The sequence below is a fragment of the Kitasatospora sp. NPDC015121 genome (assembly GCF_055562955.1).
Genome location: NZ_JBVHEH010000011.1, coordinates 133,845 through 217,918, shown reverse-complemented (window position 1 = coordinate 217,918; position 84,074 = coordinate 133,845). Strand labels below are relative to the sequence as shown.

General features: G+C 75.1%; 76 protein-coding genes and 1 riboswitch (1 of these 77 only partly in view). Of the genes, 34 read left to right on the top strand and 42 right to left on the bottom strand.

What is annotated here, in order from left to right; genetic code table 11:
* Nucleotides 1-391 precede the first annotated feature (391 nt).
* On the top strand, nt 392-1,069 hold the full coding sequence (locus ACZ3J7_RS18355; protein WP_465621961.1) for a phosphatidylserine decarboxylase: 678 nt from the start codon (nt 392-394) through the stop codon (nt 1,067-1,069).
* Nucleotides 1,056-1,931: a CDP-alcohol phosphatidyltransferase family protein gene (locus tag ACZ3J7_RS18350; RefSeq protein WP_465621959.1), complete on the top strand. Its 876-nt coding sequence runs from the start codon at nt 1,056-1,058 to the stop codon at nt 1,929-1,931. Before ACZ3J7_RS18355 ends, ACZ3J7_RS18350 begins: the two co-directional genes overlap by 14 nt.
* A gap of 92 nt (nt 1,932-2,023) precedes the next feature.
* On the opposite strand, the gene ACZ3J7_RS18345 is transcribed toward ACZ3J7_RS18350, so the two are convergent.
* The 3 genes from ACZ3J7_RS18345 to ACZ3J7_RS18335 form a co-directional block, all read right to left on the bottom strand.
* Complete coding sequence (locus ACZ3J7_RS18345) at nt 2,024-3,304, bottom strand: hypothetical protein (protein ID WP_465622149.1); 1,281 nt, start codon at nt 3,302-3,304, stop codon at nt 2,024-2,026.
* Between the two features lie 449 nt (nt 3,305-3,753).
* On the bottom strand, nt 3,754-4,875 hold the full coding sequence (locus tag ACZ3J7_RS18340; protein WP_465621957.1) for an alpha/beta hydrolase family protein: 1,122 nt from the start codon (nt 4,873-4,875) through the stop codon (nt 3,754-3,756).
* A 128-nt stretch (nt 4,876-5,003) separates the two neighbouring features.
* Nucleotides 5,004-5,711: an XRE family transcriptional regulator gene (locus ACZ3J7_RS18335; RefSeq protein WP_465621955.1), complete on the bottom strand. Its 708-nt coding sequence runs from the start codon at nt 5,709-5,711 to the stop codon at nt 5,004-5,006.
* Between the two features lie 459 nt (nt 5,712-6,170).
* A riboswitch (cobalamin riboswitch) is annotated at nt 6,171-6,300 on the top strand.
* Nucleotides 6,301-6,331: 31 nt separating this feature from the next.
* Between ACZ3J7_RS18335 and ACZ3J7_RS18330 the strand changes: the two genes are divergently transcribed.
* The 5 genes from ACZ3J7_RS18330 to ACZ3J7_RS18310 all read left to right on the top strand — a co-directional run bounded on the left by ACZ3J7_RS18330 (nt 6,332) and on the right by ACZ3J7_RS18310 (nt 13,009).
* Entirely contained in the window at nt 6,332-7,285 is a 954-nt protein-coding gene (locus ACZ3J7_RS18330; RefSeq protein WP_465621953.1) for a cobalamin biosynthesis protein, read from the top strand.
* A 121-nt stretch (nt 7,286-7,406) separates the two neighbouring features.
* A complete protein-coding gene (locus ACZ3J7_RS18325) occupies nt 7,407-8,957 on the top strand; it encodes a cobyric acid synthase (RefSeq protein WP_465621951.1) in 1,551 nt (516 codons plus the stop codon).
* On the top strand, nt 8,954-11,023 hold the full coding sequence (locus ACZ3J7_RS18320; RefSeq protein WP_465621950.1) for a putative cobaltochelatase: 2,070 nt from the start codon (nt 8,954-8,956) through the stop codon (nt 11,021-11,023). The genes ACZ3J7_RS18325 and ACZ3J7_RS18320 overlap by 4 nt, the downstream gene beginning before the upstream one ends.
* A gap of 5 nt (nt 11,024-11,028) precedes the next feature.
* A complete protein-coding gene (gene cobO, locus ACZ3J7_RS18315; RefSeq protein ID WP_465621949.1) occupies nt 11,029-11,625 on the top strand; it encodes a cob(I)yrinic acid a,c-diamide adenosyltransferase in 597 nt (198 codons plus the stop codon).
* 13 nt (nt 11,626-11,638) lie between these two features.
* Nucleotides 11,639-13,009, top strand: coding sequence for a cobyrinate a,c-diamide synthase (locus tag ACZ3J7_RS18310; protein WP_465622147.1), 1,371 nt, complete (start codon nt 11,639-11,641; stop codon nt 13,007-13,009).
* Between the two features lie 18 nt (nt 13,010-13,027).
* Here the strand turns inward: ACZ3J7_RS18310 and ACZ3J7_RS18305 are convergent, their stop codons facing one another.
* On the bottom strand, nt 13,028-14,401 hold the full coding sequence (locus ACZ3J7_RS18305) for a DUF4190 domain-containing protein (protein WP_465621947.1): 1,374 nt from the start codon (nt 14,399-14,401) through the stop codon (nt 13,028-13,030).
* A gap of 118 nt (nt 14,402-14,519) precedes the next feature.
* On the opposite strand from ACZ3J7_RS18305, the gene ACZ3J7_RS18300 reads away from it, so the two are divergent.
* From ACZ3J7_RS18300 to ACZ3J7_RS18290, 3 genes are all read left to right on the top strand, one after another.
* Nucleotides 14,520-15,194 carry a GntR family transcriptional regulator gene (locus ACZ3J7_RS18300; protein WP_465621945.1) on the top strand — a complete coding sequence of 225 codons (675 nt, stop codon included), beginning with the start codon at nt 14,520-14,522 and terminating at the stop codon, nt 15,192-15,194.
* A 5-nt stretch (nt 15,195-15,199) separates the two neighbouring features.
* Nucleotides 15,200-15,682: an OsmC family protein gene (locus ACZ3J7_RS18295; RefSeq protein ID WP_465621943.1), complete on the top strand. Its 483-nt coding sequence runs from the start codon at nt 15,200-15,202 to the stop codon at nt 15,680-15,682.
* A gap of 118 nt (nt 15,683-15,800) precedes the next feature.
* Nucleotides 15,801-17,291, top strand: coding sequence for an alpha/beta hydrolase (locus ACZ3J7_RS18290; protein ID WP_465621941.1), 1,491 nt, complete (start codon nt 15,801-15,803; stop codon nt 17,289-17,291).
* A 50-nt stretch (nt 17,292-17,341) separates the two neighbouring features.
* On the opposite strand, the gene ACZ3J7_RS18285 is transcribed toward ACZ3J7_RS18290, so the two are convergent.
* The gene (locus tag ACZ3J7_RS18285; protein WP_465621939.1) at nt 17,342-18,997 is read right to left on the bottom strand and encodes an ABC transporter permease; all 1,656 of its coding nucleotides are present in this window, start codon (nt 18,995-18,997) and stop codon (nt 17,342-17,344) included.
* Complete coding sequence (locus ACZ3J7_RS18280; protein WP_465621937.1) at nt 18,994-19,914, bottom strand: ABC transporter ATP-binding protein; 921 nt, start codon at nt 19,912-19,914, stop codon at nt 18,994-18,996. The genes ACZ3J7_RS18285 and ACZ3J7_RS18280 overlap by 4 nt, the downstream gene beginning before the upstream one ends.
* A gap of 104 nt (nt 19,915-20,018) precedes the next feature.
* On the opposite strand from ACZ3J7_RS18280, the gene ACZ3J7_RS18275 reads away from it, so the two are divergent.
* Nucleotides 20,019-20,492 carry a GbsR/MarR family transcriptional regulator gene (locus ACZ3J7_RS18275; RefSeq protein ID WP_465621935.1) on the top strand — a complete coding sequence of 158 codons (474 nt, stop codon included), beginning with the start codon at nt 20,019-20,021 and terminating at the stop codon, nt 20,490-20,492.
* Between the two features lie 111 nt (nt 20,493-20,603).
* Here the strand turns inward: ACZ3J7_RS18275 and ACZ3J7_RS18270 are convergent, their stop codons facing one another.
* The 3 genes from ACZ3J7_RS18270 to ACZ3J7_RS18260 are packed head-to-tail and all read right to left on the bottom strand — an operon-like array spanning nt 20,604 to nt 23,967.
* On the bottom strand, nt 20,604-21,707 hold the full coding sequence (locus ACZ3J7_RS18270; RefSeq protein WP_465621933.1) for a TolB family protein: 1,104 nt from the start codon (nt 21,705-21,707) through the stop codon (nt 20,604-20,606).
* Between the two features lie 25 nt (nt 21,708-21,732).
* Nucleotides 21,733-23,067: an MFS transporter gene (locus tag ACZ3J7_RS18265; RefSeq protein ID WP_465621931.1), complete on the bottom strand. Its 1,335-nt coding sequence runs from the start codon at nt 23,065-23,067 to the stop codon at nt 21,733-21,735.
* Between the two features lie 6 nt (nt 23,068-23,073).
* On the bottom strand, nt 23,074-23,967 hold the full coding sequence (locus ACZ3J7_RS18260; RefSeq protein ID WP_465621929.1) for an alkaline phosphatase family protein: 894 nt from the start codon (nt 23,965-23,967) through the stop codon (nt 23,074-23,076).
* 281 nt (nt 23,968-24,248) lie between these two features.
* Between ACZ3J7_RS18260 and ACZ3J7_RS18255 the strand changes: the two genes are divergently transcribed.
* Together ACZ3J7_RS18255 and cobC are read left to right on the top strand one after the other, a co-directional pair.
* Nucleotides 24,249-24,698 (top strand): cobalamin biosynthesis protein, encoded by a 450-nt coding sequence (locus ACZ3J7_RS18255; RefSeq protein ID WP_465621927.1) that lies wholly within the window; start codon nt 24,249-24,251, stop codon nt 24,696-24,698.
* The gene (gene cobC / locus ACZ3J7_RS18250) at nt 24,695-25,738 is read left to right on the top strand and encodes an Rv2231c family pyridoxal phosphate-dependent protein CobC (protein ID WP_465621925.1); all 1,044 of its coding nucleotides are present in this window, start codon (nt 24,695-24,697) and stop codon (nt 25,736-25,738) included. The genes ACZ3J7_RS18255 and cobC overlap by 4 nt, the downstream gene beginning before the upstream one ends.
* On the opposite strand, the gene ACZ3J7_RS18245 is transcribed toward cobC, so the two are convergent.
* The 4 genes from ACZ3J7_RS18245 to ACZ3J7_RS18230 all read right to left on the bottom strand — a co-directional run bounded on the left by ACZ3J7_RS18245 (nt 25,704) and on the right by ACZ3J7_RS18230 (nt 28,583).
* Entirely contained in the window at nt 25,704-25,937 is a 234-nt protein-coding gene (locus ACZ3J7_RS18245) for a hypothetical protein (protein ID WP_465621923.1), read from the bottom strand. The genes cobC and ACZ3J7_RS18245 overlap by 35 nt on opposite strands.
* A gap of 179 nt (nt 25,938-26,116) precedes the next feature.
* Entirely contained in the window at nt 26,117-26,893 is a 777-nt protein-coding gene (locus tag ACZ3J7_RS18240; RefSeq protein ID WP_465621921.1) for an MOSC N-terminal beta barrel domain-containing protein, read from the bottom strand.
* Nucleotides 26,890-27,426 carry a hypothetical protein gene (locus tag ACZ3J7_RS18235; RefSeq protein ID WP_465621919.1) on the bottom strand — a complete coding sequence of 179 codons (537 nt, stop codon included), beginning with the start codon at nt 27,424-27,426 and terminating at the stop codon, nt 26,890-26,892. Before ACZ3J7_RS18235 ends, ACZ3J7_RS18240 begins: the two co-directional genes overlap by 4 nt.
* Nucleotides 27,423-28,583 carry a M48 family metalloprotease gene (locus ACZ3J7_RS18230; RefSeq protein ID WP_465621917.1) on the bottom strand — a complete coding sequence of 387 codons (1,161 nt, stop codon included), beginning with the start codon at nt 28,581-28,583 and terminating at the stop codon, nt 27,423-27,425. The genes ACZ3J7_RS18235 and ACZ3J7_RS18230 overlap by 4 nt, the downstream gene beginning before the upstream one ends.
* A gap of 227 nt (nt 28,584-28,810) precedes the next feature.
* On the opposite strand from ACZ3J7_RS18230, the gene ACZ3J7_RS18225 reads away from it, so the two are divergent.
* Nucleotides 28,811-29,572, top strand: coding sequence for a GNAT family N-acetyltransferase (locus ACZ3J7_RS18225; RefSeq protein ID WP_465621915.1), 762 nt, complete (start codon nt 28,811-28,813; stop codon nt 29,570-29,572).
* Nucleotides 29,573-29,726: 154 nt separating this feature from the next.
* Here the strand turns inward: ACZ3J7_RS18225 and glnII are convergent, their stop codons facing one another.
* The 4 genes from glnII to ACZ3J7_RS18205 form a co-directional block, all read right to left on the bottom strand.
* Nucleotides 29,727-30,749, bottom strand: coding sequence for a glutamine synthetase GlnII (glnII, locus tag ACZ3J7_RS18220; protein WP_465621913.1), 1,023 nt, complete (start codon nt 30,747-30,749; stop codon nt 29,727-29,729).
* Nucleotides 30,750-30,991: 242 nt separating this feature from the next.
* Entirely contained in the window at nt 30,992-31,939 is a 948-nt protein-coding gene (locus ACZ3J7_RS18215; RefSeq protein ID WP_465621911.1) for an SCO1860 family LAETG-anchored protein, read from the bottom strand.
* A gap of 244 nt (nt 31,940-32,183) precedes the next feature.
* Nucleotides 32,184-32,858 (bottom strand): uracil-DNA glycosylase, encoded by a 675-nt coding sequence (locus tag ACZ3J7_RS18210; RefSeq protein WP_465621909.1) that lies wholly within the window; start codon nt 32,856-32,858, stop codon nt 32,184-32,186.
* A gap of 115 nt (nt 32,859-32,973) precedes the next feature.
* Entirely contained in the window at nt 32,974-34,059 is a 1,086-nt protein-coding gene (locus ACZ3J7_RS18205; RefSeq protein ID WP_465621907.1) for an amidohydrolase family protein, read from the bottom strand.
* Between the two features lie 117 nt (nt 34,060-34,176).
* Here ACZ3J7_RS18205 and ACZ3J7_RS18200 point away from each other — a divergent pair, with 117 nt between their 5' ends.
* Together ACZ3J7_RS18200 and ACZ3J7_RS18195 are read left to right on the top strand one after the other, a co-directional pair.
* Nucleotides 34,177-35,265 carry an aminotransferase class V-fold PLP-dependent enzyme gene (locus tag ACZ3J7_RS18200; protein WP_465621905.1) on the top strand — a complete coding sequence of 363 codons (1,089 nt, stop codon included), beginning with the start codon at nt 34,177-34,179 and terminating at the stop codon, nt 35,263-35,265.
* Nucleotides 35,266-35,446: 181 nt separating this feature from the next.
* Nucleotides 35,447-37,042, top strand: a complete 1,596-nt coding sequence (locus ACZ3J7_RS18195) for a TauD/TfdA family dioxygenase (RefSeq protein ID WP_465621903.1) — start codon at nt 35,447-35,449, stop codon at nt 37,040-37,042.
* On the opposite strand, the gene ACZ3J7_RS18190 is transcribed toward ACZ3J7_RS18195, so the two are convergent.
* Entirely contained in the window at nt 37,043-37,447 is a 405-nt protein-coding gene (locus ACZ3J7_RS18190; RefSeq protein ID WP_465621901.1) for a Rid family hydrolase, read from the bottom strand.
* A gap of 42 nt (nt 37,448-37,489) precedes the next feature.
* Nucleotides 37,490-38,257 carry a GntR family transcriptional regulator gene (locus ACZ3J7_RS18185; RefSeq protein WP_465621898.1) on the bottom strand — a complete coding sequence of 256 codons (768 nt, stop codon included), beginning with the start codon at nt 38,255-38,257 and terminating at the stop codon, nt 37,490-37,492.
* A 290-nt stretch (nt 38,258-38,547) separates the two neighbouring features.
* Between ACZ3J7_RS18185 and ACZ3J7_RS18180 the strand changes: the two genes are divergently transcribed.
* The 7 genes from ACZ3J7_RS18180 to ACZ3J7_RS18150 all read left to right on the top strand — a co-directional run bounded on the left by ACZ3J7_RS18180 (nt 38,548) and on the right by ACZ3J7_RS18150 (nt 44,311).
* Entirely contained in the window at nt 38,548-39,723 is a 1,176-nt protein-coding gene (locus ACZ3J7_RS18180; RefSeq protein WP_465621895.1) for an ABC transporter substrate-binding protein, read from the top strand.
* Nucleotides 39,724-39,731: 8 nt separating this feature from the next.
* The gene (locus ACZ3J7_RS18175; RefSeq protein ID WP_465621893.1) at nt 39,732-40,712 is read left to right on the top strand and encodes an ABC transporter permease; all 981 of its coding nucleotides are present in this window, start codon (nt 39,732-39,734) and stop codon (nt 40,710-40,712) included.
* Nucleotides 40,700-41,521, top strand: a complete 822-nt coding sequence (locus ACZ3J7_RS18170; protein WP_465621891.1) for an ABC transporter permease — start codon at nt 40,700-40,702, stop codon at nt 41,519-41,521. The genes ACZ3J7_RS18175 and ACZ3J7_RS18170 overlap by 13 nt, the downstream gene beginning before the upstream one ends.
* Before the next feature lie 23 nt (nt 41,522-41,544).
* On the top strand, nt 41,545-42,642 hold the full coding sequence (locus tag ACZ3J7_RS18165) for an ABC transporter ATP-binding protein (RefSeq protein ID WP_465621889.1): 1,098 nt from the start codon (nt 41,545-41,547) through the stop codon (nt 42,640-42,642).
* Between the two features lie 79 nt (nt 42,643-42,721).
* Complete coding sequence (locus ACZ3J7_RS18160; RefSeq protein WP_465621887.1) at nt 42,722-43,381, top strand: HAD family hydrolase; 660 nt, start codon at nt 42,722-42,724, stop codon at nt 43,379-43,381.
* Nucleotides 43,381-43,701 carry a DMT family transporter gene (locus ACZ3J7_RS18155; RefSeq protein ID WP_465621885.1) on the top strand — a complete coding sequence of 107 codons (321 nt, stop codon included), beginning with the start codon at nt 43,381-43,383 and terminating at the stop codon, nt 43,699-43,701. The genes ACZ3J7_RS18160 and ACZ3J7_RS18155 overlap by 1 nt, the downstream gene beginning before the upstream one ends.
* Nucleotides 43,702-43,747: 46 nt before the next feature.
* Nucleotides 43,748-44,311, top strand: a complete 564-nt coding sequence (locus tag ACZ3J7_RS18150; RefSeq protein ID WP_465621882.1) for a DUF6584 family protein — start codon at nt 43,748-43,750, stop codon at nt 44,309-44,311.
* 15 nt (nt 44,312-44,326) lie between these two features.
* Here the strand turns inward: ACZ3J7_RS18150 and ACZ3J7_RS18145 are convergent, their stop codons facing one another.
* From ACZ3J7_RS18145 to ACZ3J7_RS18125, 5 genes are all read right to left on the bottom strand, one after another.
* Nucleotides 44,327-45,577, bottom strand: a complete 1,251-nt coding sequence (locus ACZ3J7_RS18145; RefSeq protein ID WP_465621879.1) for a glycoside hydrolase family 3 N-terminal domain-containing protein — start codon at nt 45,575-45,577, stop codon at nt 44,327-44,329.
* Between the two features lie 98 nt (nt 45,578-45,675).
* Nucleotides 45,676-46,359 carry a phosphonatase-like hydrolase gene (locus tag ACZ3J7_RS18140; RefSeq protein WP_465621877.1) on the bottom strand — a complete coding sequence of 228 codons (684 nt, stop codon included), beginning with the start codon at nt 46,357-46,359 and terminating at the stop codon, nt 45,676-45,678.
* A 52-nt stretch (nt 46,360-46,411) separates the two neighbouring features.
* On the bottom strand, nt 46,412-47,533 hold the full coding sequence (locus ACZ3J7_RS18135) for a TIGR03364 family FAD-dependent oxidoreductase (protein ID WP_465621874.1): 1,122 nt from the start codon (nt 47,531-47,533) through the stop codon (nt 46,412-46,414).
* A gap of 116 nt (nt 47,534-47,649) precedes the next feature.
* Nucleotides 47,650-48,162 (bottom strand): hypothetical protein, encoded by a 513-nt coding sequence (locus tag ACZ3J7_RS18130; protein WP_465621871.1) that lies wholly within the window; start codon nt 48,160-48,162, stop codon nt 47,650-47,652.
* Between the two features lie 119 nt (nt 48,163-48,281).
* Complete coding sequence (locus ACZ3J7_RS18125) at nt 48,282-48,920, bottom strand: phosphatase PAP2 family protein (RefSeq protein WP_465621867.1); 639 nt, start codon at nt 48,918-48,920, stop codon at nt 48,282-48,284.
* Between the two features lie 185 nt (nt 48,921-49,105).
* Between ACZ3J7_RS18125 and ACZ3J7_RS18120 the strand changes: the two genes are divergently transcribed.
* The 3 genes from ACZ3J7_RS18120 to ACZ3J7_RS18110 all read left to right on the top strand — a co-directional run bounded on the left by ACZ3J7_RS18120 (nt 49,106) and on the right by ACZ3J7_RS18110 (nt 51,916).
* Nucleotides 49,106-49,498, top strand: a complete 393-nt coding sequence (locus ACZ3J7_RS18120; RefSeq protein ID WP_465621865.1) for a BlaI/MecI/CopY family transcriptional regulator — start codon at nt 49,106-49,108, stop codon at nt 49,496-49,498.
* Complete coding sequence (locus ACZ3J7_RS18115; RefSeq protein ID WP_465621863.1) at nt 49,495-50,460, top strand: M56 family metallopeptidase; 966 nt, start codon at nt 49,495-49,497, stop codon at nt 50,458-50,460. The genes ACZ3J7_RS18120 and ACZ3J7_RS18115 overlap by 4 nt, the downstream gene beginning before the upstream one ends.
* 127 nt (nt 50,461-50,587) lie before the next feature.
* Nucleotides 50,588-51,916, top strand: coding sequence for a GAF domain-containing protein (locus ACZ3J7_RS18110; protein WP_465621861.1), 1,329 nt, complete (start codon nt 50,588-50,590; stop codon nt 51,914-51,916).
* On the opposite strand, the gene ACZ3J7_RS18105 is transcribed toward ACZ3J7_RS18110, so the two are convergent.
* Complete coding sequence (locus ACZ3J7_RS18105) at nt 51,835-52,335, bottom strand: SsgA family sporulation/cell division regulator (protein ID WP_465621859.1); 501 nt, start codon at nt 52,333-52,335, stop codon at nt 51,835-51,837. The two genes, ACZ3J7_RS18110 and ACZ3J7_RS18105, sit on opposite strands and share 82 nt — an antisense overlap.
* Before the next feature lie 308 nt (nt 52,336-52,643).
* On the opposite strand from ACZ3J7_RS18105, the gene ACZ3J7_RS18100 reads away from it, so the two are divergent.
* A complete protein-coding gene (locus ACZ3J7_RS18100; protein ID WP_465621857.1) occupies nt 52,644-53,618 on the top strand; it encodes a hypothetical protein in 975 nt (324 codons plus the stop codon).
* A 60-nt stretch (nt 53,619-53,678) separates the two neighbouring features.
* On the opposite strand, the gene pepN is transcribed toward ACZ3J7_RS18100, so the two are convergent.
* Nucleotides 53,679-56,174: an aminopeptidase N gene (pepN, locus tag ACZ3J7_RS18095; RefSeq protein ID WP_465621855.1), complete on the bottom strand. Its 2,496-nt coding sequence runs from the start codon at nt 56,172-56,174 to the stop codon at nt 53,679-53,681.
* Nucleotides 56,175-56,313: 139 nt separating this feature from the next.
* On the opposite strand from pepN, the gene ACZ3J7_RS18090 reads away from it, so the two are divergent.
* On the top strand, nt 56,314-57,522 hold the full coding sequence (locus tag ACZ3J7_RS18090; RefSeq protein ID WP_465622145.1) for a TerD family protein: 1,209 nt from the start codon (nt 56,314-56,316) through the stop codon (nt 57,520-57,522).
* A 150-nt stretch (nt 57,523-57,672) separates the two neighbouring features.
* On the opposite strand, the gene ACZ3J7_RS18085 is transcribed toward ACZ3J7_RS18090, so the two are convergent.
* The gene (locus tag ACZ3J7_RS18085; RefSeq protein ID WP_465621853.1) at nt 57,673-58,428 is read right to left on the bottom strand and encodes a hypothetical protein; all 756 of its coding nucleotides are present in this window, start codon (nt 58,426-58,428) and stop codon (nt 57,673-57,675) included.
* Between the two features lie 313 nt (nt 58,429-58,741).
* On the opposite strand from ACZ3J7_RS18085, the gene ACZ3J7_RS18080 reads away from it, so the two are divergent.
* Nucleotides 58,742-60,517, top strand: a complete 1,776-nt coding sequence (locus tag ACZ3J7_RS18080) for a DUF262 domain-containing protein (RefSeq protein ID WP_465621851.1) — start codon at nt 58,742-58,744, stop codon at nt 60,515-60,517.
* Between the two features lie 138 nt (nt 60,518-60,655).
* On the opposite strand, the gene ACZ3J7_RS18075 is transcribed toward ACZ3J7_RS18080, so the two are convergent.
* Together ACZ3J7_RS18075 and pruA are read right to left on the bottom strand one after the other, a co-directional pair.
* On the bottom strand, nt 60,656-61,585 hold the full coding sequence (locus ACZ3J7_RS18075) for a proline dehydrogenase family protein (RefSeq protein WP_465621849.1): 930 nt from the start codon (nt 61,583-61,585) through the stop codon (nt 60,656-60,658).
* Between the two features lie 98 nt (nt 61,586-61,683).
* Nucleotides 61,684-63,312, bottom strand: a complete 1,629-nt coding sequence (gene pruA, locus ACZ3J7_RS18070) for an L-glutamate gamma-semialdehyde dehydrogenase (RefSeq protein WP_465621847.1) — start codon at nt 63,310-63,312, stop codon at nt 61,684-61,686.
* A 297-nt stretch (nt 63,313-63,609) separates the two neighbouring features.
* Here pruA and ACZ3J7_RS18065 point away from each other — a divergent pair, with 297 nt between their 5' ends.
* Nucleotides 63,610-65,211: a PucR family transcriptional regulator gene (locus tag ACZ3J7_RS18065; protein WP_465621845.1), complete on the top strand. Its 1,602-nt coding sequence runs from the start codon at nt 63,610-63,612 to the stop codon at nt 65,209-65,211.
* A gap of 81 nt (nt 65,212-65,292) precedes the next feature.
* On the opposite strand, the gene ACZ3J7_RS18060 is transcribed toward ACZ3J7_RS18065, so the two are convergent.
* The 3 genes from ACZ3J7_RS18060 to ACZ3J7_RS18050 all read right to left on the bottom strand — a co-directional run bounded on the left by ACZ3J7_RS18060 (nt 65,293) and on the right by ACZ3J7_RS18050 (nt 69,865).
* Nucleotides 65,293-66,792 (bottom strand): alkaline phosphatase PhoX, encoded by a 1,500-nt coding sequence (locus ACZ3J7_RS18060; protein ID WP_465621843.1) that lies wholly within the window; start codon nt 66,790-66,792, stop codon nt 65,293-65,295.
* A 208-nt stretch (nt 66,793-67,000) separates the two neighbouring features.
* Entirely contained in the window at nt 67,001-68,113 is a 1,113-nt protein-coding gene (locus tag ACZ3J7_RS18055; RefSeq protein ID WP_465621841.1) for a hypothetical protein, read from the bottom strand.
* Between the two features lie 150 nt (nt 68,114-68,263).
* The gene (locus tag ACZ3J7_RS18050; RefSeq protein ID WP_465621838.1) at nt 68,264-69,865 is read right to left on the bottom strand and encodes a hypothetical protein; all 1,602 of its coding nucleotides are present in this window, start codon (nt 69,863-69,865) and stop codon (nt 68,264-68,266) included.
* Between the two features lie 374 nt (nt 69,866-70,239).
* Here ACZ3J7_RS18050 and ACZ3J7_RS18045 point away from each other — a divergent pair, with 374 nt between their 5' ends.
* Nucleotides 70,240-71,565: an MFS transporter gene (locus tag ACZ3J7_RS18045; protein ID WP_465621837.1), complete on the top strand. Its 1,326-nt coding sequence runs from the start codon at nt 70,240-70,242 to the stop codon at nt 71,563-71,565.
* A 778-nt stretch (nt 71,566-72,343) separates the two neighbouring features.
* Here the strand turns inward: ACZ3J7_RS18045 and ACZ3J7_RS18040 are convergent.
* From ACZ3J7_RS18040 to ACZ3J7_RS18000, 9 genes are all read right to left on the bottom strand, one after another.
* Nucleotides 72,344-72,931, bottom strand: a complete 588-nt coding sequence (locus ACZ3J7_RS18040; RefSeq protein ID WP_465621834.1) for a hypothetical protein — start codon at nt 72,929-72,931, stop codon at nt 72,344-72,346.
* Between the two features lie 95 nt (nt 72,932-73,026).
* Entirely contained in the window at nt 73,027-73,314 is a 288-nt protein-coding gene (locus ACZ3J7_RS18035; RefSeq protein WP_051055973.1) for a metal-sulfur cluster assembly factor, read from the bottom strand.
* 146 nt (nt 73,315-73,460) lie between these two features.
* Nucleotides 73,461-73,913, bottom strand: a complete 453-nt coding sequence (gene sufU / locus ACZ3J7_RS18030) for a Fe-S cluster assembly sulfur transfer protein SufU (protein ID WP_465621833.1) — start codon at nt 73,911-73,913, stop codon at nt 73,461-73,463.
* Between the two features lie 11 nt (nt 73,914-73,924).
* On the bottom strand, nt 73,925-75,187 hold the full coding sequence (locus tag ACZ3J7_RS18025; protein ID WP_465621831.1) for a cysteine desulfurase: 1,263 nt from the start codon (nt 75,185-75,187) through the stop codon (nt 73,925-73,927).
* Nucleotides 75,184-75,948, bottom strand: coding sequence for a Fe-S cluster assembly ATPase SufC (gene sufC / locus ACZ3J7_RS18020; RefSeq protein ID WP_465621829.1), 765 nt, complete (start codon nt 75,946-75,948; stop codon nt 75,184-75,186). Before sufC ends, ACZ3J7_RS18025 begins: the two co-directional genes overlap by 4 nt.
* Before the next feature lie 7 nt (nt 75,949-75,955).
* Nucleotides 75,956-76,273: a non-heme iron oxygenase ferredoxin subunit gene (locus ACZ3J7_RS18015; RefSeq protein ID WP_033212555.1), complete on the bottom strand. Its 318-nt coding sequence runs from the start codon at nt 76,271-76,273 to the stop codon at nt 75,956-75,958.
* Complete coding sequence (sufD, locus tag ACZ3J7_RS18010; RefSeq protein WP_465621826.1) at nt 76,270-77,502, bottom strand: Fe-S cluster assembly protein SufD; 1,233 nt, start codon at nt 77,500-77,502, stop codon at nt 76,270-76,272. The genes ACZ3J7_RS18015 and sufD overlap by 4 nt, the downstream gene beginning before the upstream one ends.
* Before the next feature lie 58 nt (nt 77,503-77,560).
* Nucleotides 77,561-78,973 carry a Fe-S cluster assembly protein SufB gene (gene sufB / locus ACZ3J7_RS18005; RefSeq protein WP_465621824.1) on the bottom strand — a complete coding sequence of 471 codons (1,413 nt, stop codon included), beginning with the start codon at nt 78,971-78,973 and terminating at the stop codon, nt 77,561-77,563.
* The gene (locus ACZ3J7_RS18000) at nt 78,970-79,827 is read right to left on the bottom strand and encodes a helix-turn-helix transcriptional regulator (RefSeq protein WP_465621822.1); all 858 of its coding nucleotides are present in this window, start codon (nt 79,825-79,827) and stop codon (nt 78,970-78,972) included. The genes sufB and ACZ3J7_RS18000 overlap by 4 nt, the downstream gene beginning before the upstream one ends.
* Nucleotides 79,828-79,951: 124 nt before the next feature.
* On the opposite strand from ACZ3J7_RS18000, the gene ACZ3J7_RS17995 reads away from it, so the two are divergent.
* Complete coding sequence (locus tag ACZ3J7_RS17995) at nt 79,952-80,869, top strand: ABC transporter ATP-binding protein (RefSeq protein ID WP_465621820.1); 918 nt, start codon at nt 79,952-79,954, stop codon at nt 80,867-80,869.
* A 47-nt stretch (nt 80,870-80,916) separates the two neighbouring features.
* On the top strand, nt 80,917-81,636 hold the full coding sequence (locus ACZ3J7_RS17990) for an ABC transporter permease (RefSeq protein ID WP_465622143.1): 720 nt from the start codon (nt 80,917-80,919) through the stop codon (nt 81,634-81,636).
* 64 nt (nt 81,637-81,700) lie between these two features.
* Here the strand turns inward: ACZ3J7_RS17990 and ACZ3J7_RS17985 are convergent, their stop codons facing one another.
* Nucleotides 81,701-83,017: a choice-of-anchor A family protein gene (locus ACZ3J7_RS17985; RefSeq protein ID WP_465621818.1), complete on the bottom strand. Its 1,317-nt coding sequence runs from the start codon at nt 83,015-83,017 to the stop codon at nt 81,701-81,703.
* A 131-nt stretch (nt 83,018-83,148) separates the two neighbouring features.
* Between ACZ3J7_RS17985 and ACZ3J7_RS17980 the strand changes: the two genes are divergently transcribed.
* On the top strand, nt 83,149-84,074 hold the 5' portion of the coding sequence (locus ACZ3J7_RS17980) for a COX15/CtaA family protein (RefSeq protein ID WP_465621816.1). Its footprint extends 160 nt past the window's final position; only the first 926 of its 1,086 coding nucleotides appear in the window; it begins with the start codon at nt 83,149-83,151; the stop codon falls past the right edge of the window.

Genomic DNA, 84,074 nt, shown 5'->3' with positions numbered 1-84,074 from the left:
GGGGCGGGCGGGGCGGGGCCCGCCGGGGCGGGGCCCCCGCCCCCGGGGGGGGCCCGGGCCCGGGGGGGGCCGGCCGGGGGGGGGCCCCGGGCGGGGGGGGGGGCCCACGCCTCCGCGCACCGCGTGTCACTCCGCCGTCACTGAGACGTGAATCACCCGTGACCCGAGACCTCTTGGGGAACCGCGCCCGCTCCGGTTACGGTCGTATGCATAGCAGGTGCTCGACTCCGCAGACAGGCGCAGTCCGGCTAGCAGGCGGCTTGCCCAGATACGGGCAGGTCCCGATAGCATCCACCCGGACAGCAGCCGTCCAAACAACTCGATCCCCGCGGTGGCCCCCGTCCAGGTGCCGTTCAGTGTCCCCGCGCGGGGCCGCGACTAAAGGTCCTCGATGCCCATCAGCCCGTCCCCTCACACCTCCGCCCAGGGTCCCGGACCCGAGGGTCGGCGTCCCCGCGTGACCATCGCGCGCGGTGCCACCCCCTGGTTCGTCCCCACGCTGGCCACCGCCGCCGTGACGACCGCCCTCACCCGGCGTTCCGGCAAGTGGGCCCTGGCGGCCGTGCCCGCCTGCGCCCTGAGCGCTGGCATGCTGTGGTTCTTCCGCGACCCGGAGCGCGAGGTCGGCGCCGGACGGGTCATCTCCCCGGCCGACGGCGTGGTCCAGTCCATCGACGAGTGGCCGGACGGGCGCACCCGCGTCGCGATCTTCATGAGCCCGCTCAACGTCCACGTCAACCGCGCGCCGCTGGCCGGCAGCGTGACGTCGGTCGAGCACATCGCCGGTGGGTTCGTCCCGGCGTTCAACAAGGACAGCGACCGCAACGAGCGCGTCGTGTGGCACTTCGACACCGAGCTCGGCGACATCGAGATGGTGCAGATCGCGGGCGCAGTGGCCCGCCGCATCGTCCCCTACGTGGACGCCGGCACCAAGGTCGAGCAGGGCGAGCGGGTCGGCCTGATCCGCTTCGGCTCCCGCGTCGACACCTACCTGCCGGCGGGCGTCGAGGTCGGCGTCACGGTCGGCCAGAAGACCACCGCCGGGGTGACGCGCCTTGACCGTGACTGATCCTGAGACCCTGATGGAGCTCGACGACGAGTCGACCGAGTTCCGCCGCCGCCGCTGGGCGCGGGACCGCGAACTGCGCGCCCCCCGCTCCCCGCAGCACCTGTCCACCGCCGACTTCCTCACCCTGGGCAACGCCGTCTGCGGCTTCCTGGCGATCTACTCGATCACCACCGGGATCCTCATGCCGCACCTGACCAACGAGTCGGCCGCCCCCGTCAAGCACAGCGCCGCCACCGCGGTGACGCTGCTGCTGATCGGCTCGATGTGCGACCTCTTCGACGGCCTGGTGGCGCGCAAGCTGCGCTCCTCCGCGCTCGGCGCCGAGCTCGACAACCTGGCCGACCTGATCAGCTTCGGCATCGCGCCGGCCTACTTCGTCGCGGTCTGGGGCCTGGTCTCCCCCGGCACCAACCAGCAGCTGTCCGCGTTCATCGCGCTGACCGTGCTGCTCGCCGTGGTGCTGCGGCTGGCCCGCTTCTCGGCGGTCAAGATGCGGCCGGGGATCTTCCAGGGCATGCCCTGCCCGATGGGCGCGATGACCGTGCTGGCCATCGTGCTGCTCGACCCGCCGTTCGTCCCCGGCCTGCTGATGATCTTCGGCGTGGCCTACCTGATGGTCAGCCGGATCGAGTACCCGAAGCCGCAGGGCCTGCTCGCCACCGCGACGCTCGCCTGGATCGTCGTCTCGATCGGCTGCCTCGCCTCCTGGGCGGCCGGCCTGCCCGGCGGCGACAGGCTGATGCACATCGGCGCGCTGGCCCAGATCGCGCTGGCCGCGATGGCGCCGCTGCTGGTCATCCGCCGCAAGGTCGGCGAGAAGGTGGGCGTGGTCCGCGCCCGCCGCGCGGAGAACCGGGGCTGACCCGGGCCGCACGACGCACGACGCACGACGAGGAAGCGCCCTCCCGGATCCGTCCGGGAGGGCGCTTCCTCGTCGTCGTGCCGTCCGGCGGGCTACGCGCCGCCGGTGTGGACCGAGAAGGCGCTGCGGCGGGCGGCCCGGGCCACCGCCGGGTCGGGGTGGACCGAGGCGACGGCGGTCAGCACGCTCGCGGCGCGCGGGTGGCCGGACTGGCGGGCCCGGTTGAACAGCCGGACCGGCTCGCCGGCCGAGGCGCCCTCGACGTGGCCGACCAGCAGCGCGGTCTCGCCGTGGTCGAGGACCGCGGCGGCGGTGTCGACCCACAGCCAGGCGGCGTCCTCCGCGCCGAGCACGTCGGCCGGGGAGACCCCGTCCTCGTCCAGCTGTTCGGCCAGCCAGAGGAGCGCGTAGGGGCGCAGGACGGGCTCCTCGACGGCGCCCCGCACGCCCTGCTCGGCGGTGGAGCCGGCCACCACCCGGAGCGCCTCGAAGGCCAGGCCGCGGACCAAGGCGTCCTCGCCGCGGGCGGCCTCCAGCAGTTCGGCGACGGCGCGGTCGGCGGGGCGGGCGGCGACCCAGGCCCGGAACTCGGCGCGGGCCGGGCCGGGGCTGTAGTCGGCGCAGGCGCTGAGCAGCTCGACGGCGCTCTGCTCGATGTGGCCGGCGGCGGTCTGCGCGACGGTGCAGATCTCCTCCAGCTTGGCCCGGACGGCCCAGTGGCCGAGCGGGGAGAGCTCGGCGGCCTCGTCGCGGCGGCCGAGCGCGCCGACGGCGGCCAGGCCGTCGAGCATCCAGTCGAGGACCGCGGCGACGTCGGCGGGCGAGTGCGGGGTGTCGATCTGCGGTTCGCGGCAGGTGCCGCGGACGGCGGAGACCGCGAACGCGGCGTGCGGGACGGGCGACAGCGGGAAGGTGCCGGAGCTGGGGCCGAGGCGGCGCTCGTCCAGACCCCGGCGGAGCAGTTCGAGCAGTTCGCTGTCGGCGACCGGGCCGTCCACCAGGTGCAGGAAGGACAGCAGCTGGGGGGCCTGGTCGACGGCCTGCCCGGCCAGCTGGGCGAAGACGCCGCGCAGCGCGGCGGGCGGGACGGGGGCGAGCAGCGTCCAGGCGTCGAACAGCGCGGACCAGCCGCGGACCACCGCCTCGTCGTCGTGCTCCCAGGCGTGCAGCCGCCAGCCCGGTCCGGCGCCGCCGTCGCGGAGCTCGACCAGGCCGACCAGCAGGGCCTGGCCCCAGGCGTTGGCGGCGGCCCCGACGGTCATCGCGAGGGCCCGGCCGGCGGCGCGGGCGTCCTCGGGGAGGAGTTCGCCGCGCTTGTCGACCTCGGACAGCTCGCCGGCCCAGCGGGCGACCCGGACGGCGTCGGCGAGCATCCGGCGGGCCAGCGGGGCGAGCTCGGAGGGTGCCGGGAAGCCGTCGGGGACGGGCACCCGGCCGCGCCCCGGCTTCGCGGGGACCCGGCGGCGGGGGGCGGCGGCGGGTGGGGTGCCCTCCGCACGACCGACGGCCGCCGTTCCGGGCAGACGGGTCACCGTCGCACCGGTGCGGTGGGGCGGGTGCGGGGCATCACGGTCGCGCGGGTTCCGAGACGTCACGCCGTGCAGTCTTCCCCTTGTACGGGCCTTCTGTCACATCGACTGTCCAGCTGTCTCGGCCCGTTGTCCGAACGCCTCGAACGGGCGGGGGACGAAACGCCGCGAAACGGTACGAATCCCTCCGCTTTTGGGCGTGGACATGGCAGATATTGTGACCGCTCCGAGACGGAGACGCGGTATCCGGCGCTCCGGTTCCCCGGCGTCGCGCGCGGTGCGGGCCCGGGGCCTCACAGCAGCGGGGTCAGGAAGCGCCGCAGCGCCTCGGTGTACCCGGCCGGGTCGGCGTTCCACAGCGCCGCGTGCCCGGCCCGTGGCACCGGGTGCAGACTGACCAGGTCCTCCCGGGCGTCGGCGAGGCGCCGGGCGGCACTCCACGGCGCGACCGGGTCGTCCGGGCTCTGCAGCAGCAGCGCGGGCGCGGGCAGGTCGGCGCCGGAGGCGATCCGGGCGAAGCCGGCCAGGTCGACGCCGGTGCGGCCCTCGGCGGCGAGCGCGCCCAGCTCGCCCAGCGCCGGGGAGGTCCAGGCCCGGGTGCCCTCCCGGCGGACCGTCTCGGCCCAGTCGAGCACCGGGGAGTCCAGCACCACCCCGGCGATCCGCTCCCGCCAGGTGGAGCGGGCGGCCGTGTGCAGGACGATGGTCGCGCCGATCGACCACCCGTACAGCACCACCTGCCCGGCGCCCTGGGACAGCGCGTACCGGATCGCCACGTCGACGTCCTGCCACTCGGTCTCGCCGAAGTGGCCCAGGCCGTCCGGCGAGGCCGGCGCGCCCCGGTCGCCGCGGTAGCTGACGGCCAGCGCGGGCAGCCGCAGCGCGTGCAGCAGCGGCAGCACCGGCAGGCACTGCTCGCGGTCGGTGCCGGGGCCGTGCACCAGCACCACCCAGGTGCCGCGGATGCCCGCGGTGCGCCAGGCCGGGAGGTTGCCGAGGTCGGCGGCGACCGCGACGTCGGTGTAGTCCAGGCCGAGCGCGGTGCGCGGGTCGCCGCGCAGCACCCGCGGGGTGACCTCGACCTCGGTGCCGACCGCGAGGGTGCCGCCGTCGGCGCGCTCCAGCCGCCGGGTGACCCGGTCGCCGTCCTGGTCGAGCACCGCGCCGACCACCGCGTGGCCGCCCCCGCCCCACTCCAGCGCGTACGTCCCGGACCGGCGGGTCTCGGGCGTCGAGGTCAGCACCACCCGTCCCGGTCCGAGCGCGACCACCCGCACCGGCGCGGGCGCCGACAGCACCCGCCCGACCCCGGGCCGCACCACCCGGTCCGACACCTTCCGGCCCAGCAGCAGGAACGCCGCCGTCCCGGTCCCTACTGCGGCGGCCGCGACGGCGGCTGCGGTTCCCCAACGCATGGCGGTCTCCCGGGTGCTGGCGGTCCTGTGCTCCCAGTGCACCTGCCCGCGCGGCGGACGGCCATTCGGGGCCGCGATGCGGGTGACGGGCGACGGCGCCCGGCGACGGACGGGGCGGGGCGGGGCGGTCAGGAGGACCCGGCCGTCCCCGCCCCCGTCCCCGTCCCCGTCTCGGCCTCGGCGAGCAGCTGCCAGAAGCGGGTGGTGGGCTCGGGGCGGGGCGGGGGTGGGGCGGTGCCCCAGGAGGCGGGGGTGTGGTGTTCGGACTGCAGGGTGGCGAGGGCGTGGGCGAGGTGGGCGGGGTCGGCGGGGACGAGCCGGGCGACGGGGGTGAGGTGGGCCTGCCAGCGGCCTTGGACGGCCCGGCGGAGGTGGGTGGCGAGGGCGGGGGCGCGGCCGGTGAGGTGGATCAGGGTGGGGAGGTCGAGGGCGAGGAGGTCGGCGAGCAGCCGGGTCTGCTCGGGGCCGCCGGTCCAGTGGCCGGTGGTTTCGGCGCGCAGGTAGGCGGCGGGGGTGAGGCCGAGCCGGCGGGCGGCCCGGTCGGGGGTGAGGTCGCGGGCGACGCGGTGGTCGCGGAGGGTGGCGGGGGCGGCGCCCATCAGGTGGGCGGGCGGGCACCAGAGGGTGCGGGCGAGGGCGGTCAGCTGCTCCTCGGTGGGCGGCGGGACGCGGCCCTCCTCCCAGCCGAGGACGTGTCCGGGCAGCAGGCGCACGCCGTGCGCGGCCAGGCCGTCCGCGACCTGGTCGACCGTCAGGCCGAGGGCGGTGCGGTGGGCGCGGGCGGCGGCCGGGGAGAACGGCACCGGGGCGGGGACCGGCGGCTGTCTGCGTCGCATGCCTTCCGACGGTAGGGGCGGGGGCGGGGCGGGCCACAGGCGCGGATGGCACGAACCGGGGCGGCGCGGGGGGCCGGGCGGCTGGACGATGCGACGAGGCGGGCGGGAGGGGCGCGAGCGGCTGCGGTGGCCGTCAATTCGCCTTGTGCGCACGTGGGTTGGAGCGGGCGGGGGCGAAAGTCCGGGGTGGTGGCCGTGGTGGGTCGACGCTGTCCGGCCGGTCCGGGTGGACGCGCCGGGAGCGCTCCCGTGCGCTGTCCCCGGGTGCTGCGCGACGGCGTGCCGGCCGCGCCGCGGCCCGTGGTGCGCACGCCCTGAGCGCGGTGCGTCCCGAGCGGGGTTCCGAAGTCCGTCCTGAGCTGCGCCCTTGGCCGTGCCGACCCGGTCGGCGGGGTCTCGGCCGGGTGTGACCAAACCCTCCACCGCCTCGGTTGACTGCCGCGAAGCGGGCGTGGTGGGATCTTCGGGCCAAACGGAGGCAAGCAGAGGAAGCCGGTGCGAGTCCGGCGCGGTCCCGCCACTGTGACCGGTCACCCCGCGCGGGGGTGACCGGAAGTCAGGAGACTCTGGCCCCCGTTCCGTCGATCCAGGGCGCGGACCCTGAGTGAGGACACGACGCCATGCGGGCTGCCCCGTACCTGGTGGGCGCGGTCGCGGGATACCTCGCGGACGCCCGGCTCGGCGACCCCCGGCGCGGGCATCCGGTCGCCCTGTTCGGCGCCGCCGCGGCCCGGTTGGAGGGCCGGCTGTGGCGCGACCACCGCGGGGCCGGGGCGCTGCACGCGGCGCTCGCGGTCGGCGCGGTCGCGGGCGGTGCGGCGCTGGCCGGCCGGGTGGTGCGGCGTTCGCCGGTGGCGGCGGGGGTGCTGGCGGCCTCGGCGACGTTCACGGTGCTCGGCGGGACGTCGCTGACCCGGGAGGCGACCGCGATCGGGCGTTCGCTGGCGGCCGGTGACCTGCCGGCGGCCCGGGAGCGGCTGCCGCACCTGTGCGGGCGCGACCCGTCCGGCCTGGACGAGGGCCAGGTGGCGCGGGCGGTGGTCGAGTCGGTCGCCGAGAACACCGCCGACGCGGTGGTGAACGCCCTGGTGTGGGGCGGCGTCGCGGGGGTGCCGGGGCTGCTGGCGTTCCGGGCGGTCAACACGCTGGACGCGATGGTGGGGCACAAGTCGGCGCGCTACCGCCGTTTCGGCTGGGCGTCGGCCCGGCTGGACGACGTCGCGGGCTGGCCGGGGGCCCGGCTGACCGCGCTGCTGGCCGTCGCCGCGTCCGGCGCCCCGTCCCGGGCCTGGCGGGTCTGGCGGCGGGACGGCTCCGCGCACCCGAGCCCCAACGCGGGCCAGGCGGAGGCCGCGTTCGCGGGCGCGCTGGGCGTGCGGCTGGGCGGGACGCTGCGCTACGGCGAGCGGGTCGAGCACCGGCCGGTGCTGGGCGCCGGGCTGCCGCCGGTCGGCGCGGCCGACATCGAGCGGGCCTGCCGCCTGTCGCGGCGGGTCGGCGCGCTCGCGCTGCTGACGACGCTGGGCGCACGGGCGCTGGGCGGGCGGGCGCTGGGCGCGCGGGCGCGCGGGTGAACCCGCCTCGGCGTGGGCACGTGCGGCAACTGACTGTGACAACGCGGGATTTCGACGTGCTGCCTTCCGCCGCGCGCGGTTCCTCGCGCCCCTGTCGGGGCGCCTCGAAAGGAGTTCTCCGGTGAACGGCGCGCTGTTGGTGGCCGGTACGACCTCGGATGCCGGGAAGAGCGTGGTGACGGCGGGCATCTGCCGCTGGCTGGCCCGGCAGGGGGTGCGGGTGGCGCCGTTCAAGGCGCAGAACATGTCGTTGAACTCGTTCGTGACGGCCGACGGGGCGGAGATCGGGCGGGCGCAGGCGATGCAGGCGCAGGCGGCGGGGGTGGCGCCGGAGGCGGCGATGAACCCGGTGCTGCTGAAGCCGGGCGCGGACGGGCGCAGCCAGGTGGTGCTGCTGGGCCGGGCGGTCGCGGAGGTCGGGGCGCTGGACTACCGGGACCGCAAGCCGGTGCTGCTGGAGCGGGCGCTGGAGTGCCTGGCGGACCTGCGGTCGCGGTTCGACGTGGTGGTGTGCGAGGGCGCGGGCTCCCCGGCGGAGATCAACCTGCGGGACCGGGACATCGCCAACATGGGTCTGGCGTCGGCGGCCCGGCTGCCGGTCGTGGTGGTGGGGGACATCGACCGGGGCGGGGTGTTCGCGTCGATGTTCGGGACGCTGGCGCTGCTGTCGCCGGACGACCAGTCGCTGGTCGCGGGGTGGTTCGTCAACAAGTTCCGCGGGGACGCGCGGCTGCTGGCGCCGGGGCTGGAGATGCTGCGCGGGCTGACCGGCCGGCCGGTGCTGGCGACGTTCCCGATGCTGTCGGGCCTGTGGCTGGACGCGGAGGACTCGCTCGACCTGGCCTCGGTGGCGGCGCGGCCGTCGGCGGGCGGGCCGGTGGGGGCGGAGGTGCTGCGGGTCGCGGTGGTGCGGCTGCCCCGGCTGTCGAACTTCACGGACGTGGACGCGCTGGCGCAGGAGCCGGGCGTGCTGGTGCGCTGGGCGACCCGCCCGGAGGAGCTGGCCGACGCCGACCTGGTGGTGCTGCCGGGCACCCGGGCGACCGTCGCGGACCTGGCCTGGCTGCGGGAGCGGGGGCTGGCGGAGCCGCTGGCGGCCCGGGTCGCGGCGGGGCTGCCGGTGCTGGGGGTGTGCGGCGGCTACCAGATGCTGGGCCGGGAGATCGTGGACGCGGTGGAGTCGAAGTCGTCCGGCGCGGTGGCCGGTCTCGGGCTGCTGCCGACCCGGGTGGTGTTCGGCGCCGAGAAGGTGCTGGCCCGGCCGTCGGGGGTGGCGCTGGGCGAGCGGGTCGAGGGTTACGAGATCCACCACGGGGTGGTCGCGGTGGAGGGCGGCGAGCCGTTCGTCACGGACGCCGCGGGCCGTCCGCTGGACGGCTGCCGGGTGGGCCCGGTGTGGGGCACCACCTGGCACGGCGTGCTGGAGAACGACGCGTTCCGGCGGGCGTTCCTGGCCGAGGCGGCCCGCGCGGCGGGGCGCGCGTTCGTCCCGGCGCCGGACACCTCGTTCGCCGCGGCCCGGGAGCAACGGCTGGACGCGCTGGGCGACCTGGTGGCGGAGCACGCCGACACGGACGCGCTGTGGAAGCTGATCGAGGACGGGGCACCGGCGGGTCTGCCGTTCGTGCCGCCCGGGGCCCCGGCCCCGCTGGAGATGGGGAGTGCCGAATGACCGAGGCCCGTTATCCGTTCACGGCGATCGTGGGCATGGACGACCTGCGGCTGGGGCTGCTGCTGAACGCGGTCTCGCCGGCCGTGGGCGGCGTGCTGGTGCGGGGCGAGAAGGGGACGGCGAAGTCGACGATGGTGCGGGCCCTGGCGGGGCTGCTGCCGTCGATCGCGACGGTGCCGGGGTGCCGGTTCGCCTGCGACCCGGCGGCGCCGGACCCGCAGTGCCCGGACGGGCCGCACGGCGGCGGGGCGGCGGCCGAACGCCCGGCGTTCCTGGTGGAGTTGCCGGTGGGCGTGGCCGAGGACCGGGTGGTCGGCGCGCTGGACCTGGAGCGGGCGCTCGCCGAGGGCGTGCAGGCGTACGAGCCGGGGCTGCTGGCGAAGGCGCACCGCGGCGTGCTGTACATCGACGAGGTGAACCTGCTGCAGGACCACCTGGTGGACCTGCTGCTGGACGCGGCGGCGATGGGCCGCTCGTACGTGGAGCGGGAGGGCGTGTCGGTGCGGCACGCGGCCCGGTTCCTGCTGGTCGGGACGATGAACCCGGAGGAGGGCGAGCTGCGGCCGCAGTTGCTGGACCGGTTCGGCCTGACGGTGGAGATCGCCGCGACCCGGGACCCGGAGGAGCGCGCCGAGGTGGTGCGCCGGCGGCTCGCGTACGACGCCGACCCGGCCGGTTTCGCGGCCCGCTGGGACGAACGCGAGCGGGAGCTGGCCGAACGGATCACCGCCGCACGGGAGTTGCTGGCCGACGTCGAACTCTCCGACCTGGCGCTGCGTCAGATCACGGCGGTGTGCGCGGCGTTCGAGGTGGACGGCCTGCGCGCGGACATCGTGATGGCCCGGACGGCGGTGGCGCTGGCCGCCTGGGCGGGGCGCACCTCGGTGCTGGAGGAGGACGTCCGGACGGCCGCCCGGCTGGCGCTGCCGCACCGGCGGCGGCGCAACCCGTTCGACGCGCCGGGGCTGGACGAGGAGCAGCTGGACCGGACGCTGGACGAGCACCGGCAGCCGGAGGAGCCCGACGGCCCCGAGGACGACGGCCCGGACGGCGGCGGGAACGGCCCCGGCGGCGGTGACGGCGGCGGCCCGGACGGCGGCGACGCGCCGGAGCCGGGCGACGGCGACGCGCCCGCCGGCGAGGCGGCCCCGCCGGCGGAGTCGCCCGCCCCGCCGCGCCAACGCCCGGGCGGCGGGCGGGAGTCGGCGCCGGTCGCGGCCGACCGGCCGTACCGCACGCGGCTGTTCCAGGTGGACGGGACGGGCCGGGGCGCGCAGGGCCGCCGCTCCCCCGCCGAGACGGACGCCGGGCACACCGTCCGGGCCCGCCGTCCGCGCGGGCGGCTGGCCCGGCTGCACCTGGGCGCGACGCTGCGCGCGGCCGCGCCGCACCAGGTGGCGCGCGGGCGGGCGGGCCGGGCGCTGGTGCTGCGCCGGGACGACCTGCGGGAGCAGGTGCGGCGGGGCCGGGAGTCGAACCTGGTGCTGTTCGTGGTGGACGCCTCCGGGTCGATGGCGGCGCGGCAGCGGATGACGGCGGTGAAGGGCGCGGTGCTGTCCCTGCTGATGGACGCCTACCAGCGGCGCGACAAGGTCGGCCTGGTGACGTTCCGGGGCGCGGGGGCGGAGGTGGCGCTGCCGCCGACCTCCTCGGTGGAGGTGGGCGCGGCCCGGCTGGAGCAGCTGCCGACCGGCGGCCGGACGCCGCTGGAGGCGGGCCTGCTGCGGGCGCACGAGGTGCTGCGGGTGGAGCGGCTGCGCGACCCGGACCGGCGTCCGCTGCTGGTGGTGGTGACCGACGGCCGGGCCACCGGCGGGAAGGACGCGCTGCCGCGGGCCCGCCGGGCGGCCGGCCTGCTGGCGGCGCAGGGCGTGGCCTCGGTGGTGCTGGACTGCGAGTCCGGCCACCTCCGGCTGGGCCTGGCACGGGAGTTGGCCGCGCACCTGAACGGTGACGTGGTGAGCCTGGACGAGCTGCGGGCCGAGGGCGTGGCCTCGCTGGTGCGGGAGGCCCGGACGGCGATGACGACGAAGACGGCGATGACGACGACGCGAAAGGCGGCGTGAGCGGTATGCCCAAGGGAGTGGCGGAGAACGTCCCGGACGACGGCCTGACGACGCGTCAGCGCCGGACCCAGCCGGTCACGGCGGTGCACACGGGGCCGGGCAAGGGCAAGTCGACGGCGGCGTTCGGGATGGCGCTGCGGGCCTGGAACCAGGGCTGGTCGATCGGGGTGTTCCAGTTCGTGAAGTCGGCGAAGTGGAAGGTCGGCGAGGAGAACGCGCTGCGGGTGCTCGGCGGGTCCGGGCAGGGCGGTTCGGTGGCCTGGCACAAGATGGGCTCGGGCTGGTCCTGGGTGCAGCGCGACATCGAGTCCTCGGAGGAGGCGGCCCGGGAGGGCTGGGAGCAGGTCAAGCGCGACCTGGCGGCCGAGACGTACCGCTTCTACGTGCTGGACGAGTTCACCTACCCGCTGCACTGGGGCTGGATCGACGTGGCCGAGGTGGTGGAGGTGCTGCGGGAGCGCCCGGGCAGCCAGCACGTGGTGGTGACCGGCCGCCACGCGCCCGAGCCGCTGCTCGAACTGGCCGACCTGGTCACCGAGATGACCAAGGTGAAGCATCCGATGGACGCGGGCCGCAAGGGCCAGCGCGGTATCGAGTGGTAGCGGGTTGAGCAACGTGATTCCGCGGCTGGTGGTGGCCGCGCCGTCCTCGGGGGCGGGCAAGACCACGGTGGCCACCGGCCTGATCGCGGCGCTGGCCGCGCGCGGGCTGAGGGTCTCCCCGCACAAGGTCGGCCCGGACTACATCGACCCCGGCTACCACGCGCTGGCCGCCGGGCGGCCGGGCCGCAACCTGGACGCCTGGATGAGCGGCCCGGAGCGGATCGCCCCGCTGTTCGCGCACGGCGCGGCCGGGGCGGACGTCGCCGTGGTCGAGGGCGTGATGGGCCTGTACGACGGGGCCGCCGGGCGGGGCGAGTTGGCGTCGACGGCGCAGGTCGCGAAGCTGCTGCGGGCGCCGGTGGTGCTGGTGGTGGACGCCTCCTCGCAGTCCCGGTCGGTGGCGGCGCTGGTGCACGGCTTCGCGTCCTGGGACCCGGAGGTCCGGCTGGCCGGGGTGGTCCTGAACAAGGTGGCCTCGGACCGGCACGAGACGCTGCTGCGCGAGGCCCTGGAGGAGGGCTCGGGCGTGCCGGTGCTGGGCGCGGTGCGCCGGGCCGGGGCGGTCGACACGCCGTCCCGGCACCTGGGCCTCGTCCCGGCCGTCGAGCGTTCCGCCGAGGCGCTGCGGGCGGTGCGCGAGATGGGCGAACTGGTGGCCGCCTCGGTCGACCTGGACGCGGTGCTGGCGCTGGCCCGGACCGCCCCGCCGCTGGCCGCCGGGCCGTGGGACCCGGCGGCCGAGGTGGAGCCGGTGTCCGGGCCCCGGCCGCGGGTGGCGCTGGCGGGCGGCGCGGCGTTCTCCTTCTCGTACGCGGAGAACGCCGAGCTGCTGGCCGCCGCCGGCGCCGAGGTGGTGCCGTTCGACCCGCTGCACGACGAGCGGCTGCCGGAGCGGACGGCCGCGCTGGTGATCGGCGGCGGCTTCCCCGAGGTGTACGTCTCCGAGCTGAGCGCCAACGCGGCGCTGCGCGGGGCGGTCGCCGAACTGGCCGCCGCCGGGGCGCCGGTGGTCGGCGAGTGCGCCGGACTGCTGTACCTGGGGCGGGAGTTGGACGGCCTGCCGATGTGCGGGGTGCTGGACACGGCGGCCCGGATGACGCCCCGGCTGACCCTCGGCTACCGGGAGGCGGTGGCGCTGGCGGACTCCCCGCTGGCGGCGGCCGGCTCCCGGGTCCGCGGCCACGAGTTCCACCGCACCGCCACCGACCCGGCGGCCGGCCCGTCCCCCGCCTGGGGCTGGCGCACCCCCGCCGGGCCGCACACCGAGGGCCACCTGCACGGCTCGGTGCACGCCTCGTACCTGCACCTGCACTGGACGGGCGCGCCCGCGCTGCCGGCCCGGCTGGTCCGGCACGCGGCGGCCTGGGCGGCCGGACGGGGCTGAGGGCGGCGGGGCCGGGGGTCAGACCACCTGCTGGGAGGGGTGGCCGGCCGCCTGCCCGTCCTGGGTGGCCAGGCCCAGCTGGCGGCGCAGCTCGACGACCAGGCGGTCGCCCAGGTGCCCCTCGGCGGTCCTCAGCTCGCGCTCGACGGTGGCGGCGTCCCGGCCGGCTGCGGCGGCCCGGTAGTGCTGGGCGGCCACCCGCGCCTCGGCCGCCAGCTGGGCGACCTTCGCCCGGTCGGCGACGGTCCAGTCGGCCTTCTCCAGCATGGCGGCCTCGGTCTCGGCCGCGTCGGCCAGCCGGCCGGCCCACTCCCGGAAGGCGCGCGGGTCGTCCGCGACGTCGAGGTCCTGGCCCGGGGCGTCGTACCAGAGCAGGTCGAACTGGTCGAGGGCCGCCAGCAGCTGCTTCTGGTCGGGCGTCGGGTCCTGGTGCAGCGAACCGGTCCGGGGCTGGGTGGTCTGCAGGAGGCAGACGATCCACCGGTTGCCGCTGTCGTCCCACTCGCCCCGGTCCGGGACGGCGTACGCGAGCTCGGTGTCCTGCGGGATCGCCCAGGTGTCCGGCAGGTACTGGTGGAGGTTCTGCGCGCAGACCCGGTCGGCCCGGTCCTGGAGCGTCCTCGTGCCCGGGTAGCCGTCGCCCTCCGGGCTGATCACCGAGGTCCAGTAGACCTCCACGTTGTGCGGCGCCGAGCAGTCGGGCTTCTTGACCGCGATGTGGCCCACCAGGGTCGCGCAGTCGCCGGCCCGCAGCAGGAACGGCGAGTTCTGCGTCAGGAAGCCGTCGGAGCCGGGGCGGCGGCCGGACGCGCCGCGGTCCGGGCCGTGGTGGGCGCCCGCGACCGTCAGGCCGAGCAGCAGCAGCCAGACCGCGCCGATCGAGATCGCCGCGACCGCCATGCCCCGGCCGCGCTCGCCGGTCCTCCTGATCTGCACCAGCGCGGCGATGCCCAGGCCGATCCCGATGATGCCGAAGAAGCAGAGGAAGCTCACGATCAGCGCCGCGACGGCCAGCCCGTTGCTGTACAGCGAGGGATCCCGCCTCGGCGGCGGGTACGCCGGGTAAGCGGTCGCCGGGCCCACCGGGACGCCCTGCCCCCACGGGCCGACGGTCTGACCGGGGGCGGGGGCCCACGGGTCGGCCCCGGGGGTGCCGGGAGCGCCGGGGGCACCCGTGGCACCCGGGGCGGGGGCCGCCCAGGGGTTGGCGACCGGGGTCGGCGGCTCGGGCGCGGAACCGGCTTCGGGCTCGGGACCGGGCTCGGGACCGGGCTCGGGCTCGGGCTCGGGCTCGGGCTCGGGCTCGGGCTTCCGCAGCGAGAGGGCGGGCGGGGTGTCGTCCCGGGCGTCGGCCGGATCGTCCTTCCCGGCGCGTCCCTGGTCGAACGACATCAGTGGTCCCCCCTGGGAGTGGTGCGTGTCGAGGCTGCGCGAATATAGCGGACCGGGCTGACCGGGAGCGCGTCCGCCTCCGTTGCATGCAATGCATGCAACGTTCTAGGCTGGCCGGGTGCAGACCGAGAGCACCCGCCTGCGACTGCGGGAACTGATCCTGGACGGCCACTACCCGCCGGGTTCGCGGCTGGGCGAGGTGGAGGTCGCCGCCGGGCTGGGGGTGAGCCGCACGCCGGTGCGGGAGGCGTTCCGGGCGCTGACCGCGGACGGGCTGCTGTCCCCGGCCGGCCGGGGCGTGCGGGTGGTGCGGCTGGACGGCGAGGAGCTGGCGCACGTCTACCGGGTGCGGGCCGCGCTGGAAGCGCTGACGGCGGAGCTGGCGGCCGAGCGGCAGCGGGCCGGGCGGCTCGCCCCGGCCGAGCTGGCGGACCTGGCCGCGCTCGCCGACCGCACCCACCGGGCCACCGGGGCCGGGGAGTTGGCGGCGGCGGTGCGGCTGAACCGGGCCTTCCACCGGCGGGTGGCCGAGCTGGCGGCCAACCCGGTGGCGCTGCGCGGCCTGGACCGGCTGTGGGACCAGATCCAGGTCTCCACGCTGCGCTCCCTGCGGCCGCCGGAGCGCACCGCCCTGGTCGACGCCCAGCACCGCGAGCTGCTGGCCGCGATCACCGCCGGCGACCCGGCCGCCGCCTCGGCGGCCGCCCGCCGGCACGTGCTGGACACCTGCGCCGCCGATTCCGACCGTCCCGACGCCACCGACGCCACCGACGCCACCGACGACCAGGAGTGACCCGCATGGCCTTCTCCCGTTCCCACCAGTACGCGCTCCGGGTCGAGTGGACCGGCAACCTCGGCACCGGCACCGACCACTACCGCTCCTACCGCCGGGACCACACGGTGTCGGCGGAGGGGCTGCCGGACATCCTGGGCAGCTCCGACCCGACCTTCCGCGGCGACCGCTCGCGGTGGAACCCGGAGCAGCTGCTGCTGGCGGCGCTGGCCCAGTGCCACATGCTGTCCTACCTGCACCACTGCGCGGTGAACGGCGTCGTCGTGCTCTCCTACGCGGACGACGCCGCGGGGACGATGGAGACCGAGGGCAACGGCGGACGGTTCACCGAGGCGGTGCTGCGGCCGCGGGTCGAGGTCGCCGAGGCGTCGATGCGGGAGCGGGCGGTGGCCCTGCACGGTCCGGCGTCCCGGGACTGCTTCATCGCCTCCTCGGTGAACTTCCCGGTGCGGCACGAGCCGGTGGTGGCGGTCCGCGCGGCGGACTGACGCGGCGTCAACTGGCTTAGTGGTGCTGGCCCCAGGGTCTTCCCTGGAGCGGGCTACCGGAAGAAGACGGAGGCTGGCGGGATCGTGCGGCGGGGGCGCCGGGGCGAAGAATCGCGGCATGCGAATCATCCACCGGGGCGCCGCCCTCGCCGCCGCCACCACCGTCCTGTTCGGCCTCACCGCGCCGCTCGCCCTCGCCGCGCCGTCCCCCCGTGACGACCTGGTCTGGGGGGCCTGCCCGTCCGGTCCGGCGGACGGGCGGCAGCGGTGCGCCGAGCTGTCCGTCCCGCTCGACCACGCGCGGCCCGACGGGCCGTCGATCTCCCTGGCGGTCTCCCGGATCGCCACCGCCCGGCCCGAACTGCGGCGCGGGGTGCTGGTGCTGATACCGGGCGGGCCCGGCGGCTCGGGGCTGAACGGGCCGAGCAGCGCCGCGAAACGGCTGCCCGAGTCGGTGCTGGACAGGTACGACCTGATCGGCTTCGACCCGCGCGGCGTGGGCGCCTCCACCCCGCTCGACTGCGGCTTCGACCACGCGGACCTGGCCCGCAGCCACGCCCTGCCCTGGCCCGCCCCCGACGGCGGGATCGACGCCAACCTGGCCACCGCCCGGCGGATGGCGGCGGACTGCGTGGCCGGGGGCGGCGAACTGGTGCGCGGCGTCACCACCCGCAACGAGGCGCGGGACGTCGACCGGATCCGGCAGGCCCTCGGCGAGCGCCGGATCTCGATCTGGGGCGTCTCCTACGGCACCTACGCGGGCGCGGTGTACACCGCGATGTTCCCCGGCCGGACCGACCGCGTCCTGCTGGACAGCAACGACGACCCGGACCCGACCCGGGTGGAGCGCGGCTGGCTGGCGGCCTACGCCACCGGCGCGGAGGACCGCTTCCCGGACTTCGCGGCCTGGGCGGCCTCCCCCGCCGCCGGCGAGTACCGGCTGGGCGACACGCCCGAGCAGGTCCGCGCCGGCTACCTGGCCGCCGCCGAGCGGCTGGACGGCGCGCCGCTGCCCTGGCCCGGCGCCAACCCGGAGCGGCTGGACGGCAACGCGCTGCGCGCCGCGATGCTGGACGGCCTGTACGCGGACGCCCGGTTCCCCCGGCTGGCCGCCCTGGTCCAGGCCGCCCGGGGCGAGCGCCCGCTGCCCGCTCCGGACGCCGCGCCGGAGGCGGCGGTCCGCAACGGCCTCTCGGTCTCGCTCGCCACCCTGTGCAACGACGTGGCCTGGCCGCGCGATCCGGACTCGTACGCGGCGGCGGTGGCCGCCGACCGGGTCGCGCACCCGCTCACCGCGGGCATGCCGGTGAACGTGACGCCCTGCGCGTTCTGGCCCTGGCAGCCCGCCGAGCCGCCGACCCGGATCACCCCGGCCGGGCCGTCGAACGTGCTGCTGGTGCAGAACCTGCGGGATCCGGCCACGCCGTACTCCGGCGCGCTGAAGCTCCGCGCCGCCTTCGGCGACCGGGCCCGGATGGTGACGGTCGACTCCGGCGGCCACGACGCCTACCTGGCGAACGGCAACGCCTGCGGCGACGCGCTGGTGACCGAGTTCCTGGCCACCGGCCGCCGCCCCGCGCGGGACGCGTTCTGCCCGAAGGCCGGGTGAGGCCGGTGGCGGCGGGGATGGCGGCGATGCGGGTGCGGGTGCGGGTGCGGTCAGCCGAGGTCGCGGCGGCGCAGGCCGGCCAGCGCGGCGGCGGTGGTGAGGGCGGTCAGGGCGGTGATCCAGAGCAGCGGGGCGGCGGTGATCCCGCCGCCGGGCAGGTGCGGGAGGTGGCTGAACGGCGAGAGGTCGAGGACGGCCTGCGGCAGTCGCAGGATCGGGCCGAGCCAGGCGACCAGCACGAACAGGCCGAAGCCGGCCCAGCCGGCCGCCGCCCGGCTCGGCAGCAGGCCGTACGCGGCGAGCGCGACGGCCGCGGTCAGCCAGACCGCGGGGAGCTGGACGAGCGTCGCACCGAGCATCCGGCCGACCGCGTCGCCGGTGCCGCCGAGGGCCAGGCCCTGGGCGAGTCCGGCGGTGAGGCCCGCCGCGGCCAGCGGCAGGGCGGTGCCGAGCAGCGGGAAGAGCAGGTGCCCGGCGGCCCAGCGCAGCCGGGAGACCGCGCCCGCCAGCACGGGTTCGGCCCGGCCGGAGACCTCCTCGGCGCGCATCCGCAGCACGGCCTGGACGGCGTACACGGCGGCGGTCATGCCGAGCACGGTCGCGATGCTGGAGAGGTAGGCGTCCAGCACGCCCCGCTGTCCGCCGAGCCGGGCCAGCACGTCGGCCATCTGCCGGTTGTCGCCGATCAGGTCGACGACGCCCTTGGCGACGCCGCCGAAGACCGCGCCGGCCGCGGCGAAGGCCAGCGTCCAGCCGAGCAGCGGGCCGCGCTGCAGGCGGCGGGCCAGTGCGGCGGCGCTCGACAGCGCGGGGGCGGCGGCGGCCGGTCCCGGGCGCTCCGGGAGCAGTCCGGCGCCCAGGTCGCGGCGGGCGACCAGGGTCCGGGCGAGCGCGGTGAGCAGGGCGGCCCCGGCCAGCGGGAGCAGCAGCACCCACCAGCGGTCGCCGCCGAACGCGCGGACCTGCTCGGCCCAGCCGAGCGGGGAGAGCCAGCCGACCCAGCCGGTGCCGCGGCCGGAGTCGCCGACCGCGCGCAGCACGAAGGCGGCGCCGACGGCCGCGCCGGCCAGGCCGTTGGCGGCCCGGCCGGTCCCGGCGAGCTGCGCGGTGACGGCGGCCAGTGCGGCGAAGCACAGGCCGGTGGCGCCGAGCGCGAGGCCGAAGGCGAGCGCGCCGGCAGCGGCCTGGCCGGCCGCGAGCAGGGCGGCGGCGACCAGGGCGGCCAGCGCGGCGTTCGCGGTGAGCGCGGCGGCGAGGGCGGCGGTCAGCGGGGCGCGGCGGCCGACGGCGCCCGCGCCGACCAGTTCGAGGCGGCCGTCCTCCTCCTCGGCGCGGGTGTGCCGGACGACCAGCAGGGTCGACATCAGGGCGGCCAGCACCGCCCCGAACACGCCCATCCGCCACGCGGTCAGCCCGCCGACGGTGCTGCCGTCGAAGACCGGGCCGTACAGGGCGCGCAGCGAGCCGTTGCCGTCGACGCCGGCCGTGAAGGTCCGCCGGGAGGCCTCGTCGCCGTACAGCTCGCGGAAGGAGAAGGCGGTGGAGGCGACCATGCCGGTGCCGACGCACACCCACACCGGCAGGGCGATCCGGTCGCGGCGCAGGGCGAGGCGGTAGAGGACGCCGGTGCCGGCCAGGTCGTGGCCCCGGGGACGGACGGGGGCGGCCGGAGCGGCGGGGGCGGCGGCGGGGGCCTGGGCGCTCATCGGGCGGCCGCCGCCGGGGTCTCGCCGGTGCCGGTGCCGGTGGCGTCGCTCTCGTAGTGGCGGAGGAACAGCTCCTCCAGCGTGGGCGGGCGGCTGGTCAGGGTGCGGACGCCGACGGCGGTGAGTTCGGTGAGCAGGTCGCCGAGCCGGTCGGTGTCGACCTGGCAGCGCAGCCGGTGGCCGTCGACGGTCAGGTCGTGCGCGTAGGCGGGGCGGGGCGGTGCTCCGGTGAGTTCGGCGTCGACCGCGGTGCGGGTGAGGTGGCGCAGGTCGGCGAGGGTGCCGGTCTCCACGGTGCGGCCGGCCCGGATGATCGAGACCCGGTCGCACAGGGCCTCGACCTCGGACAGGATGTGGCTGGAGAGCAGCACGGTGGCGCCGCGGTCGCGGGCCTCGGCGACGCAGGCGCGGAAGGCCTCCTCCATCAGCGGGTCGAGCCCGGAGGTCGGTTCGTCCAGGATCAGCAGGTCGACGTCGGAGGCGAACGCGGCGACCAGGGCGACCTTCTGCCGGTTGCCCTTGGAGTAGGTGCGGCCCTTCTTGGTGGGGTCGAGTTCGAAGCGTTCCAGCAGGGCGGTGCGGCGGGCCGGGTCGAGTCCGCCGCGCAGCCGCCCGAGCAGGTCGATCGCCTCCCCGCCGGAGAGGTTGCGCCACAGCGTCACGTCGCCGGGCACGTAGGCGAGTCGGCGGTGCAGCGGCACGGCGTCCCGCCAGGGGTCGCCGCCGAGCAGGACGGCGCTGCCGGAGTCGGCGCGCAGCAGGCCGAGCAGGACGCGGATGGTGGTGGACTTGCCGGAGCCGTTGGGCCCCAGGAACCCGTGGACCTCGCCCTGTTCGACCGTGAGGTCCAAGCCGTCCAGGGCGCGGGTGCGGCCGAAGGTCTTCACCAGGCCGGACACCGAGATGGCGGTCGTCATGGCACTGAAGCTACTCTTGTTTCACAGATTCGTGAAGTTACTGAAAGCTGTGGATCTCCCCCGTCACGGACGGGGGCGGCGGGGCGGGCGGAGAGGCGGACGGCGTGGGCGAGGACGGACGGCGGGACCCGGCGGTGGTGGCCGAGTTCGTGGAGCGGTTCGCCTCGGTGCTGGTCGACGCGGGCTTCCCGCGGATGCCCGCCCGGGTGTTCACCGCGCTGCTGACCTCCGACTCCGGACGGCTGACCTCCGTCGAGCTGGGCGAGCTGCTGCTGGTCTCCCCGGCGGCGGTCTCCGGCGCGGTCCGCTACCTGACCCAGGTCGGCCTGGTCGCCCGCGAGCGCGAGCCGGGCTCCCGCCGCGACCGCTACCGCGTCCACGACCACGTCTGGTACGAGGCCACCGCCCGCCGGGACCACAGCCTGGTCCGCTGGGAGGCCGGCCTGGCCGAGGGCGTCGAGGCCCTCGGCGCGGACACCCCGGCGGGGCGGCGGCTCGCCGAGTCCATGGAGTTCTTCGCCTTCTTCCGGGTCGAGCTGGCCCGGATGATGGAGCGCTGGCGCGAACGCCGCCCCTGACCCGCCGCACCCGACCGCCGCCGGCCGGCCCGCGCGGGGCGGGGCACGGCGGCGGGCGGTGGCGCGGCGGCGGACGGTGGCGCGGCGGCGGACGGCGGGGTGGTGGCGGTCTCAGCCCAGGTAGGCGGGGGCGACGGCGGAGCGGACCAGCAGGGCGGGCGCGCCGGTGCCGTCGGCGGGGACGGTCCACAGGTCGGAGCCGTAGTCGCCGGGCAGCGAGTACAGCAGGGTGCGGTCGTCGGACCACAGCGCCTGGTCGTCGATGTTGCGCTGCTCGGCGGTCGCGGTCTCGGTCATGGTGGCGAGGTCCAGCACGTACAGCCGCCAGGGCGCGGCCGGGTCGGCGCCGTCCACCCGCTTCTTGTAGGCGACCCGGGTGCCGTCCGGGGAGAGCGAGGGGCACTCGACGTTCTGGTGCAGGGTGGTGAGGGTGCGGGCGCCGAGGTCGCCCCGGACCAGGTGGGTCCGGCCGCCGGTGGCGACGGTCGCGTAGAAGGAGCCGTCGTCGGCGAAGGTGACGCCCCAGACGTTGACGTCGGCGGCCTGGACCGGGTGCCCGTCCTCGATCAGCCGGAAGTTCTCCAGGTTGTCGTAGAAGGTCCAGTCGCGGGTGTCGACGATCGCGGTGCGGGTCGAGAAGTCCGTGCCCGCGTACGAGTCGCCGCTGACGAACACCGTCCAGCCGACCAGGTGCCCGGACGGGGAGACCCGGGCCCGGGTCGGGATGCCCGGGGCGGGGAAGCGCCTGACCTCGTGCAGCGAGGCGTCCAGCACCGAGGCGTGGTACGTGTCGTCCAGGGCGCCGTGCTCGGCCTGCAGGCAGATGCCGGTGCCGGCGGCGGCGTGGAAGCGCAGGCACCTGACGCCGGAGGCGGTGCGCGGGCCGTCCGGGTCGGTGGCGGGCACGGCGGCGATCTCGTCGCGGTGCGGGCCCCAGGCCAGGTTGCGCAGCAGCAGCCGGCGGCCGCCCGCCGCGTCCAGCGCGACCGGGCCCTCGTGCACCGGCGGCCCGCCGGCCTGCTCCTGGTCGCGGCGGTCGGAGCGCTGCGCGGCGTACCGGACGGCGGCGGTGCCGACGCCGGCCAGCAGCAGCACGGCGACCAGCAGCACCAGCAGCTTGCGCCGGACGGCCCCGGCGCCGCCCGGTTCGGGTGCGCCGGGGGCCGGGACGGGGTCGGCGGTGGGGTCGGGGTCGACGTCGGCGGGAGCGGTCATACCGGTGCCCTCCAGGGCGGGTGGGTCAGCGGGAGTGGTCGGCGGGGGTCGCGGCGGGGCCGGTGGCGGCGGGGCCGGTGGCGGCGGGGCGCAGCAGCCGGGTCGCGGCGAGCGCGGCGGCGGCCAGCGCGGCGGCGGTGACGGCCAGCGCGGGGCGGGGGCCCCAGAGCGTCCAGGCGGCGCCGAAGGCCAGCGAGCAGGCGAACCGGGCCAGCGCCTGCCCGGTGCCGACCAGCGCCTGGCCGGCGCCCTGCTGCCCGTCGGGGACGGTCGCGGCGGTGGCGGCGGCCAGCACGCCGTCGGTGGCGGCGTAGAAGGTGCCGTGCAGCAGCAGGACGGCGGCCGCGACGGCCGCGCCGTGCAGCGGGGAGAGGACGACGGCGTAGCCGCACAGCAGGACGGCGTGGCCGAGCAGGAACAGGGTGCGGCGGCCGATCCGGTCGGCGAGCAGGCCGAGCGGGAGGGCCAGCAGCAGGAAGACACCGGCGGTGCCGAGCGGCAGCAGCGGGAACAGGTGCGCGGGCAGGTCGAGTTCGCGCTGCAGTAGCAGGTAGAGGAAGGCGTCGCTGACGGTGGTGAGGCCAAGCAGCACGGCGGCCAGGGTGAGCCGGCGCAGGTCGGGCCGGGCCAGCAGGGCGAGCGCGTCGCGCAGCGTCGGCTTGGGCGCGAGCGGGTCGGTGGCGGGTCTCCCGGCCCGGGTGATCCGGCCGGGGACGAACATCGCCAGCAGCAGCACGCCGAGCAGCGCGACGCAGCCGGAGACGGTGAACACCGCGCCGTAGCCGGCCCGTTCGGTCCGGTCGTCGACGGCCCGCAGCACGGCGAAGGCCAGCAGCGGGCCGATCAGCGCGCCGGCGGTGTCCATCGCGCGGTGCACGCCGAACGCCCGGCCCCGGTGCTCGGGTTCGGTGGCGAGCGAGATCATCGCGTCCCGGGGGGCGGTGCGCAGGCCCTTGCCGGTGCGGTCGACCGCCAGGACGGCGCCGATCGCCGGCAGGGTGTGGACGAGCAGCAGCAGCGGCTTGCACAGCGCGGACAGGCCGTAGCCGAGTCCGGCGACCAGCTTGTGCCCGCGGCCGCCGCGGTCGGCGAGGTGGCCGCCGAGCAGTCGGATCAGCGCGCCGACGCCGTTGTTGATGCCGTCGAGCAGGCCGAAGCCGAGCGGGGACAGGCCGAGCGCGGCGACCACGTACAGGGGCAGCACCGCGCTGACCATCTCGGAGGAGACGTCGGTGACCAGGCTGACCGCGCCGAGCGCGACCACGGTGCCGGGGACGGCGGCGCGCCGCCCCGGACCGGAGTTCGGGGCGACGGCCGCGGCGCGGTCACTCTTGGTGGAGCGGGCGTCCGCGAGGTACATCGGGCGTCAGTTCCAGATGCCGGTGATGTCGGCGGCGGAGGCGGCGTTGCCGGCGTGGGTGGTCAGGCCCGCCAGGTCCTCCAGGGTGCGCAGCACGTTGTAGTGGTTGTAGGTGGTGGCGGTGCTGGAGCCCGGGGTGACGTGCTGGCCGTAGAGGACGGTCGGGATCCGGTTGCCGGAGAGGCTGTTGTCCTCGTCGAAGGTGACGACCAGGATGCTGTTGTGGGTCTGCGCCCAGGTCGCGTACGCGCCCAGGTTGTTCTTGATCCAGTTGTCGCCGGTGGTCACCGAGCAGTCGTGCATGTCGTTGCACAGGTTCGGCACCACGAAGGAGACCTTGGGGAGCTGGGTGTAGTCGGTCGGGAACTGCGCCATGGTGTACGCGGTGTTGGTCGGCACGTTGGAGAAGCCGAACCACGGGTTGTGCTTCTGCGCGTACTTGGTGGCGGAGTTGGAGCAGACCGTGGAGCCCTGGCTGGGCAGGCCCTCGTTGTACGAGCCCCAGGTCTTGCCGGCGGCGATCAGCTCGGAGGCCAGGTTGGGCGCGGTCTTCGAGCCGACGCCCACGCAGCTGTCGTCGGTGCGGCCCTGGTTGGAGCCGGAGAACAGCATGTAGTAGTTCGGCTCCGACGGGTGGGTCAGGCCGTAGGACTGGGTGAGGTTGGCGCCGCCGGCCTTCAGCGTGTTGTTCAGGTACGGGGCGCTGGAGCTGCCGATCACCTGGCTGTACGCGTGGTTCTCCATCACCACGACGACCACGTGGTCGGGGGTGGGCAGGCCGGCCGCCTGGGCGGTGGAGCCGGTCGCGGCCCACAGGCCGAGCGAGGCGGCGGTCAGCGCGACGGCGCTGCCGATCGCGGTCAGGCGACGCTTGGCGCGGCTGCTGAGCTGAGCGGACATGTCTGGACGTCCTCCGGGGCGGGGATGGTGCGGGACGAGGGTTTGGAGCGCCGGAAACGCTAGGGCCGGGTCCGTGGCCGCCGAATGCTGCGCGAAATGAAGAACAGGCGAACGGTTGGCTGGGCGGCTCCGGGCCGTCGGCGCTTTTCGGCCAGCCGGGCGACGCTTCTCACACCTGTCCCGATTGACCCTGCTCGGACCGACATGGTGGGATTCCTCGCGGCCCGGCGGCACCCGCACCCGGGCCCGCACGGGAACGGGACGGAACGGGAGGGCCGGGCATGCCGGACGGCGCACCCCTCCCCGCCGTGTGCGCCCCCCGCCTGGTGCTCGGCCTCGGCCTGCGCCGCGGCACCCCCGCCGCCGAACTGCTCCGCGCCGCCGACGCCGCCCTCGCCGCGCTCGGCCTCGACCGCACCGCCGTCGCCGCGGCCGCCACCCTCGACAGCAAACTGTTCGAGCCCGGACTGCGCGCGGCCGTACGGGAGTTGGGCGTCCCGCTGACCGGTCACCCGGCCGCCGTGCTGGCCGCCGTCCCGGTGCCCGGCGGCTCCGCCCGGGTCGCCGCCGCGGTCGGCACCCCGAGCGTCGCCGAGGCCGCCGCGCTCGCCTCGGCCGGACCCGGCGCACGCCTGCTCGCCCCGCGCACCGCCACCGCCGCGGCCACCGCGGCCCTCGCCGCACCGTCACCGCACCGCCCCCGCACCGCCCCCCAGGAGGACAACAGGTGAACCCGCAGCCCGATCTGCGCCATCACGGCGACGCCGAAGTGCGCGCCGCCGGGCTGGTCGACCTCGCCGTCAACGTCCGCACCGGCACCCCGCCCGCCTGGCTGCGCACCCGGCTCGCCGAGACCCTCACCGACCTCGCCGCCTACCCCGACGGGGGGGCCGCCCGCGCCGCCGTCGCCGCCCGGCACGGCCGGCCCGCCGACGAGGTGCTGCTCACCGCGGGCGCCGCCGAGGCCTTCGTGCTGCTCGCCCGGGTCCTGCGGCCGCGCCGGGCGACCGTCGTGCACCCGCAGTTCACCGAACCCGAGGCCGCGCTGCGCGACGCCGGGCACCCCGTCCACCGCGTCCTGCTCACCCCGGAGCGGGGCTTCGCCCTGCCGCCCGGGGCGGTGCCCGAGGACGCCGACCTGGTGGTGGTCGGCAACCCCACCAACCCCACCTCGGTCCTCCACCCGGCCGCCGCGCTCGCCGCGCTGGCCCGGCCCGGCCGCACCCTGGTCGTCGACGAGGCCTTCATGGACACCGACCCCGGTGAGACCCAGAGCCTCGCCGCCGTCCGCGACCTGCCGGGTGACGTGGTCGTGCTGCGCAGCCTCACCAAGACCTGGGGCCTGGCCGGCCTGCGGATCGGCTACCTGCTCGCCCCCGCTCCGCTGGTCGCCCGCCTCGCCGCGGCCCAACCGCTCTGGCCGGTCTCCACGCCCGCCCTGGCCGCCGCCGTGCTCTGCTCCACCCCCGCCGCCCTCGCCGAGGCCGAGGCCGCCGCCCGCACCACCGCCGCCCACCGCGCCCACCTGCTGGCCGCCCTCGCCACCGTCCCCGGCCTGCGCGTCCACGGCACCCCGGCCGCGTCCTTCGTCCTCGTCCAGCTCCCCGGCGCCACCCCGCTGCGGGCCCGCCTGCGCGAAGCCGGCTACGCCGTCCGCCGGGGCGACACCTTCCCCGGCCTCGGCCCCGACTGGCTCCGGGTGGCGGTCCGCGACCCGGCCACCACCGACACCTTCCTCAGCGCACTGCGGGCCGCGCTGCCCGGGTGCTAGCCAGGCGCCTGCGCACCCCGTAGTACCGCGCGACGAGGATGCCGACCAGCGGCGCGAGCAGGAGGGCCGGGGCCGAGAAGGCGGCGGCGAGCGAGTGCCCGGTGGCCAGGGAGACGGCGAACCAGACGGTGTAGAGGACGAGGAAGACGAAGACGGGCCAGAGCAGGGCCCGGCGCGGAGAGATGACCTGGTTGCCCATCGGATCGGTCCTTTCGACGCGGAACGCCCCCGCTTCCCCGCACGGCGGGCACCATCCGGGTGCCCTCGGCCGCGCGGTTCATGCCGGCGGGACGCCGCCGGTCCGGCGCGGGCGCTGCGGGCGGCGCGGGCGCTGCGGGCGCTGCGGGCGCTGCGGGCGCTCGGTGCAGCGTGACCCGCTCAGTGCAGCGTGACCGCGTCCCCGACCCCGACCACCCCCGGCACCACGACCCGCGCGTACGCGCCGACGCACGGCAGCGGCGCCATCCCGGGCAGCGGGCTGACCCGGTTCTCCCTGGCGGCACGGCGCAGGGCCTCCGGGTCGGCGGGCAGCGGGCCGTGCGCGAGGGCGGGGACGGCGCAGCGGGGGGCGGGGGCGATGACGCGCAGGCGGAGGGTGGGGCCGACGGCGAGTTCGCGGTCGACCCAGTCGTTCTCCTCGTACGGCCGCCCGTCGTGCTCGATCACCAGGCTGGGCCGGTAGCGGACGGCGGGGGTGCCGGCCAGGCTCGCGGTGGTGACGAGGTGCAGCGGGGCGAAGTCGAAGAAGCTGCCGGGTTCCGCCGCCGAGCCGAACTCCTGCACGGTGTAGTCGACTTCGGCGTCGATCCCGGCGGCGAGCACCTGTTCGGGCACCGAGCGGCGCAGGGTCGCGCCGGGCGGCCGTTCGTCGATCAGCCGGACGGGCCGGCCGAGCAGCGCGGAGATCCCGGCGTCGTCGAGCGCGGCCCCGTCCGGCCCGGTGATCCGCACCCCGCCGTCGGTGCTCGCCGCGCGGAGCGTGAGCAGCCGGCGCCAGGTGCGGGGTTCCTTCGCGCTGGCGATCCGGTCGTCGGTGAGGTCGTGCAGGGCGTAGCGGCGGTCGCCGTCGAGGCCGCGGGCGTCGATCCGGGCCCGGTCGACGGTCTCGCCGAGCAGCGACTTGACGGGGTGGCGGTGCAGCGCGGTGACGATCAACTCCGGTTCCTCTCGGCCCAGTCGGTGAGTGCGGCGAAGTCGGCGGGCCGCAGGCCGTACCGGTGGTCGACGGTCAGGGTGAGGGCGGGCGCCGGGTGGCGGGCGGCGATCCAGGCGGTGTCCTGCGGTTCGATCTCGTCGTCGACCCAGGCGAACGGGCGGCCGGCGGCCCAGGCGACCAGGTGCCGGGTCTTCCAGTGCAGGCCGTCGGGGTCGCCGTGGTGCATGGACGGCCAGTCGACGTACGGGAGCGGGGGGAGGCCGAGGAGCGGGGCGAGGTGGTGGTTCGCCTCGGCCTTCCAGGTGGTGGCCCAGACGAGGTCGTAGGGCAGGGCGAGCAGCGCGGGCCCGTGGTCGGGGTGCAGCCAGACCCGCAGCGGCCTGGGGTTGCGGATGCCCGAGGCGCGCTGGCGTTCCTGCCAGCTGCGCACGGGGAGGCGGTGGGTGAGGTAGCCCTCGGGGCGGCGGTACGGGCTGCCGACGTAGGGGGCGAGCGGGCCGTCGACGTCGAGGAGGAGCAGCGGGCGGGTCACCGGGCGTTCCGGGCGGTGAGCCAGTCGCGGGCGGCGGCGATCCGGCGGCCGGTGCTGGGGTGGGTGGCGAGGAGCAGTTCGACGGCGCGCGGCGGGTACGGGTCGGCGACGTTGGCGGTGGCGAGGCGGCGCTGCATGGCGATGAACTGTTCGGCGTCGCCGGTGAGTTCGAGGGCGTGCCGGTCGGCGCGGGCCTCGATCCGGCGGCTGGCCGCGCACTGCACGGGGGTGCTGAGCGCGCCGAGCAGGGCGGCGAGCGCGGCGAGCAGCGGCAGTGCGCGCGGGTCCTGGACGGTGTCGGCGCCGGCCGCGTCGAGCAGCGGCCGCCAGGCGAGCAGCGCGGCGAGGACGGGCACCACGAGGGCGGCGCCGAGCGCGCCGAGGGTGGTGCCGGTGGCGACGTCGCGGTGTTTGACGTGGCCGAGTTCGTGGGCGGCGACGAGTTCGATCTCGCGCGGTTCGGCGGTGGCGAGCAGGGTGTCGTAGACGACGATCCGCCGGGTCGGGCCGAAGCCGGAGACGTACGCGTTCAGCGCGGTGGTGCGGCGGGAGGCGTCGGCGACCAGCACGTCGCGCACCGCGATGCCGTCGCGGCGGGCCAACTGGAGCAGGGCGGTGCGCAGTTCGCCGTCGGGCAGCGGGGAGAACCGGTTGAACAGCGGCTCGAAGACCAGCGGGTGCAGGAAGGACAGCGCGACGGTCAGCAGCGCGGCGGCGGCCGCGGCGGAGATCCACCAGTGGTCGGGCGAGCGGCCGATCAGCGCGTACAGGCCGAGCGCGAGCGGGAGGAACAGGGCGAGCGCGAGGGCGGTGCCGCGTAGCACGTCGACCGCCCAGCCGGCCCAGCCCTGAGTGACCAGGCCGTACCGGGCGGAGACCGTCCGGACCCGGGCCGCGAACGGCAGCGTGACGGCCCGTCCGAGCAGCACCAGCGCCGCCGCACCGCCCAGCACCTGCGCCGCCCAGCCGCCGCCGAACCAGCCGCCGACCGTGCCCACCAGGCCCGCCCCGGCGGCGGTGAACCCGAGGACGGCGCTCAGCGCGAGCGAGGCCGCCTGCCCGCCCAGCGCCCACGGCAGCCGGGCCCGGCGCAGCGCGCGGCCGCGCTCCCGCTCCTGGGGGGTGAAGTCGGCGCCGGGGGGCGCGGTGTCAGCCATGGGCCCAGCCTAGGACCCGCGGTCGGACCGTCCGGTCGCGGTTGCCGGTCTCGTTCTCGGCTCCACCGTGAAGCCGTCGCCGGGGTTGTCGTCCGCCCGGGCCCGGAAGCCCCGTTCCGCCGCCCTCCGTTCGAACGCGGCGGCCGGGCGGGAGGGTCGGAGCGGGCGGGGTGGTCCGGGGCGACAAACCGCTCGAAGCGGGCGGGGGCGCGGCCTACGATGGCCGGATGATCGAGGACAGCTTGCGGACCGCCCTGGAGTTCCGGCGCGCCTTCGCCCGGGCGCAGGCCGCCGAGGTGGTGGAACTGCCGGGCGGGTTCGGGGTGTTGAGCGAGGAGTTCGGCTACTCGCACGAGCACAACCAGCTGCTGCTGGACGTCCCGCCGTCCGGGGTCGACGTGGCGGGGCTGGCCGAGGAGGTGCTGGGGCACCTGGAGCACCGGCGGATCTCGGTGTTCGACGACGCGTCCGGGCTGGCGCTGGCGCCGGGGCTGGCGGCGGCCGGGTACCGGCACGAGAGCGAGGTGGTGATGGTCCACCGGGGGCCGGTGCCGCCCGGCGGCGGGGCCGGGCCGGTCGGGCTGGCCGAGCTGGCCCCGGCGCTGGAGCGGCAGTGGCGCTGCTGGCTGCCGTGGGCGTCGGACGACTCGATCGCCCAGTTGGTGAACCGGCGCACGGCGCGGGCCGCGGGCGCCGAGCTGGTGCTGACGCTGGCCGCCCGGGACGGCGACGGCGCGTGGGGTTCCTGGGCGGACCTGTACCAGGACGCCGCGGGCACCGCCCAGATCGAGGACCTGGCCACCGCCGAGGAGCACCAGCGCCGCGGCCTGGCCGACGCCGTCCTGTCGAGCGCGCTGCGGCTGGCCGCCGACCGCTCCCCCGCCGGGCTGCGCTTCCTGGTCGCCGACGCCGAGGACTGGCCCCGGCACTGGTACGCCCGGCGCGGTTTCGTCGCGGTCGGCCGCACCCACGGCTTCGTCCGGCAGTGAGGTTCCCGTCACGCCGCCGTCGCACGGCGCCCGGCGGTGAGGCGTACGACACACGGCCGTAGGAAAGCGGAAACGCGGGCCGGGAACGCGGCAGCGCCCGCCGGGACCCCTCGCGGGGACCTGCGGGCGCTGCCGTGCCGTACGGGGGGGCGGATCAGACCTGGCCGGCCTTCTCCAGGGCCTCGCAGCAGGTGTTGATCAGCAGGCGGGTGACCACGTACGGGTCGACGTTCGCGTTCGGGCGGCGGTCCTCGATGTAGCCCTTCTGGTCCACCTCGACCTGCCACGGGATGCGGACCGAGGCACCGCGGTCGGACACGCCGTAGGAGTAGACGTTCCACGGGGCGGTCTCGTGCTTGCCGGTCAGGCGGGACTGGATGTCGTCACCGTACTGGTTGACGTGCTCCAGGACCTTCTCCTGCGAGGCGCCGAGCGACTCGCAGGCGGTGATGATGGCCTCGTAGCCCTCGCGCATCGCCTTGGTGGAGAAGTTGGTGTGCGCGCCCGCGCCGTTCCAGTCGCCCCGGGCCGGCTTGGCGTCCAGGGTGGCGTCGATGCCGAACTCCTCGGCGGTGCGGTAGAGCAGGTAGCGGGCGATCCACAGGTCGTCCGAGACGGTCAGCGCGTCGACGGGGCCGATCTGGAACTCCCACTGGCCGGGCATGACCTCGGCGTTGATGCCGCAGATCGCCAGGCCGGCGTCGATGCAGCGGTCGAGGTGCAGCTCGACGATCTCGCGGCCGAAGACCTCCTCGGCGCCGACGCCGCAGTAGTAGCCGCCCTGCGGGGCCGGGAAGCCGCCCTCGGGGAAGCCGAGCGGGCGGGAGCCCTTGAAGAAGGTGTACTCCTGCTCGATGCCGAAGATCGACTCCTGCGCGGAGTAGCGCTCGGCGACCTCGCGCAGCGGGGCGCGGGTGTTGGTGACGTGCGCCTCACCGTTGGTCTCGAAGACCTCGCACAGCACCAGGATGTTGTCGCCGCCGCGGATCGGGTCCTTGACGACCTTCACCGGCTCCAGCACGCGGTCCGAGGCGTGGCCCTCGGCCTGGTTGGTCGACGAGCCGTCGAAGCCCCAGGTGGGGATCTTGTCGGCGTTCGGCAGCACCCGAGTCTTGGAGCGGAGCTTCGCGGTCGGCTTGGTGCCGTCGATCCAGATGTACTCGGCCTTGATCGCCATCGCGGTGATCCTCACTGCTCGGGTGGTGGGTGCCCGCGTAGCGTCGCAAGTCGCCGTTTCCCGGTTGTTCCTCCTATGTAACGCCCATGTGAACCAACGGTCCGCAGCGGCACGCTCACCCTCGGAGAGTGCACGTCTCGCGATGCGAACACTCCCCTGAGACGGGAGGGGCGGGACGGGCGCCTCCCGGGCGGGCCCGCGGGCGCCCCGCGGGCCCCGCGCCCGCCCCCGGGGGCGGGCCGTCAGCGGTGCCGCGCGTGCGCCGCCCGGCGCCGCCGCGTCATCCACACCGCCGCGCCGCCGGCCAGCAGCAGCGTCCCGCCGCCGGCCGCCAGCACCGTCGTGCCGGAGGAGCCGGTGGAAGCCAGCTCCTCGCCGTCCGCCGTCGGCACCGCCCGGTTCGGCGCGGAGGACGGGGCGGCGGGCGTGCTCGGCGCGGCGGCCGCGGGCGAGGAGACCGCCGCGGCCGGGACGACGGCCGCCACCGGCTTCTCGCAGGAGACCGAGGCGACCCGCACCGTGCCGTCCACCTTCGCCACGTTCAGGTTCAGCGGGTTCAGCGCGACCTTCACCTCCAGGGCGGAGGCCGCCGCCGTGCCGGAGGTCACGGTCTTCTTGGAGAACTCGACGTCGACCGTGCCGATCGCCGGAACCTCCACGTGGGTCGGCGAGTCGAGGCCGACCGTGACCGACCTGCCGAGCACGGTCAGCCTGGCGGGCGCGACGACGTCCGCGGTCGGCGGCCCGTCCACCGGGCAGTTCGCCTCGGCGCTCATCGCCTCCAGGCCGAGCAGGGTGGTCAGCGGCAGGCCCGGCACGTGCACGTCCGCGTCGACCAGCTTGACGGACGCGGTGGCCAGCCGGTCGTCCGCCCTGGTGACCGACCGGCCGACCTCCGCCTTCACCAGCGTCACCGGCCGGCCGCCGTCCACCCCGTCGACCGTGGCGGTCAGCACCGCGCCGTCCCGCCGGGCGGGCGACTCGACCCGGTTCAGCGCCACCCCGACCGGCACCCGCACCGTGTTCAACAGGGTGACGTCCAGGGCGAGTTCGGCCGTCACCGCGCTCGCCCGGCCCGGTTTGGCGGGTGTGCCGGCGACGGCGTCGGCGGCGTGCGCGGGCAGCGGCAGCGCGACCGCGAGCGCGGCGGCGGCGAGGGCCGAAGCGGCGACCGAACGCAGAACAGACATGACAGGAACCCCCACGCGTGGTGACTGGCAGAGCGCACCCACGGCCTCACCCGGCGCCCGGCGGACCGCACGGGGCACGGGGAGGGGGACTCGCGCTCTCGACTGCCGCCAGTCTCTTCGAACAGTGCGTCACTCCAGCAACACAGAGCGTCATTTCACTCCTTCGGGTGAGGTTGACGCTCCGGACTGACCGTTTCCGCCCCTGTTCCGGTCACCACCGGAACGAACCGGACGCCTCCGCCCGCTAGGGCAGGCGCCAGTCGACCGGCTGCCCGCCCTGCCGGGTCAGCAGGTCGTTGGCCTTGCTGAACGGGCGGGAGCCGAAGAAGCCGCGGTCGGCCGAGTAGGGGCTGGGGTGCGGGGACTCGATGCTGGGCACCTGGCCGAGCCAGGGCCGCAGTTCGCGGGCGTCGCGCCCCCAGAGGATCGCGACGAGCGGGCCGCCGCGCGCCGCGAGCGCCTTGATCGCCTGCTCGGTGACCGCCTCCCAGCCCTTGCCCCGGTGGGCGTTGGGCTTGCGGGCCTCGGTGGTGAGGGCGCGGTTGAGCAGCAGGACGCCCTGCTCGGTCCACGGGGTGAGGTCGCCGCTGGTCGGGGGCGGGAACCCGAGGTCCTGCCCGTACTCCTGGTAGATGTTGACCAGGCTGGCGGGCGGCCGGACCCCGGGCGCGACGGAGAAGCTGAGCCCGACGGCGTGCCCCGGCGTCGGGTACGGGTCCTGGCCGACGATCAGCACCCGGACGTCCGCGAACGGCTGCTGGAAGGCCCGCAGCACCTGCGGTCCTGGCGGCAGGTAGGTGCGGCCCGCCGCGATCTCGGCGCGCAGGAAGTCGCCCATCGCGGCGACCTGCCCGGCGACCGGCGCGAGGGCCTCGGCCCAGCCGGGTTCCACTACTTCGTGCAAGGGTCGTGCAGCCATGACGGAAGCCTATCGGCCGCACTGACAACCGCAGTTCGCGAGCCCCCTCACCCCCCGGACCCGCCCCTGGCGCGGCTCCTCGTCCGCCACCGGTCCGCCCGGGGCCGGACCCCGCTCAGCGCACCCGGCCGTTGAGGACGACGTGCGCGGGCGCGGCGAGGACGCGCAGGTCGGTGCGCGGGTCGGCCTCGTAGAGGACGAGGTCGGCGGGGGCGCCTTCGGTGAGGCCGGGGCGGCCGAGCCACTCGCGGGCGGACCAGGTGGTGGCGGCGAGGGCCTCGACGGGGGTGAGTCCGGCCCTGGTGAGTTCGAGGGCCTCCTCGGCGACCAGGCCGTGGGCGAGCGAGCCGCCGGCGTCGGTGCCGAGGTAGATCGGGACGCCGGCGTCGTGCGCGGCGCCGACGGTGTCGTAGCGGCGGGCGTGCAGGCGGCGCAGGTGGGCGGCCCAGGCGGGGAACTTGGCCTCGCCGCCGGCCGCGAGGTCGGGGAAGGTGGCGATGTTGACCAGGGTGGGGACGATCGCGACGCCGCGTTCGGCGAACGCGGGGATCAGGTCCTCGGTGAGGCCGGTGGCGTGTTCGACGCAGTCGATGCCGGCGGCCAGCAGGTCGGGCAGCGACTCGGTGGCGAAGCAGTGCGCGGTGACCCGGGCGCCTTCGGCGTGGGCGGCGGCGACGGCCTCGGCGAGGGCGTCGCCGGGCCAGCAGGCGGCGAGGTCGCCGACGCCGCGGTCGATCCAGTCGCCGACCAGCTTGACCCAGCCGTCGCCGCGCCGGGCCTCGGCGGCGACGTACGCGGCGAGGTCGCCGGGTTCGATCTCGTGGGCGTAGTTGCGGATGTAGCGGCGGGTGCGGGCGATGTGCCGCCCGGCCCGGATGATCTTCGGGAGGTCGTCGCGGTCGTCGATCCAGCGGGTGTCGGCGGCGGAGCCGGCGTCGCGGATCAGCAGGGTGCCGGCGTCCCGGTCGGTGCGGGCCTGCTTCTCGCTGGTGTCGCGGTCGACGGCGCCGTGCGCGTCCAGACCGACGTGGCAGTGGGCGTCGACCAGGCCGGGCAGCGCCCAGCCGGTGAGGGTGGCGGCCGGTTCGGCGGCGGGCCGTTCGAAGGTCACCCGCCCGTCCACGGCCCAGAGTTCGTCCCGGACGTCGTCGGGTCCGACCAGCACCCGCCCCTTGATGTGCAGCACCGCGCGGTCTGTCATGGCAGGCACTGTACTCGGCGTCGTCCGCGGGCCGCCGGACGATCTGCGGCAGACTGTTCGACGGCGACCCCACGCCCGCCGGCCCGCCGGCCCACCGCACCGAAAGGCTCCTCGCGCATGCTGCTCGACCTTCCCCCGATGACCGCCGACCGGTTCGCCGCGATCGAGGACCGGGTGGCGGCACTGCTGCGCACCCGCAACGACGTGATCGTCACCCAGGGCGAGGCGCTGCTGCCCCTGGAGGCGGCGATCAAGGGCGCGGCGCACCCGGGCTCGACCGCGCTGAACGTCGTCACCGGCCCGTACGGGCAGACCTTCGGCGGCTGGCTGCGCGACGCCGGCGCGAAGGTCGTCGACCTGGCGGTGCCGTACGACACGGCGGTGAGCGCCGAGCAGGTCGCGGCGGCGCTGAACTCGCACCCGGAGATCGACTTCGTCTCGCTGGTGCACGCCGAGGCGGCGACCGGCAACACCAACCCGGTCGCCGAGATCGCCGAGGTGGTGCGGCAGCACGGCGCGCTGCTGATGCTGGACGCGGTGGCCTCGGTGGCCGCCGAACCGCTGCTCACCGACGCGTGGGGCGTCGACCTGTGCGTGATCGGCGGCCAGAAGGCGATGGGCGGCCCGGCGGGCGTCTCGGCGGTGTCGGTGAGCGGACGCGCCTGGCAGCGGATCGCCGCGAACCCGGCCGCGCCGCGCCGCTCCTACCTCTCGCTGCTCGACTGGAAGGAGCGCTGGACGGACGCCGGCCGCACCCAGCTCCCGCACGCCCCCGCCCAGGTGGAGATGCTCGCCCTTGAGGAGTGCCTGGCCGCGATCGACGCCGAGACCCTCGACGCGGTGATCGCCCGCCACCGCGCCGCGGCCGCCGCCACCCGCGCGGGCGCCCTCGCCCTGCCCACCCTCGCCCCGTACGTCCTGCGCGCCGAGGACGCCGCCCCGGTGGCCACCACCCTGCGCACCCTCGCGGACATCGACGCCGCCGACCTGGCCGCCGAACTCCGCCGCCGCGCCCCCCAGTTGCCCGTCCAGGCCGGTGGCGGCCCGCTCGCCGCCACCATGCTCCGCCTCAACCACTACGGCCCGGCCGCCACCCCGGAGACCGTCATCGCCGCCCTGGAACTCCTCGCCCAGGCCACCGCCACCCAGGCCGCCCCGGCGGTCGAGGCGGCCGCCGAGGCCTGGGAGCGGACGATCGGCTCCTGACCGGGAGCTCCGGGGGCCGCCGGCGCGGGCGGGGCGGGCGGGGCGGGCCCTCCGGGTGGCAGGGTTCGACCGCCGGTGGCCTCCCGTTCACCGGGCGGGCGGGCGGTGGACGTCCGGGCGGGCTTGGCTGGACAGCTCCGCGAAGTTGTCTGTACAAGTCCGTGCCACCGGAGGCTGCCCGATGTCCGTGTCCCACCCGTACTGGCTGCGTGACAACTGCCCCTGCGCCGACTGCCGCGATCCGCGCGGCGGGCAGAAGCGGTTCCGGATCGGCGACCTGCCGGACGGGCTGACCGCCGTCGAGGCGGTCGAGGACGCCGCCGGGCTGGCGGTGCTGTGGTCCGACGGCCACCGCTCGCACTACCCGGCCGGGTGGGACGCGCCCACCGGGCCGGACGGGCGCACCGAGCACGCCAAGCGGCTGTGGGAGGGGCGGGACTTCGCCCGCGGCCTGCCCGAGGCCGACTGGGCGGCGTACCTGGCCGACCCGGAGGAGCGGATCGCGGTGCTGGCGGCCGTGCGCCGCTCCGGGTTCGCGCTGCTGCGCGGCGTCCCGGTCGAGGAGGGGCGGGTGCTGGCGGTGGCGCGGAGCTTCGGGTACGTCCGGGAGACCAACTACGGCGAGCTGTTCGACGTCCGGGTCGAGCCGGACCCGGCGAACCTGGCGTTCACCGGCGTCGCCATCGACCCGCACACCGACAACCCGTACCGCGACCCGGTGCCCACCGTGCAGCTGCTGCACTGCCTGCGCAACGACCGCGCGGGCGGCGACTCCGGCCTGGTGGACGGCTTCCGGGCGGCGGCGCTGCTGCGCGACGAGGACCCGGCCGCGTTCGCGCTGCTGGCCCGCACGCCGGTGCCGTTCCGCTACCGCGACCGGGGTGCCGAACTGTCCGCCGAGCTGCCGCTGATCGGGCTCGACCCGTACGGCGCGGTCCGCGAGGTGCGGTTCAACAACCGCTCCACCGACACCGCCGCGCTGCGCGCCCGCGTCGGCGCGGAACTCGACGCCTTCTACGCCGCCTACCGCCGGTTCGCCGCGATCACCCTGCGCCCCGAGCTGCGGCTGGACCTCCGGCTCGCCCCCGGCGACTGCCTGGTCCTCGACAACACCCGCCTGCTGCACGCCCGCACCGCCTTCGAGCCCGGCGACGGCACCGGCGGCCACCGCCACCTGCAGGGCTGCTACGCCGACCTCGACTCGCTCGCCTCCACCCTCGCCGTGCTGCGCCGCGACACCGCCGTGCTGGACGAGCTGGAGGAGCTGTTCGCGGGCGAGGGCGCCGGCGAGTACCTGGGCGAGGCCGTCACCCTGGCCGCGCACATGCTGCAGGCCGCCGCGCTGGCCCGTGCGGCCGGCGCCCCGCCCGCCCTGGTGGCCGCCGCCCTGCTCCACGACATCGGCCACTTCCGGGGCAGCGGACGGGAGTTGATGGCGGGCACCGACAACCGGCACGGCGCCGCCGCCGCCGCCCGGCTGGCCCCGTTCTTCCCGCCCGCCGTCACCGAGCCGGTGCGCCTGCACGTCGACGCCAAGCGCTACCTGTGCGCCACCGAGCCCGGCTACCTGGCGCGCCTCTCCCCGGCCTCCGCCCGCACCCTGGCCCTGCAGGGCGGCCCGATGACCCCGGACGAGGCCGCCGCCTTCGCCGCGCACCCGTTCGCCGCCGACGCGGTCACCGTCCGCCGCTGGGACGAGGCCGCCAAGGACCCGGCCGCGCAGGACCCGGCCTTCGCCGAACTCCGGCCGCTGCTGCTGGAGTCGATGCGGCCCTGACTAGTCCAGCGCCACCGTCAGGTCGACCTCGACCAGCTGCCCGGTGTAGCCGAGCGCGGCGACGCCGAGCAGGGTGGACGCGGTGGTGAGGGCGGGGGCCAGCGGTGAGGCGTTCAGCCGCCGCCAGACCCCGCCGAGCACCTCGGGGCGGTCGCTCACCACGTAGACCACCGAGCGCACCACCCGCTCCGGCCCGACCCCGAGCGCGGCCAGCGCCGTCATGGCGTTGGCCGCCACCTGGTCGGCCTGCGCGTCCCGGTCCCCGGCGCCGACCAGCGCCCCGTCCGCGTCCAGCGGGCACTGCCCGGCCAGGTGCGCGGTCCGCCCGGCCTCCGCCACCGTGATGTGCGCGTACCCGGCGGTGGGGTGCAGTCCGGCCGGGTCGATGCGCGTGATGTCTCCCATCCGGCGATTGTCACCGCGGACGGGCGCGACGGCACCGGGTTTTCAGTCGTCGTCCCGGGCGTGCCGGGAGAGGGCGGAGGACGCCAGCGAGTTGTGGATGGAGAAGGCGACGGTGCCGGGCAGGTAGCGGTCCTGGGACCACTCGACGGGGGTGCCGGTCGGGTCGGTGGTGCGGCGCTTCTCGCGGAGCAGCGGGCTGCCCCGGCGGCAGGAGAGCAGGCGGGCGTCGTCGGCGTTGGCGGCGACCACGTCGATGGTGTGGTCGGCGTCGGTGAACAGGATGCCGTGCTCGCGCAGGGGTTCGGTGTGGGAGACCACGTCGGGCGGCAGCTGGGCGACCAACTCGCCGACCCGGGGCGGGTAGACGGTGCGTTCGACCATGACGGGGGTGCCGGAGAGGGTGCGCAGCCGGAGGGTGACGTAGACCTCGGTGCCGGGTTCGAGGCGGAGCTGTTCGCGTTCGGCGGCGTCGGCGGGGCGGCGGACCAGGGATTCGAGCCGGCCGCCGGGCTCCTCGCCCATCGAGCGGGCCCAGTGGGTGAAGGAGAGCAGTTCGGAGAAGGACTGGACCCGGGCGCTGCCGAGGACGACCCGGCGGGTGCCGCGGCGGGAGGTGACGAGTCCGTCGGCGCGCAGCAGGGCGAGGGCCTGCCGGACGGTGCCGCGGGAGACGCCGTACTGCTCGGCGAGGGCGCCCTCGGCCGGCAGCCGGCCGGTGTCGCCGAAGGAGCCCGAGGTGATGGCTTCCCGCAGGTCGGCGGCCACCTTGCGGTAGAGCGAGCCGGCGGCGCGGTCCTGGTCGAGTGCCACGTTCGTCGAGTTCCCTTGGCTGGTAAGGAGATTGGGCCGTGTCCTGCGCGTGACCGCGCGTACACCACTGACTGTAGCCCTTGCCCGGGGGGCTCCCGGAGCCGGGCGCGACCGTTCCCGCAGCCGCCCCCCGCCCTGGGCCGTCCGTTCACCTTCCCGTCACCGGCTTCGGGCGTACTTGCTTCCGGCGACGGAAGTTGGCTGGCCAACTTGGCCGGACGGCCGGCCTCGCCGCGTTCCGCGAACCCTCTGCGACCTCTGCAGCTCCCCCTCTTCCAGGAGACCTCCCCGTGACCGTGCACCGCCACCGCGCCGCCGCCCTCGCGGCCGTGCTGACCGCTGCCGCGCTCTCCCTCTCCGCCTGCGGCTCCGCCGGCTCGACCGCCAAGTCCGGTGACGCCGCCAAGGCCGGCGGCGGCACGGTGAACGCGAGGACCGCGACCTCGCTGGCCGACTTCGGCGGCATGGACGGCCTGGTGGCCGCCGCGAAGAAGGAGGGCAAGCTGCACGTCATCACCCTCCCGCGGGACTGGGCCAACTACGGCAAGTTGATGGACGACTTCAAGGCGAAGTACGGCATCGAGATCGAGGACGAGAACCCGGACGGCTCCAGCCAGGACGAGATCAACGCGGTCAAGTCCCGCAAGGGCCAGGACCGCGCCCCCGACACCCTCGACCTGGGTTCGGCGTTCGCGCTGTCCGCCGCCAAGGAGGGCCTGCTCGCCCCGTACAAGGTGGCCGGCTTCGACAAGATCCCCGCCACCATGAAGGACCCGGCCGGCCTGCGGGTCAACGACTACGGCGGCTACATCTCGATCGGCTGCGACGCCAAGCGGGTCGCCACCTGCCCGAAGACCTTCGCCGACCTGCTGAAGCCCGAGTACAAGGGCCAGGTCGCGCTGAACGGCAACCCGACCAAGTCGGGTTCGGCGTTCGGCGGCGTGTACGCGGCCGCGCTGGCCAACGGCGGTTCGCTGGACAACGTCCAGCCCGGCATCGACTTCTTCGCCAAGCTGAAGCAGTCCGGCAACTTCAACCCGGTCGAGTCGACCCCGGCGACCGTCGAGAAGGGCGAGACCCCGATCTCGATCGACTGGTCGTACCTGAACGCGGGCTACACCGACGAGTTCAAGGACAAGGGCGTCGACTGGAAGGTGGCCGTGCCCTCCGACGGCTCCTACGCCCAGTACTACAACCAGGCGATCAACAAGGACGCCCCGCACCCGGCGGCCGCCCGCCTGTGGATGGAGTACCTGTACTCGGTCGAGGGCCAGAACGGCTTCCTGGGCGGCTACGCCACCCCGGCGCTGTTCGACGCGATGAAGGCGGACGGCACCCTGGACACCGCCGCCGCGGCCAAGCTGCCGACCGTCGAGAAGCCCTTCACCACCTTCCCCAGCTCGGAGCAGGTCGACGCGGCCAAGAAGGTCGTCACCGACAACTGGGCCAAGGCCATCGCGGGCTGATCACCGACATGACCACGGCTCCCACCCCGGTGCCGGCCCCGGCCGCCGCTGACCCCAGCGGCGGCCCGGGCGCCCCCGGCACCGCCACCGCCCCCGCCTCCCCCGCCACCTCCCCCGCCGTGCCGCCGCCCGTCCGCCGCCGCCGTCCGCGCGGCGGCGCCTGGCTGGCCACCGTGCCGCTGCTGGCCTTCTTCCTGGTCGGTTTCGGCCTGCCCGCCGTCGCCATCGTCACCGGGGCGTTCACCGTCTCCGGCGACGCGGAGAGCGGCGCCGGCTCGTTCACCACCGCCAACCTGACCGACTCGGTGCAGGGCGCGTACTGGACGGCGCTGCTGTCCAGCGTGAAGCTGTCCGCGCTGACCGCGCTGATCGGCACCGTGCTGGGCGTCCCGATCGCCCAGGCCGTGCTGACCTCCCGGTTCCGGCTGCTGCGCGAGGCGGTGCTGACCGCCTCCGGCGTGCTCGCCAACTTCGGCGGCCTGCCGCTGGCGTTCGCCTTCGTCGCGACCCTCGGCAACGCGGGCGAGATCACCAGGATGTTCCACCTGACCGACCACGGCTGGTCGCTGTACAGCTTCACCGGCCTGACCGTCACCTACCTGTACTTCCTGGTGCCGCTGATGGTGCTGACCATCGCCCCCGCCCTGGAGGGCCTGCGCGTCCAGTGGCGCGAGGCGGCCCGGAACAACCGGGCCACCGCGCTGCAGTACTGGCGGCACGTCGCGCTGCCGATCCTGTTCCCCTCGCTGCTCGGCGGCTTCGTGCTGCTGTTCGGCTCGGCGTTCGCCGCGTACGCCACCGCCGCCGCGATGGTCGGCGCGACCGTCCCGCTGATCAGCCGGCAGATCGCCGACGCGCTCTCCGGCAACGTGCTGGTCGGCCAGGGCAACCTGGCGCTGGCGCTCAGCCTCGACATGATCATCGTCGCCGTCCTGGTGATGGCCGTGTACCTGCCCCTCCAGCGCCGGAGTGCCCGATGGCTCAGCTGATCTCCCGCCTGCGGGTCTGGCGCGGCGCGGTCCTGCTGCTGGCCGGCCTGTACTTCCTGGTCCCGATGGCCGCCTCGGTCTGGTTCTCGATCGACGACCGGGACGGGATCTCCTTCGACGCCTACACCGGCCTGCTCTCCGCGCCCGGCTTCACCGACAGCCTGGTGCTGACCCTGGAGCTCGCCGCCGTCACCGTCGTGGTGCTGCTGCTCCTGCTGGTGCCCGCGATGATCGCGGTCCGGCTCGGCGCGCCGAGGCTGCGCCCGGTGCTCGAAGTGGTCTGCACCCTGCCGCTGGTGGTGCCGCCGGTCGCGCTGACCGCCGGCCTGATCGGCGTGCTGCGCTGGGGCCCGGACCACCTGATGGACACGCCGTTCTTCCAGACCTTCGTGTTCGTCCAGCGGCCGGAGTTCCCGCTGGTCCTGGTCGTCGCGTACGTCCTGATGGCCCTGCCGCTGGCCTATCGGGCGCTGGACTCCGGGCTGCGCGCGGTGGACGTGCGCACCCTGGTCGAGGCGGCCCGCAACTGCGGCGCGAGCTGGCCGCGGGCCGTGCTCTCGGTGGTCGTGCCGAACCTGCGCGGCGCGCTGCTGAACGCCGCGTTCCTCACCCTGGCCCTGGTCCTGGGCGAGTTCACCACCGCCTCGATCCTCGGCTACCAGCCCTTCGCCGTGTGGATCTACTCGGTCGGCAACAGCCAGGGCCAGATGTCCGTCGCGGTGTCCGTGCTCAGCCTGCTGATCACCTGGGTGCTGCTGCTCCTGCTGGCCGCCGCCGGCCGCGAGCGCCGCCACAAGACCGCCCCCTGAAACGCCCACGGAGACCGCCACCCATGAGCACCGCCACCACCCCCCGTACCGAGGGCGCCGCCGCCACCGGCAGCGCCACCGTCGAATTCCGTTCGCTGCGGCGGACGTTCGGCACCACCACCGCCCTGGACGGCCTCGACCTGACCGTCCGCCCGGGCGAACTGCTCGCCCTGCTCGGCCCGTCCGGCTGCGGCAAGACCACCGCGCTGCGGATCCTGGCCGGCTTCGAGACGCACGACTCCGGCGAGGTGCTGGTCGACGGCGAGGACATCACCCGGATCCCCGCGCACCGGCGCGACGCCGGCATGGTGTTCCAGTCGTACAGCCTCTTCCCGCACCTCACCGCCGCCGAGAACGTCTCCTTCGGCCTGCGGATGCGCGGCGCCGGAAAGGCCGAACGGCAGCGCCGAGCCCAGGAGTTGCTGGAACTCGTCGGCCTCCCGCAGCGGGCCGGCCACTACCCGCACCAGATGTCCGGCGGCCAGCAGCAGCGCATCGCGCTGGCCCGCGCGCTCGCCCTCCAGCCGCGCGTCCTGCTGCTGGACGAGCCGCTCTCCGCCCTCGACGCAAAGGTCCGGCTCGCGCTGCGCGAGGAGATCCGCCGCCTGCAGCAGGAGCTCGGCATCACCACCCTGTTCGTCACCCACGACCAGGAGGAGGCCCTCTCGATGGCCGACCGGGTCGCCGTCCTGCGCGCCGGCCGCCTCGAACAGTGCGCCACGCCTTCGGAGTTGTACTCCCGGCCGACCACCGCGTTCGTCGCCGAGTTCGTCGGCACGATGAGCCGGGTCCCGTGCGCGCGCACCGCCGACGGCGAGGTCGAGGTGCTCGGCCGCCGCCACCCCGTGGACGGCGCCCTCCCCGCCGGCGGCGACCTGCACGTCCTGGTCCGCCCGGAGCACGTCGGCCTGGCCCCCGCCGCCGAGGGCGACGCCCTGGTCGTCGCCGCCTCCTTCCTCGGCGCCGTCACCCGCCTCACCGTCCGCCTCGCCGACGGCACCGAGGTCAAGTCCGACCTCCCCACCGAGACCGCCGCCACCCTCCCCCTCGGCAGCCGCGCCACCCTCACCCTCCCCGCCCGCCCCGTCCTGGTCGACCGCGCCCCGACCACCGCCCCCTGACCCCGACACCCGCCCGCCGCGCGCCAGTTGGCCCGTCCGACCGGCCCTCCGCGCCCGGAGAACCCCGTAAGGTACCGCCATGCCTGCACCCCGTCCCGCCGCCGTCCTCTTCGACATGGACGGCACCCTGGTCGACACCGAGCACCTGTGGTGGCAGGCCGCGGCCGAACTCGCCGCCGATCTGGGCCTCGCCCTGACCGACGACGACCTCCCGGACGTCCTCGGCCGGGCCGTCGAGCACACCGCCGCCCACCTGCGCCGCGGCAGCCGCACCGCCCGCCCGGAGGCCGAGCTGGTGGAGCGCCTGAACGAGTCGTTCGCCGCGAAGGTCGCGGCGCGGACCGTCCCGCGCCCGGGCGCGCTGGCCCTGCTCGCGGCGCTGCGCGCGGCGGGGGTGCCGACGGCGCTGGTCTCGGCGTCCCCGCGCCGGGTGGTCGACCTGGTGCTGGACGCGCTCGGCGCCCACTGGTTCAGCACCACGCTCGCCGCCGAGGACACCCCCCGCACCAAGCCCGCCCCGGACCCGTACCTGGCGGCGGCCGAGCGCCTGGGCCTGGCCCCGGCGGTGTGCGTGGCCGTCGAGGACACCCCGACCGGCGTCGCCTCGGCCCGCGCCGCGGGCTGCGCGGTGCTGGCGGTGCCGTCCACCGTCCCGATCCCGGCGGTGGCGGGCACCACCGTGCTGGACAGCCTGGAGCGCGCCGACCTGCCCTTCCTCGCCGCCCTGACCGCCGCCTGATGCCGTACGTCCTGCTGGCCCTGGCGATAGCGAGCGAGGTCTGCGCGACCAGCCTGCTCAAGCTCACCGACGGCTTCTCCCGGCCGTGGCCGAGCCTGGCCGTCGCGGCCGGCTACGTGCTCTCCTTCGCCCTGCTCGGGCGCGCGTTGAAGCACCTGCCGGTCTCGGTGGCGTACGCGGTCTGGTCGGGCGCGGGCACGGCGGCGGTCGCGGCGATCGGCGCGCTCTTCCTCGGCGAGCCGCTGGGCCGCCCGCAGTGGTGCGGGATCGCCCTGGTGATCGTCGGCGTGGTGCTGCTCAACCTCCGCCCGGCGCACTGACCTCGCGGCTTGACCCGGCCCCGGCGGGCGGCGACGATCCGGGGTCATGAGCGTCGAATCCACCCTGGCCAGGGCCGCGGCCGAACTGCGGGAGGGCCGCCACCCGCAGGCCCGGCTGCGGCTGCACGGCCTGCTGTCCGGCCGCCCGACCGACCTGGCGGTCCGCCGCCGGCTCGCCGACGCGTACCGCCTGACCGGGCACCTGGACGAAGCCGGCCGCTGGAACTACCTGGACGAGGCGCTGACCCCCGCCGAACTCGCCGCCTTCGAGCGGCGCTTCCGCGACCCGGCCCGACGGCTGGCTCTGCTGCGCTGGCCCGACCCCGCCCGCAACCCGCCGCCCACCCCGCCGGCCCGCCGCCGCCTCGCCGCCCTCCACCGCGAGGCCACCGGCACCGCCCCCGACTGGCCCGACCACCCGGAGGACGCCGCGACCCCGGCCCCCGTCCGCCCGCCGGTCCGCCCACCCGCCCGCCCGCCCGTCCGGCTGCCCTACGACCCGGCCGACCGCAAGCCCGAACTCCCGCCCCAGCGCGCCGCGTTGCGCCTCACCGCGCTGGTCTTCTGGGCGCTGGCCCTGCTCGTGCTGGCCGTACGGCTGCTCGCCTGACGCCCGCGCCGCCCGCTACCGGAGCGTTCCGCGGAGCGCGTCGACCCGGTGCGCGGAGGCGGTGAAGTCGTCCCGGTCGAGTTCGCCGGTGCCGAGCGCGGCGGTGAGCGCGGCCGCGGCCGCGTCGCCCTGGGCGACGTCCCGGCCGGAGCAGAGCAGCAGGTCGACGCCGGCGTGCGCGACGGCGAGGGCGCGCTGCCCGGTGCCGCCGAAGGGGTCGAGGGCCTTGGCCTCCAGCGCGTCGGTGACGGTGACGCCGTCGTAGTGCAGGCGGGTGCGCAGCTCGTCGCGGACGATCGAGCCGGACATCCCGGCGGGGCGGTCGGGGTCGAGTCCGGGGTAGACCGCCCAGGAGAACATCACCAGTTTGACGTCGGCGGCGATCGCGTCCCGGTAGGGGCGTTCGTCGACGCCGCGCAGCTGGTCGAGCGGGACGTCCAGGGTGACGGGCCGCTCGTCGGTGTTGGCGCCGGCGGGGGCGCTGCCGAGGCCGGGGAAGTGCTTGGCGGTGGCGGCGACCCCGGCGTCCTGCTGGGCCTTGAGGAAGGCGGAGCCGAGCCTGCCGACGGTGGCGGGGTCGCTGCTGTAGGAGCGCTGCGCGGAGTCGGCGAAGTCGCCGGGGGTGCGGTAGACGTCCAGCACGGGGGCGAGGTTGAGGTTGAGGCCGTACCGGGTGAGTGCGGCGGCGGCCTCCCGCCCGGTGCTGGTGGCGGCGGCGACCGGGTCGGCGGCCCGGCCGACGTCCTTCGCGGACCGCTCGGGCCCGCCGGGCACCCGCCGGACCACTCCGCCCTCCTGGTCGGTCATCAGCAGCAGCGCGCGCGGGTCGGGGCTCTGCGCCTCGGCCTCGCGCAGCCGGGTCACCGCGGTGCGCAGCGCGCCGGCGTCGCCGCCGACGTTCTCGGCGAAGAAGATCACTCCGGCGACCCGGCCCTGGCGCACCCGTTGCAGCAGCGCCTCGGGGACGGTGGTGCCGGGGTACGAGTAGACGATCCGCCGCCCGGCCAGCTCGGCGTCGCCCGCCCGCGCGGTGGGGGACGGCGACGGGGTCGGGGTGGGCGTGGGGCTGGGGGTCGGGGACGGGGACGGGCTGGGGGTCGGGTCGGGGCTCTCGGTGGTGGGGCTCGCGCTGGGTCCGGCGCTGCCGCCGGTCGCCGTCCCGGGGCCGGTGGAGGGGGCGCCGCCGCTGCCGCCGGGGGAGCCGCAGCCGGTGAGCAGCGCCAGTCCGAGGGTGAGTGCGCCGAGCGAACGCAGTGACCGCAGCATGCCCCCAGGTAAGCACGCGGGGGCGGCCCGGACCAGCACCGCGCGGCCCCGGGGCGTCGCCGGGACGCCACCGGGGCCGCGCGACGGGCGGTCGGCGGTCAGCGGTCGGCCAGCAGCCCGGGCAGGTCGGCGACCGAGGCGAGCACGTGGGTCGCCCCGTCGGCCCGCAGCCGGGCCTCGTCGTGGGCCCCGGTGAGCACTCCGGCCACCACCGAGGCGCCGGCCCGGGTGCCGGTGAGCATGTCGTAGCCGGTGTCGCCGACCACCGCGACCTGCCGCACCGAGTCGGTGCGGGTCCGCAGCAGGGCGGCGAGCGCCAGGTCGGGGTAGGGCCGGCCGCGTCCGGCGTCGGCCGGGCAGAGCGTCAGGTCGGCGATCTCCCGCCAGCCGAGCGCGTCCAGGATCCGGTCCTGGGTGGTGCGGGAGAACCCGGTGGTGAGCGCCACCTTCCGTCCCCGCCCGCGCAGTTCGGCGATCGTCTCGGCCGCCCCCGGCAGCGCCGCGCACCGCCCCTGGTCGACCTGTTCCTCGTACGCGGCCTCGAACGCGAGGTTGGCTCCCTGCGCCCGGTCCTCGTCGCCGAACAGGTGCCGGAACACCGAGATCTTCGACTCCCCCATCGTCGCCCGGACGTGCGCCAGCATCGCGGCATGCTCCGGGCTGCCGGTCTCCACCCCCTGGGTCCGCGCGGCGGCGGCGAACGCCAGCTCCACCAGTCCGTCGTCGGCGACGGTGGTGCCGGCCATGTCGAGCACCACCAGGGTCACTTCGTGCGTGGTCATGTTCGTCCTCACGTGTATCGGTGGGCCCCTCCGGGCCCCTACGGGCGGGCGTTCAGAGCCCGGCCGCGTCCGCGGTCGTCTCGGCGATGGCCGGCGAGCAGGTCATCCCGCGTCCGCCGGGCCCGGTCACCAGCCAGGCGCCGTCGGTGAGCCGCTGCCGGTGGACGACCAGGCCCGGGTCGGTGCACTGGGCGTAGACGCCGGCCCAGCGGCGGCGGATCCGGGGCAGCGGGCGGCCGAGCAGGTCGCGGGCGACGGCGGCGAGGTGGTCGTACGGGTCCTCGACGACGTCGAAGCCGAAGGGCTGGTCGTACTCGTGGGTGTCGCCGACGGTGAGTCCGCCGTCCTGCCGCTGCACCATGAGCAGCTGCATCCGGTGCTCGGCGGCGACGGCGGGTTGCGGCTGGCCGGCCCGCAGGGCGTCCAGTTCGGGGCTGGCGAAGGCGGGGTAGTAGCGGAAGGAGTCGCCGTCGGCGACGGAGGTGGTGAGGGTCTCGCCGAGCGGGTCGGTCTGCATCATCTGGAGGCGGACGCGGCGGACCGGCAGGTCGGGGGCGAGTTCGCGGACGAGGCCGCCGAGCCAGGCGCCGGTGCAGAGCAGGACGAGGTCGCCCTCGTGCAGCTGTCCGTGGTCGTCGCGGACGGCGCGTTCGCCGACCAGGTCGCGGACCTCGCGCCCGGGCAGGAAGGTGTAGCGGCCGGTGGCCTCCAGTGCGGCGCGCAGCGCGGGTTGGGCGGTGCGGGGTTCGACGGCGGCGTCGCGGGCGCAGTGCAGGCCGGCCAGGTGGTCGCCGCGCAGCGCGGGGTTGAGGGCGCGGACCTCGGCGGCGTCGAGCAGCCGGTAGCCGCGGGCCTCCGCGTCGGGGAGCTTCAGCGCGGCTTCGGCGACGGCGAGTTCGGCGGCGGTGCGGGCCAGGGTGAGCGAGCCGTTGGGCCGGAAGCCCAGGCCGGGGACGCGGGCGCCGATGCCCTCCCAGAGTTCGCGGGCGCGCAGTGCGACGTCCAGCTCCCGGCCGGCGGCGCGGCCGCTGACCCAGACCAGGCCGAAGTTGCGGACGGAGGCGCCGCGGGCCTCGGTCTCGCGTTCCAGGTGGACGACCTCGTGGCCGCGTTCGACTGCCTGCCAGGCGTGCATGGTGCCCAGCACGCCCGCTCCTACGACGATGACTCTCATGCGGACAGGCTCGGGCGCCGAGGTGGCCGCCAGTCGTCCGGACCTCGTCGCGGAAGTGAACCGCCCGCAAGAGTTGTCCATACAACCTGGCCGCCCCGGCGCCCCGGGCCCGCCGCTCAGCGCAGGACGCGCGCGTGCAGGTACTCGCGCCGGCCGAACCTCGGTTCGTCCACGGCGGTCAGCTCCTCCACCTGGAAGCGGTACAGCGCGGCCGGGCCGCGGCCCGCCAGGAAGTCCGCGGCCGCCGCGGGGTCGGCGGCGAACGCCGGGTAGCGGCCGCGGTAGGCGGCCAGCGCCGCCTCGGCCTGCCGGCCCCAGGCCTCGCCCGCGCTGCCGGTGAGCTGGACGCCGCGCAGCCCCTCGCCGTACCCGGCGGGCGGCAGGTGGACGGTGGCGGCGGCCCGGGCCTCCTCGGCCAGGTGCAGGCTGTGCCGGGTGGAGCGCTCGCTGACGAAGTACAGCACCAGGTCGGAGTCGAAGGCGTAGAAGGCCAGGTTGGCGTGCGGTCCGCGCTCGTGCCCGGCGGTGGCCAGGCTCAGCACCGTGCTGTCGGCGAGCAGGCCCTCCACCCCCGTCCCGAGCGCGTCCGCGGGCCAGTTCCCCTGGATGACGTCGAGTCGGTACGGCATGGCGCGTCCCTCCGCGGAGCTGCAGGAAAAAGCGGGCCGGGCGGGGGCGCCGCCCCCGCCCGGCCCACATGCTCCCGCCGCGCGGCGCGGCGGCACAAGGGGCCGGCCGGCCCGCGCGCTCAGGCCGTTCCGGCCCCCAGCACGGGGCCCAGCGGGCCGCCGCGCAGCCGCTGGACCAGCGGCGCGGCCCGGCCGGCCAGCAGCGTCAGCGGGGCGGCGACCAGGACGCCGACCAGTGCGGCGGCCAGCACGTCGTGCGGGTAGTGCGCGCCGACCCAGACCCGGGAGGCGCCCATCAGCACGGCGGCGAGCAGCGCGATCCGGCCGAGCCTGCGGTCGGCGTACCAGAGCGCGGTGGCGGCGGCGAACGCGGCCACCGTGTGGTTGCTGGGGAACGACCAGTCGCCGGGCGGCGGGCAGGCCTCCAGCGGCACCGTGGCGGGGATCTGCCGGCACGGCCGGACCTCCTCGACCAGCGACTTCAGCACCGAGTTGGCCAGGTAGGCGGCGACCACGACCAGCGGCGCGGCCAGCACCCGGGCCATCACCACCGGGTCGGCGGCCCGGGCCCGCCACCAAGCCCACACCATCAGCAGCGCGAACACCGCGAGGCCGAGCGCGGACCACTCCTCGACCAGCCGGTCGAGCCAGTGCGGCGCGGCCTCGGCCCACCCGGTGACCCGGGTGTAGAGGCCGCCGTCGATGCCGCTGCCGTCGTAGGCGAGCAGGCGGGCGGGGGGATGAACATTCGGGATCACAGGGACAACATGTACCAGAACGGGCGAGGCGGACGGCTCGCTCACGGCTCCGGGGAGCGGGGTCAGGGGCAAGGCTGGCGGACCTCCCGTTACGTTGGGGGGCGTCCGCGCGGGGGCGCACCCCAGCGTCTACAGTCCTGTAGACGTCGACAGGACTGTAGACGAATCCCGGAGGTTCGCGCGACATGACGGACGACACGACGGACGCCCCGACCGGCCCGCCCGCCCGTCGCCCCGCGGGCGAGCTCGAAGCCCAGGTCCTGGCCGTCCTCTGGGCCGCCGGCCAGCCGCTCACCCCGCAGCAGGTGCAGCGCGCCATCACCGCCGACCTGGCCCGCACCACGGTCGCCACCCTCCTCGCCCGGCTGCACGAGAAGGGGACCCTGACCCGCACCAGGGCCGGTCGCGCCTTCGCCTACACCCCGACCGTCCAGGACGCCGACGGCCTCGCCGCCCGCCGGATGCGCACCGAGCTCGAACGCGGCCGCGACCGCTCCACCGTGCTCGCCCGCTTCGTCTCCGACCTCTCCGACGAGGACGAACGGCTGCTCCGCGACCTGCTCGGGGAGCAGCCGTGACCATCGCCGTCTGGGCCCCGCTGCTGCTCCCGCTCCTGGCCGCCCCGCTCGCCCGCCGGCTCGCCGAGCAGCTCGCCCCGCGCGCCGCCGCCCTCACCCTGGCCGCCACCGCCGTCGCCCTCGGCACCGCCGCCCTGGCCTCGCTCGGCCTGCTCACCGTCACCGGCCTGCTCCACCTGCCGTACGGCGCCGCGCTCGCCCACCTCTCCCCCGCGCACCGGCACCCCGCCGCGCTCTTTGGCCCGGAGTGGCTGCCCGCCGCCGCCGGCGCCGGCGCCGCCCTGCTCGCCGCCGCCGGGCTGGCCGCCCGCACCGCCCACCACCAGTACACCGACCTGCGCCGGGCCCGGGCCGCCGCCAGCGCCGACCCGGCCGGGCCGCGCGTCCCGGGCCCGACCGCCCCCGTCCTCACCGTCCTCACCGACGACCGCGCCGACGCGTACGCGCTGCCCGGCCGCCCGCCCCGGATCGTCGCCACCACCGGCATGCTCGCCGCCCTCACCGCCCCCGAACGCGCCGCCCTGCTCGCCCACGAGCGCGCCCACCTGGCCGGCCGCCACCACCTGCTGCTCGCCGCCGCCGAGTACGCCGCCGCCTGCCACCCCGCCCTGCGCCCGCTGCGCCCCGCCCTCGGCTACCACCTGGAACGCTGGGCCGACGAGTGCGCCGCCACCGCCGTCGGCGACCGCGCCCTCACCGCCCGCGCGATCGGCCGCGCCGCCCTCGCCGCCGCCCGCCGCCCCGCCGACCCCCGCCCCCGCCTCACCCCCGCCGCCACCACCGGCCCGGTCCCGCGCCGCGTCCGCGCCCTCCTCACCGCCCCCGCCCCGGGCCGCCCCCGCCGCCCGCTGCGCCTCCTCGCCGCCCTCGCCCTCGCCTGCTGCCTCACCACCGCCACCGCGGCCGCCGCCGAGGCCGGCCACGACCTCCACGAGAGCGTCGAGACCGCCCAGAGCCCCTGACCCCACCCCGGGAAAACAGACCAGTCTGCATCATCTCTCGGACCCCTGGCGACTCTTTTTCCCGCCCCGGCGTGTCCCCCCCGACCGCCCTTAGGCTGGCAGACCGGACCGTGAGACGGGGGATGGCATGCGGCGGATCGGAGGCGGCGGGACACTGCCCGCCCGGCCGGAGATCGGCGACTCCTGGGCGCGGCTGCGCCGTCTCGGACTGGACCCCGAGCGCGCCCGCACCGCCCCCCGGCTGCGGCCGGCCGAGCTGGAGGAGGTCCGCCGCGCGGCCGGCCTGGAGCAGGTGCTGCCGGTGCTGCGCTCCACGCTCTTCCCGACCGGCGACTCCGCGCCGGTGCTGCTCGCGGTGGCCGACCCGAAGGCCCGGATCCTGTGGTGGGACGGCGAGCACCGGCTGAAACGGGAGGCCGACGCGCTGGGCTTCGGCCCGGGCGCGCTCTGGTCGGAGGACGAGGTCGGCACCAACGGCATCGGCCTGGCCGCCCGCACCGCCCGCCCGAGCACCGTGCACTCGGTCGAGCACTACCTGCACAGCCACCGGGGCTGGACGTGCGTGGCGGTGCCGGTCCGCGACCCGCGCACCGGCCGGCTGGCGGGCGTGGTGAACCTGAGCGGCCCGGCCGCCGACGGCCACCCCTACCTGCGGCAGCTGACCGCGACCGCGGCCCGGCTGGCCGAGACCGAGCTGCGGGCCGGGCACCTGGAGGCGCTGCACCGGCTGCGGACGGTCGCGGTGCCGCTGCTGGCGCGTTTCGGCGGGCCGGCGCTGGTGGTGGACGGCGCGGGCTGGACGGCCGCCGCGGTGGGCGTGCCGGGACCGCCCCGGCTCGCGCTGCCGCCGGACAGCTGGGGCGCCGGCGGGGTGTGCTGGGTGCCGACGCTGGGCGAGTGCGTGGTGGAGCCGCTGGCCGACGGCTGGCTGGTGCGCCCGGCGCCGCCGGGACCGGCCGAGCTCGCCGAGCAGGCCGAGTCCGCCGAGCTGGAGCTGGACCTGCGCCGCCCGGACCGCCCGGAGCTGCGGGTGCGCGGCAGCGCGGGCGCCTGGTCGCACGCGCCGAGCCCGCGGCACGCCGAACTGCTCCTGCTGCTGGCCCTGCACCGGGACGGCCTGAGCGCCGCCCGGCTCGCCGAGGCGCTGTTCGCCGACCCGGCCCGCACGGTCACCGTCCGCGCCGAACTCTCCCGGCTGCGACGCTACTTGGGCGCACTGCTGGAGGCCCGCCCGTACCGGCTGACGACCTGCGCCGAGATCGCCGTGCTCGGGCCGGACGACCCGGACGACCTGCTGCCGGGCTCGCTCTCGCCGACCGTCCGGGCGCTGCGGACCGACCTGGCCCACGGCGCCCTCCGGCTCCCCGGCCCCCGTCAGCCGCCGGCCAGCAGGTCGGCCAACTCCTCGTCGCTGGGCAGCAGTTCGCCGATGCTGCCGTCCGGCACCACGGCGTAGGTGCGTTCCAGCCAGGCCCGCACCCGGTCCTGCGGGGCCTCCAGCAGGGCGCTGCCGTACGGGGACTGCAGCGCCAGGTGCAGGGTCGGGCCGTGGCAGGGGCAGTGCGCGGGCCACAGCTTGACGTCGCCCTGCCCGCTGAGCGCCTGCAGGCCGTCGCGCAGCAGGTCACGGGAGAATACCCAGTCCGCTTCGTCGGGTCGCCCCAGGTGGAAGGTCAGGCGCACCTCGTACGGGGCGGCGGCCGCGTAGCGGAAGCGGGTGCGCACCTCACCGACCAGGTCCTGGTCCAACGCGATCCGCAGCTCCAGGACCTCTTCCACCGCCGCGGGGGGTGCGGCGGCTCCGTTCCGGCTGCCGCCCGTGGGGGTGGCGGCGGTCGGCGGGTCGGAAGGGGCGGGCAGGGGGTCGCACGGCATGACGATCGCTCCGAAGCGGCTGGGTACCGTTCCAGCGTGCTCCGGCGCACGCCCCTCCCGCAACGGTTGCAGGGGGTTGCACGGGCCGTTCCGGGTGGCCGTTTCATGCCACCGTCGCCGCGGCGGCGGGCGCCAACTCGCCCTGCCGGGGCGGGACTCGATTCGGTCCACGGGTTTCGCCCGGGATCTGGCGGTCCGTCATACCGCTGGTAGTCTCGTCCCTCCCGCCCCGTTCGTCCGGGCCCCTCGGGGTCGACGCGCGGGGTGCGGCGTCACGTGCGGACCTGTACCAGGAAGGGGAGAGCCCGGTGGCGCTCCGCGAGCACTCCAGGCCCGTGCCCACGGGCCGGTCGGGACGGCACGGCCGGCCCGGACCCTTCGGCGGGCGGCTGCGGCTGCCCACCATCCGGTTCTCCGGCGCCGCGATGGCGATGTCCACCGTGGTCGGGATCAGCCTGGCCACCACCTGGCTGCTGAACGAGCAGCAGCAGATCGCCCGCCGGGTCGGCGTGACCGTCGGCGGCCCGCCCGTCCCCAGCCCGGACCCGACGCCCACCGGGACGGCCGGCTCCGCGCCCGCGCCGACCGTGCAGGCCGCGCCCGTCCCCACGGTCGGCGACTCCCCCGTCCCGGGCCCCCGCCGCACCGGCGCCCCGGCTCCCGGCCCGCACCCGGCCGCGGCCTCCGCCCCGGCCCCCACCGCGCCTTCCGCCACCGTGCCCTCCGCCGCCGCTTCCACCGCCGTGCCGAGCGCCGAGGCCGACCCGAGCCCGTCCGCGAGCCCCTCGCCCTCCGGGAGCGGCCCGTCCGCCCCGGCGGTCCGCCCGGTCTCGCTGGCCCCGGGCCCGTCCGCGACCCCCTCCCCCTCGCCGTCGACCGGCACGCCCCCGCCGGCCGCCGCCCTGCCGCCCCGCACCCTGCGCGGCGAGAGCGGGCTGGACGCCCTGGGCCCGACCGGCACCCGGCACACCCTGCGGCTCACCCTGGACGAGGCGATGACCGCCCTCCAGGTCGAGCTCCGCCTCAACCGGCCCGCCACCCTCCCCGGCACCGCCCCCGCCACCGACCTCCCGGGCGCCGTCCCCACCATCGCCCTGGAACGCGACACCCTGGTGTACCGCTTCACCACCCCGCCGGACCTCCCCCTGCGCCCCGGCACCTACACCTTCACCGTCACCGGCGCGGCCACCACCCCGCTCCCCGCCGCTGCCGAGACCTGGACCGCCTCCGCCTTCGCCCTCCCCACCACCCGGGCCGTCGCCGCCCGCGGCGCCTTCGCCTGAGCGGCGGGCCCGAGCCGCCCCGCGCGCCGGAGCCCGCCGACCGGCGGGCTCCGGCCGCCGCTACCCGCCGAAGGCGACCCGGACGGCCCGGGTCCGCCGCAGGTCGTCCGTCGAGTCGGCCAGGTTGCGCCGCAGCGCCGGCGTCAGCACCGGGTCGGCGAGGACCGCCTCCGCCGCCGCGACCACCTCGGGGGTGGCCTCGGCGTCGGGGAAGAGGTTCTGGCCGAGCAGGCGGGTGACGGTGTCGCTGCGGTCGGCGGCCTCGGTGATCCGCTCGAAGAAGCGCAGCGCGTACCCGGTCTGCCGGTCGGGGTCGCCGGAGGCCCAGAAGCCGCGGGCGGTGGCCTCCAGGATCCGGTTGGAGGCGGCGTCGGGGGTGAAGAGCAGGTCCCAGGCGGCGGCCTTGGCCGCCTCGTCGGGCCGCGCGGCCCGGGCCCGGGCCGCGCCGTACTCGGCCTCGCTGCCCGGGTCCCGGGCCTCCTCGGCGGCGATCGCGTCCTCGTCGGCCTCGCCGAGCGCGGCCAGCCGGGCCAGGGCGGCCCAGCGCAGCTCCGGTCCGAGGTCCATCCCGTCCGGCAGTCCGTCGCCGGCCAGCCAGCCGCGCAGTTCGGCGAGTTGGTCGGCGCCGCCGCTGCTCTCGACGGCGGCCCGCAGCGCGGCCAGCCGGATGCCCTCGCTGCCGCCGCCGGCCAGCAGCGCCCGGGCGGTGCGACTGACGGCGGCGAGGCCGTCCGCGCGGCGCGCCGGGGGCAGGTAGCGGGCGGCGACGAAGGCGCGGGCGAAGGTCAGGACGCGTTCGACGATGCTGTCGGAGGTCTCGGCGGGCAGGTGGCGTTCCATCAGGTCGAGGTAGACCCCGGGGTCGATCTCGGCGTCCCGGACGAGGTCGCGGGCGTGCTCCCACAGGACGGCGCGGGTGACGTCGTCCCCGATCGCGGACAGCGACTCCCGCACCGCCTGCCAACTGCCGTCGTCCAGACGGATCTTGGCCCAGGTGAGGTCGCCGTCGTTGGGGACGACCAGGGTGGCGCCGGCCTCGACCGGGGCGGGGACGGCGACCCGGCGGCCGGGGCCGAGCTCGACGGCGGCGCGGCCGGCCGGGACGACCCGGCCGTCCTCGACCCGGTAGCCGCCGACCTCGATCAGGTGCGGCCGGCTGCCCTCGTTGACGACGGTGAGCGCGGTGAGGGTGCCGTCGGCGGCCCGCTCGGTCTCGGCGCGCAGCGTGTCGACGCCGCTGGTGCGCAGCCAGGCGTCCGCCCAGCCGGGCACGTCGCGGCCGCTGCTGGCGCTCAACGCGGCCAGGAAGTCCGGGAGTTCGGCGTTGCCGTAGAGGTGGTCGGCGAAGTACGCGTTGAGGCCGGCGAAGAAGGCGTCGTCGCCGAGCCAGGCGACCAGCTGGCGCAGCGCGGAGGCGCCCTTGGCGTAGGAGATGCCGTCGAAGTTGACCATCGCCTCGGCGACCGAGCGGGTGCCGTTGCCGGCCACCGGGTGGGTGGAGGCGCGCTGGTCGGCGTCGTAGCCCCAGCCCTTGCGCTGGACGGAGAAGCCGGTCCAGGTGCCGGTGAAGCGGGTGGCCTCGGCGGCGATCCGGTAGCCGAGCATCTCGGCGAAGGACTCGTTCAGCCACAGGTCGTCCCACCAGCGCATGGTGACGAGGTCGCCGAACCACATGTGGGCCATCTCGTGGCAGACCACCATGGCGCGGCGTTCGCGCTCGTCGGCGGTGGCCGGGGAGCGGAACAGCATCTCGTCGCGGAAGACCACGCAGCCGGGGTTCTCCATCGCGCCCCAGTTGAACTCGGGGACGAACGCCTGGTGGTACTCGCCGAACGGGTAGCGCTCGTCGAAGAGTTCGTGCAGCCGGTCCAGCGAGGCGGCGGTGACCTCGAACAGCTCGGGCGCCTCGCGGTCGAGTTCGGCGGCGAGCGAGCGGCGGGCGTGCAGGCCGAGCGGGATGCCGTCGTGCTCGCCGTGCACGGAGTGCAGCGGGCCGCCGACCACGGTGAACAGGTAGGTGGAGATCGGCTTGGTGGGCGCGAACTCCCAGCTGCCCTTCTCGCCGGTCACCTTGGCGCCGTTGCCGACCAGGGTCCAGTCCTCGGGGGCGGTGGCGGTGAGCGTGAACGGGGCCTTCAGGTCGGGCTGGTCGAAGCAGGCGAACACCTTGGCGGCCAGGTCGGGCCCGCAGGTGGCGTACACGTACACCGCGTCGTCGGCCGGGTCGGTGTAGCGGTGCAGGCCCTCGCCGGTGCGCGAGTAGCGCATCTCGGCGTCGACCCGCAGCTCGTTCTCGGCCCGCAGGGCGGGCAGCGCGAGCCGGTTGCCCTCCAGCGCGGCCGGGTCCAGCGGCTGCCCGTTGAGGACGGCGGAGCGCAGGACGGCGGGGTCGACGTCGACGAAGCTGTCGACGCCCGGTTCGGCGCACCGGAACCGGATCACGGTGGTGCTGCCGAACCGGTCCGGGCCGCGGGTCAGGTCGAGGTCGACGTGGTAGCCGTCGACCTCCAGCAGGCGGGCACGGACAGTCGCTTCGGATCGTTGCAGTGCTGGCATGTCCGCATGCTCGCCGAGGCCGCCCGGGGTGGGCAAGCGTGTTCGGGCCGGATTCGCTCGCGGCGTACCCCGCGGGGCGGAACGGTTTGGCTAGGCTCTGGGCGAACGGCGATTCGAGGAGGAGCACGTGACGACTGTTCTGGTGCAGGGCGGCAACGCATCCCTGGGCTCGGCCCGGGTGGTGGTCGAGGTCACCGCGCCCAAGCGGCTGGACGTGTCGGGGCTGCTGCTCACCGCCGCCGGCAAGGTCCGGTCGGACGCCGACTTCGTGTTCTTCAACGCCCCGCAGGGGCCCGGCGTGACGCACCGCCCGGGCTCCGGCAGCACCCCGGACGCGATCTCCGTCGACACCTCGGCGGTGCCCGGCGAGATCTCCCGGATCGTGGTCACCGCCTCGCTCGACGACCAGCGGGCCACCTTCGCCGGCACCGAGCCGACCGCGACCCTCCGGGACGCCGACACCGGCCGCGAGCTGTTCACCTTCACCCCGCCGAGGCTGACCCGGGAGACCGCCCTGGTGGTCGTCGAGGTCTACCGGCGCGGCACCGAGTGGAAGGTCCGCGCGGTCGGCCAGGGGTACGCCGACGGGCTGGCCGGCATCGCCACCGACTTCGGCGTCTCGGTCGAGGAGGCGCCCCCGGCCGCCGCCGCCACCGCCCCGGCGGCCCCCGCGGCCCCGCCCGCGCCGCCGGCCGCCCCGCCGGCCCCGGCCGCCGCCCCGCAGGCGCCCGCCTCCCCGCCGCCGATGCCGTCCGGCTCGCCCGCCGTCGGCAAGATCACCCTCGACAAGGGCCGGGTCAACCTGGTCAAGGGCGGCTCGGTCTCGCTGGAGAAGGCCGGCAAGCCGTTCCTCGCCTCGGTCCGGATGGGCCTCGGCTGGGAGCCCGCCGGGCGCGGCCGCAACATCGACCTGGACGCCTCGGTGATCGCCTTCGACGCCAAGCGCGAGAAGCTCGACACCGCCTGGTTCATGAAGCTGTCGGTCTTCAACGGCGCGATCGCCCACTCCGGCGACAACCTGACCGGCAAGGGCGGCGGCGACGACGAGGCGATCACCGTCCACCTGGGCGGGCTGCCGCCGGAGGTCTGCGGCCTGGTCTTCGTGGTCAACTCCTTCTCCGGGCAGAAGTTCACCGACATCAAGAACGCCTACTGCCGCCTGGTCGACACCGCCACCGAGGAGGAACTGGTCCGCTTCGACCTGGCCCAGTCCGAGCCGCACACCGGCGTCGCCATGTGCAAGCTGGTCCGCCAGTTCTCCGGCGAGTGGGTGATGACCGCCCTCGGCGAGTACGTCGACGCCAAGACCGCCCGCAGCATGGTCAAGCCCGCCGCCGCCATGCTCTGACGGGCCCTGGCTCGATCATCCCAAGGCTGTTTCTGATGTCAACGCCCCACGTCGGTGCGCCAGCGGCGCACCGACGTGGCCGTGCGTCCGATGGTCCCGGACCTCTCTGAACCTCGGGGAGTGGCACACGGGAGGATCCGGATCCAATCCCTACTTGCTCGCAGAATCCGTTTCGGATCCTCCCGAGACGATTTGAACGACCTCGCGCACGAGTCCGTCGCCGGCTCCGATCGCCTCCTTCGTGACAACAGCGCCGGAGGTGAACAGCGTCAGTGCGGTCACAAGCCCTGCGACGCCGGTTTTCCAGCGGCTGGCGGTTCCTTCGTCGCGAGGCCTGATAACACCTGAGGCCTGCGCCACCGATCCCACGACGGCAACGGTCTCCTGTGAAATTCGGGAAGCGCCGAAGAGGTCAACGTTCTCGATCAGCCAAATCAAATGGGAGATCTGATGAGAGAGAGCGTCCCTGAAGGACTCGGGAAGCTCGGAGTCACTAAGGCCATCCACAATGGAAAGCCATTCTCGACATTGATCGAGAAGTTGTTCAAGATCCCCGCCCACCGGGGCGACAGATGATCCGGAGAAGCCGGATGAAATAATTTCAGCCGCCGACTCGAGGTGATCAAGAGAGCCCAGATCAATGAGACTCGCCGATGACCTCGAAGCATCGCCCCAGGAGTATTCCGGCTGCGTCACGGCCGCCCACCAGGAACCCACGTAGCGATCGAGTCGGCTCCGGGATCGCTCCGGCAGGATCTTGATCTGGCGGGCGACGTCTACCAGGAGGAGGGAAACCTCCGCGTGCCGTTCGACGAATTCGCTGGTCCCGTACTCCGCCCCAAGAACTTCGCTCCACGCCTCCCGCATGTTCCTGGCCTCGCTGCGTCGGACACGGTCCAGGATCATGTGCAGCTGATGAGCGGAGGTATTCGGACTGTGCCTCACCAACATGATCTCCAGGCATTGGCTGTAGGGAATTCTGAAAAAGAAGGTGGTACAGAGTGGACCCAGGTAAGGGTACTACCTCTCGACGCCACGGGCCTTGAGCCCACTCAGCCCGTCGATCAAAGCACAGCAAAGGGCTCGATCGGCAATAAATAGGTTCAAATCACCCATTTGAAGGCCTCTTGCCCGAGGGCTGCAACCGGCGGAAACCAGCCGGGACCGCCATCCGACACTGGATACTGTAGGCATACAGCGCTAGCCCCAAGGAGCCCGAGTGGCCATCATCAAGCACGCGACCCGCCAGACTCTGGGTCAGCTCATCGGAGCCAACAACCCTCCCGTCACCGTCCCGGATGATAGCCAGCGCCAGTACTCGTGGACCAGAAAGGAGGTGGACACCTATTGGACCGACATCATGAAGTTCATGAGAGCGCGGCAAAGCGGGAAGAGCTCCGCCGCCGAGTACTTCATCGGGCCGATCGTCACCATCACCAATGACAAGGTGGAAATCCGTTCGCTCCTGGACGGTCAGCAGAGGCTCACTACTTCCACTATTCTGATCGCCGCGCTCCGAAACATGCTGTGGTCCATGAATACCGGAGAGTCCAAGAGCATGGCGCAGAATATCCACCGCGACTACATCGCGCGGAAGGCGGGGCGGCGGGAGCCGATCGAATATTTTCTCACCCTCTCGCTGTTCGACAGGGACTTCTTCCGGGATCACATCCAGAATTGGGACGAGGCGTCGGGCGAGAGAGGGAAGGCCGAGGTCGCGAGCCGTCCCTCGCACAGGCTGATCGAAGAAGCCTACTCATACTTTGAGAGCCAGCTGTCGAAGCTTCTTTCCGAGCATTCCGACGTCGACAGCCGCCTCGACTGGATCGACACGCTGAAGGACTGCCTGGTGAAGGGGCTGGTTTTCGTTGAGATTCAGACTCCCACCTCCAGCGACGCGAACGAAGTGTTCGAGACGATCAACTCGCGAGGCAAAGACCTCTCAACGGTCGACCTCGTTCGCAACTTTCTGATGGAGAAGAGCGCGAACGAAGCGGAGAAGGAGCGGGTGAACGACGCCTGGCGCACCCTTCTAGATGGGTTCGAGAAGCGCGAGGAAATTGAGAAATTCCTGCGCCACTTTTGGGTCGCGCGCCATGGCGACGTTCGCTCCCACAGCCTTTACACCACGATCCGGACCGCCTTGACCGAGGAGTTTGAAAAGTTCAGCTCTTACAGCGTGGGGGGATTCGCAGCAGAGCTCGAGAGAGCCTCGAACCGGTACGTTGAATTCATCTCCTGCAGTACCGGGGTGAGTGATCTGGACACCCTTCTCGAGGAAGTCAAGGACCTTGGGGCCGACGCGCTGTACCCACTGATGCTGGCGGCCTCCACCAATCTCTCAGATCTTGCCGAGCTAGCTCCCCTGGTAGAGGCGTGCCTCACGTACTACGTCCGCTGGACGGTTATCGGGCGACGCGAGTCCACTCTCCTCGAGGAAAACGTTTTCGGCATTGCCAAGGAACTCTTCGGGGGTTTGGCTCGAGCGTCCGCGATCCGGCGCCTGGTGGAGTCGACCCCCGACGACGACACCTTCATGGCAGATTTCGAGAAGGCCTCACTGCCGAAGTCTTCCCAGTCCAGGTATGTCCTGACCAGGCTGGAGGAGAAGCTACGGGAAGCTTCCCTGAAGGACGACGTGGTGGTGGCGAACAGCAGGACGGTCCATGTGGAGCACATCTATCCGAAGAACCCGGACCTGGTGTACCGCCTCGATGACCACAAGGCGGTCATCAGCCTGATCGGCAACCTGACCCTTCTGCACGGTGCGAAAAACCGTTCCGCTTCGAACAAGACCTTCCCCGAGAAGCAGACCAGCTACGCCGACTCCTCACTCATTCTCACCACGTCCACAGGGATCGACAGGCTGTGGAATCCTGTCAACGGTTCGTGGAGCGCCGAGGGCATCAGGGAGAGACAGCGTGACCTGGCCCGGCTCGCTGTTCAGGCTTGGCCGCTAACCCCGTCGCCGCGAGGTCAGAACCCCGGGCAGTGACGGGCGGTCGTCGACCGATTAGTGCTCACCAACCGCGGGCTGACAACTCGGACGACGGAGACAGCCTCCGTACCATTGCCACGGGTACGGAGGCTGTCGATGGAAATCGCCGTCGCGAGCCGGTCAGGGCGCCTGGGCTCAGCCGCGGGTGGCCATCGCGCGCAGGAAGAAGGTCAGGTTCGCGGGGCGCTCGGCGAGGCGGCGCATGAAGTAGCCGTACCACTCCTGGCCGTAGGGGAGGTAGACCCGCATGGTGTTGCCGGCCTCGGCGAGGCGGAGCTGCTCCTCGGGGCGGATGCCGTAGAGCATCTGGTACTCGAAGGAGGAGACGTCGCGCTTGTTCCACTCGGCGAGCTGGCCGGCGATCTTGATCATGTTGGGGTCGTGCGAGGCGACCATGGGGTAGCCCTCGCCGGCCATCAGGACCTTGAGCGCGCGGACGTACGCGAGGTCGACGTCGCGCTTGCCCTGGAAGGCCACCGACTCGGGCTCCTTGTAGGCGCCCTTGCAGAGGCGCACCCGGGAGCCCTCGTGGGCGAGGTCGCGGCAGTCGGCCTCGGTGCGGCGCAGGTAGGCCTGGAGGACGACGCCCAGCCAGGGGAAGTCGGCGCGCAGCTCGCGGGCGATGGCCAGGGTGGAGTCGGTGGTGGTGTGGTCCTCCATGTCGAGGGTCACCGTGGTGCCGGCGGCGGCGGCCGCCTCGCAGATCCGGCGGGCGTTCTCCAGGGCGATCTTCTCGCCGTCCACGGGCAGGAACTGGCCGACCGCGGAGAGCTTGACCGAGACCTCGGCGTCCGCGGCGAGGCCGGTCTCCTTGAGGGCGGCGAGCAGGTGCTCGTAGGCGAGCGCGGTGCCGGCGGCCTGGTCGGCGTCCTTGGTGTCCTCACCGAGGTGGTCGAGGGTGACCTTGCGTCCGCTGGTGACCAGCTTCTCGGTGGCGTCCACGCCCTGGTCGAGCCGGTCGCCGGCGACGAAGCGCTCGACGATCGCGTGGGTGGGCGGGAACTTCTCGACCATGGTGCGCACCTGCGGGGAGCGCGAGGCGGCGAGGAGGGCGGAACGGAGCATCGTGGACTCCCGGCGAAGCGGATCAGCTGGTGAGGAGAGGGGGGCGGGGCGGCCGTGGGGGTGGCGGCCGCCCCGCGGGGGCACAGCGGGGTCGGGTGTCAGCCCATGTGCGGGTAGCGGTAGTCCGTCGGCGGGACGAACGTCTCCTTGATGGAGCGGGTGGACGTCCAGCGCGTCAGGTTCTGCTTGGCGCCGGCCTTGTCGTTGGTGCCGGAGGCGCGGCCGCCGCCGAAGGGCTGCTGGCCGACGACGGCGCCGGTCGGCTTGTCGTTGATGTAGAAGTTGCCGGCGGCGTTGCGCAGGACGCGCATCGCGTGCTCGACGGCCTCGCGGTCCTGGGCGATGATCGAGCCGGTCAGGCCGTACGAGGAGACCGACTCCATCTGCGCGAGCATCGCGTCGTAGTCCTCGTCGCGGTAGACGTGCACGGCGAGGATCGGGCCGAAGTACTCGTCGCGGAAGTACTCGGCCGCCGGGTCCTGGCAGACCAGCACGGTCGGGCGGACGAAGTAGCCGACCGAGTCGTCGTACGTGCCGCCGGCCAGCACCTCGACCTGCGGGTCGGCCTTGGCGCGGTCGATCGCGGCCTTGTTCTTGGCGAAGGAGCGCTCGTCGATGACGGCGCCCATGAAGTTGGCGAGGTCGGTGACGTCGCCCATGGTCAGCCACTCGACCTCATCGCGGAAGTCGTCCCTGATCTCGGCCCAGATCGAGGCGGGGACGTACGCGCGGGACAGCGCCGAGCACTTCTGGCCCTGGAACTCGAAGGCGCCGCGGGTCATCGCGGTCTTCAGCACGGCCTTGTCGGCGGACGGGTGGGCGACCAGGAAGTCCTTGCCGCCGGTCTCGCCGACGATCCGCGGGTAGGTGCGGTAGCCGGCGATGTTCTCGCCGACCGTGCGCCACAGGTGCTGGAAGGTGGCGGTGGAGCCGGTGAAGTGGATGCCGGCCAGCGCGGGGTGCTTGAGCGCGACCTCGGAGACGGCCAGGCCGTCGCCGGTCACCATGTTGATGACGCCCTTGGGCAGGCCCGCGGCCTCCAGCAGGCGCATCAGGTAGTGCGCGGCGAACTGCTGGGTCGGGGACGGCTTCCAGATCACCACGTTGCCCATCAGCGCGGGCGCGGTCGGCAGGTTGCCGGCGATCGCGGTGAAGTTGAACGGGGTGATCGCGTAGACGAAGCCCTCCAGCGGGCGGTGGTCGGTGCGGTTCCACACGCCGTCCGAGGAGATCGGCTGCTCGGCCAGGATCTGCCGGGCGAAGTGCACGTTGAAGCGCAGGAAGTCGACCAGCTCGCAGGGGGTGTCGATCTCCGCCTGCTGGGCGGTCTTCGACTGGCCGAGCATGGTGGCCGCGGCGAGGGTCTCCCGCCACGGCCCGGCCAGCAGGTCCGCGGCGCGCAGGAAGATCGCGGCGCGGGAGTCGAAGGAGAGCGCCTGCCAGGCCGGCGCGGCGGCCAGCGCGGTGTCGATGGCCTCCCGCGCGTCGTCCTGGGTCGCGTTGCGCAGGGTGCCGAGCTTGGCCGCGTGGTTGTGCGGCTGCACGACGTCGATCTCGGAGCCGCCGCCGAGGCGCTGCTCCCCGTTGATCGTCATGGTCAGCTGGATCGGCCCCTGGCCGCCCAGCTCCTTCAGCTTGGCCTCCAGCCGGGCCCGTTCGGGGCTGCCGGGGGCGTAGCTGTGGACCGGCTCGTTCACCGGCGCGGGGACCTGGGTCACAGCATCCATGGCGCGCACGCTCTCCTTCTCGTCATGGGAAGCCGGTGGGGGTCGCACACCGGCCATGGAGCAACGCTATTCCCCGGGCCCGCCCGCTTCTGTTGGCCGCGCCGCCAAATTCCCCCGCTCGCCGTTGTCCGCCCGGACGAACAGCGTCACGCCCCGGTCACGGCGGCCGTCTCCTGTCCGCCTGACTAAACTCGGCCCCCGGATCTTGTCCGCCCCCACGAACGTCCCCACGAACGTCCGCGAACACCCCGCGACCCCCGCCCGACCTCCCACTCGAACGCCCCCGGAGGGCTCCCGATGACCGGCCTCCCGCTGCGCCAGCTGCTGATGTCGCTCGGCGAACCCCTGGTCGAGCTGCAGGCCGCGCCCGCCGGGCTGGACGTCCCGGTGCGGCACGTGTCGATCCTCGACCCGGAGGACCCGCCCACCGCCGCCCCGGGCGAACTCGTCCTGGCGATCGGCGCCCGCGGCCGGGCCGCCCTGCCCGCGCTGCGCGCCGCCGGCCGGGCCCGGGCCGCGGCCGTCGCGGTGAAGCTGGACGGTCCGGGGCAGGCGGACGCGCTGCGCGAGGCCGCCACCGAGGCGGGCGTGGCGCTGCTGTCGGTGCGCCGGGAGACCCGCTGGGAGCACCTCGACTCGCTGGCCCGCACCCTGCTCTCCGGCGCCGACGGCCCGGACGGCCCCGAGCCCGGCGGGCCCGCCGCCGGCGACCTGTTCTCGCTCGCCCAGACGGTCGCCGTCCTCACCGGCGGCATCGTCTCGATCGAGGACACCTCCAGCCGGGTGCTGGCCTACTCCCGCACCTCGGAGACCGACGAGGTGGACGACCTGCGCCGGCTCTCCATCCTCGGCCGCCAGGGCCCCGAGCCGTACCTCGCCAAGCTCCGCGAGTGGGGCGTCTTCTCGCACCTGCGCGGCTCCGAGGGCGCGATCGAGATCGCCGCCCACCCGGAGCTGGGCATCCGCCGCCGGCTGGCCATCGCGATCCGCTCCGGCGCGCAGCCGCTCGGCACCATCTGGGTGCAGGAGGGCTCCCGCCCGCTGACCGACACCGCCGAGCAGGCGCTGGTCGGCGCCGCCCGCGTCGCGGCCGGCCAACTGGTGCGCCGCCGAAGGGAGTTGTCGGCCGACACCCGGCTCACCCAGACCCTGCTGACCGGCCTGCTGGAGGGCTCCACCGGCCCGCAGTCGCTCGCCACCCACCTCGGCCTGGACCTGCGCCGCCCGGCGACCGTCCTCGCCTACGCCCCCGCCGCCACCGACGGCCGGGACGCCGAGCTCTCCCGCGACGAGGTCACCGGCCTGATCTCGGTGCACACCGCCGCCCGGCACCGCGGCGCCCTGCTCGCCCCGGTCGACTCCCGGGTCTACGTGCTGCTGCCCGAACTCCCGCCCGGCCTGCCGCCCGCCACCCTGCGCGACTGGACCCGGGAGACCGTGGACGCCGCCCGCGACCACCTCGCCATCCCGCTGCGGGCCGCGATCGGCCCCACCGTCCCGGGCCTGGCCGACGTCCCCGCCTCCCGCGCCCAGGCCGACCGGATCCTCGACGCGATGGGCCGGGGCGGCGTCGTCCCGGACGTCGCCGCCCTCCAGGACGTCCAGGCCGAGGTGCTGGTCTCCGAGGTCCTCGCGCTGCTCCAGGACCGCCCGGAACTCCGCGACCCCCGCCTCACCGCCCTCACCGCCTACGACGCCCGCCACCACACCCGCCTCGCCGAGTCCGTCCTCGCCTACCTCGACGCCCTCGGCGAGGTCCGCGCCGCGGCCGACGCCCTGCACATCCACCCCAACACCCTGCGGTACCGCGTCCGCCGGGCCGAACAGCTCACCGGCCTCGACCTCGCCCAGCCCCAGCAGCGCCTGCTGGCCATGCTCCAGCTCCGGCTCCCCGACTGAGGCTCCGCACCCCGCCGACGACGGGGTCCGCCCGGGGAGGGCGGACCCCTCCCCGGGCGGACCCGGGACCTCAGCGGTGCGTCACATCCGGTGCCACGGCCCGGTGATCGCGAGCATGATGCCCGGGTCCTGGATGTTCGCGAACAGCGTCCGCCCGTCGTGCGAGAACGTCACGCCGGTGAACTCGCTGAACTCCGGCGCCTCGGCGGTGCCGAGGTTGAGCTCGTTGCGGGCCAGCGCGTACGTCCGGCCGTCCGTGGTGGTGCCGAACAGGTGCTGCAGGCCGTTGCCGTCCTCGGCGATGATCAGGCCGCCGTGGGGCGAGACGGTGATGTTGTCCGGGCCGTCGAAGTTGCCGTTGTCGGTCCAGATGTCGTTGTTGACGCCGAGGATGACCTTCAGGGTCAGCGTGCGCCGGACGGGGTTGTAGAACCAGACCTGGCCGTCGTGCGGCAGCGGCGACTCCTCGCGGGCGAACGAGGACACGAAGTAGATGCCGTTGTCACCCCACCACATGCCCTCCAGCTTGCGGGCGCGGGTGATCTCGCCGTCCTTGAACTGCTTGCGGATCGAGGTGGTGCGGGCGTCGCGGTCCTGCACCTTGACCCAGTCCGCGCCGTACGTGGTACCGGGCTTGGTGGCCCGGGACAGGTCGTCGACCAGCTTGCCCTGCGCGTCGAAGGCCTTCAGCGCCTCGAACGCGCCCGCGTCGGCGGTCAGGGTGCGCAGCTTGCCCTTGCCGTGCTTGAAGCCGGCCGGCGGGGTCCAGCGGTAGAGCAGGCCGTTCGGCTTGGAGGCGTCCTCGGTCAGGTAGGCGTGGCCGCGCTTCTCGTCGATGACGACGGCCTCGTGCGCGAACCGGCCGAAGGCCTTGATCGGCTGCGGGTCGCGGTTGGCGTCCTGGTCGCGCGGGTCGACCTCGAAGACGTAGCCGTGGTCCTTGGTGAAGCCGTTGGTGCCGGCCTTGTCCTCGGTCTCCTCGCAGGTCAGCCAGGTGCCCCACGGGGTGGCGCCACCGGCGCAGTTGGTCGCGGTGCCGGCGATGCCGACCCACTCGCGGACCTGGCGGTGGCCGTGGCCGTGGCCCTTGCCGTGCTCGTCGCCCCGGCCGCGGCCGTGGCCGGAGACCTCGACGACGGTGCAGCCGCCGGCCGCGGCCGGGTCGTAGACGTAGCCCTCCAGCAGCGGCACCGGGTGCGCCCACTTCGAGCGCGGGCCGGCCAGCTCGTGGTTGTTCACCAGCAGGGTCGCCCCGTGCCGGCCCTCGAACGCGGCGGTGCCGTCGTGGTTGCTCGGGGTGCTCTCGCCGGTGACCAGGGTGGTCTTGCCGGAGTACGTGATGACCTCGTAGGAGAAGCCCTTCGGCAGCGCCAGGACGCCCTCGGGGTCGGACACCAACTCGCCGTAGCCGACCGCGGTGTGCCCGCCCTTGGCGACGGCGGCGTCGACGGCGGCGTCCCCGCCCGTGGGCGCGGCGATCGCGCCGGGCGCGGTGGCCAGCACCTCGGCGCTGCCGGCGATCAGGACGCCTGCCCCGAGCATGGTCGAACGGTTCACGAAGTCCCGACGGGACAGCGACATGACGGTCACTCCTGGAGCAGGGGATGTGCTTGGTGACCGACAGGTTCCGGGCCGCACGTGAACCGGGCGTGAATCGGACGCGGCGTCAGCGTGCCGATTTACCGACCATAGAACCCCCGATGACCCGGTCTTTACCGGATGGTGGCAGACGGGCGGCGGTGACGGGACGGGGAACGGCGGCGGAGCGGGACGGCGGCGGGGAGCCGCCCTACCGCCGGGTGCCGTGCTGGGTCCGCTCGACCCGCCACTGCTCCCACGCGGTCAGCCAGGCCTCCTCCGTCCCGGACGGCAGCTCGGGCGTGCCGCCCACCCACAGCCGCTCCCAGGCGCGCTGCGCGGGCAGGCTGGGCACCTCGCTGGCGAACGCCGTGTACCGGACGACCTCCTCCACGGCCGCCGCGCCCTCGGCCGTGCCGCTCACCCAGTCCGTGTGGTGGGCCAGCCGGCTGAGGTGGTTGACCATCGAGGCGACCGCCTCGTCCGCCTCCTCCCGGGTCTCGGACGCCAGCCGCATCTGCTGCCGGACGGCCGTCTCCCAGCGGGCCTGCCGCTCCTCGCCGCGCAGGTGGCGCGGCAGCCGCGCCGAGCGCCCGGCCCGCAGCTGCGCGACCACCGCGGCGGCCCGCGCGATCGCCTGCAGCACCAGGTCGCGGTGCGCCTGCAGGCCGAGCTCGGCGGGCTCCGGCTCCGGCTCGACGGGGCGCAGGTCGGCGCGCAGCGCGGCGACCTGCCGCAGCAGCGCCGTCCGGCCGACGATGTACCGCTCGAAGTCGGCGATCCGGCGCAGCTCCACCGCGCCGGGCAGCACGCCCCGGCCGGTGACCGTCACCGTCGTCCCGTCCACCCGCAGCCGGCCCGCCCAGACCGTGCCGTGCCCGGCCGGGGTCCGCGAGTCCTCGTGCACCTGCACCGCGTGCGGCTCGCCGTCGACGGTGATCCAGCCGCGCAGCGCCCGGACCCGTCCGGGGGTGTCGCCCTCGTCCACGCCGAGCTGCTCGTAGACCCGGTCGCGCTCGTCCTCGACCACGTCCTCCAGGTCGGGCAGCGGCGCGCCCAGCTCGGCCCCGGGCCGGTACGTCCGGACCGTCACGTACGGGCCCTGCGCGGAGCTCCAGTCACCCGACCGGGTCTCCACCGCCTCCAGCTCCCCGTCGCGGAGCTCGTACTCGGCCAGCACGTCCCGGCCGGGCACCGTCCAGCCCTCGTGCACCCACCCGAACACCGGGAACCCCGCGTCCGCCAGCACCCGCCGGCCGTGCTCCTCCTGGTCCGCGTAGACCGCTTCGATGTCCCAGGGCCCGCTCGTGCGCTGCCACTTCATCCCTCGCCGCACCCCCGGCCGCTCGCCACTCCAACGCCGCCTTACCTTACGGCCCAACGAACCTGTCGAGCCATCAGGTGGAAGACCCCGTGACGGAACGCCCCGCGGCGGAACGGCCGGGGGTCCACGAACCGCCCCCGCCCCGCCCCGTCAGCCGCGCCCGCGCAGCGACCTGGCCCGGAGCGCCGCCCGCCGCGCCTCCTTGGCGACCTTCCGGTCGAGGTGCAGTTCGCCGACCGCCTCCAGCACCTCCACCGTCATGGGGTGCGGCACCCGCCAGACCTCGCCGAAGTAGCTGGCGGGGTTGTCGGTCACCGGCAGGTCGGCGACCAGCGCCTGCAGGCGGCCGCCCTCGCCGGCCGAGAGGAGCATGACGGCGGCCATCGAGTCGATCACCCGCCAGAGCGCGACGTCGCGCTCGGCGGCCGCGACGTCCGCCCCGCGGGCGCGCAGCCACTCGCGGGCGAGGCCGCCCAGCTCGGGGTCGTCGACGACCGCGGCGACCTCGTCGGCGGCGTCCTCGCCGAGCTCGCCGAGGCCGAGCACGCAGTAGTAGCGGCGGACGGGCGACTGCGGGTCGCGGCCGCGCGCGGCGGCGAGCAGCTCCCGGGCGGCGTCCCGCGGGGCGCGGGCGGCGGTCCAGGCCTTGAGCTCGGGCTCGGCGAAGAGCTGCCCGTTCTCGGCCAGCGCGCGCAGCAGCGCGGCGCCGTCCTGGTCGGCGAGGTCGCCGACCAGCGGGGCGTCGTAGCCCTCGGCGAGCAGCCACTCGCGGACGGCGTACTGGCCGAGGGCGGTGAGCCGGACGGTGCCGAAGCGGGCGGCGTCCTCCTCGGTGAGCGGCCGGTCGGTGTCCACCGGCTCGACGTCCGGCCCGCCGCCCTCCCCGTCCTCCTCGTCCTCCTCGAACAGGTCGGGGTCGATCGGGCGGTGCTCGACCAGGCCGAGTTCGGCGAGGTCGCCGAGCATCGGGTCGAGGACGACCATCAGGTCGGTGATCTCGCCGAGCATCTCCTCGTCGGGCTCCTGCCCGTCCGGGACGACCAGCAGCGCGGCGAGCACGCCCAGCGGGACGGTCTCGGCGCCGGGCTCGGCGAACGCGGTGGTCTCGTAGAGGACGTGCAGCGCCTCGTCCAGGATCTCGGCGGCCTGGTCGCGGGCGTCCTCGACCTCGGCGAGGGCCTCGGAGTCGTCGCTGCCGCCGCCCTCGACCAGCTCGGGGTCGACCGACTCGGCCTCGGCGGCCAGCTCGCGGACCAGCTCGGCGGCCTCGAACCAGAGGCCGAGGACGGCGGCGGGCTCGCCGGCCTCGACGGCGGCCAGGTCGGGGCCGGGGATCGCGACGTGCGCGCCGTCGTCGGTGGTGCCGGTCTCGACCAGGTCGAGGTCGCAGGCCAGCGCCCAGGCGCGCATCGCCTCGACCACGTCGTCCTCGTCCGGGTCCTCGGCGCCGAGCATCCGGGCGGCCTGGATCCGGTCGGCCTCGCCGAGGTCGCCGTGCTCGTCGACCTCGCGGTGCGGGGCGATCCAGCGGGCCAGCGCGACGACCCGGGCGACCAGCGGGACGGCGAGCGCGGCGGCGGCCAGCTCGGCGTCCGACGGGAGGGTGATCGGCGGGATCAGCACGGCCGTGTCGTCCGGGTCCTCGTCCGCGCTCTGCGCGCCGTACAGGTCCGCCAGGTCGTAGTCGGCGGGCAGCAGGCCTTCGGTCTCGGACGGCTGCTGGTCAGGGGTGTTACGGCTACGTCCGGCCATCGCGCGCGTTCTCCCGGGTGCGTCGCAGGGCACCGCCGTCCCGAGGGCGGCCCGCCCGGGCGGCGGACGCGGGGAGCGGCGGCGCGGGCCGTGCGTGTCGGCCCGTCAACCCAGCGTATCGGCCGCCACCGACGAACGCCTGAGCTGCGGGGTCGTCCGCCCGAACGAGTGGGGTGGTGCGTCCGAACGAGTGCCCGGCGGCACGTATCCTTCGGGGGGCGACGCGCACCACCCCCGCGCGGGCGCCCCGGAACCCGGAGCGACGGCGCTCCGGGCCTCCACGTAGCACGTGCACACCCGCACCGTCCGGGCCGCGCCGCCACACCCATGGTCCGGCGACGCCCTGTGGTGCCTTGCCACAGGAGACCCCTGCCATGGCGGACCTCTCCCCCGCCGGCCCCGGCCTGGGCACCGCCCAGTACGCCGGCCGCCGACTGTCGGAGGCCCTGCTTCCGTTGGAACTCGCGCCCCGCAAGCAGCTCCAGCTCGCGGCGATCAGCCGCTGGAACGCGCTGCGCGGCGTCCGCGTCGGCCTGGTGGCCGCCGCCCTGCTGCTGATGCTGGTCGGCGCCAACCTCGCCACCCCGCTCTACCCGGTGCTCCAGCAGCGCCTCGGGCTGAACCCGCTCGACACCACGATCCTGTTCACGGTGTACGTGTTCGCGCTGGTCCCGGTGCTGGCCGCGGTCGGCCACTGGTCGGACCACCTGGGACGGCGCGCCCTGATCCTGCCCGCGGTGGCGCTGGCCGCCGCCGGCGACGCGGTGTTCGCCACGGCCGGCTCGTTCTGGCAGCTGGCCGCCGGACGGGCCGTCCAGGGCGCCGCGGTCGGCCTCTCCACCGGCGCGGCCGGCGCCGCCCTCGGCGACCTGCTGCCCGACCGGCCCACCCTCGCCGCCAAGCTCACCCTGGCCTGCTCGGCCGGCGGCGTCGCGCTCGGCCCGCTGGTCGGCGCCGCGCTCACCAGCGACGCGAAGCCGCTGCTCGGCCCGTTCCTGCCGCACGCCGTCGCGCTGCTCGCGCTGTGCGTGCCGCTCGCCCTGGTGCACCCGCGGATGCCCGGCTCGGTCCGGCCCCCGGCCTCGCCGCCGCGCGTCACCACCCCGGCCCACCTGCGGCCCCGCCGGCTCCGGCTGCCCCGGGCCGGGCGCCGCGAGTTCCTGCTCGCCGCCGCCGCGGGCTTCCTCTCGTACGCGGTCTTCGGCGTCTACCTGGCGCTCGCCCCCGCCTTCTCCTCCTCGCTGCTGCACACCGCCTCCCCGATGGCGGGCGCGGCCGTGGCCGCCCTGCTGCTCGGCTCCTCGGCGGCCGTCCAGCTGCTCGTCCCGCCGACCTCCGACCGGGTGGTGGTCGCCGCCGGCCTGACCGGCCTCGCGGCCGGCCTCGGCCTGCTCACGGCGGCCGCCGCCACCGGCACCCCGGCGCTGCTCTTCGTCGGCAGCGTGCTGGCCGGCGCCTGCCAGGGCATCGCCTTCCGCTCCCTGTTCACCGCCGCCGTCACCGCCCTCGACCCGGCCCGCCGCGGCAGCGAGCTCTCCGCCCTCTGGGTGATCGTCTACCTCGGCTCCTCCGCCCCGATCATCGCCGTCGGCGCCCTGGTCCGCGCCTACGGCCTCCTCCCCGCCGTCACTACCTTCGCCCTCACCGCCGCCACCGCCGCCCTCGCCCTCGCCGCCACCGTCCTCCGCCGCCCCCGCTGACCCCCGCGTCGCCGCTGGAGGGCGCGGCCGCACCACCGACCGAGGGGGACGACGACGGAACACCGCTTCGGTGCGCCCCGGCGGCCAGCCGCCTGGGCGGACACGCTCGCGGGGGGCGGTGACGGGCTACGGCGCGGACGTGGCGGTACCTGCTGCGGACCGGCTGACCGGCTGCACGGTGCACCACCTGAAGGCCGTGACGCTGACGTCCGACCGGCTCGGCGCGGCGGTGCTGGTTCGGGCGGACTCGGGCGCGGTGTTCCGGGACCTGGTGCTGCAGCCGGTCGCGCCGACCTGGACGCGCCCGGCGGCGCGCCCGTCCGGTCCTGCGCCGCGCACCTGGACTCCGGTCCCGGCGAGCCTGCCGACGAGTGGTGGACCGGATGCGCGGCTGGGGCCGGGGCCGTCCGGCGGGCGCTCTCAGCGACCTGGCCGGGCTGGCGCAAGGCCCAGGTGTGCACCAGGAGACCGGCCGCCGACCTGTGCCGCTTCGCGGACGGCACCCTGGTCGCCGACCGGAGCCGCGACACCGACCTGACCGTCCCGGACCGGGCGTTGGTCACCGGCACCGCCCCGCAGCTGCTGCTACGCGCCGCCGACGGCCGGGGCCGGGTCGCCCCCTTCGGCTACCGGCTGGACGACGGCCCGGCCGTCACCGCGGACGCCGCGCACCACACGCTGTCCGTCCCGGTCGGCGCGCTCCCGCCGAAACCCCCTGGCCGTTCACCCGCCAGTGATCCGGGCCGGGTTGACGCCCCCGGGTCCTTCCGGCGGGGCGTCAGCCCGGTCGGCCAAGCGGGTGCCCCGGGGCGCCGCCCGCCGGGCGGCGGGTTCCGAGGAGCAGGTCCACCGCCGCGTCGGCGATCTCCAGCGCCCCGCGGGTGTCCGCGTCCAGCAGGTCCCCGGACGGGGTCGGGCCCGTCCGCCCGGCAGGCGGCCCGGCGGGGGCGGCGGTGACCGTGGCGGGGGCGGCGGGTCCGGGCCGGGGCCGCTTCCCGGCCGGGGCCGGCCCGGCGGCAGCGGCAGCAGCAGTGGAGGCCGGGGCCGGGGCCTCCGCTGCGGGCGTCATCTCCGGCGTGGCGGGGGCGACGGCGGAAGCGGAGGGCGCGACGGGGGCGGGGGCGGTGGCGGAAGCGGGGGCCCCGGCGGCCGTCGGCGCCCCGCTCGCGGCGACCGCCGCCGCCGGTTCGCCGCCCGCCCGGTCGTCCGCGCGGCCGGCCACGGCGGCGGCGCCCCCGCAGGCCAGGGCGACCGCTCCGGCCACCGCCCCGGCGATCCGCAGCCGTCGGCGCCGCCGGAGCGCGCGTTCGTGCCGCTCGGCCAGCGCGGCCCAGTCCGGCTGCCCGCCGGCCGACCCGAAGTCCATGGTCCGGCAGTGTAGTTCGGCCCGGAACCACGGGCGGGCACGCGAAGGGGCGGGAACCCGGAGGTTCCCGCCCCTGTCCGGTCCCGGTGGACCGCTCAGACGTTGAAGCCGAGCGCGCGGAGCTGGTCGCGGCCCTCGTCGGTGATCTTGTCGGGGCCCCACGGCGGCATCCAGACCCAGTTGATCCGCAGGTCCTTGACCAGGCCGTCGGTCGCGGTGCGGGCCTGGTCCTCGATGACGTCGGTCAGCGGGCAGGCCGCCGAGGTCAGCGTCATGTCGACGGTGGCGGTGTCGTCCTCGTCGATGTGCAGGCCGTAGATCAGGCCGAGGTTGACGACGTCGATGCCCAGTTCGGGGTCGACGACGTCCATCAGGGCCTCCATGAGGTCCTCGGTGGAGACCGTCCCGGTGCTGGTGAACGCGCCGGGGGCCTCGGCGGCCTCCGCGGCCGGAGCCTCGGCGACCTCGGCGGTCTCGACGGCCTCGGCCGTCTCGTTCTCGCTCATCTTGTCCAGTGTCCTTACGGGCGTCAGTCGGTGAGGGGGGGCTGGCCGCCGAGCGCCTTGGCGGTGGCGTCCTTCCAGGCCATCCAGCTGAGCAGGGCGCACTTGACCCGGGCCGGGTACTTGGAGACCCCGGCGAAGGCGACGGCGTCCTCCAGCAGGTCCTCGTCGCCCTCGGACTGGCCCTTGCTCTGCATCAGTTCGAGGAAGGCCTCCTGGACCCGCTGGGCCTCGCCGACCGGCTTGCCGACCACCAGGTCGTTGAGCACGGAGGCGGAGGCCTGGCTGATCGAGCAGCCCTGCGACTCGTAGGAGACGTCGGTGACGACCGCGCCGTCGAGCTTCACCCGCAGGGTGATCTCGTCGCCGCAGGTCGGATTGACGTGGTGCACCTCGGCGTCGCCGTCCCGCAGCCCCTTGCCGTGCGGGTTGCGGTAGTGGTCCAGGATGATCTCCTGGTACATCGAGTCGAGCTTCATGGCAGCCGTCCTCAGCCGAAGAAGTTGCGGACGTGGTGGAGTCCGTCGATCAGCGCGTCCACCTCGCCGGGCGTGGAGTACAGGTAGAACGACGCCCTGGTGGTCGCCGGAATTCCGTACCGCAGGCAGACCGGCCGCGCGCAGTGGTGACCGACCCGGACGGCGATGCCCTGCTCGTCGAGGACCTGGCCGACGTCGTGCGGGTGGATGTCGCCGAGCGTGAACGAGATCGCGGCACCCCGGTCGACGGCCGTGCGCGGGCCGATGATCCGCAGGTCGGGCACCTCGGCGAGGCGCTCGATGGCGTACGCGGTGATCGCGTGCTCGTGCGCGGCGATCCGGTCCATGCCGATCGCCGACAGGTAGTCGACGGCGGCGCCGAGGCCGACGGCCTGGGCGATCGGCGGGGTGCCGGCCTCGAACTTGTGCGGCGCGGGGGCGTAGGTGGACGAGCCCATGGTGACGGTCTCGATCATCTCGCCGCCGCCGAGGAACGGCGGCAGGTCCTCCAGCAGCTCCTGCCGGCCCCAGAGCACGCCGATGCCGGTCGGGGCGAGCATCTTGTGGCCGGTGAAGGCGACGAAGTCGGCCTCCAGCGCCTGCACGTCGAGGACGGCGTGCGGGGCGGCCTGCGAGGCGTCGATGGCGACCAGCGCGCCGACCGACTGGGCCTTGCGGACGATGGCGTCCACCGGGTTGACGGTGCCCAGCAGGTTCGACACCAGCGTCACCGAGACGATCTTCGTCTTCTCGGTGATCAGCTCGTCGATGTTCGACAGGTCGAGCCGGCCGTCGTCGGTCAGGCCGAACCACTTCAGCTTCGCGCCGGTGCGCTGCGCGAGCAGCTGCCACGGCACGATGTTGGAGTGGTGCTCCATCTCGGTGATCACGATCTCCGAGTCGGCGTCGACCTTGTACGGCTCCTCGGCCCAGCCCAGCATGTTGGCGACCAGGTTGAGCGACTCGGAGGCGTTCTTGGTGAAGATCACCTCGTTGCGGCTGGGAGCGTTGATGAAGGACGCGACCTTGTCCCGGGCGCCCTCGTACAGCGCGGTGGCCTCCTCGGCGAGCACGTGCACGCCGCGGTGGACGTTGGCGTTGTGCTGCTCGTAGTAGGCGTTGAGCGCGTCCAGCACCTGGCGCGGCTTCTGCGAGGTCGCCGCGTTGTCCAGGTACACCAGGGGCTTGCCGTCGTGCAGCTGCCGCGACAGGACGGGGAAGTCCTTGCGGATGGCGTCGGTGTCCAGCAGTCCGGTCAGATGGGAATGGGTCACTCGGAAGCGCCGCCCTTCACGTAGCTCTCGTAGCCCTCTTCCTCCAGCTTGTCGGCGAGCTCGGCGCCGCCGGACTCGACGATCTTGCCGCCCGCGAAGACGTGCACGTGGTCGGGCTTGATGTAGCGCAGGATGCGGGTGTAGTGGGTCACCAGCAGGGTGCCGACCTCGCCGGTCGAGCGGACCCGGTTGATGCCCTCGGAGACGATCCGCAGCGCGTCGACGTCCAGGCCGGAGTCGGTCTCGTCGAGGATCGCGATCTTCGGCTTGAGCAGCTCCAGCTGGAGGATCTCGTGGCGCTTCTTCTCGCCGCCGGAGAAGCCCTCGTTGACGTTGCGCTCGGCGAACGCCGGGTCCATCGAGAGGGCGGCCATCGCCTCCTTGACCTCCTTGACCCACAGCCGCAGCTTGGGGGCCTCGCCGCGGACGGCGGTGGCGGCGGTGCGCAGGAAGTTGGAGACCGAGACGCCGGGCACCTCGACCGGGTACTGCATGGCCAGGAACAGGCCGGCCCGGGCGCGCTCGTCGACGGACATCTCCAGCACGTCCTCGCCGTCCAGCAGCACCTGGCCGCCGGTGACGGTGTACTTGGGGTGGCCGGCCAGCGAGTAGGCCAGGGTCGACTTGCCGGAGCCGTTCGGACCCATGATCGCGTGGGTCTCGCCCTGCTTGACCGTCAGGTCGACGCCGCGCAGGATCTCCCGCGGGCCGCCCTCAGCGTTGACGGAGACGTGCAGGTCGCGGATTTCAAGCGTTGCCATGGGGTACTCAGTTCTCCTGGTTGACGGAGACGAGCACATCGTCCCCTTCGATCTTTACGGGGTAGACGGCGACCGGCCTGGTCGCGGGCAGCCCGGACGGCTTGCCGGTGCGCAGGTCGAAGCTGGAGCCGTGCAGCCAGCACTCGATCCTGCAGTCCTCGACCTCGCCCTCGGACAGCGAGACGTTGGCGTGCGAGCAGGTGTCGTTGATCGCGAACACGCCCTCGTCGGTGCGGACGATCGCCACCGGGACGCCGTTCAGCTCCACCTTCTTGGGCACGTCCTCCTGCAGGACGCTCAGCGCGCAGGCGCGGACGTAGCTCATGCCACGGTCTCTTCCAGCTCGGCCTCGATCTTCTCCAGCAGCCGGTCCTGGATCTCGGCGACGCCGATCTGCTGGACCAGCTCGGCGAAGAAGCCGCGCACCACCAGGCGGCGGGCCTCGTCGGCCGGGATGCCGCGGGACTGCAGGTAGAACAGCTGCTCGTCGTCGAAGCGGCCGGTCGCGGAGGCGTGGCCGGCGCCGACGATCTCGCCGGTCTCGATCTCCAGGTTCGGGACGGAGTCGACCCGGGCGCCGTCGGTGAGCACCAGGTTGCGGTTGAGCTCGTAGGTGTCGGTGCCGAGGGCGGCCGCGCGGATCAGCACGTCGCCGATCCACACCGCGTGCGCGTCCTGGCCCTGCAGCGCGCCCTTGTAGGCGACGTTGGAGCGGCAGTGCGGGGTGTCGTGGTCGATCACCAGGCGGTGCTCCAGGTGCTGCCCGGCGTCCGCGAAGTACAGGCCGAACAGCTCGGCCTCGCCGCCGGGGGCGGCGTAGTTGACGCGCGGGTGCAGGCGTACCACGTCGCCGCCGAAGGTGACGACGACCGACTTGAACGAGGCGTCCCGGCCGACCAGCGTGTTGCACTGGGCGACGTGCACCGCGTCGCGCTCCCAGTCCTGGACCGAGACGAAGGTCAGCTTGGCGCCGTCGCCGACCAGCAGGTCGACGTTGGCGGCCCGGGTGCCGCTACCGGTGTGGTTGAGCACCACGACGGCCTCGGCGAACGGCTTGACGTCGACCACCAGGTGCGCGAAGGCGGTGCCGCCCTCGCCGTGCACGTCGATCCGGACCGGCTCGGTGAGCGCCGTCTCCTTGGGGACGGTCACCACCAGGGCCCGCTCGAAGGCGCTGAACGCCTGCGCGGCGACCCGGTCCACCGGGGTGCCGGCCTTGCCGACCCGGGGGTCGTCGCGGCCGACCAGCTCGGAGGTGACGCCCTCCGGCAGGCCCAGCTCGATCTTGTCCTCGCCCCGCTCGGCCTCCAGGGCCCTGCCGTCGTGCAGGCCGCCGAGGCGGTGCAGCGGGGTGAACCGCCAGTCCTCCTCGCGGCCGGTGGGCACCGGGAAGTCGTTGACGTCGAAGGACGGCTTGACGGCGACCCGGGCGTCGATCGGCTGCCGGACGGTGTCGCGCCCGGTGCCCGGGCCGGCGAGCTGCGCGCCGGCGCCGGCGGTGCCGACCTCGATCGAACCGGCGGTGGTGGAGCCGGGGGTGTTCTGCTCAGCCATGGCTGTTCGTGTTGCTCTCTTTCGGGAATCGTCGACGGGGGCGGGGGCTGACGGCGCGTCAGCCGACCGCGCCCTCCATCTGCAGCTCGATCAGCCGGTTCAGCTCCAGCGCGTACTCCATCGGCAGCTCGCGGGCGATCGGCTCGACGAAGCCGCGGACGATCATCGCCATCGCCTCGGTCTCGCTCAGGCCGCGGCTCATCAGGTAGAACAGCTGGTCCTCGGAGACCTTGGAGACGGTCGCCTCGTGGCCCATCGACACGTCGTCCTCGCGGACGTCGACGTACGGGTAGGTGTCCGAGCGGGAGACGGTGTCCACCAGCAGCGCGTCGCACAGCACGTTCGACTTGGCGCCGTGCGAGCCCTCGCCGATCTCGATCAGGCCGCGGTAGGAGGTGCGGCCGCCGCCGCGCGCCACCGACTTGGAGACGATGTGCGAGGAGGTGTTCGGCGCCATGTGGACCATCTTCGCGCCGGCGTCCTGGTGCTGGCCCTCGCCCGCGAAGGCGATGGAGAGGGTCTCGCCCTTGGCGTGCTCGCCCATCAGGTAGACGGCCGGGTACTTCATGGTGACCTTGGAGCCGATGTTGCCGTCGATCCACTCCATGGTCGCGCCCTCGTACGCCACGGCGCGCTTGGTGACCAGGTTGTAGACGTTGTTCGACCAGTTCTGGATGGTCGTGTAGCGGCAGCGGCCGCCCTTCTTGACGATGATCTCGACCACCGCGGAGTGCAGCGAGTCCGAGGAGTAGATCGGCGCGGTGCAGCCCTCGACGTAGTGGACGTAGGCGTCCTCGTCGACGATGATCAGCGTCCGCTCGAACTGGCCCATGTTCTCGGTGTTGATCCGGAAGTAGGCCTGCAGCGGGATGTCCACCTGCACGCCCTTGGGCACGTAGATGAACGATCCGCCGGACCACACCGCGGTGTTCAGCGCGGCGAACTTGTTGTCGCCGGCCGGGATGACGGTGCCGAAGTACTCCTTGAAGAGCTCCGGGTGCTCCTTCAGCGCGGTGTCGGTGTCCAGGAAGATGACGCCCTGCTCCTCCAGGTCCTCGCGGATCTGGTGGTAGACGACCTCGGACTCGTACTGGGCGGCGACGCCGGCCACCAGGCGCTGCTTCTCCGCCTCCGGGATGCCGAGCTTGTCGTAGGTCGCCTTGATGTCGGCGGGCAGGTCCTCCCAGGACTCGGCCTGCTTCTCGGTCGAGCGCACGAAGTACTTGATGTTGTCGAAGTCGATGCCCGACAGGTCGGAGCCCCAGGTCGGCATGGGCTTCTTGCCGAACAGCTTGAGGCCCTTGAGGCGGAGGTCGAGCATCCACTCGGACTCGTTCTTCTTCGCCGAGATGTCGCGGACGACCGCCTCGCTCAGGCCGCGCTTGGCGGCGGCGCCGGCGGTGTCCGAGTCGGCCCAGCCGTACTCGTACGTGCCGAGGCCTTCGAGCTCGGGGTGTGCGATGTCAGTCATGCGAGGTTCCTCCGCGCGGACGAGCCGTTTTCGATGGGGGACGTACCGGCAGTCGGCACGGCACCGGGCGCCCGGGCGGGCGACGGTGCGGCACCGGATGCCGGCACATACGTGGTACAGACCCCGTCGCCGTGGGCGATGGTGGCCAGGCGTTGCACATGGGTGCCGAGGAGCTGCGAGAAGACCTCGGTCTCCGCCTCGCAGAACTGGGGGAACTGCTCGGCGATGTGCGCGACCGGGCAGTGGTGCTGGCAGAGCTGCGCACCGGCCGGTGCGGCCGGCCCGGCGTTGGCGGACGGGACGCGCCGCACCGTGGCAGCGTACCCGTCGGCGCTGAGCGCCTCGGCCAGCGCCTCGGCGCGCTGCCCGCCGTCGGCCGCCCGCAGGGCGTCCTGGTAGCGCTCGCCCTGCTTGGCGAGCCGGGCCCGGGCGAAGGCGGCGACCGCCTCCTCGCCCGCGCTGCCGCCGCCGGCCGCCTCCGAGATCCAGCGCAGCGCGTCGGCGGCGAGCTGGTCGTAGGCCTGGTAGAAGGCGCTGCGGCCGCTGTCGGTGAGCGCGAACACCTTGGCCGGGCGGCCGCGGCCGCGGCTGCCGTAGACCCGCTGCTCGCGGGCGTCGACCAGCCCGGCGGCGGCCAGGCCGTCCAGGTGGCGGCGGACCGCGGCGGGGGTCAGGCCGAGGCGGCTGGCCAGGTCGGCGGCCGAGGACGGCCCGTGGTCGAGGATCGAGCGGGCGACCCGGTCCCGGGTCGCCCGGTGGCCCTCGGCGAGCGCCTCCGCCGCCGCCGCGGGCACGGCGCAGCCGGGAGCGTCGGGCTCCCCGGGCTGGGCGCTGTGCTCGCGGATGTTTTTCACAACACGATTGTTGCGTAATTCGCCGGGCGGAGACAAGCCGTGACCCACGCCTCACCGGTGTCGTCCATCACGAAAGGCAAGCCTTACCTGAAAGGCGCCGTGAGCTGCTCCTAGACTCGCCGGTATGCATGCAGACCCCGCCGTCGAGGTGACCGGACTGGTCAAGCGGTACGGCGACAAGACCGCCGTGGACGGGCTGAGCCTGACCATCGCCCGGGGCACCGTGACGGCGGTGCTGGGCCCGAACGGCGCGGGCAAGACCACCACGGTCGAGACCTGCGAGGGCTACCGCCGTCCGGACGCGGGCACCGTCCGGGTGCTCGGCCTGGACCCGGTCGCCGACGCCGCCCGGCTGCGGCCGAGGGTCGGCGTGATGCTCCAGTCCGGGGGCGTGTACGCCGGTGCGCGCGCCCTGGAGATGCTCCGGCACACCGCCGCCCTGTACGCCGACCCGCTGCCGCTCGGCCCGCTCGCCGAACGCCTCGGCCTGGACTCCTGCGGCCGCACCCCGTACCGCCGGCTCTCCGGCGGCCAGCAGCAGCGCCTGGCCCTGGCGATGGCCGTGGTCGGCCGCCCCGAGCTGGTCTTCCTGGACGAGCCCACCGCCGGCCTCGACCCGCAGGCCCGCCGCGCCGCCTGGGAGCTGGTCACCGAACTGCGCGCGGCCGGCGTCACCGTCGTCCTCACCACCCACCAGATGGACGAGGCCGAGCGGCTCGCCGACGACGTCGCGGTCGTCGACCGGGGCCGGGTGATCGCCCAGGGCTCCCCGGACGAGCTGCGCGGCGCCGAGTCCCAGCTGCGCTTCGACGGCCCGCCCGGCCTCGACCTGGCCGCCCTGCGCAAGGTGCTGCCGGACCGGGCCGCCGTCACCGAGCCCGCCCCCGGCTCCTACCGGGTGGAGGCCGAGCTCGACGCGGCGCTGCTCGCCGCGGTCACCGGCTGGTGCGCCGAGGCGGGCGTGATGCCCGACAAGCTCGCGGTGCGGCGCCGCAGCCTCGAAGACGTCTTCCTCGACCTGACCGGACGTGACCTGCGTTGACCCCCACCGACCTCACCCCGCGCCCGGGCGCCGCCCCGGTCGGCCGGATGCTGCTCGCGCAGACCGCCCTGGAGACCAGGATGCTGCTGCGCAACGGCGAGCAGCTGCTGCTCACCGTGGTCATCCCGACCGTGCTGCTGGTGCTGTTCTCCGCGGTCGACGTGGTCGCCGTGGACGGCCCGGGCGAGCGGGTCGACTTCCTGGCGCCGGGCCTGCTGGCCCTCGCCGTGATGTCGACCGCGTTCACCGGCCAGGCCATCGCCACCGGCTTCGAGCGCCGCTACGGCGTGCTCAAGCGGCTGGGCGCGACGCCGCTGCCGCGCTGGGCGCTGCTGTCCGCGAAGACCGGCTGCGTGCTGGTCACCGAGCTGCTGCAGGTGCTGCTGCTGTCCGGCATCGCGCTGGCCCTGGGCTGGTCGCCGCACGGCGACCCGCTGACGGTGCTGCTCCTGCTGGTGCTGGGCACCGCCGCGTTCTCCGGCCTGGGCCTGCTGATGGCCGGCACCCTGCGCGCGGAGGCCACCCTGGCCGCCGCCAACCTGGTGTTCGTCCTGCTGCTGCTGGCCGGCGGCGTGGTCGTCCCGCTGGCGAAGTTCCCGGACGCGGTGCGGCCGGTGCTGGAGCTGCTGCCGATCTCGGCCCTCTCCGACGGCCTGCGCTCGGTCCTCCAGCTCGGCGCCGGCGTGCCCTGGTCCGACCTCGGGATCCTGGCGGTCTGGGCGGTGCTGGGCCTGGCGGCCGCCGCCCGCTTCTTCCGCTGGGAGTAGGGCCCCCGCGCGGCGACGCCCCCGGGAGCGCGGGCTCCCGGGGGCGTCGCCGCGCCCTGGCCGGTCAGGAGGCGCCGTTGGCCTTCTTGCGGCGCACCGCGTAGAGGATCCCGCCGCCCGCGGCGAGCACCGCGGCGCCGCCGACGGTCAGCGCCGTGATGCCCTCGGCACCGGTGAACGCCAGGCCGCCGCCGCCACCGCCGTTCGACCCGCCGCCGGTGGAGCCGGTGCGGCTCGGGGACGGGGACGGGGCCGGGGCCGCGCTGGTCGAGCCGCCCGGCTTCGGGCTCTCCGAGGCGCCGGGGGTCGGCGACCCGGTGCCCGCCGGGGTGGACGGGCTGGCGGACGGCGCCGGGCTCTCCGGGGTGCCGGTGCCGGTGCTGGTGCTCGGCGACGGCGAGGCGCTGCCGGTCGGCGGCGTGGTGGTGCCGCCGGGCAGGCAGCCCGCGAACGGGTAGTGGTGGGTCTCGGCGCCGCCGCTGCCGGTCAGCGACTTCGCCCAGACCGAGCCGTTGACCGGGCCGCCGGTGCCGAGGTTGAACGCGGCGTTCGGGGCGAGGACGCTGCCCGGCCAGGCGTTGCCGCTGTGCTTGGTGACCGTCGTCGCGGTCGGGAGGTTCCACAGCAGCTTGGCGCGCTCGGCGCCGCCGTCCGCGGACTGCGTCTTGTCGTCCTGGACGTAGGAGCCCTTGGCGTTGTCCCAGATCCAGAACCCGGTGGTCGGGGTCCGGGTCTGGTCGTAGGAGCCGCCCGTCACGTTGATGATCGTGGTGGAGCCCTTGGGGACCTTGAGGTAGACGTCGCCGGCCTTCTGCAGCACGTCGGCCGCGACGGTGAAGACGTTGGCGGTCGCGTCGGTGCCGGTGAAGGTGATCTTCCGGCCGTCGGAGACCGGCGCGCCGCCCGTGGCCTTCGCCAGCTCGGCGGAGACGTGCCGCAGGTTGGCGAACTCCTTGGCGAAGTCGATCGGCGAGGCGCCCTTGGTGACGCCCTCCAGCTGGCCGCCGCCGACGACCTTGCCGGCGTAGACGCCCTTGCCCTTCATGACCTGGACGTGGGCGCCGTTCTGGATCAGGTCGCCGCCGACCACCAGCGAGTAGCCGCCGGGCAGGGCCTTGACCTGGTCCGCGGTGAGCTCGTTGCCGACGGTGAAGCCGGACTTGCTGAAGTCGGCGTTGCCGCCGACCGCGACCGCGCCCTCGGCGTCGGGGCTGTGGGTGTCGTTGCCCTCGATGAACTCGCCGTACTTGCCGGCGACGCCGAGGTCGAAGCAGGTGCCGCCGGTCGTGGGGGCGGCGGTCGCGGCGGTCGGGACGACCAGGGCCGCGAGGGCGAGCGAGCCGCCGAGCGCCACGGCGGCAGCGGATATGGACTTGCGCATGTGCGGGACTCCGCTTGTGGGTGCGGGCAGGAGTGGGAGATGAGCCCATGTTCCGGAAAAAGGTATGGACCAAACCGCACTCTTTCGGCCACCCGTGCGACGGGTCAAGGCCGCTGCCCGACACGCTCGAAATGATCCTTTTTGCCCACCGGCCGAACCGGAACGTTTCGTCCCTGACCGTCCACGGACGGTCCGCGGGACGGGCGCCGCCCGGCTCCGCCGCGCCCGGGGCCGGAGCACGGCGTAAGCCCGCCTACGATGGTCCGGTGACCAACCCGTTCTCGCTCCTCGCCGACCGCTGGCACCCGACCCCGCAGCTCGTCCGCCGGGCGGCGCTGGCCGCGCTGGTGATGAGCGTGGTGATCGTGGTGACCGGCGGCGCCGTCCGGCTGACCGACTCCGGCCTCGGCTGCACCACCTGGCCCGCCTGCACCGACGGCAGCGTGACGCCGACGCCCGAGATGGGCGTGCACGGCGTCATCGAGTTCGCCAACCGGATGCTCACCTACGTGCTGTCCGCCGCGATCGGCTGGTTCATCCTGGCCGCGCGCTGCGCCGAGCCGTGGCGGCACGCGCTGACCAGGATCGGCTGGATCCAGTTCTGGATGGTGGTCGCCAACGCGGTGCTCGGCGGCATCACCGTGCTGACCGACCTCAACCCGTACGTGGTGGCGCTGCACATGGTCGCCGCGATGGGCCTGGTCTGGGCGGCGGTGCTCGGCTGGGAGCGCAGCAAGGAGGGCGACGGCGCGCCGTATCCGCTGGTGGCGCCCGGCCTCCAGCGCTTCGCGCGGGTGCTGGTGGCGTCGATCGGCGCGCTGGTGCTGGTCGGCACGCTGGTCACCGGCGCGGGCCACCACCCGGGCTCGGCCGGCACCTGGCGGATCCCGGTCGACTACGACCGCCTGGCCCAGGCCCACGCCGACCTGGTCTTCCTCGCGGTGGGCCTGACGCTAGCCGCGCTGCTGGTGTTCGCCGCGGTCAAGGCCCCGCCGGCCGCCCGGGCCCGGGTCCGGGAGCTGTTCGTCCTGCTGCTGCTGCAGGGCGTGCTCGGCTT

Coding starts and splice junctions, on each gene's coding strand:
- ACZ3J7_RS18265 (WP_465621931.1), bottom strand. CDS start 23,067: ATGTACCTCGCGGACGCCCGCTCCACCAAGAGTGACCGCGCCGCGGCC.
- glnII (WP_465621913.1), bottom strand. CDS start 30,749: ATGGCGATCAAGGCCGAGTACATCTGGATCGACGGCACCAAGCCGACC.
- ACZ3J7_RS18135 (WP_465621874.1), bottom strand. CDS start 47,533: ATGAGAGTCATCGTCGTAGGAGCGGGCGTGCTGGGCACCATGCACGCC.
- ACZ3J7_RS18280 (WP_465621937.1), bottom strand. CDS start 19,914: ATGACGACCGCCATCTCGGTGTCCGGCCTGGTGAAGACCTTCGGCCGC.
- ACZ3J7_RS18175 (WP_465621893.1), top strand. CDS start 39,732: ATGACCACGGCTCCCACCCCGGTGCCGGCCCCGGCCGCCGCTGACCCC.
- ACZ3J7_RS18340 (WP_465621957.1), bottom strand. CDS start 4,875: ATGCGTTGGGGAACCGCAGCCGCCGTCGCGGCCGCCGCAGTAGGGACC.
- ACZ3J7_RS17985 (WP_465621818.1), bottom strand. CDS start 83,017: ATGCGCAAGTCCATATCCGCTGCCGCCGTGGCGCTCGGCGGCTCGCTC.
- ACZ3J7_RS18170 (WP_465621891.1), top strand. CDS start 40,700: ATGGCTCAGCTGATCTCCCGCCTGCGGGTCTGGCGCGGCGCGGTCCTG.
- ACZ3J7_RS18165 (WP_465621889.1), top strand. CDS start 41,545: ATGAGCACCGCCACCACCCCCCGTACCGAGGGCGCCGCCGCCACCGGC.
- ACZ3J7_RS17990 (WP_465622143.1), top strand. CDS start 80,917: ATGCTGCTCGCGCAGACCGCCCTGGAGACCAGGATGCTGCTGCGCAAC.
- sufB (WP_465621824.1), bottom strand. CDS start 78,973: ATGACTGACATCGCACACCCCGAGCTCGAAGGCCTCGGCACGTACGAG.
- ACZ3J7_RS18210 (WP_465621909.1), bottom strand. CDS start 32,858: ATGGCTGCACGACCCTTGCACGAAGTAGTGGAACCCGGCTGGGCCGAG.
- ACZ3J7_RS18145 (WP_465621879.1), bottom strand. CDS start 45,577: ATGCTGCGGTCACTGCGTTCGCTCGGCGCACTCACCCTCGGACTGGCG.
- ACZ3J7_RS18290 (WP_465621941.1), top strand. CDS start 15,801: ATGCGAATCATCCACCGGGGCGCCGCCCTCGCCGCCGCCACCACCGTC.
- ACZ3J7_RS18225 (WP_465621915.1), top strand. CDS start 28,811: ATGATCGAGGACAGCTTGCGGACCGCCCTGGAGTTCCGGCGCGCCTTC.
- ACZ3J7_RS18040 (WP_465621834.1), bottom strand. CDS start 72,931: ATGGACTTCGGGTCGGCCGGCGGGCAGCCGGACTGGGCCGCGCTGGCC.
- ACZ3J7_RS18320 (WP_465621950.1), top strand. CDS start 8,954: ATGACCGAGGCCCGTTATCCGTTCACGGCGATCGTGGGCATGGACGAC.
- ACZ3J7_RS18285 (WP_465621939.1), bottom strand. CDS start 18,997: ATGAGCGCCCAGGCCCCCGCCGCCGCCCCCGCCGCTCCGGCCGCCCCC.
- ACZ3J7_RS18255 (WP_465621927.1), top strand. CDS start 24,249: ATGCCGGACGGCGCACCCCTCCCCGCCGTGTGCGCCCCCCGCCTGGTG.
- ACZ3J7_RS18110 (WP_465621861.1), top strand. CDS start 50,588: ATGCGGCGGATCGGAGGCGGCGGGACACTGCCCGCCCGGCCGGAGATC.
- ACZ3J7_RS18105 (WP_465621859.1), bottom strand. CDS start 52,335: ATGCCGTGCGACCCCCTGCCCGCCCCTTCCGACCCGCCGACCGCCGCC.
- ACZ3J7_RS18335 (WP_465621955.1), bottom strand. CDS start 5,711: ATGCGACGCAGACAGCCGCCGGTCCCCGCCCCGGTGCCGTTCTCCCCG.
- ACZ3J7_RS18050 (WP_465621838.1), bottom strand. CDS start 69,865: ATGGCCGGACGTAGCCGTAACACCCCTGACCAGCAGCCGTCCGAGACC.
- sufD (WP_465621826.1), bottom strand. CDS start 77,502: ATGGCTGAGCAGAACACCCCCGGCTCCACCACCGCCGGTTCGATCGAG.
- ACZ3J7_RS18195 (WP_465621903.1), top strand. CDS start 35,447: ATGTCCGTGTCCCACCCGTACTGGCTGCGTGACAACTGCCCCTGCGCC.
- ACZ3J7_RS18075 (WP_465621849.1), bottom strand. CDS start 61,585: ATGCTCCGTTCCGCCCTCCTCGCCGCCTCGCGCTCCCCGCAGGTGCGC.
- ACZ3J7_RS18120 (WP_465621865.1), top strand. CDS start 49,106: ATGACGGACGACACGACGGACGCCCCGACCGGCCCGCCCGCCCGTCGC.
- ACZ3J7_RS18155 (WP_465621885.1), top strand. CDS start 43,381: ATGCCGTACGTCCTGCTGGCCCTGGCGATAGCGAGCGAGGTCTGCGCG.
- ACZ3J7_RS18245 (WP_465621923.1), bottom strand. CDS start 25,937: ATGGGCAACCAGGTCATCTCTCCGCGCCGGGCCCTGCTCTGGCCCGTC.
- ACZ3J7_RS18345 (WP_465622149.1), bottom strand. CDS start 3,304: ATGCTCGCCGACGCCGTCCGGGTCGCCCGCTGGGCCGGCGAGCTGTCC.
- sufU (WP_465621833.1), bottom strand. CDS start 73,913: ATGAAGCTCGACTCGATGTACCAGGAGATCATCCTGGACCACTACCGC.
- ACZ3J7_RS18305 (WP_465621947.1), bottom strand. CDS start 14,401: ATGTCGTTCGACCAGGGACGCGCCGGGAAGGACGATCCGGCCGACGCC.
- ACZ3J7_RS18230 (WP_465621917.1), bottom strand. CDS start 28,583: ATGGCTGACACCGCGCCCCCCGGCGCCGACTTCACCCCCCAGGAGCGG.
- ACZ3J7_RS17995 (WP_465621820.1), top strand. CDS start 79,952: ATGCATGCAGACCCCGCCGTCGAGGTGACCGGACTGGTCAAGCGGTAC.
- sufC (WP_465621829.1), bottom strand. CDS start 75,948: ATGGCAACGCTTGAAATCCGCGACCTGCACGTCTCCGTCAACGCTGAG.
- ACZ3J7_RS18205 (WP_465621907.1), bottom strand. CDS start 34,059: ATGACAGACCGCGCGGTGCTGCACATCAAGGGGCGGGTGCTGGTCGGA.
- ACZ3J7_RS18035 (WP_051055973.1), bottom strand. CDS start 73,314: ATGGAGGCCCTGATGGACGTCGTCGACCCCGAACTGGGCATCGACGTC.
- ACZ3J7_RS18215 (WP_465621911.1), bottom strand. CDS start 31,939: ATGTCTGTTCTGCGTTCGGTCGCCGCTTCGGCCCTCGCCGCCGCCGCG.
- ACZ3J7_RS18085 (WP_465621853.1), bottom strand. CDS start 58,428: ATGATCCTGGACCGTGTCCGACGCAGCGAGGCCAGGAACATGCGGGAG.
- ACZ3J7_RS18060 (WP_465621843.1), bottom strand. CDS start 66,792: ATGTCGCTGTCCCGTCGGGACTTCGTGAACCGTTCGACCATGCTCGGG.
- ACZ3J7_RS18355 (WP_465621961.1), top strand. CDS start 392: ATGCCCATCAGCCCGTCCCCTCACACCTCCGCCCAGGGTCCCGGACCC.
- ACZ3J7_RS18130 (WP_465621871.1), bottom strand. CDS start 48,162: ATGCCGTACCGACTCGACGTCATCCAGGGGAACTGGCCCGCGGACGCG.
- pruA (WP_465621847.1), bottom strand. CDS start 63,312: ATGGATGCTGTGACCCAGGTCCCCGCGCCGGTGAACGAGCCGGTCCAC.
- ACZ3J7_RS18270 (WP_465621933.1), bottom strand. CDS start 21,707: ATGACCGCTCCCGCCGACGTCGACCCCGACCCCACCGCCGACCCCGTC.
- ACZ3J7_RS18140 (WP_465621877.1), bottom strand. CDS start 46,359: ATGACCACGCACGAAGTGACCCTGGTGGTGCTCGACATGGCCGGCACC.
- ACZ3J7_RS18200 (WP_465621905.1), top strand. CDS start 34,177: ATGCTGCTCGACCTTCCCCCGATGACCGCCGACCGGTTCGCCGCGATC.
- ACZ3J7_RS18065 (WP_465621845.1), top strand. CDS start 63,610: ATGACCGGCCTCCCGCTGCGCCAGCTGCTGATGTCGCTCGGCGAACCC.
- ACZ3J7_RS18295 (WP_465621943.1), top strand. CDS start 15,200: ATGGCCTTCTCCCGTTCCCACCAGTACGCGCTCCGGGTCGAGTGGACC.
- pepN (WP_465621855.1), bottom strand. CDS start 56,174: ATGCCAGCACTGCAACGATCCGAAGCGACTGTCCGTGCCCGCCTGCTG.
- ACZ3J7_RS18015 (WP_033212555.1), bottom strand. CDS start 76,273: ATGAGCTACGTCCGCGCCTGCGCGCTGAGCGTCCTGCAGGAGGACGTG.
- ACZ3J7_RS18055 (WP_465621841.1), bottom strand. CDS start 68,113: ATGAAGTGGCAGCGCACGAGCGGGCCCTGGGACATCGAAGCGGTCTAC.
- ACZ3J7_RS18190 (WP_465621901.1), bottom strand. CDS start 37,447: ATGGGAGACATCACGCGCATCGACCCGGCCGGACTGCACCCCACCGCC.
- ACZ3J7_RS18160 (WP_465621887.1), top strand. CDS start 42,722: ATGCCTGCACCCCGTCCCGCCGCCGTCCTCTTCGACATGGACGGCACC.
- ACZ3J7_RS18260 (WP_465621929.1), bottom strand. CDS start 23,967: ATGTCCGCTCAGCTCAGCAGCCGCGCCAAGCGTCGCCTGACCGCGATC.
- cobO (WP_465621949.1), top strand. CDS start 11,029: ATGCCCAAGGGAGTGGCGGAGAACGTCCCGGACGACGGCCTGACGACG.
- ACZ3J7_RS18150 (WP_465621882.1), top strand. CDS start 43,748: ATGAGCGTCGAATCCACCCTGGCCAGGGCCGCGGCCGAACTGCGGGAG.
- ACZ3J7_RS18045 (WP_465621837.1), top strand. CDS start 70,240: ATGGCGGACCTCTCCCCCGCCGGCCCCGGCCTGGGCACCGCCCAGTAC.
- ACZ3J7_RS18330 (WP_465621953.1), top strand. CDS start 6,332: ATGCGGGCTGCCCCGTACCTGGTGGGCGCGGTCGCGGGATACCTCGCG.